Origin of the sequence: Pseudomonas sp. So3.2b (assembly GCF_019464415.1) — a bacterium.
Taxonomy (GTDB): domain Bacteria; phylum Pseudomonadota; class Gammaproteobacteria; order Pseudomonadales; family Pseudomonadaceae; genus Aquipseudomonas; species Aquipseudomonas shahriarae.
The window spans coordinates 1,032,605-1,147,947 of sequence record NZ_CP080494.1 but is presented as its reverse complement, the minus strand read 5'-3'; the positions used below and the strand labels follow the sequence as shown (position 1 = coordinate 1,147,947).

The following is a 115,343-nucleotide window of genomic DNA, read 5'->3' as shown; positions in this document are numbered from 1 at the left end:
GCCGCCTCGCCACTCAGGGCACGGTCGGAGAACACCAGCACTTCAGGGCTCAGCCCCGCCAGGGACTCCACCGAAAACGGCTTGTACCCGGTGTGCGTCGCCAGATTGCGCCCACCGGCTTGTTGCAGTACCCAATCGGCGGCGGTGTCCTTGCCGGCGATCAATGGCTTGCCGCCAGCATGCCCGAGCACCAACAGCACGCCTGGGGCCTTTTGCCGGGTTTGCGCCTGGGTCACGGCGTTTTTTTGCAGGTTTAGTTGCTGTTGATACGTACTGAACAGTGCCATGGCCCGATCTTCAGCCCCCAGCAGCGTGCCCAAGTGTTGCAGGTTGCCTTGCAGGGTCGGTAAGTCAGGCTGTGCGGAAAACAGCTCCACTTGCACCCCGGCATTGCGAATCTGCGCCAGCACCGGGGGCGGTCCCATTTCCTCAGTGCCCACCAGGATTTGCGGGCGCAGGCTCAAGATCCCTTCGGCCGACAGCTGGCGCTGGTAACCGATACTGGGTAATGCCTTGAGCGATTGTGGGTGCTGGCTAGTGGTGTCGACGCCCACCAGCTTTGACTCGCCCCCCAGGGCCACCACCCACTCCGACAACGCCCCGCCGGCGCTGACCCAGCGTTGTGGCGGTTCAGCGGCTTGCGCCACGTGGTTGACCAGCAGTCCGACAACAAGCGCAATAGCGCTGGTACTCAGGCGCATAAAAGGGTTTCCTTCCAGGGGGTGGAGCCAGTCATGCGACCGTCTGAGCACGCAGTCAGCTAACAGGCGAAGCCGGCATTTGATAATTGTTTGCATTTGAACGTCAAGCACCGGGCTCACCCGCAAACCCTGGATCACTCTACAGCCCTTGACCCGCACCACCTGAGAACGCTTATGAAGTTTCTATGCCCCTCCCACGAACTGGCACCCGACAGCAGCCGCGGCTTCGATATCGACGGCCGCAAGCTGTTTGCCGTGCGCCGCGAAGGCCGGGTGTATTTCTATATCAACCGCTGCCCTCATCGCGGCGTTCCGCTGGAATGGCAGCCGGACCGCTTTCTCGATCCCAGCGCGAGCATGATCCAATGCGCCACCCACGGCGCGTTGTTTCTGATCGAAAACGGTGAGTGCGTGGCCGGCCCGTGCGCGGGCCAGAGCCTCAGCCCCCTGCCCGGCCGCGAAGACGCACAGGGGTTGTGGGTGCAACTCTAGTCGTTGAGCAACACCGTCAATGGCCGATCAATATAGATTTGCTGCGCCCCCACCTGCACGCCGTACGCCAGGACTTCCACCCCGGCAGCTTTGGCTTCACGCAGTGCCGCCGCGTAACCCGCGTCGATTTCCTCGGCCGGCCTTACGCTGTCGATGCCCGACAGGTTCACACAGTACAACTGCACCGCCCGCACGCCGCTGCGGGCCAAATGCGCCAATTCGCGCAAATGCTTGGCCCCACGCTGAGTCACCGCATCGGGAAACGCCGCGACAGAGGTGCCGTCAAACCCCAGGGTGACACTTTTGACTTCGACATAGGCCGCGCCGTCGGGATAGTCCAGGCGAAAGTCGATGCGGCTTTTTTCCTGGCCATACGGCACTTCACGCTTTAGTCCGGTAAAGCCATTGAGCTCGGTGATCACCCCGGCATGCAGCGCTTCTTCGACCAACGGGTTGGCACGTGCGGTGTTGACGCACGCCAGGCGACCCTGGGGCGTTTCAGCGATTTCCCAGGTGCCCGGCAGCTTGCGCTTGGGGTCGTTGGAGCGGCTGAACCAGACTTGTCCGCCCTCGACCATGCAGTTGAACATCGAGCCCGTGTTCGGGCAGTGAATGGTGAGCAACTCGCCGGTAGCGGTTTCGATATCGGCCAGAAAACGCTTGTAGCGGCGAATCAGCCGACCTTCTTCGAGGGGAGGATGAAAGCGCATCAGCCTTGCCAGCTCCGCAAACCACGGGCAATCCGCTCCACCGCTTCCTGTAGTCGATCAAGATTTTGCGTGTAGGCAAAACGCACATGATGCCCCGCCTGGAAGCGACCGAAATCCAACCCGGGCGTGAATGCCACGTGTTCGGTTTCAAGAAAATGCCGGCAAAATGCAAAGGCATCGCCACCAAAGGCGCTGATATCGGCATACAGGTAAAACGCCCCTTCAGGCTCGACCGCAATACCAAAACCCAACTCGCGCAAAGCCGGTAGCAAAAAGTCACGCCGGCGACCGAATTCGGCCCGTCGCTCTTCAAGGATCGCCAGAGTCTGCGGGGTAAAGCAGGCCAATGCCGCATGCTGGGCCATGCTCGGCGCGCTGATGTACAGGTTCTGCGCCAGTTTCTCCAGTTCGCCCACGGCTGCGGGGGGCGCCACCAGCCAGCCCAGACGCCAGCCGGTCATGCCGAAATACTTTGAAAAACTGTTTAAGACAAACGCCTCGTCATCCACTTCCAGCACGCTGGCCGCGTCAGTGCCGTAGGTCAGGCCGTGATAGATCTCATCCACTACCAGATGACCATTGCGGGCCTTGATCGCGCTGGACAGGCCCGCCAGTTCATCACGGGTCAGGATGGTCCCGGTCGGGTTGGCCGGCGAAGCGACCAAGGCCCCCACGCTGTCCTGGTCCCAGTAGCGCTCCACCAGATCGGCAGTCAGTTGGTAGCGCACCTCGGGGCCGACCGGCACCAGTTGCGCCGCACCTTCCACCAAGCGCAGGAAATGCCGGTTGCAGGGGTAGCCCGGGTCCGCGAGTAGCCAATGCTTGCCGGGGTCCACCAGCAGGCTACTGGCCAGGAGCAAGGCCCCGGAGCCGCCCGGGGTGATCAGGATGCGCTCGGGGTCGATACTCAAGCCATAACGCTGCTGGTAGAAGCCACTGATGGCCTCGCGCAGTTCCGGCAAGCCACGGGCGGCGGTGTAGCGGGTTTTGCCGTTGGCCAGCGCGGCCTGGCCGGCCTGGATGATCGGTTCGGCGGTGGTGAAGTCCGGCTCGCCGATTTCCAAATGAATCACATCATGGCCTGCGGCCTGTAGCTCATTGGCCCGCGCCAGTAACGCCATGACATGAAAAGGTTCGATAGCTCGACTGCGAGCACTGTAGGGCTGAGCCATTAGCCTTCCTTAACAATGAGGACAAAATCGGGATTCTACCGAACCCGCGAGGTAAAACATGCTCTATTGCCTGCCTGGCCCAGGGCAATGAGCCGGGCAAGCACCTGCAAAACGACTAAAATCAACATTCGAGACAATGTATACCCAGCCATTGCCGGTCGCAGCAGTTTGCAACCCCGGCAGGACGGGCCTCGACAACCGGGAGTGGCGCACCCCGAAGCTATCTGGTAAGTTCGCCCGCTTGCAGCCGCAGGGCCGGCAGGTGTCGGTGATGTTGCAATCCTGCGCAATGGATTAGAAGAGTGAGAGGCGGTCTATTCATGTCCACCCAAGCAAAGCAACAGCAGACTCAAGGTCTCGGCGGCTTCGAACCTTACGTAGAAAAGAAGGGCGAAGAATACATGGGCGAGCCCATGCGCGAGCACTTCACCAAGATCCTGAACAAGTGGAAACAGGACTTGATGCAGGAGGTCGATCGTACCGTTGGCCATATGAAGGACGAAGCAGCCAACTTTCCTGACCCGGCAGACCGTGCCAGCCAGGAAGAAGAATTTGCCCTGGAATTGCGTGCGCGCGATCGCGAGCGCAAGTTGATCAAGAAGATCGACAAGACGCTGCAACTGATCAAGGACGAAGAATACGGCTGGTGCGAATCCTGTGGCATCGAGATCGGTATTCGTCGCCTGGAAGCCCGTCCTACCGCAGACATGTGTGTGGACTGCAAGAACCTTGCAGAAATCAAGGAAAAACAGGTCGGCAAGTAATCCCTGCCGGGCCGAACAAATGGGGCGTGCAAACGCCCCATTTTTGTTTCTGGGGTTTGGCGGTTTTCCAGTAATATCCAGGCCATGACAGCCTCTCCCTATATCGGGCGTTTCGCCCCCACCCCCAGCGGCCATTTGCACTTCGGCTCCCTGGTTGCAGCCCTCGCTTCCTATCTCGACGCCCGCGCCAATCAAGGCCGCTGGCTGATGCGCATGGAAGACCTCGACCCTCCCCGTGAAGAGCCCGGCGCCCAGGCGGCAATCCTGCATGCTCTGGAAAGCTATGGTTTTGAATGGGACGGGGAACTGGTCCGACAAAGCGAGCGGCATGATGCCTACGCCAAAGTCCTGAACGACATGTTCAACCATGGCCTGGCCTACGCCTGCACCTGCTCACGCAAGCAACTGGAACCGTATAACGGCATTTACCCGGGCCTGTGCCGCAACGCCGGCCACGCTCAGCAGGATGCTGCCATTCGCCTACGGGTTCCCGAACTGGAATACCATTTCACTGACCGCGTACAAGGCCAATTCCGACAACACTTGGGCCGCGATGTAGGCGATTTCGTCATCCGCCGCCGCGACGGCCTGTATGCCTACCAACTGGCGGTGGTGCTCGACGATGCCTGGCAAGGTGTCACCGATATCGTGCGCGGCGCCGACCTGCTGGACTCCACGCCGCGCCAGCTGTACCTGCAAGAACTGCTGGGCCTGCGCCAGCCGCGCTACCTGCATGTACCGCTGATCATCCAGCCGGACGGTAACAAGCTGGGTAAATCCTACCGCTCGCCGCCGCTAACGCCCGACCAGGCCACACCTCTGCTACTCAGGGCCCTGCGCGCCCTCGGCCAGCAGCCGGGGGATGAGCTGCTCCACGCCAGCCCACAGGAACTGCTCGGTTGGGGCATCCGGCACTGGGATGCCACCCGGATCCCGCGCACACTGACCCTGGCCGAAGCGCAATTGCACTGAAGACGCTTGCAGCCTGCCAACCATCCGTTAACATCGCCGCAGTTTTTCAATCAGAGGCCAACATGTACATCTATCGATTGGTCCTGCTGCTGGTCGTCGGGATCTACCTGTTTTCTCCCGCCATCATGGACTGGTGGATCGACGCCACGGGCGCCTGGTATCGCCCCTATCTGCTGTGGTTGATCCTGATCGTCGTGACTTTCATCCTGCAGAGCCAAAAAGATGCCGATGAGCTTTAGCCTGACCCAGATGCTGCTGATCAGCGCCGCCTACCTGGCCGCGCTGTTCGGGGTGGCCTGGATCAGTGAGCGTGGGATGATCCCGCGGGCGATCATTCGCCACCCGCTGACCTACACCTTGTCCCTGGGCGTCTATGCCAGCGCTTGGGCGTTCTATGGCACGGTGGGCCTGGCCTACCAATATGGCTATGGGTTTCTTTCCAGCTACCTCGGGGTATCCGGGGCCTTCCTGCTGGCGCCGGTGCTGCTGTACCCGATCCTGAAAATCACCCGCACCTACCAACTGTCGTCGCTGGCTGACCTGTTTGCCTTCCGCTTTCGCAGCACCTGGGCCGGCGCGCTGACCACGATCTTCATGCTGATCGGCGTGCTGCCGCTGCTGGCCCTGCAGATCCAGGCAGTGGCCGATTCCATCGGTATTCTTACCCACGAGCCGGTGCAACATCGGGTGGCCCTGAGCTTTTGTGCGCTGATCACCCTGTTCACGATTTTTTTCGGCTCGCGGCATATCGCCACCCGGGAAAAACACGAAGGCCTGGTGTTTGCGATTGCCTTCGAGTCGGTGATCAAGCTGATCGCCATCGGTGGCGTGGGCTTGTACGCGCTGTACGGGGTGTTCGACGGCCCGCAACAGCTTGAGCTGTGGCTGCTGCAAAACCAGACCGCCCTCGCCGCCCTGCACACCCCGCTGCAGGAAGGCCCCTGGCGCACGTTGCTGCTGGTGTTCTTTGCCTCGGCCATCGTCATGCCGCACATGTACCACATGACCTTCACCGAGAACCTCAACCCGCGTTCGCTGGTCAGCGCCAGCTGGGGCCTGCCCCTGTTCCTGTTGCTGATGAGCCTGGCGGTGCCGCTGATCCTCTGGGCCGGGCTGAAACTGGGGGCCACCACCAACCCGGAATACTTCACCCTCGGCATCGGCATCGCCGCCAACAGTAAATCCCTGGCGCTGCTGGCCTATGTCGGTGGGTTATCGGCGGCCAGTGGCTTGATTATCGTCACCACCCTGGCGCTGTCGGGCATGGCCCTCAACCACCTGGTGCTGCCGCTGTATCAGCCGCCCGCCGAAGGCAATATCTACCGCTGGCTGAAATGGACACGCCGCGCGCTGATCGTGGCCATCATCATGGCCGGCTATGGCTTCTACCTGCTGATGGCGGCCGAGCAAGACCTGGCCAACCTCGGCATTGTGGCCTTCGTCGCCACCTTGCAGTTCCTGCCGGGGGTGTTGTCGGTGCTGTACTGGCCAACCGCCAATCGGCGTGGATTTATCGCCGGGCTGCTGGCGGGGATCCTGGTGTGGCTGGTGACCATGCTGCTACCACTGGTCGGCAACCTGCAGGGTTTCTACATCCCGCTGCTGAACATGATCTACGTGCTGGATGACACCAGTTGGCACATGGCAGCCATCGCCTCGCTGGCGGCCAACGTACTGATGTTCACCCTGATCTCCCTGTTCACCAACGCCAGCCCCGAAGAAACCAGTGCGGCCGAAGCCTGCGCGGTGGATAACGTACGCCGCCCGCAACGCCGCGAACTGCATGCCGCCTCGCCCCAGGAATTCGCCACGCAACTGGCCAAGCCCCTGGGCGCCAAGGCTGCACAAAAGGAAGTGGAACAGGCACTGCGCGATCTGTACCTGCCTTTCGACGAGCGCCGCCCCTATGCCCTGCGCCGCCTGCGCGACCGCATCGAGGCCAACCTGTCCGGGTTGATGGGCCCCAGCGTGTCCCAGGACATGGTCGAGACCTTCCTGCCCTACAAGGCCGGCGGCGAAAACTATGTAACTGAAGATATCCACTTTATCGAGAGCCGGCTGGAAGACTACCACTCACGCCTCACCGGCCTTGCCGCCGAACTCGATGCCCTGCGCCGCTACCACCGCCAGACCCTGCAGGAACTGCCCATGGGCGTGTGCTCCCTGGCCAAGGACCAGGAGATCCTGATGTGGAACAAGGCCATGGAAGAGCTGACCGGCATCGCCGCCCAGCGCGTGGTCGGCTCGCGCCTGACCACCATCGGCGATCCCTGGCGCGAGTTGCTGCAGGGCTTTATCAACCTGCCCGACGAACACTTGCACAAACAGCACCTGGCCCTGGATGGCCAGACCCGCTGGCTGAACCTGCACAAAGCGGCCATCGACGAACCCCTGGCCCCAGGCAACAGTGGCTTGGTATTGCTGGTCGAAGACCTCACTGAAACCCAGATGCTCGAAGACAAGCTGGTGCATTCCGAGCGCCTGGCCAGTATCGGGCGCCTGGCGGCAGGCGTGGCCCACGAGATCGGCAATCCGATCACCGGTATCGCGTGCCTGGCGCAGAACCTGCGCGAGGAGCGCGAAGAAGACGACGAAATCACCGAAATCAGCGGGCAGATCCTCGAGCAGACCAAACGCGTCTCGCGCATCGTGCAATCGCTGATGAGCTTCGCCCATGCCGGCGGCCACCAGAATCACGATGAAGCGGTGTGCCTGGCCGAAGTCGCCCAGGATGCTATTGGGCTGCTGGCCTTGAACCGGCGTAATTTCGAAGTACAGTTCTATAACTTGTGCGATCCGGAACACTGGGTGGTCGGCGACTCACAACGCCTGGCCCAGGTGCTGATCAACCTGCTGTCCAATGCCCGCGACGCGACACCCGCCGGCAGTGCGGTAAGGGTCAAGAGCGAGGCTTACGAGCACACGGTAGACCTGATCGTCGAAGACGAAGGCAGCGGTATTCCACAGAACATCATGGACCGATTGTTCGAACCCTTCTTCACCACCAAGGATCCTGGTGAAGGTACCGGTCTGGGCCTTGCACTGGTCTATTCCATCGTTGAAGAGCATTATGGACAAATCACCATCGACAGCCCGGCTGACACCGAAAGCCAACGCGGCACCCGTATTCGGGTGACCTTGCCGCGTCATGTCGAAGCGACGTCCGCTGTGAACTGAGACCGTCGAGAGAATTGAATCAATGCCGCACATTTTGATCGTCGAAGACGAAACCATTATCCGCTCTGCCTTGCGTCGCCTGCTTGAACGTAATCAGTACCAGGTCAGCGAAGCCGGCTCGGTGCAGGAAGCCCAAGAGCGTTTCAGCATTCCCACATTCGACCTGATTGTCAGTGACCTGCGCCTGCCTGGCGCGCCCGGTACCGAACTGATCAAGCTGGGCCAGGGCACGCCGGTGCTGATCATGACCAGCTATGCCAGCCTGCGCTCGGCCGTAGACTCCATGAAGATGGGCGCGGTGGACTACATCGCCAAGCCCTTCGACCACGACGAAATGCTCCAGGCCGTGGCGCGCATCCTGCGTGACCGCCAGTCGACCAACAGTGCCCCGGCGGAACGGCCGGCCGGCAAGACCGCCAGCGACAAACCCGGGGTCGACAACAGCAATGGTGAGATCGGCATCATCGGCTCCTGCCCGCCCATGCAGGACCTGTACGTCAAGATCCGCAAGGTTGCGCCCACGGACTCCAATGTCCTGATCCAGGGCGAGTCCGGCACCGGCAAAGAGCTGGTGGCCCGCGCCCTGCACAACCTGTCCAAACGCGCCAAGGCCCCGATGATCTCGGTGAACTGCGCGGCAATCCCCGAATCCTTGATCGAATCCGAACTGTTCGGCCACGAGAAAGGTGCCTTTACCGGCGCCAGCGCCGGACGCGCCGGCCTGGTGGAAGCGGCGGACGGCGGCACGCTGTTCCTCGACGAAATCGGTGAGCTGCCCCTGGAAGCCCAGGCACGCCTGCTGCGCGTATTGCAGGAGGGCGAGATTCGCCGGGTCGGCTCGGTGCAGTCACAAAAAGTCGATGTGCGCCTGATCGCCGCGACTCACCGGGACCTGAAGAGCCTGGCGAAAATCGGCCAGTTCCGCGAAGACCTGTATTACCGCCTGCACGTAATCGCCCTCAAGCTGCCGGCCCTGCGCGAACGCGGTGCCGACGTCAACGAGATTGCCAATGCATTCCTGTTGCGCCAGAGCGCGCGCGTCAACCGTACCGACCTGACGTTTGCGGCCGACGCCGAGCAAGCTATCCGCCACTATTCGTGGCCAGGTAACGTGCGCGAGCTGGAAAACGCCGTGGAGCGGGCTGTGATTCTTTCGGAGAGCCCGCAGATCTCCGCCGAGCTGCTGGGCATTGATATCGAACTGAGTGACCTGGACGATGACGACTTCATTGGCCTGGCACCACAACAGGGCGGCAGTAACACCAGCCATGAGCCTACAGAAGACTTGTCCCTGGAAGACTACTTCCAGCACTTCGTCCTGGAGCACCAGGACCATATGACCGAGACCGAACTGGCGCGCAAACTGGGTGTCAGCCGCAAGTGCCTGTGGGAACGGCGCCAGCGCCTGGGCATTCCACGGCGCAAGACCGGGGTTGCCAGCGAAAGCTGAGGTCAACTCACATTGGGTAACACCCCAAACGTGAAAAAACTGTTACCTCAGATATTCACGTAACAAAAAGCCGGGGCTTACGGTAACGAAGCCCCGGCTTTTTTTCGCCTGCCAAACACCCAAAACCCGGCCATCCCCCTGATTTTGCTGGGGCTCGCAAAAGTTGGCACGCACCCTGCTATATGCTTAGTACAAGAACAATAAAAAGCACCGTACACACACAATAAAAATAAGACGAATCGACTCACGCACAATAAAAACAACACGGCGGAGGCGCAGCTAACTGATTCTTTTGGAGAGGCGTTGCATTTGGGGCTTGCCCCGCAACCAGGCCGAGAACAACAAAAACTGCCCTAAGGCAGAGCCTGAACTGGTTGGATCATTGATCATCGCAACACAGCGACCAAAGCAATCCGTTTGCTCTTGACTCCCGATTGGGAGTGTCATGAAGGTCAAATCTCATGGCGAGGGCGATCAACAAAAACAAGAAGCCCGAAACCAATAATAAAAATAGAGCACGCAACTACTTTCTGGGGGAGCTTCGGCTCCCCTTGTAGTTTCTGCGATTTGAGCGCCGCACCGGCTTATTTAAGCATCTGGCTCAACGCTTGCAGCTAGTTCCTACACCATCCCCTGACTAAATGCTAGAATCCCGGCCCATCATGCGGTCATTCTTCGTTATGGCCGAACATTCCTTCAAACAGTGCATCCCATGCTGAAGAAGTTGTTCCAGTCATTCCGTTCCCCCTTGCGTCGTACGCAACACATTCGCAGCACGCCTGAAGTGCTCAACAGCAATCAACATTCGCTGCAGCGCGCCCAGTTCAGCCGTTATGCGGTGAACATCGTCGAACGCCTGCAGAACGCTGGCTACCAGGCCTACCTGGTCGGTGGTTGTGTGCGCGACATGTTGCTCAACATCACTCCCAAGGATTTCGACGTCGCCACCAGCGCCACGCCTGAACAAGTGCGCGCCGAGTTTCGCAACGCGCGGATCATCGGTCGGCGCTTCAAGTTGGTGCATATCCACTTTGGTCGCGAGATCATCGAGGTCGCCACCTTCCGAGCAGGCCACCCGCAAAACGATGAAGAGGAAGACAGCAACCAGTCTTCCCGCAACGAAAGCGGACGCATCCTGCGGGACAATGTGTACGGCACCCTGGAAGAAGACGCGCAACGCCGCGACTTCACCATCAATGCCCTCTATTACGATCCGGTCAGCGAGCGCATCCTCGATTACGCCAACGGCGTACACGATATTCGCAACCACCTGATCCGCCTGATCGGCGACCCTACGCAGCGCTACCAGGAAGACCCGGTGCGCATGCTGCGGGCCGTGCGCTTTGCCGCCAAGCTGAACTTCGGCATCGAGAAACATACGGCCGCGCCGATTCGCGAGCTGGCGCCGATGCTGCGGGAAATCCCTTCGGCACGCCTGTTCGAGGAAGTGCTCAAGCTGTTCCTTTCCGGGCATGCCGCCGACACCTTCGAAATGCTGGTGGACCTGCAGTTGTTCGACCCACTGTTCCCGGCCAGCGCCGATGCACTGGAGCACAACCCCACGTACACCCACACGCTGATCAGTGAAGCGTTGATCAACACTGACCTGCGGATCAAACAGAACAAACCGGTGACCCCGGCATTCCTGTTTGCCGCCCTGCTCTGGCCGGCGCTGCCCGCCCGCGTGCTGCGCCTGCAGAACCGTGGCATGCCGCCGATTCCAGCGATGCAGGAAGCCGCGCACGAGTTGATCGCCGAGCAATGCCAGCGCATCGCAATCCCCAAGCGCTTCACCATGCCGATCCGCGAGATCTGGGACATGCAGGAACGCCTGCCACGGCGCAGTGGCAAACGTGCCGACCTGCTGCTGGACAACCCGCGCTTCCGTGCCGGCTATGACTTCCTGCTGCTGCGTGAAAGCGCCGGCGAGCAGACTGATGGCCTGGGCGAATGGTGGACCGACTACCAGGACGCCAATGACAGCGAACGTCGCGAGATGATTCGTGAACTGAGCAGCAAAGGCGAACCCACTGGCGACGGCCCGAAAAAGCGCCGCCGCAGCAGCGGTAGCAAACGCAAGCGCAGTGCCGCCGATACCTCTGGCGAATAAGCACCGTGGAGCGTATCTACATCGGCATGGGCAGCAACCTCGCTGCCCCGCAACAGCAATTGCGCAACGCCATCGAGGCGTTGGCGCAGTTGCCGAACACCACATTCGTCGGTGTTTCTGCCTTCTACCAAAGTGATTCCCTGCTTCCCGGCCAGCCCCGCTATACCAATGCGGTGGCGGCGCTGAACAGCACCCTCGCGCCACTGGAACTGCTGGATGCGCTGCAAGCCATCGAGAACGACCAGGGTCGCGAACGCCTTGAGCGTTGGGGCCCGCGCACCCTGGACTTGGATATCCTGCTGTTTGGCGATCGCCTGATTGATGAGCCGCACCTCAAGGTGCCTCATTACCAGATGCATCTAAGGGCTTTTGTGTTGTATCCACTTGCCGAACTGGCACCGGCCACTTTGCAACTGCCTGACGGCCGCCTACTCAGTGATCTGCTCGATCAATGCCCATTCGTCGGCCTGGAACGCCTGCCTCCTGCTTGACTCAAGCCCTGTGGGCGCTGGCCGAGCACGCCTTTTACCTGCTGAATCGCATCAGTAACAGCGGTAACACCCCGCTCGTAACAATGCGGTAACACATCCAATTGACTTCCAGAGTCCTCCTCACGACTATAGGCGTCCCGCTGCCGCCAACCCGGCGCTGAAGGGCGCAATCCAGGCCTTATAAGCACTGCTCTGAAGAAAGTGCGCCTGTATAAACGAAGACTCACGCGCGTTACTCGCTGTTTCCAAGCGCCTGAACGAGGACCCTTTTCATGCCAGACATTACCCTGACCACCTTGCAGAGCCTCAAACTCAAGGGTGAAAAAATCACCATGCTGACCTGCTATGACGCCACGTTCGCCCAGGCTTGCTGCCAGGCCGGGGTCGAGGTGTTACTGGTGGGCGACTCCCTGGGCATGGTTCTTCAAGGGAATGACAGCACCCTCCCCGTCACCACCGATGAACTTGCCTACCACACCGCCAGCGTCAAGCGCGGTAACGAAGGCGCCTTTATCATCGCCGACCTGCCGTTCATGGCGTACGCAACGCTTGAGCAGACCTTCCAGAACGCCGGCAAGCTGATGCAGGCCGGGGCACATATGATCAAGGTCGAAGGTGCCTTGTGGCTTGCCGAGTCGATCCGATTGTTGGCTGAACGCGGCGTTCCGGTATGCGCACACATGGGCCTCACTCCACAGTCCGTCAATATCCTGGGTGGCTACAAGGTCCAGGGCCGTAATGAAGCCCAAGCCCGGCAGATGCGGGCCGACGCCATCGCCCTGGAGCAGGCCGGCGCTGCAATGATTGTGCTCGAGTGCGTGCCTAGCGAACTGGCGGAAGAAATCACCCAGGCGGTGAAAATCCCGGTGATCGGCATTGGCGCCGGCAGCGCGACCGACGGCCAGGTCCTGGTGCTGCATGACATGCTCGGCCTGAACCTCACCGGCCGCGCCCCCAAATTCGTGAAGAACTTCATGACCGGCCAGGACAACATCCAGGCCGCGCTGAGCGCCTATGTGGCTGAAGTCAAAGCCGTTACCTTCCCTGGCCTCGAACACGGATTCTCTGCATGAACACCGTAAAAACCCTGCGCGAACTGCGGGCCGCCGTCACTCACGCGCGTAACGCCGGCAAGCGCATTGGCTTCGTGCCGACCATGGGCAACCTGCATGCCGGCCACGCTACGCTGGTGACACGCGCCGCCGAACAAGCCGACTTCGTGGTGGCGAGCATTTTCGTCAACCCACTGCAGTTTGGCGCCGGTGAAGACCTGGACAAGTACCCGCGCACTCTGGCCGCCGACCAGGAAAAGCTGCTGGTGGCGGGCTGCAACCTGCTGTTCGCCCCCACCGTCGACGAGATGTACCCCGACGGCATGACGGTGCAGACCCGGGTCAGCGTGCCGCAACTGTCCGAAGGCCTGTGCGGCGCCAGCCGCCCGGGTCACTTCGAGGGCGTGGCGACGGTGGTGAGCAAACTGTTCAACATGGTCCAGCCCGACCTGGCGGTGTTCGGGCAAAAGGACTACCAGCAACTGGCGGTGATCCGCGCCATGGTGCGCGACCTGAACATGCCGATCCAGATCATTGGCGAGCCCACCGTGCGCGCCGAGGACGGCCTGGCGCTGTCCTCGCGCAACGGTTACCTGACTGAAGAACAGCGCGCCATCGCCCCGGTGCTGTACCGCAGCCTCCGTCATATCGCCACCGCCATTGAAAACGGCGACCGCGACTTCGCCAAGCTGCGGGCCGAGCAGGTCCAGCACATCGAGGCCGCCGGCCTGCGCATGGACTACCTGGAAGTCTGCCAGGGCCAGCACCTGCGTCCGGCAACCGCCGAGGATCGTGATGTGGTGATCCTGGTCGCCGCGTACCTGGGCGCAACACGGTTGATCGACAACCTGCACCTCAACCTCAGCGCTTAAGCCTGGCAATCTCCCCATGTGGGAGCGGGCTTGCCCTCGATGGCGGACGGTCAGTCGATGTATTTGTCGCTGACCCAGCACCATCGCGGGCAAGCTCGCTCCCACATTCAGTTTTTAGCGCCTCCCAGGCCCCGGTATAAAAAAGTACCGGCTTGCGCGCAGACAAAGCCAAGACATATCGACACGCTAGGTTTAATGTAATCGCCCGGCGTTATAGTTAGCGCTGTCTGGAACCCAAACCTTGATACAAAACTGGATGTTCCGGGTTTAGAAGTGTCCTAAAAGCAGTCCCAGTAATAAAAAGGAAACCCGCAGCGATGGCGTATTACCGCACCCCTCATGACGTTACCGCTCTGCCCGCCTGGCAAGCGCTCAATCAACATCGCCAAGCCATGCAGGATTTCAGCATGCGCGAAGCGTTTAATGCCGATCCCCAGCGCTTTACCCAGTTCACGTTGAGCAGCTGCGGACTTTTCCTCGATTACTCGAAAAACCTGATTACCCCTGAAACCCGCGACCTGCTGGTGGGCCTGGCCAACGAAGTCGATCTCAAAAGCGCAATCAAGGCGCTGTTCGATGGCGAGCCGGTCAACTCTTCGGAAGGTCGTCCGGCGCTGCACACCGCACTGCGCCGCCCGGTGGGCGACAAGTTGTCGGTCAACGGCACCAATATCATGCCCGACGTGCACAAGGTGCTGAACCAGATCACCGACCTGGTGGGCCGCATCCATGACGGCCTGTGGCGTGGCTACACCGAGAAGCCGATCACCGACGTGGTCAACATCGGCATCGGCGGTTCGTTCCTCGGCCCAGAGCTGGTCTCCGAGGCACTGTTGTCCTACGCCCATAAAGGCGTGCGCTGCCACTACCTGGCGAATATCGATGGCAGTGAATTCCACGAGCTAACCCAGAAGCTGCGCGCCGAGACCACGCTGTTTATCGTCTCGTCGAAGTCCTTCAACACCCTGGAAACCCTGAAAAACGCCCAGGCCGCCCGCGCCTGGTACCTGGCCCAGGGTGGCTCGGAAGCCGAGCTGTATCGCCACTTTATCGCCGTGTCGAGCAACAACGCGGCGGCCGTGGCCTTCGGTATCCGTGAAGAGAACATCTTCCCGATGTGGGATTGGGTCGGCGGCCGTTACTCGTTGTGGTCGGCCATCGGCTTGCCAATCGCCCTGGCCATTGGCATGTCCAACTTCAAGGAACTGCTGTCGGGTGCCTACACCATGGACCAGCACTTCCAGACCGCGCCGTTCGAGGCAAACATGCCGGTGCTGCTGGGCCTGCTGGGTGTGTGGTACGGCAACTTCTGGGGCGCCCAGAGCCACGCGATCCTGCCGTACGACCACTACCTGCGTAACATCACCAAGCACTTGCAACAGTTGGACATGGAATCCAACGGCAAGAGCGTACGCCAGGACGGCACGCCGGTTTCCACCGATACTGGCCCGGTTATCTGGGGCGGCGTGGGCTGCAACGGTCAGCACGCGTACCACCAGTTGCTGCACCAGGGCACCCAGTTGATCCCGGCCGACTTCATTGTGCCGATCGTCAGCTTCAACCCGGTCTCCGACCACCATCAGTGGCTGTATGCCAACTGCCTGTCCCAGAGCCAGGCGCTGATGCTCGGCAAAACCCGCAGCGAAGCCGAAGCAGAGTTGCGTGACAAAGGCATGGCCGAAGACGAAATACAAAAGCTGGCGCCGCACAAGGTGATCCCGGGCAACCGCCCGAGCAACACCCTGGTGGTGGAGCGGATCAGCCCGCGCCGTCTGGGCGCGCTGGTGGCGATGTATGAACACAAAGTATTCGTACAAAGCGTCATCTGGGGCATCAACGCCTTTGACCAATGGGGCGTGGAGCTGGGCAAGGAACTGGGCAAGGGCGTCTACAACCGCCTGACGGGCGCCGAGGAAACCTTGGCCGACGATGCCTCGACCCAAGGCTTGATCAACTACTTCCGTGGTCGTCACCGCGGTTGATGTGATCGGCACTACAATCAGGGATTGAACCTGCACAAGCGCCCCCTGGGGGAGCTGGCTTGCCAGCTCCCCCAGGGACCAGCCTTGAACTCTTGTCTCTATAACAAGAAGAGGGATCCCTAATGTTCGATATCAGCCAGTTTCCCCATGCCGATGCAGTGCGCCGGGGCGCGCAACTCAGTCAAGAGGGCTACCAGCGCCTCTATCGGCAATCCATCGAACACCCCGATACGTTCTGGGCCGAACAGGCCAAGGCGCTGCTCGACTGGATCACGCCCTGGCAGACCGTCCAGCACTGCGATATCAACACCGGCGCCGCGCAGTGGTTTGCCGGTGGCCAGTTGAACGTCAGCTACAACTGCATTGACCGTCACCTGGCGCAACGCGCCGATCAGCCGGCCTTTATCTGGGAAGGCGATGATCCTGCAAAATCTTCCAAAATCACCTACCGCCAACTTCACCAAAACGTCAGCCGCCTGGCCAATGTGCTGAAAAGCCGTGGCGTGAAAAAAGGCGACCGGGTGTGTATCTACATGCCGATGATTCCGGAAGCCGCCTACGCGATGCTGGCCTGCACGCGGATTGGTGCGGTGCATTCCGTGGTGTTTGGCGGGTTCTCACCGGATGCCCTGCGCGACCGTATCCTGGATGCCGACTGCCGCACCGTGATCACCGCCGATGAAGGCGTACGCGGCGGTAAACCGGTGGCGCTGAAACAGAATGTCGACAAGGCCCTGGCCAGCTGTCCGAATGTCACGACGGTGCTGGTGGTGGAACGAACCGGTGCGCCCGTAGCCTGGACTGAAGGGCGCGACCTCAAGTATCAACAGGCGGTGGAAGCGGTCAGCGACGCATGTCCGCCCGAGCCGATGGCTGCCGAAGACCCGCTGTTTATCCTCTATACCTCCGGCAGTACCGGCAAGCCCAAGGGCGTGCTGCACACCACCGGCGGCTATCTGCTGCAAGCGGCGATGACCTTCAAATACGTGCTCGATTATCGCGAGGGCGAAGTGTTCTGGTGCACCGCCGATGTCGGCTGGGTCACGGGCCATAGCTATATCGTGTACGGGCCGCTGGCCAATGGCGCCACGTCCCTGATGTTCGAGGGTGTGCCGAGTTACCCGGACAGCTCGCGCTTCTGGCAGGTGATCGATAAACATCAGGTGAATATTTTCTACACCGCGCCCACCGCCCTGCGGGCCTTGATGCGCGAGGGTCATGGCCCGCTGGAAAGTACGTCCAGGGCCAGCCTGAGATTGCTCGGCAGTGTCGGCGAGCCGATCAACCCGGAAGCCTGGGAGTGGTATTTCAATGCCGTCGGCGAGCAGCGCTGCCCGATTGTCGATACCTGGTGGCAGACCGAGACCGGCGGCATCATGCTCAGCCCGCTGGTCAGCGCCCAGCGCATCAAGCCCGGCTGCGCGACCCAGCCGATGTTTGGGGTGCAGCCGGTATTGCTCGACGAGCAGGGCAAGGAAATCAGCGGCGCCGGCAGCGGCGTCCTGGCGATCAAAGCCAGTTGGCCGGGGCAGATCCGCAGCGTGTATGGCGACCCGCAGCGGATGATCGACACCTACTTCAAGCCCTACCCCGGCTACTACTTTACCGGCGACGGTGCGCGGCGCGACGAGGATGGCGACTACTGGATCACCGGGCGTATTGATGACGTGATCAACGTCTCCGGCCATCGCATCGGCACCGCCGAGGTGGAAAGCGCGCTGGTGCTGCATGACAAAGTGGCCGAGGCTGCCGTCGTCGGCTATCCCCATGACCTCAAGGGCCAGGGCATCTATGCGTTTGTCACACCGATGAATGGCGTCGAGCCCAGCGATGCGCTGAAAAAACACCTGCTGGACCTGGTCAGCAAGGAAATCGGCGGCTTTGCCAAGCCGGAGCTGATCCAATGGGCGCCGGCCTTGCCGAAAACCCGTTCAGGCAAGATCATGCGGCGTATCCTGCGCAAGATCGCCTGCAACGAACTGGACAGCCTGGGCGATACCTCGACCCTGGCCGATCCGAGCGTGGTCGACGGCCTGATCGACAAGCGCCTGAACCGATAGGAACCCCCAAGCCACCATGGAATTTCTGCGCAACCGTATCGAATCCCAACTGATGAGCCTGACGGGGCTGTCCCTGGGCAATCTGGACCTGGAAAGCCCCAAGGGCGACCCAGGGCTGTTCGGCCCGGACTCGGTGAGCTGGAAGGTCCATGGTGACTTCAGCAGCATGCTGATCGGGGGTATCAGCGCCTTGATGTTGCAGGCGCTTCATCCCCTGGCGCTGGCCGGCGTGTGGGACCATTCGAATTTTCGCCAGGACATGCTTGGGCGTTTGCGCCGCACTTCGCAGTTTATTTCCGGTACTACGTTTGGCTCGCGCCGCGACGCGTTATGGCTGATCGAAAAGGTGCGCACCATCCACCTGCAAGTGGTCGGGCACGCACCTGACGGGCGCCCCTACGCGGCCAGTGATCCTGAATTGCTGACCTGGGTTCACGTCGCCGAAGTCAGCAGCTTTCTGGCGGCGCATTTGCGCTACAAAAACCCGGATCTATCGCCCAGAGACCAGGATCGGTATTACAGCGAGATTGCCCTGGTCGCCGAACAACTGGGGGCTCGCCACGTGCCGCGTTCAAGGCAGGAAATTGCTGATTACCTGCAACGTATTCGCCCACAACTGCTGTGTGACGAACGCAGCCGCGAAGTACTGCGCCTGTTGCTCGATGCCCCGGCTCCCAGCGCCCTGGCCAAGCCGTTCGGGGCGCTGATGATGCAGGCCGGGATCGACCTGCTACCGGACTGGGCGGGTGACATGCTGGGTCAACAGCAAAGCCCGCTGCAACGCCAACTGATCCGCGCCGGGGTCAGGCGCAGCGCGCCGCTGCTGCGCTGGGCGATGCGCAATGGTTCGGTGCAACGGGCCCACAGGCGGATGGGCCTGCTGTAACGACACACACCCTGTGGCACCTGGCCTGCCCGCGATACTGATCGACCTGCACCCGCGCCATCGCCGGCAAGCCGACGCCCACAGGAGCTGTTAAACTTGCGCGCTTAAATTCCCCAGCAAGGCGCGCTCCATGTCGTCCCTGAATCAGGCGCTGCGCGCCGCCCTCGATCACCGCCAAGACCTGCTCGCCGAGCTGCATGCCCAAGGCACCGATTGCTATCGGCTGTTTCATGGCAGCCAGGAAGGCGCGGGGGGCCTGACCATCGACCGTTACGGCCCGCAATTGATGGTGCAGAGCTTTCACCAGTCCCTGGACAGCGATGCGCTCCTGCAATTGCACCTGATGATCAACCAGTACCTGGGCCTGGAGTTGCTGCTGGTCTATAACGACCGCTCCCGAGGCAACTCGCGTATCGACCGCGAAGACACGGTGTACCGCGCCGAACCTGCGGCCCTGGAAGACCTGGTTGGCCACGAATGGGGCCTGAACTATCGCGTGCGCGGTCGCCACCCGGGGCAGGACCCGCTGCTGTTCCTGGACCTGCGCAATACCCGCGGCTGGGTCAAGGCGCACAGTGCCGGCAAAAGCGTGCTGAACCTGTTTGCCTACACCTGCGGCGTCGGCCTCAGTGCAGCGGCCGGCGGGGCCCGCGAGGTGTGCAACCTGGACTTCGCCGAGGGCAACCTGGCAGTCGGTCGCGAAAACGGCGAGTTGAACCCGCAACTGCCAGCCATGACGTTTGTACAGTCCGATTACTTCCCGGCAATCCGCCAACTGGCCGGGCTGCCGATCACCCAGCGTCGCGGGCAAAAACTGCCGAGCTACCCGCGCCTGGAGCAACGTCAATATGACCTGGTGCTGCTCGACCCACCCGCCTGGGCCAAGAGCGCCTTTGGTACCGTGGACCTGTTGCGTGACTACCAGAGCCTGCTCAAGCCGGCATTGCTGGCCACCGCGCAAAACGGTGTACTGATCTGCTGCAACAACCTGGCAAAGGTCAGCATGGATGACTGGCGCGAGCAGGTCTTGCGCTGTGCTGAAAAGGCTGGCCGCCCCGTACGCGACTGGACAGTGATGACACCCGGCGCTGACTTTCCCTCACAAGACCAGCAGCCGCCGCTGAAGACCCTGATCCTGCAGTTGTAGGATTGCCCTGAAAGAACCTGTCTGGCGTAATAAAGGCGCGGTTCTTCGGAACCGTAAACCCGTGCCATACTCCAAGGCACTCCTGATCGACATAGATGGCGTCACCCATGCCCAAAGGATTGATTCGCGCCACAGGCGCCTTGCTGACCGCCCTTGCACTCTACAGCTTGCTGGGCTTTTTGATTCTGCCCGGTATTGCGCTTCGCGTGACCAACCAACAGTTGGCCAATTACGCTACCGTGCCGGCCCGTATCGAGCGTATCGAGCTCAACCCGTTCAGCCTGGAACTGACCCTCTGGGGCCTGAAAATCGGTGAGCCGGGCAAGGAACAGGTGGGCTTTGAACGCCTCTACGCCAACCTGCAGATCGACAGCCTCTGGACCCGCGCCCTGCACCTGGCCGATGTGCAGTTGGACAAGCCGAAGACCGAAATCCTCTTCGACAAGACCGGTACCCTCAACCTGGCGCAGCTGTTCAAGTTGCCGCCGAGCGAACCGACCCCCGATGACCCCGAAAGCAAACCGTTCCCGCTGCGCATCGAACGCATCAAGCTGGCGAGCGGTTACGTGCACTTCGAAGACGTGCGCCCCAGCGAGCCTATCGAGTTCCTCTACGACAAACTCGACTTCGAGCTGAAAAACCTCAGCACCCTGCCCGAAGACAATGCCGACATGACCCTGGTCGCCGCAGGCCCCGAGGGCGGGCAGATCGACTGGACCGGCAACTTCAGCCTGGTGCCGATCGCCTCTGAGGGTAAGTTGAAGGTCACAGATGGCAAGATGAAAGTCTGGTGGCCCTATGTGCGGGACGCCGTGCCCCTGGTCCTGGAAGATGGCACCCTTAATTTCAGTACCGACTACAAGCTGAACCTGGCCAAAGAAACCGAACTGAACCTGACCAACGTCTCGGCGAGCATCGCGCCGTTCGCGATCAAGGCCCCGGATGGCCGGCCACTGGCCCGCCTGGAGCGCCTGGATGTCAGCGAAACCTCGATCGACCTGGCCAAGCAGCAAGTGATCGTGGGCAAAATCCGCAGTAACAAGCTCGAAACCTGGGCCGCCCGTGAAGCCGATGGCCAACTGGACTGGCAGAAACTGTTCGCCAGCCAGCCGAGCAAGCCGGCTACCAAGCCTGAGCCAACAAGCGCTCCCGCCACGGCCGATTCGCCAAAAGCCGAGCCGACAGCGCCGAGCAGGCCTTGGCAAGTGCTGCTCAAGGATGTGCAACTGCGTAACTATCAGGTGCACTTGGCTGATCGCCAGGTAAAACCTGCGGTGGCCCTGGAGCTGGGCCCGCTGAATGTCGATGTACAAGACTTCGACAGCCTCAATCAAAGCCCCTTCACCCTCAAGATCGACAGTGGCCTGGGCAAGCAGGGCAAGATCCAGGCGAGCGGCCAGGTCAACCTGAACCCGGTCAGCGCCAAGTTGAAAGTCGACACCAAGGATATCGACCTGCGGGTTGCCCAGTCCTATATCAGCCCCTTTATCCGCCTGGAACTGCGCAGCGGCATGCTCGGCAGCAACCTCGATGTGAACCTCAAGAGCACCGAACCCCTCGCGCTGCAGATCACCGGCCGCGCCCAAGTGGATCAGTTGCACACCCTGGACACGCTCAAGACCCGCGACTTCCTCAAGTGGCAGCGGCTGGTGGTGGAAGGCTTGAACTACCAGCACGGCAACAGCCTGTCGATCGACAAGATCAACCTGCTGCAACCCTATGCGCGCTTTATGATCAACGATGATCGCACCACCAACGTCGATGACCTGCTGATCCCACAGCCGGCCGACCGTGGCGCCAAATCGACGGCCAAATCCAGCGCGAGCAATGAAAAACCCCTGGGCATCCGTATCGGGCAGATCGCGATCAATGACGGCTCGGCCAACTTTGCCGACTTCAGCCTGACACCGAACTTTGCCACGGCGATCCAGCAACTCAATGGCCAGATCGGCACCATCGACAGCCGCCAGGCCAAACCCGCCAGCGTGGACATCAAGGGTAAGGTTGACCGCTATGCACCCGTGACGATCAAGGGCAGCGTCAACCCGTTTGACCCGATGGCCGCGCTGGACATCGCCACCAGCTTCAAACGCGTCGAGCTGACCACCCTGACACCGTACTCGGGCAAGTTTGCCGGGTTCCGTATCCGTAAGGGCCGGCTCAACCTGGACCTGCACTACGTGATCACCAAGGGCCAGTTGAAGGCCGAGAACAAGGTGGTGGTAGAGCAACTGCAACTGGGCGAGAAAGTCGACAGCGCGGACGCGGTGGACCTGCCGATTCGCCTGGCAATTGCCCTGCTCAAGGACACTGACGGCAAGATCTCCATCGAGTTGCCGGTGACCGGCGACTTGAACAACCCGCAGTTCAGTGTGATGCCGATCGTCTGGCAGACCCTGCGCAACCTGGTAGTGCGCGCGGCAACGGCGCCGTTCAAGTTCATTGGCGGGCTGGTGACCGGTGGAGGCTCGCAAGACCTGGGCAACGTGTCGTTCGCCGCAGGCTCCAGCGCCCTGAGCAAAGACGCCGAGTCGGCCCTCAACAGCCTCGCCAAAGCCCTCAAGGAGCGCCCTGCCCTGCGCCTGGAAATCGAAGGCACTGCGGCAGCCAGCAGCGATGGTCCGTTCCTGGCCGCCGAGCGGCTTGAGCGTGAGTATCAGTACAACTACTACAAGATACTCCAGCGCCGTGGCGATAAAGTCCCGGCCCAGGCGTCATTGCTTGTAGTACCGGAAAAGGAAAAGGCGCCACTGCTCGAAGGCATCTATCGCACCCGCTTGAAGCAACAGCCACCGGCTGAGTGGAAAGACCTGGGCAGCGATGAGCGCTCGGCGAAGCTGCGCGACGGCGTGATCAAGTTCTGGAGCGGCAGTGATGTGCTGCTACGCAAACTGGGCCAGGACCGCGCGAGTGCAATCAAGGACTATCTGGTCGACAAGGGCCAGTTGGAAGACGATCGGGTGTACTTCATTGATGCCAGCCTCGGCCAGGCCGAGAAAGATGGCCGGGTAATTACGCCAATGCACCTGGATGCCGAGTAACTACCGGCACCATAAGTCCAAAGTGTGGGAGCTGGCTGCCTGCTCCCACACTTGATCTGCATAATCCGCAGACATGTATTCCCCGCCACAATAAAACGGGCCCCGACACAAGTGTCGGGGCCCGTAGTGACCACATCCCTGTGGTCGGTCGCATGAACCTGTAAGGTGCATTGAGCGGATATCTGCCTCGCTCGTGGCCGCCTTGCCTAAGTCCAGTCGAGTCGTTGCGCGTTACTCTGCTTTCAGGCCGTCGGCCGATACAGCTTTAACGCCTTTGATTTTCTTGGCGATGGCTACTGCCATTTCCTTTTGTGCATCAGTCACAGCAACAGTGGAGGACAGGGAGACCACACCTTTGTTGGTTTCGACTTTGATGTCGGTGCCAGGAATGCCTTTCTCGGTAACCAGGTCAGCTTTGACTTTAGTGGTGATCCAGGTATCGGTGGTCGCTTCTTTGGCCTTGTCCACTTCACCGGCGGCTACAACCATTGGAGCCTGGGAAGTTTGGGCGAACGCAACGTTAGCCATGGTCAGGGTCAGCGCGGTGGCAGTTGCAGCAGCGATAGCGAACTTCTTCATACGAGTAACTCCTGTTTTTTCGAAGGTCTGCAGCGTTTCAACGTTAATGCTGCAGGGTTACCAGTACTGTTGCAGGCGCTGTGCCAACTTTCGCATAAGAATAAAAACCTTTAAATTCAATAGCTTATGTTTTTTGTCGAAATTCAGAATCGTGCAACTTGCATGAAGCCCATCGTGCCTGCATGCAAGTTGCGGCTTTTGTCCTGGGCTAAACGGCTGATTTACCTTCACTTTCCTGCAGCCCAAAAAAAAGGACTCCGAAGAGTCCTCTTTTTCAGCGTAAAGCCTGGGAGTAATTAAACGCCCGAAGCCTTGGCTGCTGCTACGTCCTTGATGGACAGCTTGATACGGCCGCGGTTGTCCACGTCCAGTACCAGCACTTCCACTTCCTGGCCTTCTTTCAGGATGTCGGTCACTTTCTCTACGCGAGCATCGCTCAGCATGGAGATGTGAACCAGACCGTCCTTGCCCGGCAGGATGTTGACGAACGCGCCGAAGTCGACGATGCGCTCAACCTTACCGACGTAGATCTTGCCGATCTCGGCTTCAGCGGTGATGCCCAGGACGCGCTGGCGTGCAGCTTCAGCCGCTTCCTTGGTTTCGCCGAAGATCTTGATCGAACCGTCGTCTTCGATGTCGATCGAAGCCTTGGTTTCTTCACAGATCGCACGGATGGTCGCGCCGCCTTTACCGATGACATCACGGATTTTGTCGGTGTCGATTTTCATCGCGATCATGGTCGGAGCATTTTCCGACAGCTCGGTGCGGGACTGACCAATGATCTGGTTCATCTGGCCGAGGATGTTCAGGCGCGCTTCCAGGGCTTGGCCCAGAGCGATTTCCATGATTTCTTCGGTGATGCCCTTGATCTTGATGTCCATCTGCAGCGCGGTAACACCTTTGGCGGTACCGGCTACTTTGAAGTCCATGTCGCCGAGGTGGTCTTCGTCACCCAGGATGTCGGTCAGGACGGCGAACTTCTCGCCTTCTTTAACCAGACCCATGGCGATACCGGCAACTGGCGCCTTCATCGGCACACCAGCGTCCATCAATGCCAGGGAAGCACCGCAAACGGAAGCCATGGAGCTGGAACCGTTGGACTCGGTGATTTCCGACACCACACGGATGGTGTACGGGAACACGTCGGCGGCAGGCAGCATGGCTGCAATCGAACGACGGGCCAGGCGGCCGTGACCGATTTCGCGGCGACCAGCACCCCCCATGCGACCACACTCACCTACCGAGAACGGAGGGAAGTTGTAGTGAAGCATGAACGGGTCTTTTTTCTCGCCTTCCAGGGTGTCCAGCAGTTGTGCGTCACGGGCAGTACCCAGAGTCGCGACTACCAGGGCCTGGGTTTCACCACGGGTGAACAGGGCCGAACCGTGGGTCTTCGGCAGAACGCCGACTTCAATATTCAGCGGACGTACGGTGCGGGTGTCGCGACCGTCAATACGTGGCTTGCCGTTAACGATATTTTCGCGAACGGTGCGGTATTCGATTTCGCCGAAGGCTGCTTTGACTTCGCTGGAAGAAGGCTGGCCTTCTTCACCGGACAGCTTGGCAACAACCTGATCCTTCAGTTCACCCAGGCGAGCGTAACGGTCGGCCTTGATGGTGATGGTGTAGGCGTCGGAGATCGCAGCACCGAACTCGGAGCGGATAGCGCCCAGCAGTTCAGTGGCTTCTGGCTGAGGAGCCCAGGTCCAGGTCGGCTTGGCGGCTTCGGCAGCCAGTTCTTTAACAGCGTTGATCACAACCTGGAACTCGTCGTGAGCAAACAGTACAGCGCCCAGCATCTGGTCTTCGGTCAGCTCTTTGGCTTCCGATTCAACCATCAACACGGCTTCCGAAGTACCGGCAACGACCATGTCCAGGCTCGAAGCTTTCTGTTGTTCGTAAGTTGGGTTCAGCAGGTAGCCGGTGCTTTCGTGGAAAGCAACGCGAGCTGCGCCGATCGGGCCATCGAAAGGAATACCGGAGATGGCCAGGGCAGCCGAGGTGCCGATCATCGCAGCGATGTCCGGATCGGTCTTCTTGCTGGTGGAAACGACGGTGCAGACAACCTGCACTTCGTTCATGAAGCCTTCTGGGAACAGCGGACGGATCGGACGGTCGATCAGTCGGGAAGTCAGGGTTTCTTTCTCGGAAGGACGGCCTTCGCGCTTGAAGAAACCACCAGGGATCTTACCGGCAGCGTAAGTCTTTTCCTGGTAGTGAACGGAAAGAGGGAAGAAGCCTTTGCTTGGGTCAGCGGTCTTGGCGCCTACAACGGTTACCAATACGGTAACGTCGTCGTCAACGGTGACCAGCACTGCGCCGGAGGCTTGACGGGCAATACGGCCTGTCTCGAGGGTAACGGTCGACTGACCGAACTGGAATTTTTTGATTACCGGGTTCACGGTGTCCTACCTTCTTTGTGGCTCTTGGGGAACTTGTCTTCTTGCGAAATTCTTGGGCAATGTCGGGAATCGGCCCAACCCTTGTCCAGGGTAAAACGTGTATCCAGATAAAACTTGAGGCTGGGAGCCTGCCATGGGCCAGCGGGAAACCCACTGACACACGGCAAACAACCAACCTCTAGCGCAATCGCTGATTAGCGACGCAGACCCAGGCGACCGATCAGAGCCTGGTAACGGCCCAGATCCTTGCCTTTCAGGTAGTCCAGCAACTTACGGCGCTGGTTTACCATGCGGATCAGACCACGACGGGAGTGGTGATCTTTACCGTTGGCCTTGAAGTGACCCTGCAGCTTGTTGATGTTGTGGGTCAGCAGTGCAACTTGCACTTCTGGCGAACCAGTGTCACCAACAGCTTGCTGATAGTCAGCTACGATTTGTGCTTTTTCTTGAACGTCGAGAGCCATGAGGCAATCCTTTTTTCAGGAAACCACCCAAAGGGCAGTTTCAACAGGCCAGGGACAAATCCCTGTATCTAAAAATGAGTGTTGACCGTGCCTGTTAACAGCCACACTCGTTCGGTCATTCTGACCGAATCAGCCGACGCGGCGCGATGCGCCCGTCTTCGCTCACTTCACCGATACCGATAAAGCGACCGTTATGATCTTGTACCCGCACCATGCCGAACTTCGGAGCATCCGGTGCGCGGACCGGCTGGCCGTTGAGCCAGTAGAACGCGCTGTGTTCCGAGAAGTGCAGCAATGGCCAATCCAGCAAACCGCTGTCCGATGGCATCAGGAAGCGATCAACTGCTTCATTGCCGCCTTCGGCATGTACAGCTTCCAACTCTTCCAACGTGACCGTCTGGGCCAGGGTGAAAGGGCCAGCCTGGGTGCGTCGCAGTTCTGCAACGTACGCGCCGCAACCGAGCTGTTCACCAATATCTTCCACCAGGGTACGGATATAGGTGCCTTTGCTGCAGTCCACGGCCAAGCGGGCGGTGTCGCCTTCACAGGCGAGCAATTCCAAGCGCGCAATAGTAACAGAACGCGGTTCACGCTCCACTACTTCGCCCGCACGTGCCAGCTTGTAAAGAGGCTGGCCATCACGCTTGAGAGCCGAGTACATCGGCGGTATCTGACTGATTTGCCCACGAAAAGCGGGTAAGGCAGCCTCGATATCTGCACGACCAACGGTCACGTCGCGAACCTGCAGAACATCACCTTCGGCGTCTGCCGTGGTGGTGGTCTTGCCCAGCTGCATAAGGGTTTCGTAACCCTTGTCCGAATCGAGCAGGTATTGCGAGAACTTGGTGGCCTCGCCAAAGCACAATGGCAACACGCCAGTAGCCAGGGGGTCGAGGCTACCAGTGTGCCCGGCCTTTTCGGCATTGAGCAGCCAGCGGACCTTCTGCAACGCCGCATTGGAGGTAAAACCAATGGGCTTGTCGAGCAGGATGATGCCGCTGACGTTACGACGGATACGTTTGACCTGAGCCACCGCTTACTCCTTGGCGTCTTCAGGTGTGGACGGATGCTGATTGTCTTCAGCCACGGCGCGCTCGATCAGGGCCGACAGGTGCGCACCACGCACGACGCTTTCGTCGTAGTGGAAGTGCAACTGGGGCACGCTGCGCAGCTTCATCTCACGGGCCAACTGCATACGCAGGAAACCTGCAGCGGAGTTGAGCACCTTGATGCTTTGCGCGATTTCTTCGCTGTTGTCCTGACCCATCACGGTGATGAAGATCTTGGCGTGACCGACGTCACGGCTCACTTCAACAGCGGTGATGGTGACCAGGCCAACGCGCGGGTCTTTGACTTCGCGACGGATCAGTTGGGCCAGCTCGCGCTGCATCTGATCGCCGATACGTTGGGTACGGCTGTATTCTTTTGCCATGTCTTGTTACCTGTTACTGCCACACGGTGAAACCCGTGGGGTCTGAAAGCGGCAAACGCCCGGCCTGACAAAAGCCAGACCGGGCGTTGCGTTTAGAGTCCGGACACTGCGCGGGGCATTTGCATGCCCACACGCGGCGTGGCTCCTGAAGTGCGCGAGTTAGAGGCTGCGAGCAACCTGAACCTTCTCGTAGACTTCGATCTTGTCGCCAGGCTTGACGTCGTTGTAGCTCTTGACGCCAATACCGCATTCCATGCCGGCACGTACTTCGGAAGCGTCATCCTTGAAGCGGCGCAGGGATTCCAGCTCGCCTTCGAAGATAACGATGTCTTCACGCAGTACACGGATTGGACGGTTACGGTGCACAGTACCTTCGATAACCATGCAACCGGCGATCGCGCCAAACTTCGGCGAACGGAACACGTCACGGACTTCGGCGACACCCAGGATATTTTCCCGAACGTCACTGCCAAGCATGCCGGTGAGGGCTTTCTTGACGTCTTCGATGATGTCGTAGATGACGTTGTAGTAACGCATGTCCAGGCCTTCCTGCTCGACGATCTTCCGTGCGCCAGCATCGGCACGCACGTTGAAGCCGAACAGTACAGCGTTGGAAGCCAGTGCCAGGTTGGCGTCGGATTCGGTGATACCACCGACACCGCCACCGACAACACGCACTTGCACTTCGTCGTTACCCAGGCCGTTCAAGGCGCCGTTCAACGCTTCGAGGGAACCACGGACGTCAGATTTGAGGACGATGTTAAGCGTCTTCTTCTCTTCCTGGCCCATGTTCTCGAAGATGTTTTCCAGCTTGCCGGCGTGAGCACGGGCCAGCTTGACTTCGCGGAACTTGCCTTGACGGAACAGAGCCACTTCACGGGCTTTCTTCTCGTCGGCAACTACGCTCATCTCGTCGCCAGCGTCCGGGGTACCGTCCAGGCCGAGAATCTCGACAGGGATGGCTGGACCGGCTTCCTTGATTGGCTTGCCGTTCTCGTCGAGCATGGCACGTACACGGCCGTAGTTCGAACCGACCAGCACCATGTCGCCTTGGCGCAGGGTACCGTCTTGAACCAGAACGGTCGCAACCGGGCCACGGCCCTTGTCGAGGCGGGATTCAACCACAACACCACGGCCAGGAGCCGATGGGGTAGCGGTCAGTTCCAGGACCTCGGCTTGCAACAGGACTGCTTCGAGCAGTTCGTCAACGCCGGTACCCATCTTCGCCGAGACCGGTACGAATGGAGTGTCGCCACCCCACTCTTCGGAAGTCACGCCATGAACCGACAGTTCGCTACGGATGCGATCGAGATCAGCGCCCGGCTTGTCGATTTTGTTCACGGCAACCACCAGCGGCACGCCAGCTGCTTTAGCATGCTGAACGGCTTCGATGGTTTGCGGCATCACGCCGTCGTCCGCTGCAACCACCAGGATCACGATGTCGGTCGCCTTGGCACCACGGGCACGCATGGCGGTAAACGCGGCGTGACCAGGGGTGTCGAGGAACGTCACCATGCCACGGTCGGTTTCAACGTGGTAGGCACCGATGTGCTGGGTAATGCCGCCGGCTTCGCCCGCTGCAACCTTGGCACGACGGATGTAGTCGAGCAGGGAAGTCTTACCGTGGTCAACGTGGCCCATGACGGTCACGACTGGAGCACGGGAAACCGCTTCACCTTCAAACTTCAGGGACTCGGCCAGGGAATCTTCCAGGGCGGTGTCGCTGACCAGGGTCACTTTGTGGCCCAGCTCTTCAGCAACCAGCTGGGCAGTTTCCTGGTCCAGTACCTGGTTGATGGTGGCTGGAGTACCCAGCTTGAACATGAACTTGATGATTTCAGCAGCCTTGACCGACATCTGCTGAGCGAGATCGCCAACAGTGATGGTCTCGCCGATCTTCACTTCACGCACGACAGGGCCGGTTGGGCTCTGGAAACCGTGGGCGTTGCGTTTCTTCAGCTTGGCCTTGCCGCGACCACCACGACGGAAGCCATCGCTTTCTTCGTCGGTAGTCCGTGGGGCAACGCGCGGAGCAGGCGCTTTCTCTTTGACCGAAGCACGATGTGGAGCGTTTTTACGCTCGCCATCGCCACCGCCGCTACGACGATTGTTATCGTCGGCACGTGGTTTGTCCGGACGACGAGGTTCGTCGCGCTTGCGAGCGTCAGCAGCAGGCGCTGGTGCAGCGGCAACCGGAGCGGCCTCACGCACAGCTTCTACAGGCGCGCTAGGCGCAGCGACTGCGTCAGTACCAGCAGGTTGCGCAGCAGCAGGCTGGCGACGCGCTTCTTCTTCGGCGCGACGCTTGGCTTCTTCTTCAGCCTTCTGACGTGCAGCATTTTCTACTGCGCGACGTTCGTCCATCTCGCGTTTGCGCTCGGCTTCGATTTCTTCCGGGCTGCGCTGTACGAAGACTTTCTTCTTACGCACTTCAACGCTGATGCTCTTGCTACCAGCCACCCGCAGGGTGCTGGTTGTTTTGCGCTGCAATGTAATCTTGCGCGGTTCTTCCACTTTCGCCTTGTGGCTGCTTTTCAAGTGAGTCAGCAACGATTGCTTCTCACTGTCGCTCACATGTTCCTCGGCGGCGGTGTGCGGCAGACCTGCCTCACGCATCTGCTGCAACAGGCGCTCTACCGGTGTTTTGACCTCATCGGCCAGTTGTTTCACCGTGACTTGCGTCATGCACTTCTCTCCTCAGGCCGCGCCTAATTACTCGAACCAATGGGCTCGGGCGGCCATGATCAACTTGCCGGCACGATCATCGTCAATGCCGTCGATGTCGAGCAGGTCGTCAATAGACTGCTCGGCCAGGTCTTCGCGGGTAATTACGCCGCGCACCGCCAGTTCCATCGCCAAATCCTTGTCCATACCCTCAAGCGAGAGCAGGTCTTCGGCCGGATGGGCGTCTGCCAGCTTTTCCTCAGTAGCGATGGCTTTAGTCAACAAGCGATCCTTGGCCCGAGCGCGAAGCTCGTTGACGGTGTCTTCGTCAAAGCCGTCGATGTTGAGCATTTCCTCCACCGGTACGTAGGCAATCTCTTCCAGGCTGGTAAAGCCTTCATCTACCAGCACCTGTGCCAGATCTTCGTCGACTTCCAGCTCATCGATGAAGTTGCGCAGGATGTCGCCGGTTTCTGCTTGCTGCTTAGCCTGGATGTCCGATTCGGTCATGACGTTCAGGGTCCAGCCAGTCAACTGGCTGGCCAGACGCACGTTCTGACCACCGCGACCGATGGCCTGGGCCAGATTGTCTGCGCCAACGGCGATGTCCATTGCATGGGCATCCTCGTCAACAATAATTGCCGCGACTTCAGCCGGGGACATGGCGTTGATCACGAACTGCGCCGGGTTATCGTCCCACAGCACGATATCCACACGCTCACCGCCCAATTCGCCCGACACTGCCTGGACGCGCGAACCGCGCATACCAATGCAAGCACCCTGCGGGTCGATGCGTTTGTCCTTGGAGCGGACCGCGATCTTAGCGCGCGAACCCGGGTCGCGGGACGCAGCCATGACTTCGATCAGGCCTTCGGCAATTTCCGGCACTTCGATACGGAACAGCTCGATCAACATTTCCGGCGCGGTACGCGACAGGATCAGTTGAGGGCCACGGTTCTCAGTGCGGATTTCCTTGAGCAGCGCACGCAAACGCACGCCGACACGGAAGGTTTCGCGGGAAATGATGTCTTCACGGGCCAGCAACGCTTCAGCATTGTTACCTAGATCGACGATCACGTTGTCGCGGGTCACTTTCTTCACGGTGCCGGAGATGATTTCCCCCAGGCGCTCGCGATAGGCGTCAACGACTTGAGCGCGCTCGGCTTCACGGACCTTTTGCACAATGACTTGCTTGGCAGTCTGTGCAGCGATGCGGCCGAACTCGATGGACTCGATCTTTTCCTCGACGACGTCACCCACCTGGGCGCCCGGATGCGTTTGCGCAACCTTGCTTGGCCAGGTTTCGATGGCCGGATCATCAAGATCGGCTTCTTCAACGACTGTCCAGCGACGGAAAGTCTCATAAGCTCCGGTGTGGCGATTGATTTCCACACGCAGATCAACTTCGTCTTCAAAACGCTTTTTGGTAGCAGTGGCCAGGGCCAACTCCAGCGCTTCAAAAATCACGTTAGCCGGTACGCCCTTTTCATTGGATACCGACTCAACAACCAGCAGTACTTCTTTGCTCATCGTACGCCTCGCCTTTCGCAAGCCATTGGATCCGCGGGATCCGCAGTTTCTGGCACGTCTCAGTCAAAACTGGGAATAATGTTGGCCTTGTCGATCATATCGATCGGCAACAGGAACTCGTGGTCTTCTACCTGCACCACTACATCCTGTTCTTCTACACCGCGCAGAAGGCCCTGAAAGTTGCGTCGCCCTTCGAAAGGGGATCGCAGCTTGATCTTCACTTGTTCACCGACATATTTAGCAAACTGCTCAATAGTGAACAGTGGGCGTTCCATGCCTGGCGAGGAAACTTCGAGGGTGTATTCAACGGCGATCGGATCTTCAACATCCAGGACACCGCTGATCTGACGGCTGACGATGGCACAATCGTCCACCAGCACACCGCCCTCTTTATCGATATAAACGCGCAACATTGAGTGGCGACCTTGAGCCGAAAACTCAATACCCCAGCATTCATAGCCTAGGGCCACGACCACCGGGGCCAGCAAGGCCTGCAACTCTTCTAGCTTGCTCGACACCTGAACCCCCTCGTGCATGTATGTGCATGCTGTGCAAAATAAAAAAATGGGCGAAACGCCCATCCTTGAAACGCCGTCGAACAGCGGCGTTGAAAGTGTCCAGCTAACAAAAAGCCCCTTAAAAGGGGCTCCGCTAAAACTGGTTGCGGGGGCCGGATTTGAACCGACGACCTTCGGGTTATGAGCCCGACGAGCTACCAGACTGCTCCACCCCGCGACAAAGCTGGGGCGGAAGTATACGACCGATCCTTTACAGGGTCAATGTAACCTTCCACCTACAAGAAAGCCCGCAACAGCGGGCTCTCCTGATAATTGGTACCGAGAAGGGGACTCGAACCCCTACACCCTATGGGCACAACCACCTCAAGGTTGCGTGTCTACCAATTCCACCACCTCGGCAATACAGCGTTTACAACCTTCTTACTTCTGCTCTTGAGCTGGAGGCACGTCAGTCGCTGGAGTAGCCGACTTTTGCTCTTGAAGCACCGGGACATCATCAGAAGCCGGTTTTGCTTTTGGAACTTCCAACACTGCTGGATCTGGCAAACCTGCTTGAGTCAGCACATGAGCTTTCTCTTTAGCAAAGTAACCTAACCCCAGGCTGGTTATGAAGAAACCGGCGGCAAGTATAGCAGTAAACTTACTAAGAAAGGTAGAGGAACCTTGGCTTCCGAACACAGTATTTGAAGCACCTGCCCCGAAAGACGCACCAGCGTCCGCACCTTTACCCTGTTGCAGCAATACCAGGGCAACAACGCCCAGTGCACCCAACAGATGAAAAACGACTACGACTGTTTCCAGCATTTTCTCAGTTTCCCGCGGCGCGACAAATCGCACCGAACTCATCTGCATTCAGGGAAGCTCCACCAATGAGCCCCCCATCGATATCCGGCATGCCGAACAGTTCGACCGCATTGGCCGCCTTCACGCTGCCGCCGTATAGAAGCCGCACACCTTGTGCGACCTCAGAATTCTCTGCCGCCAACTGCGCGCGAATGGCTGCGTGCACATCCTGCGCCTGTTGCGGTGTAGCAGTCAGCCCGGTGCCAATGGCCCAGACCGGCTCGTAAGCAATCACTGCCTTTGCAAACGCACCAACACCCAACTCCTCGATGATGCTGCCCAGCTGACGCGAGACAACTTCAAGAGTCTTGCCCGATTCACGCTGCTCAAGGGTCTCCCCTATGCACAACACCGGAATCAGGCCACAAGCCTGTGCTGCTGCGAACTTGCGATTGAGTATCCCATCACGTTCGCCCATCATCTGACGGCGCTCGGAGTGCCCAACAAGCACATAGGAACAACCCGCATCCACCAGCTGACTCGGTGCAATCTCACCGGTCAACGCACCCTGCATGGCTTCCACCGCAGAATTCTGCGCGCCGACCTGGATCGACTTGCCTTTCAAGCCATCAACCACTTGGTTGATATGCAAGCAAGGCGGGAATACCGCGATATCAACACCGCTCGGCAGGGCCAGGTGACGAAGGCCATTGACCAGCTCAGCGACACTGGCGCGGGTACCGTGCATCTTCCAGTTACCAGCTACCATAGTGCGACGCATGCTGTACCTCGTCGGTCAAAGTGGGCGCAGATGTTACCCAACCACATCAACACTGGCAAGCCGAATTCAGGCGCAAACTTCAGTTACCAGTTTTGCCAGCTCTTCGGCGTAGCCGCGAACCTGTGTTTCATCATCGCCTTCGACCATCACACGCACCAAAGGCTCGGTCCCCGACTTGCGCAACAAGACCCGACCACGCCCCGCCATAGCGACGGTAACGCGCTCACAGGCTTCCTTGATCGCCGGGTGCTCGATAGGGTTTTCGCCACCCGAAAAGCGCACATTGAGCAGCACCTGCGGGCACTTGCGCAGCGCCTGGCGCGCCAGGGCCAGGCTTTCATCACGCCGACGCAGGGCCAACAGCACCTGCAGCGCCGCAATGATCGCATCCCCGGTCGTGGTGTGCTGGAAGCACACGACATGCCCCGAATTCTCGCCACCTACCAGCCAGTTGCGCTCCAGCAGCTCGGCAATCACGTAGCGGTCGCCCACATTGGCCCGCACGAACGGGATCCCCAGGTCTGCCAGGGCCAGCTCCAGCCCCAGATTACTCATCAGGGTACCGACCACGCCACCTTGCAGCTTGTTACGCTCATGCAGGTCGCGGGCAATGATGAACAGCAGGTCGTCACCGTCGACGATGGCGCCGGTATGATCGACCATCAACACGCGGTCACCGTCGCCATCGAAGGCAATACCCAGGTCCGCGTGCTCGGCCAATACCGCTGCCTGCAATTGACCCATATGGGTCGAACCACAGTTATCGTTGATGTTCAGGCCGTTGGGCTGGGCCGACAGCACTGTAACCTCGGCACCCAACTCCTTGAATACACTCGGAGCAACCTTGTAGGTTGCACCATGGGCACAGTCGATGACCACCTTGAGCCCGGCAAAATTAGTGCTGGTAGGCACGCTGCTTTTGCAGAATTCGATATAACGGCCAGACGCATCGTTAATCCGTGAGACCTTGCCCAGCTTGCTCGATTCGACGACGGTCATCGGCGCATCCAGCAACTCTTCAATCATGTGCTCGATCGCGTCCGGCAGCTTGGTGCCCTGGCCCGAGAAGAATTTGATGCCATTGTCATCATGGGGATTGTGCGAGGCACTGATCACAATACCGGCTTCAGCGTGAAAGGTACGCGTCAGGTAAGCGATCGCCGGCGTAGGCATCGGCCCCAGCAACATCACATCTGCCCCGGCGGCAGACAGGCCCGCCTCCAGCGCAGACTCGAACATATAGCCAGAAATCCGCGTGTCCTTACCCACCAGGATGCGGCATGCCCCCATGCTGCGGAAGGCCATCCCGGCCGCCCAGCCCAGCTTGAGCATAAAGTCCGGAGTGATCGGGAATTCGCCGACCCGACCACGAATACCGTCGGTGCCAAAATATTTCTTTGTCATAAGTGCTCCATCATTCTTATTCGGCTGATTCTACTGCTTCGATCATCCGTACAACGTCAACTGTCTCGGCCACATCGTGCACCCGCAGAATACGCGCGCCCTTGGCCACGGCAAGCGCCGCCAGGGCCAGACCGCCGTACAGACGCTCACCCACAGGGCGATTCAAGGCCATGCCTATCATGCTCTTGCGCGACACCCCAACCAACAGGGGGCGACCAAGGGCATGCAGCGATTCCATATGTTTGAACAGGCTCAGGTTGTGCTGCAGGGTTTTGGCAAAACCAAACCCGGGATCGAGAATGATCCGCTCAGGGGCAATTCCCACAGCGGCGCATTGGGCAATGCGATCGACAAGAAATTCCGTCACTTCTGCGACCAGGTGATCATAGTGCGGCGCGTCCTGCATCGTCCCGGGCTCGCCGAGCATATGCATCAGACAGACAGGCAACCCGGTGGCTGCCGCCGCATCCAGCGCGCCGTCGCGCTGCAGCGAGCGCACGTCATTGATCAGCCCGGCCCCGAGCCGCGCGGTTTCGCGCATGACCGCCGGGGTCGAGGTGTCTACCGAAATAATGACATCCAGTTCGCGGTGAATACGCTCGACAATCGGCGCAACACGCTCCATTTCCTCCACAGGGGAAACAGCACGCGCGCCAGGCCGGGTTGATTCGCCCCCCACATCAATAATGGTCGCACCCGCAGCTACCATTGCCGCTGCATGGCGCAACGCCGCATCCAGCTGGCTGAAGCGACCACCATCGGAAAAGGAATCAGGGGTTACATTAAGAATGCCCATAACATGCGTATGGGCCAAATCAAGAACCCGGCTGCCGCAAGGCAACCGGGTGGAGGACAACACAGAAGTCATTTCAAGCCTTAAAGGTCGGCAGCCGGGCCGCCGATTGGGTTTTCCGGGCGTTCGTTCTGTACCACTGGCGGTGTGCCTGAAGTACCCGAACCACCTTCCCAATCACGAGGCTCGCGAGGCGTACGACCAGCCATGATGTCGTCGATCTGCTCGGCATCAATGGTCTCGTACTTCATCAGGGCATCGGCCATGGCGTCGAGCTTGTCACGGTTATCGGTGAGGATCTGCTTGGCCGTGCCGTAGCACTGGTCAATGATGCTGCGCACTTCAGAGTCGATCAGCTTGGCAGTCTCGCCGGAGAAGCTGGCACTTTGACCGCCACCACCACGACCCAGGAACACTTCGCCTTCTTCCTCGGCATACATCAGCGGGCCGAGTTTTTCGGACAGGCCCCACTTGGTAACCATATTCCGGGCAATCTGGCTGGCACGCATGATGTCGTTGGAAGCGCCGGTGGTCACACCGTCAAAGCCCAAGGTCATCTCTTCAGCGATACGACCGCCGTACAGCGAGCAGATCTGACTGATCAGAGCGCGCTTGGAGAGGCTGTAACGATCCTCTTCCGGCAGGAACATGGTGACACCCAGTGCCCGGCCGCGAGGAATGATCGACACTTTGTAGACCGGGTCGTGCTCAGGCACAACGCGACCGACAATGGCGTGACCAGCCTCGTGATAAGCGGTGTTCTGCTTCTCTTTCTCGGACATGACCATGGATTTGCGCTCGGCACCCATCATGATCTTGTCTTTGGCCAGCTCGAATTCTTTCATCTCGACAATGCGCTTGCCGGTACGGGCAGCGAACAGCGAGGCCTCGTTCACCAGGTTGGCCAGGTCGGCACCGGAGAAACCAGGGGTACCGCGAGCAATCACGCCTGGAGCGACGTCGTCGCCCATTGGCACTTTGCGCATGTGAACCTTGAGAATCTGCTCGCGGCCACGGATATCTGGCAAGCCAACCACAACCTGACGGTCGAAACGGCCCGGACGCAGCAGCGCCGGGTCAAGTACGTCAGGACGGTTGGTGGCGGCAATCACGATGATGCCGTCATTCATTTCAAAGCCGTCCATCTCGACCAGCAACTGGTTGAGGGTCTGCTCACGCTCGTCATGACCACCGCCCATGCCAGCACCACGATGGCGACCAACAGCGTCGATTTCGTCGATGAAGATGATGCATGGCGCGTGCTTCTTGGCCTGCTCGAACATGTCACGCACACGGCTGGCGCCCACACCGACGAACATCTCGACGAAGTCGGAACCGGAAATGGTGAAGAACGGCACCTTGGCTTCGCCGGCAATAGCCTTGGCGAGCAGGGTTTTACCGGTACCCGGAGGACCGACCATCAGTACACCGCGAGGAATACGGCCACCCAGGCGCTGGAATTTGCCCGGATCGCGCAGGAACTCGACCAACTCGCCAACTTCTTCCTTGGCTTCGTCGCAACCGGCAACGTCAGCCAGGGTGGTTTTTACCTGGTCTTCGGAAAGCAGGCGGGCCTTGCTCTTGCCGAAGCTCATCGGTCCGCCCTTGCCCCCTGCGCCGCCTTGCATCTGGCGCATGAAGAACATGAAGACGGCGATAATCACCAGGATCGGGAAGCTGGCCACCAGGAGCTGGGTCCAGATGCTCTGCTGCTCAGGCTGCTTGCCCTCAACGACCACCTTGTTGTCCACCAGGTCGCCGATCAGACCATTGTCCTGGATCGCCGGACGGATGGTCTTGAAGCTGTCGCCATCGTTGCGCTTGCCAGTGATCACGTAGCCATCAACCGCTACGCGCTCGACCTTGCCATCCTTAACTTGCTGGATGAAGTCGGAATAGTTGAGGGTCTGCGGCTCGTTAGGGCTGGAGAAGTTGTTCATCACCGTCACCAGGACAGCCGCGATGATCAACCACAGGATCAGATTCTTTGCCATATCGTTCAATTAACTACCCTCTGAAGCAAGCTCCGCTACTGGCGCGCGCTTCGCATGATATTCACCGGCCTAACTTACTACATTACCTACAACTCTGGCAGGCGCCGTCTGTAACCCTTTGTGAAACTTTGACTACACAATATTCGTAAAGCTTCGTGACGAAAGCGATATAAAAAAACCTATCGACTCCCTTAAAACCTTTAAAGACGCTCATCACTGGCAGCGCCTTCGACACCGCGATAGCCGCGGCCCAGCAAATACTGCTCGCGAGACCTGTCCCTCGAGGAGTCAGGCTTGCGGGTCTGCACCTTGTCGAACAGCTTGCGCATGTTCTTGTGGTACTCGTCAAAACCTTCCCCAAGGAAGACCTTGACCAGAAAATCACCACCCGGACGCAGAACCCTTCCTGCCAGATCCAGTGCCAATTCGCACAGGAACATGGCGCGTGGCATATCCACGGCTGGTAATCCACTCATATTGGGGGCCATATCCGAAATCACAAGGTCTACCTGCGAATTTCCGACAGCCTCGAGGATCTGTGCCAGTACATCATCACGGGTAAAGTCGCCATGCACGAAGGTCACATCAGGGATGCTATCCATTTCCAGGATATCGGAAGCGATCAAACGGCCTTGCCCACCAATCAGACGACTGGTCACCTGGGACCAGCCACCGGGGGCTGCGCCGAGATCAATTACGCTCATGCCGGGACGGATCAACCGGTCCTTTTCCTGGATTTCCAGCAGCTTGTAGCTGGCCCGGGAACGGTAGCCATCCTTTTGCGCCTTTTTGACGTAAGGATCGTTGAAATGCTCTTTAAGCCAGTTAAGGCTAGTTTTGGAACGGGCCACGGGCCACCTCGAAAATAAAACGGGTCGTGATTAACTGGGCGGTCCCGGACTCGCTCGGGTAAACTGGCCGCCGCTTTTTACAAGATCAGACGCAGGGGTCAGATTATGCCGCTCACTCAAGAGCAGAAGAAACAGTACAAATCCATTGGCCACCATCTGAAACCAGTTTTGATTGTGGCCGACAACGGTTTGACTGAAGGTGTGTTAGCCGAACTTGAACGCGCATTAGGCGATCACGAGCTGATCAAGATCAAGGTCAATATCCTTGATCGCGAAGCGCGCCTGGCCGCCATTGCAGAACTGTGCAAGGTGGGCAAAGCGGACCTGGTCCAGGTCATCGGCAAGATGGCGCTGCTGTATCGCAAGAATTTCAGCGCCAACAAGCAACTGTCGAACGTTCATCGCTTCAAATGATGCAAGGGTCACGGGCGCGCTTCGCGCGCCCTGCCACTCCATCCCGGCGCAGGCTGTACCACCAGCACCAAGCCAGAAAACCCTAGCACAAGATAGCTGAACAGCTGCCAGCGCAACGCTTCCGGCAGCAATATGCGCACCACGCAATACATTGCGCACGCATACAGCGCCATCAACAGCAGTTGCCCGCGCATATCCCGCCACAAGCTCCCCAAACCCTCGGCCTCGACCAGCACCAATGCCTGGAGAATCACGCACGCCGCCGCAAATCCCACCAGCAGCGCACTCAATAATCCGCCGATCTCATCGATCAGCAACGGCGCCAGGCCAATCATGCCCAGCACCGGCAATACACCAAGATGTAACAGCCATAGCCCGCCAACCCAAAGCATCTGGGCCAACTGCCAAAGCATGGCGCCCGCTCGAAGCGGGCGCCGTTTTTCAGATGTGACGAACTTCGACAATCTCGTACTCGATCACGCCACCGGGCGTCTTGACGGCCACCACATCACCCTCTTCCTTGGCAATCAAGGCGCGGGCCAGGGGCGAACCGACGGAGATCTTGCCGAGCTTGAAGTCAGCCTCGTCCTCACCCACGATGTGGTAAGTCACGCTTTCATCCGTCTCGACGTTGGCGATTTCTACAGTCGTGCCGAAAATCACCTTGCCGGTCTTGGGAATAGTCGTGACATCAATGATGACCGCATTCTGCATGCGCCCTTCGATATCACGGATCCGCGCCTCGACCATCCCCTGCTGCTCACGGGCAGCATGGTATTCGGCGTTTTCCTTCAAGTCGCCCAGCTCACGGGCCGTACCGATGTCCTGGCTCAGCTTTGGACGTACGACCTTGGTCAGATGGGCGTGCTCCTCTTCCAGGGCCTTGGCGCCCTGGACAGTCATTGGGTATTTGATCATGCCTTCAATCCTGCGTGTAAATCCTGCAAGCGACGCACGGTCTTTTCCGGACCGAACTTGAGCGCTTCACAGATGGCTTCGCCAGCAGCAATGGTGGTGGTGCAGTAGATCTTGTGCTGCAAGGCGTTACGACGAATGGAGTAGGAATCCGCGATCGACTGGCGACCTTCGGTGGTGTTGATGATCAGGGTGACTTCGTCATTCTTGATCATATCGACCACGTGCGGACGACCTTCCGTTACCTTGTTCACGCGACGCACTTTCAGGCCCGCGGCTTCAATCAGCTTGGCGGTCCCGGCGGTGGCCACGACTTCGAAGCCCAAGTTGATCAGATCACGGGCCACGCCTGCAACCAGCGGCTTGTCATCATCACGCACGCTGATAAACGCAGTACCGCCGGTCGGCAGCACTTCGCTGGCGCCCATCTGGGCCTTGGCGAATGCTTCGCCGAAGGTATCGCCCACGCCCATCACTTCACCGGTGGACTTCATCTCTGGGCCCAGGATCGGGTCCACACCAGGGAATTTGGCGAATGGGAATACCGCCTCTTTCACGCTGTAGAAGTTCGGGATGATTTCCTTGGTGAAGCCGATTTCCTTCAAGGTCTTACCGGCCATGACACGGGCGGCAATCATCGCCAGGGACACACCGATGCACTTGGAAACAAACGGCACGGTACGCGAAGCACGCGGGTTGACTTCGATGACGTAGATGTCTTCGCCTTGCAGCGCCAACTGTACGTTCATCAGGCCGACCACGCCCAGCTCCAGAGCCATTTTCTTGACCTGCTCGCGCATCTCGTCCTGGATGTGCAGCGGCAGCGAGTACGGCGGCAGGGAGCACGCGGAGTCACCGGAGTGAACACCCGCCTGCTCGATGTGCTGCATGATCGCGCCGATCACCACGTCGGTACCGTCGCAGACCGCATCCACATCCATCTCGATGGCGCAGTTGAGGAAGTGATCCAGCAGCACCGGGCTGTCGTTGGACACTTTCACCGCATCACGCAGGTAACGCTTGAGTTCTTCTTCTTCGTAGACGATTTCCATCGCCCGGCCGCCCAGCACGTAGGACGGACGCACCACCAACGGGTAGCCGATCTTGCTGGCTGCACGGATGGCTTCGTCTTCGCTGCGCACGGTCGCGTTTGGCGGCTGGCGCAGGTTCAGGCGTTCGACCATTTGCTGGAAGCGCTCACGGTCTTCGGCACGGTCGATGGCGTCAGGGCTGGTACCGATGATCGGCACGCCAGCCGCTTCCAGGGCACGCGCCAGTTTCAGCGGAGTTTGCCCGCCATACTGCACGATCACGCCTTTTGGCTTCTCGACGCGACAGATTTCCAGCACGTCTTCCAGCGTTACCGGCTCGAAGTACAGGCGGTCGGAAGTGTCGTAGTCAGTGGAAACAGTTTCCGGGTTGCAGTTGACCATGATGGTCTCGTACCCGTCTTCGCGCAGGGCGAGGGCGGCGTGTACGCAGCAGTAGTCGAACTCGATGCCCTGACCGATACGGTTTGGACCGCCGCCCAGGATGATGATCTTGTCGCGGCCCGACGGCGCGGCTTCGCACTCTTCCTCGTAGGTGGAGTACAGGTACGCGGTGTCGGTGGCGAACTCTGCGGCGCACGTGTCAACACGCTTGTAGACCGGGAAGATGTCCAGTTTGTGGCGGTGGGTGCGCAGGTTTTTCTCGGTCACGCCCAGCAGTTTGGCCAGACGCTGGTCGGAGAAGCCTTTGCGCTTGAGACGGAACATCAGGTCGCGGTCGATAGAGGAAAGACCCAGGGTCTTGACCTTCTCTTCTTCCTTGATCAGATCTTCGATCTGCACCAGGAACCACGGATCAATCATGTTCATGCCGAAGATGTCTTCGACGGTCATGCCCGCGCGGAAGGCGTCAGCCACATACCAGATACGCTCGGCGCCCGGCACGGTCAGCTCGCGCTTGAGGATGCTCATGCTTTCCGGATTGCTCAGGTCGAGCTTCTCATCCAGGCCGCAAACGCCCACTTCCAGGCCACGCAGGGCTTTCTGCAGGGACTCCTGGAATGTCCGGCCAATGGCCATGACTTCACCGACCGACTTCATCTGGGTGGTCAGGCGGGCGTCGGCTTTCGGGAACTTCTCGAAAGCGAAGCGTGGCAGCTTAGTGACTACGTAGTCGATCGACGGCTCAAAGGACGCCGGCGTAGCGCCGCCAGTGATTTCGTTTTGCAGCTCGTCCAAGGTGTAACCGATCGCCAGCTTGGCAGCGATGCGCGCAATCGGGAACCCGGTAGCTTTTGATGCCAGCGCCGAAGAACGCGACACACGCGGGTTCATCTCGATCACGACCATACGGCCTGTGTTCGGGCAAATACCGAACTGAACGTTGGAACCACCGGTTTCAACGCCGATCTCACGCAGTACCGCCAACGAGGCGTTACGCATGATCTGGTATTCCTTGTCCGTCAGGGTTTGCGCAGGAGCAACGGTGATCGAGTCACCGGTGTGCACACCCATCGGGTCGAAGTTTTCGATCGAGCAGACGATGATGCAGTTGTCCTTTTTATCGCGGACAACTTCCATCTCGTACTCTTTCCAGCCGATCAGGGATTCGTCGATCAGCAGCTCTTTGGTCGGCGACAGATCCAGGCCGCGGGCGCAGATTTCTTCGAACTCTTCACGGTTGTAAGCGATACCGCCGCCGGTGCCGCCCATGGTGAAGGACGGCCGGATAATGCACGGGAAGCCGAGCTTTTCGAGAACCGCGTTGGCCTCTTCCATGCTGTGGGCGATACCCGAGCGCGGGCAATCAAGACCGATAGACTTCATGGCCTTGTCGAAACGCGAACGGTCTTCAGCCTTGTCGATGGTGTCGGCATTGGCGCCGATCATCTCTACGCCGAACTTTTCCAGGACGCCTTCGCGCTCCAGGTCCAGGGCGCAGTTCAGTGCAGTCTGGCCACCCATGGTCGGCAGCAGTGCGTCCGGACGCTCTTTCTCGATGATCTTGGCAACGGTCTGCCACTTGATCGGTTCGATGTAGGTGGCGTCGGCCATGTCCGGGTCGGTCATGATGGTGGCCGGGTTGGAGTTCACCAGGATGACGCGGTAACCCTCTTCGCGCAGGGCCTTGCAGGCCTGGGCGCCGGAGTAGTCGAATTCGCAGGCCTGGCCGATCACGATCGGGCCAGCGCCGAGAATCAGGATGCTTTTTATGTCTGTACGTTTTGGCATGGGTTTGTCACTCAAATCCGCAGGTCAGTCGGCAAGCCGTCTTGAACAATCTTTGAAGAGCCTGCGGGGGCCACCGAAAGTCGGGGCCGCCCGCAAGCCACTCAGTCAGCGTCGCTTGGCCATCTCATTGATGAAACGGTCGAACAGCGGCGCTACGTCGTTCGGGCCCGGGCTCGCTTCAGGGTGGCCCTGGAAGCTGAACGCGCTCTTGTCGGTGCGCTCGATACCCTGCAGGGAACCGTCGAACAGCGACTTGTGAATGGCACGCACGTTGGCCGGCAAGGTGGCTTCATCCACCGCAAAACCGTGGTTCTGGCTGGTGATCATCACGACACCGGTGTCCAGGTCTTGTACCGGGTGGTTGGCACCGTGATGGCCGTGGCCCATTTTCAGGGTCTTGGCGCCGGAGGCCAGAGCCAGCAGCTGGTGGCCGAGGCAGATACCGAATACCGGGATCTCGGTGTCCAGCACTTCCTTGATGGCCTTGATCGCGTAGTCGCATGGCTCAGGGTCACCCGGGCCGTTGGACAGGAACACGCCATCCGGTTGCAGGGCCAGCACATCGCTGGCCGGGGTCTGGGCCGGGACCACGGTCACACGGCAACCGCGCTCGACCAGCATGCGCAGAATGTTGTACTTGATGCCGTAGTCGTAGGCCACGACGTGATACGGCAGCTCAGCCGCTTCGATGGTCGCGTGACTGTCGGTCTTCAAGTCCCAGACAGTGGAGCGCCACTCGTACTTCTCTTTGGTGCTGACGACTTTCGCCAGGTCCATGCCTTTAAGGCCAGGGAAGCCCTGCGCTGCAGCAATTGCCGCTTCTTCGGAAATATTGTCACCGGCCATGATGCAGCCGTTCTGCGAGCCTTTTTCACGCAGGATGCGTGTCAGGCGGCGCGTATCGATACCGGCGATCGCCACAACATTGTTGGCTTTCAGGTAATCGGACAACGACATCGTGTTACGCCAGTTGCTCGCAACCAGTGGCAGGTCACGAATCACCAGACCGGCCGACCAGACACGATCAGACTCGACGTCTTCCGGTGTAGTACCGGTGTTGCCGATATGCGGATAAGTCAGGGTAACGATCTGTTGGGCGTAGGAAGGATCGGTAAGGATTTCCTGATAGCCGGTCATGGCGGTGTTGAACACCACCTCTCCAACGGTCTGACCGTCGGCTCCAATGGCTTCGCCGCGAAAAATGCTGCCATCAGCAAGGGCGAGTATGGCTGGCTTAGTCAAGAAGACCTCCCGTAAATAAAGCCTGAAAGGGCGATCGCAGGTTGCAAAAAAGCGGAGTGACGTATGGACACGTCACCCCGCTTCTTCACTGAATTATTCTGCGCGCTTTTAGTGGACACACTAAAGCTGTAGCTTACAGAAAAAGGCTTTTTGGGTCCACCGCTAATGAGCCGAAAAGGCAGGAGAATGCGACAGGACGTCGCTTAGCGGGTAAAAACGGGGCCCTAGAGTAATCCTCCGGGCCCGTTTTTGCTACTGATTAACGCAGATCCAGCACGTCTTGCATGTCGTAGAGACCCGCTTCGCGGCCCTCCAGCCACAATGCGGCACGCACCGCGCCCTTGGCGAAGGTCATGCGACTGGAAGCCTTGTGGGTAATTTCCAGGCGCTCACCTTCGGCAGCAAACAGCACCGTATGGTCACCCACCACATCACCACCGCGCACGGTGGCAAAGCCAATGGTTTCACGCTCGCGCGCCCCGGTATGACCTTCGCGACCATATACCGCAACCTTCGACAGATCACGCCCCAAGGCATCGGCAATCACTTCGCCCATGCGCATGGCAGTGCCCGATGGCGCATCGACCTTGTGCCGGTGATGCGCCTCGATGATCTCGATATCCGCGTCATCACCCAACACCCTTGCCGCCATGTCGAGCAACTTCAGCGACAGGTTGACGCCCACACTGAAGTTGGCGGCAAACACGATAGGAATGTCCTTGCCTGCCGCGACGAGCAATTGCTTTTGCTCGGCATTCAGGCCCGTGGTACCGATAACCATGGCTTTGCCCGCCTTGCGGCAGAACGCCAGGTTTTTCAGCATCACTTCAGGCAGGGTGAAGTCGATCAATACATCGAACTCATCAGCCACCTGCTCCAGGCTGCCGGACAATGACACACCGATCCGCCCCAGGGAGGCCAGCTCGCCAACATCGGCGCCGATCAGCGTACTGCCCGGGCGCACGATCGCCGCAGTCAGCCCCGACAGAGGCGAGCGCTGCTGCACCGCCTCCACCAGGTTCTTACCCATGCGCCCGGCGGCGCCCATCACTGCTATACGTCGCATATCCACGTCCTTACAGGTCGCCGAAGAAGCGCTTCACGCCTTCGAACCAGCCAGCGGTCTTGGGCGAATGGGAGCCATCACCGGCCAGCGAACCGCGCAGCTCTTCGAGCAACTCACGCTGACGACGATCCAGGTTGACCGGCGTCTCGACAGCCACACGGCACATCAAGTCACCCGCACCACCACCGCGCACCGGCGCTACACCTTTGCCACGGATCCGGAACTGCTTGCCGGTCTGAGTCCCCTCGGGGATCTTCAGCTTGACCCGCCCTTCGAGGGTCGGAATCTCCAGCTCGCCACCCAGGGCCGCGTCGACAAAACTGATCGGCACTTCGCAGAACAGGTGCTTGCCGTCACGCTGGAAGATCGCGTGCTCGCGCACATTGATCACCACGTACAGATCGCCCGTCGGACCACCCTGCGCGCCCGCCTCGCCCTCGCCCGACAAACGGATACGGTCGCCAGTATCAACACCGGCCGGCACTTTCACCGACAGGGTCTTGTACTCTTCGACGCGTCCTTCGCCGTGGCAGGAATCGCACGGATCGGAAATGATCTTGCCCTGGCCATGGCAGCGCGGGCAGGTTTGCTGCACCGAGAAAAAGCCCTGCTGCATGCGCACCTGGCCAATACCGCCACAGGTCGGGCAGGTGATCGGCGAGGAGCCTTTCTTGGCGCCCGAACCGTCACACGGCTTGCAGTTGACCAGCGTCGGCACGCGGATATTGACGCTGGTGCCGCGTACGGCCTCTTCCAGGTTCAGTTCCAGGGTGTAGCGCAAATCGCTGCCACGCTGGGCACCGCCGCGCTGACCACCACGACCGCCGCCGAAGAAGTCGCTGAATACATCGCCGAAGATATCGGAGAAGTTCTGCCCGCCAAAGCCAGCACCGCCGCCGCCCATGCTTGGATCGACACCGGCATGGCCATACTGGTCGTAGGCTGCACGCTTGTTCGGATCACACAGGCATTCGTAGGCCTCATTGGCCTCTTTAAACATTTCTTCGGATTCTTTGTTATCCGGATTACGGTCCGGGTGGTGCTTCATCGCCAGGCGACGGTAAGCCTTCTTCAGGTCCGCCTCGCTGGAACCGCGCTCCACACCCAATACTTCGTAATAGTCACGCTTTGCCATAAGTCTTTGCACTCTTAAGGACGTCCGGCAAAACCCTCCTGAGCCTGCCAAACTCGTTGAGCCCCAATACAGGCCCGGACCCAACTCACGTCAAATTCAACGATCCTGGTCTTTACTGCTTTCAGCCGAGACCCAGCCAAAAACGCGGTGCCTGTCGATCGCAAAGCAGGAGCATTCCCGATCACACCGCCAACATCCGAACCTTGTCGCATGCTGTAAAAATTCGCGTACCCCAGACACGCCAACGCGGGAGCAAGCTCCCGCGCGGCGACATCCTACCAGTCACCGCTTGATAGCGGTCAACCGGGCGACCAAGTTACTTCTTCTGGTCTTCTTTTACTTCTTCGAACTCGGCATCGACAACGTCGTCGTGCTTGGCTTCAGGTTCTGCCTGTTGCGCAGCACCATCACCTTGCGGAGCCTGCTCGGCGTACATCTTCTGAGCGACCGGCGCGGAGACTTTCGACAGTTCCTCAACCTTGGCTTCGATGGTGGCCTTGTCGTCGCCTTTAACAGCGGCTTCCAGGGCAACCACGGCGGCTTCGATTGCGGTCTTCTCTTCAGCAGTCACTTTGTCGCCAGCATCCGCGATCATTTTGCGAGTCGAGTGAACCAGTGCATCACCCTGGTTGCGGGCAGCGGCCAGCTCTTCGAACTTGCGATCTTCCTCGGCGTTCTTTTCAGCATCGTTGATCATCTGCTGAATTTCTTCCTCGGACAGACCGGAGTTGGCCTTGATCACGATCGACTGAGTCTTGCCAGTAGCCTTGTCCTTGGCGCCTACGTGCAGAATGCCGTTGGCGTCGATGTCGAAGGTCACTTCAATTTGTGGCACGCCACGTGGAGCGGGTGGAATCTCGGCCAGGTCGAACTTGCCCAGGGACTTGTTCTGTGCAGCCTGCTTACGCTCACCTTGCAGCACGTGAATGGTCACGGCGCCCTGGTTGTCATCGGCAGTCGAGAACACTTGCGATTTCTTGGTAGGAATCGTGGTGTTTTTCTCGATCAGCGCGGTCATCACGCCGCCCATGGTTTCGATACCCAGAGTCAGCGGGCTGACGTCCAGCAGCAGCACGTCTTTCACGTCGCCGGCCAGTACCGCACCCTGGATGGCAGCACCCATGGCAACGGCTTCGTCCGGGTTCACGTCTTTACGTGCTTCTTTACCGAAGAACTCGGTGACCTTCTGCTGTACCAGCGGCATACGGGTCTGACCGCCAACCAGGATCACGTCGTTGATCGAACCAACGTCGATACCCGAATCTTTCAGGGCGATGCGGCAAGGTTCGATAGTGCGCTGAACCAGATCTTCAACCAGCGATTCCAGCTTGGCGCGCGAGATCTTCACGTTCAAGTGCTTAGGACCGGTGGCATCTGCAGTGATGTACGGCAGGTTCACGTCGGTCGAATTGCTCGAAGACAGTTCGATCTTGGCTTTTTCAGCAGCTTCTTTCAGGCGCTGCATCGCCAGCGGGTCACCCTTGAGGTTCATGCCGCTTTCTTTCTTGAATTCGTCAACGAGGTAGTCGATCAGACGAATGTCAAAGTCTTCACCGCCCAGGAACGTGTCACCGTTGGTCGCCAACACCTCGAACTGGTGCTCGCCATCGACTTCAGCGATTTCGATCACGGAAACGTCGAAAGTACCGCCACCCAGGTCATAAACGATCACGGTGTGGTCGCCCTTGGCCTTGTCCATGCCGTAGGCCAGAGCGGCCGCGGTAGGTTCGTTGATGATACGTTTTACGTCCAGGCCCGCGATGCGGCCGGCGTCTTTGGTCGCCTGGCGCTGGCTGTCGTTGAAGTAGGCCGGAACGGTGATCACCGCTTCAGTCACTGCTTCACCGAGGTAGTCTTCGGCAGTCTTCTTCATCTTTTTCAAGATTTCAGCCGAGATTTGCGGTGGCGACATTTTCTGGCCGTTCACTTCAACCCAGGCGTCACCGTTGTCAGCCTTGGCGATTTTGTACGGCACCATCTTGATGTCTTTCTGTACGACTTCTTCGTCGAACTTACGACCGATCAAACGCTTCACCGCGTACAGGGTGTTATGCGGATTGGTCACAGCCTGACGCTTGGCGGACTGGCCTACCAGGATCTCGCCGTCATTGGCGTAAGCCACGATGGACGGAGTGGTACGCGCGCCTTCTGCGTTTTCAATAACCTTGGATACGCCGTTTTCCAGCACGGAGACGCAGGAGTTGGTAGTCCCCAGGTCGATACCGATAATTTTGCCCATGATTCACTCTCCCGAAACTTTGGATTTGGTTGCCGCAGCAGTGGTGGCTAACTGCGGTAGCACTTAAACGCTTGACTTATAAATGGGGTCGTTACGAACGATTTCAAGCCTGCTCGTCAATCGACGGCGAAACCAGTGCGGGAGCCTTGCTCACCACCACCATCGCCGGGCGCAACAGGCGACCATTAAGCTGGTAGCCCTTCTGGAACACCTTCAACACGCTATTAGGCTCAAGGTCAGCATTTTCCTGCATGGCCATGGCCTGGTGATGCTCCGCGTTGAACGGCTCGCCGCCTTGCGGATCGATTGCTTCCAACTGATAACGCTTCAGGGTGTCCTGGAACATTTTCAGGGTCAGTTCGATCCCTTCGCGCATGGCACGGATGTTTTCGTCGTCCGGACTGGACAGCTCCAGGCCACGCTCCAGGCTGTCGATGATCGGCAACAGATCACCGGCAAACTTCTCCAGCGCAAACTTGTGGGCTTTCTCTACATCCTGCTCGGCGCGGCGGCGGACGTTCTGCAGATCGGCAGCAACACGCAAAGCCTGATCCTGAGCGCCTGCCAGTTGCTCTTCGAGCACTTGCACACGAGCCGCCAGGTCTTCACCCGCTGCCTGCGAGGCCTGGTTGGCGTCTGGGTTTTGCGTATCCAGCGTCTGTTCGTCAGCCATAGTTTTCTCCTTTCGAAATCCTGCGCGAACTCAACTCGCGCTTCTGTTCCGGTATATGGGGCCACAATTTCCAGGTTCAAGGGCGGACATACCCCGACTCACACTTTCCCGCACATTCCACATAGAGCTAAAAAAACCCTTTATCCAAGCAAATTGAGCTAAGTCGCAGGATTGTCAGCGCCAAACAAAACACTGTATAAATAACCAGACCTAAAGCCTGGGAGCGGCCACTATGCTGGTTCACCTGTCCGTACATAACTACGCCATCGTTGAGCATCTGGATCTTGAACTGGATCGCGGGATGAGCGTAATCACAGGCGAAACCGGCGCCGGCAAGTCGATCATGCTCGACGCCCTGGGCCTGACCCTGGGTGATCGCGCCGACAGCGGCGTGGTTCGCCCCGGCGCAGACAAGGCCGATATTCTGGCGACCTTTGACCTGGCAGATATTCCGGAAGCCAGCGCCTGGCTGGCCGAGCGCGACCTTGACAGCGATAGCCCGTGCATTCTGCGCCGGGTGATTACCGCCGAAGGCCGCTCGCGGGGCTACATCAATGGCACGCCCTGCCCCCTCGGCGACCTGAAGGCCCTCGGCGAGTTGCTGATCGACATCCACAGCCAGCACGAACATCAATCCCTGCTGAAAACCGATACCCATCGCCGACTGCTGGATGAATACGCCGGCGCCACCGACCTCGCCCGCCAGGTGCAATTGGCTGCACAACGCTGGCGCCAGACCCGCCTGGAACTGGAGCGCCTGTCCAATTCCGGCGACGAGCAACGCGCCCGCCACCAACTCCTCAGCTATCAGTTGGAAGAACTGGAAAGTCTGGGCCTGGGCGAAACCGAGCTGGAACAGCTGGAGCAGGAGCACAAGAACCTGACCAATGCCGAAACCCTGCTGGGCATCTGCCGCCAGGTTGTCGAGCAATGCAGCGAAAGTGACTCCGGCAATGTACTGAACGCACTGACGGCAAGCCTTAACCGCCTGTCGAGCGTAAACAGTGGCTCTGGCTCCCTGAATGAAGCCACTACCCTGCTGACCAGTGCGCAGATTCAGGTCGAAGAGGCCGTTGGTGAACTGAACCGCTTCCTTGACCACTTCGATGCTGACCCGGCCCGCCTGCAAGAGATCGAAGAGCGCCTCGACACTATTTATACCCTGGCGCGCAAACATCGGATCCAGCCGACCGAAGTGGCGGCCATGCAGCAAAAGCTGCTGGACGAGATCGAAACCCTGAATGCCAATGATGAATCCATCGAGCGCCTGGGCGATGAACTGGCTTCCTTTGCCCGTCATTACCAGGAAAAGGCCCGGGAACTGAGCGACCTGCGGCACCAGGCCGCAACCGGACTGGCCTGCGCCGTTGAGCAGGAGATCCAACGCCTGGGCATGCCGGGCGGACGCTTTACCATCGAGTTGCACGCCAACAGTGGCAACGAACTACAGCCCAATGGCCTGGAACAGGTCGAATTGCTGGTAAGCGCCAACCCGGGGCAACCCCTGAAGGCTCTGGCCAAAGTCGCCTCCGGCGGTGAACTGTCACGGATCAGCCTGGCAATCCAGGTTATTACCGCCCAGACCTCGCGCGTACCGACCCTGGTCTTCGACGAAGTGGATGTGGGGATTGGCGGGCCGACCGCTGAAATTGTCGGCCAATTGCTGCGCCGCCTGGGGGAGCGCGGACAAGTGCTGACCGTTACCCACTTGCCACAAGTTGCAGCCCAAGGGCATCAGCATCTATTTGTGCACAAGGTACGGGGCAGCGACGCGACACATACCGCCGTGTCCAAGCTGAACAAGACCGAACGGGTGGAAGAAGTCGCGCGCATGCTTGGCGGCATCGACCTGACCAAGGAGTCCCTGGCCCACGCGAAGAAAATGGTGGTAACGGCGAAGGTTTGAATCCTTTTTTATCGGATTTTCTCTGGCGGCAGATAGCATGAAGGCGACCCTAGGGTCGCCTTCGATCGTTGCGCAGAGCGAATCTGCAGCGCTTTTTTACTTTTTCTTACGGATGTACAACACAAGATTGTGGTCAACCAAATCGAATCCATGCTCCTCAGCGATTTCGTGCTGAAGCTTTTCGATTGCCGGGCTGGTGAACTCGATAACCTCATTGGTATCCAGGTCAACCATGTGGTCGTGATGACCACCGTCAGCCAATTCAAACACCGCATGACCGCCGTCGAAATTATGACGAACCACCAGCCCTGCGGCTTCGAACTGGGTCAGTACACGGTAAACCGTGGCCAGGCCGACGTCCTCGTTAGACTCCATCAGCGCCTTGTAAACATCCTCGGCACTCATGTGGCGCTGCTCGGCGGAATCGAGCATTTGTAGAATCTTGACTCGTGGCAGAGTCACTTTAAGACCGGCTTTGCGTAGTTCGCTATTTTCAACCATGGTTAGCTTTCTCGCGGATGCTGCTTCGCAGCTTCTCTTAATACGGGTATGATCGGCGTTTACGTTGTCCCAGCCAAGATAGTGGAAGTCGCCCACCGATGCAAAACACCAAGCTCTTGCTAACCAGTTTCACCCTTGTGGGACTGCTCGCACTCGCCGGTTGTTCATTCCCCGGGGTTTACAAAATCGACATCCAGCAGGGCAATGTCGTCACGCAGGACATGATAGACCAGTTACGCCCGGGAATGACCCGACGGCAAGTACGGTTTATTATGGGCAATCCCCTGCTGACCGACACATTCCATGCCGATCGCTGGGATTATCTCTATAGCCTGCAGCCTGGAGGCGGAGAGCGCCAACAGGAGCGCGTCAGTGTCATCTTTAATGGCAACGACCAACTGGTCAGCCTTTCCGGTGACTTCATGCCCGGCGTGAGCCGTGATGAAGCCCTGTTGGGCAAGGACAGCGGGACCAGCGTCACTGCGCCAGCGCAGAATGCTGAAAAACCCAAGTCCGAGCTGCCGGCCAAGCCTGGCTCCTTGCTGGATACCATCCAGAAAGACATCGACAGCGTGGAAACCGTTCCGGTGCCAACGCCAGAACCTCTGGATACAACCCCGCAATAATTTGTATCGTTCAACAAAAAGCCCGGCATGCCGGGCTTTTTGTTGCCTGCTATTTCACAGGTTATGAATTTTGCCGCCGGGCTTCAGCCGCTTTAGCTGCTCGCAGGCGCCTGACCTCTCTGGGATCCGCCAGCAAGGGGCGATAAATCTCGATGCGATCGCCGACCTGGACATTACGGGTTTCAGCGTCGGCCACAACCTTGCCGAAAATCCCCAAGGGGCAAGCGGCGATATCCAGCTCGGGAAACTGTGCCGCAATGCCCGACGCCAGCACCGCAGCCCTCAGGCTCGTACCCGGCGCAACCGCCAGGCTCAACAACCGTTGCCGGTCTACCGCAGCGTAGACCACCTCAATTTCGATCAACGACTCAGCCATGCAGTTGCTTGGCCCGCTGGCAAAACGCATCCACCAGGGTATTCGCCGCCTGATTGAACAGCGGCCCCAAGGTCGCCCGCACAATGGAGCCCGCGTAATCAAACGTCAGGTCCAGGCTGATCTTGCATGCCTTCTCTCCCAGCGGCTTGAACACCCAGACGCCGTGCAGTTGAGTGAACGGCCCTTCTTCCAGATTCATCTCAATCGACTGACCGGGAACCAGCACATTACTCGTCACAAACTTCTGACCAAGCCCGCCCTTGGATACCTCCAGGCTCGCGCGCATATGCTCATCGCTGCTCTCCAGCACCGTGGATGAGGAGCACCAGGGCAGGAAATCCGGGTAGCTCGCCACGTCATTGACCAGGTCATAGAGCGCTTGCGCCGGGTAAGGCAGCAGGGCCGAGCGTTGAATATGCGTCGTCATGGGAGCGTTATTTCCGAAGCTGAGCGGCAAACATCGCGAAAAGACTGCCCGATTCGCGAGAGAAAAAAACCAGAAAACTGGCGGTATTGTCCGGGATTCATCCAACACGCTCAAGCACGCAGGTTGACCGTAGCCGACACGCTCGCAACTGCCTATAATGCCGCCCCTATGGCTAAACAAAAGAAACACCCAACAGGGACCATCGCGCAGAACAAAAAGGCGCGACACGATTACTTCATCGAACATCGGTTCGAGGCTGGTCTGGTCCTGGCCGGCTGGGAAGTAAAAAGTCTGCGCGCCAGCAAGTTGCAACTGGTCGACAGTTACGTGCTGCTCAAGGATGGCGAGGCCTGGCTGCTCGGCAGTCATATCACGCCGTTGATGACCGCCAGTACCCACGTTATTGCCGACCCGGTGCGCACACGCAAGCTGCTGCTCAATGCCCGCGAACTGGAAAAGCTCGCTGCTGCGGTCCAGCAGAAGGGTTATGCCTGCGTCTGCCTGTCGTGGTACTGGAGCAAGCACCTGGTCAAGTGCGAGATCGCACTGGGCAAGGGCAAGAAGGAATACGACAAGCGTGATACCGAGCGCGAACGCGACTCCAATCGGGAATTGCAGCGCGCCGTACGCAACAAGGGCAAGGAAGACTGATCTTCCCCGCCTCTTGAAGCGAGCCGATGTGGCCAGGGAGCCTGCTCCCTGCGCCGCAATTGCAGGCTATATCCCCTTGCGCCGCTCTGCCCGAGCCATACGCTGCACTTCCTGACGCACCTCTTCCAACACTTCCTGCACGTACAGCAGGTGACGTGTTGAGACCTCGCGCGCCTGTTCCGCCCGCCCCTCGATAATCGCCAGATACAAATCCCGATGCTGGTTGATCAGCATATCCCGGGTTTCGGTGCGTTGCTGGTACATGCCGCCGATATTGGTCACCACGTTACGCTTGAGCAAATCAAACAAGCCCCGGATGGTGTGCAGCAATACCGCGTTATGGCTGGCTTCGGCGATAGCCAAGTGAAACCTGGCGTCGGCCGCGCCTTCCTCAATGCGACTCACCTCATCATCCCGTGCATAGCAATCCTGCAAGGCGTCAAAGGCGGCAGTCAGCCGTTCGCGATCCACTTCCGTGGCACGCAAGGCGGCGTAATAAGCGCAAGACGCTTCAAGCGTCTGACGAAATTCCAACAGATCACGCTGGGCTTCGGGGTTGCTTTCCAGCAGATGCAACAATGGATCGCTGAAGGTTGAACCCAGCGTCTCCACCACATAATTGCCGCCGCCCTGGCGACTGACCAGCAGCCCCTTGGCCGCCAGCTTCTGGATCGCCTCGCGCAATGACGGACGCGACACACCGAACTGTTCAGCCAGTGCGCGCTCGGCAGGCAATCGCTCACCCGACTTCAACGTGCCCTCAAGGATCATCCCCTCAAGCTGCTCGACAATATCGTCGGACAAACGGCGCTGACGCACCTGATCAAACGCCATAACTGACTCTCCACGATCCCGGCCACTCGCCGGGCCCTCTATTCTGGCCTATTGCGGCGGCGTCGGCACCTATCAGAACCCCTTTGATTGCACCGATCAGACCCCGCCCCGCCGACATACGACCAAAGTTTCTCAAGCGGCAAATTGACACGCCACCCCGAAGGCTCTTAACCTAGCCCACAGCGATTGTAAATTGGTCTTACCAATTATCCAAATCAGCTGAGCATGCATGACCAACAACAATTAGGGGCCACCCCATATGCAAACCTGGCAACAGCTCTACAGCCCACTCGGCAGCCTTGGCCTGTCCGCACTGGCCGCCGTTATCCCGATCATATTTTTCTTCCTGGCCCTGGCGGTGTTTCGCCTTAAAGGCCATGTTGCCGGGAGCATCACCCTGGCGCTGTCGATCCTGGTGGCGATATTTGCCTTCCAGATGCCGGTCGATATGGCATTCGCCGCTGCCGGCTATGGCTTTGCCTACGGCCTGTGGCCAATCGCCTGGATCATCGTCGCCGCGGTATTCCTCTACAAACTGACGGTCAAGAGTGGCCAGTTCGAAGTGATCCGCAGCTCGGTGCTGTCGATTACCGATGACCAGCGCCTGCAAGTGCTGCTGATCGGCTTCTGCTTCGGCGCATTCCTGGAAGGTGCCGCCGGTTTCGGCGCCCCCGTGGCGATTACGGCCGCGCTGCTGGTCGGCCTGGGGTTCAACCCACTGTACGCCGCCGGCCTGTGCCTGATTGCCAACACCGCGCCAGTGGCTTTCGGCGCCCTGGGGATCCCGATCATCGTGGCCGGCCAGGTCACCGGCATCGACGCCTTCAAGATCGGCGCCATGACCGGTCGCCAGCTGCCGCTGCTGTCGCTGTTCGTGCCGTTCTGGCTGGTGTTCATGATGGACGGCCTGCGCGGCGTCAAGGAAACCTGGCCTGCGGCACTGGTGGCCGGCTTGAGCTTTGCCATCACCCAGTACTTCACCTCCAACTTCATCGGCCCGGAACTGCCGGATATCACCTCGGCCCTGGCCAGCCTGATCTCCCTGACCCTGTTCCTGAAAGTCTGGCAGCCCAAGCGTACAGCGGGCGCACAGATTGCTGGTGCCACCTCCAGCGTTTCGGTTACCGGCAGCGTCGGCGGTTTCGGCCAGCCGCGCACTTCCGTGGCTTCGCCTTACAGCCTGATGGAGATTTTCAAAGCCTGGTCGCCGTTCCTGATCCTGACCGTGCTGGTGACCATCTGGACCCTCAAGCCGTTCAAGGCAATGTTCGCCGCCGGCGGCTCGATGTACAGCTGGGTGTTCAATTTTGCGATTCCGCACCTGGACCAGATGGTGATCAAGGTTGCACCCATCGTCACCAACGCGACGGCCATTCCAGCGGTGTTCAAGCTGGACCCGATTTCCGCCACCGGCACGGCGATTTTCTTCTCCGCACTGATCTCCATGCTGGTGCTTAAGATCAATTTCAAAACTGGTCTGACCACTTTGAAAGAGACCTTCTACGAGTTGCGCTGGCCGATCCTGTCCATCGGCATGGTGCTGGCGTTCGCATTCGTGACCAACTACTCCGGCATGTCTTCGACCATGGCTCTGGTATTGGCCGGCACCGGCGCGGCGTTCCCGTTCTTCTCGCCGTTCCTCGGCTGGCTGGGTGTGTTCCTCACGGGTTCCGATACCTCGTCCAACGCCCTGTTCAGCTCCCTGCAAGCCACCACCGCACACCAGATCGGCGTCAGCGACACCCTGCTGGTAGCGGCAAACACCAGTGGCGGCGTGACCGGCAAGATGATCTCGCCACAGTCGATCGCCGTGGCCTGCGCCGCGACCGGCCTGGTCGGCAAGGAATCCGACCTGTTCCGCTTTACCCTCAAGCACAGCCTGTTTTTCGCCACGATTGTCGGCCTGATCACCTACGCCCAGGCGTACTGGTTCACCGGCATGCTGGTGCATTAAGACCACAGGCAATACCGTAAGAACCGACGCCGCAACCGCTTTGCGGCGTCAGCTATTCACAACCCAGTCTGCAGGACCGTGGCGCCAAGGCTCCCCAGACTGGGTGCTGCTGATCCTGGAGGCCCCATGAGTCTGCCCATCGCGTTCCTGGATGCCGTCGCACGACTGATCCCGAAAGATCGACGCTTCGACGATCCTCTTTCCACCCTGGCTTTCGGCACCGACGCCAGTTTTTACCGACTGATCCCACAGCTGGTGGTGCGCGTCGAATCGGAAGATGAAGTGGTCGAGTTGCTGCAACTGGCGCAACGTGACCGCGTGCCAGTGACCTTTCGCGCAGCCGGCACCAGCCTCTCCGGCCAGGCCATCAGCGATTCGGTGCTGATCGTGCTCGGCGATAACTGGAACGGGCGTGAGATTCGTGGCCAAGGTACGCAAATCCGCCTGCAGCCCGGCGTCATTGGGGCCCAGGCCAATGCCTGGCTTGCGCCGTTCGGGCGCAAGATCGGTCCGGATCCGGCGTCAATCAACGCCTGCAAGATCGGTGGGATTGTCGCCAACAATGCCAGCGGCATGTGCTGCGGCACCGCCCAGAACACCTACCACACCCTGGCCGGGATTCGCCTGGTGCTGGCCGACGGCAGCCGCCTCGATACCGAGGACGCCACCAGCGTCGCAGCGTTCCGCCAACAACACAGCCAGTTGCTTGAGCGCCTGGCCACCCTGGGCCGCGAGACCCGGGCCAATCCTGAATTGGCGGCAAAAATTCGCCATAAATACCGTCTGAAAAACACCACCGGGCTGTCACTCAATGCCCTGGTGGATTTCGACGAGCCACTGGATATCCTCAGCCATCTGCTGGTGGGTTCCGAAGGCACCCTGGGCTTTATCAGCGCAGTGACCTACGACACCGTCATTGATCACCCGAGCAAAGCTTCGGCGCTGATCGTATTCCCGGATGTAGAAACCTGCTGCAACGCCGTAACCGTGCTGAAAACCCAGCCGGTGTCAGCGGTTGAGCTGCTGGACCGACGCAGCATGCGCTCGGTGCAGGACAAACCCGGCATGCCCGCTTTCGTACAACAACTATCGGAAAGTGCCTGCGCGCTATTGATCGAATCCCGCGCCGCCTCGTCCACATTGCTGCATGAGCAACTGGCGCTGATCATGGCCTCGCTGGCCGACTTCCCGGTCGAGAAGCAAGTCGACTTCACCGAAGACCCGTTGGAAAACGCACGCCTGTGGGCGATCCGCAAGGACACCTTCCCCGCCGTCGGCGCCGTACGCAAGACCGGCACCACGGTAATCATCGAAGACGTGACCTTCCCGGTGGAGCAACTGGCCATTGGTGTGAACCGTTTGATCGAGCTGTTCGACAAACATCACTACGACGAAGCCATCCTTTTCGGACACGCCCTGGAAGGCAATCTGCACTTTGTGTTCACCCAAGGCTTCAACAGCGCCGAAGAAGTCACACGCTATCAAGCGTTCATGGATGACGTGGCACAACTGGTGGCCGTGGAGTTCGGCGGTTCGCTGAAAGCCGAGCACGGCACCGGTCGCAATATGGCGCCCTTCGTCGAACTGGAATGGGGCAGCGATGCCTATCAGTTGATGTGGCAACTCAAGCGCCTGCTCGACCCCAACGGCATTCTCAACCCGGACGTGGTGCTCAGCGAAGATCCGCAAATCCACCTTAAAAACCTCAAGCCCCTGCCCGCCGCCGACGAGATTGTGGACAAGTGCATCGAGTGCGGTTTCTGCGAGCCGGTATGCCCCTCCAAGGGCCTGACCCTGAGCCCGCGCCAACGCATCGTGATCTGGCGTGATATCCAGGCGCGCAAACGCGCCGGCATCGACACCACCGAGCTGGAAGCGGCGTATCACTATCAAGGCATCGACACCTGTGCCGCCACCGGGCTGTGCGCCCAGCGCTGCCCGGTAGGCATCAATACCGGCGACCTGGTGAAAAAACTGCGCAGCCGTGAAGCAGGCAGTACGAAAACCGCCGAGTGGCTGGCCAGCCATTTCTCCACCGCACTGCAAGGCGCACGCTTCACCCTGCATGTGGCCAACGGCGCCCGCATGCTACTGGGCGCGCCACGCCTGGCGAAACTTTCGGCCTCCATGACCAAGCTGTCCAAGGGGCAAATCCCGCAGTGGACCAGCGCCATGCCTAAGCCGGAAAAAGCCATCCGCTTCAGCCCCGCCGTCAACGATGAACGCCCACGGGTGGTCTACCTCGCGGCCTGTGTATCGCGGGCAATGGGTCCGGCGGCCGGGGACAAAGAGCAAATGTCGCTGTACGACAAAACCCGTGGTCTGCTGGAAAAAGCCGGTTACCAGGTGGTCATCCCAGACAACCCGGACAGCCTCTGCTGCGGCCAGCCCTTCGCCTCCAAAGGCTACGCCGAACAGGCCGAACACAAACGCCAGGAGCTGATCGGCGCCCTGCTCCACGCCAGCCGTGGCGGTCTCGACCCGATCTACTGCGACACCAGCCCCTGCACCCTGCGCCTGGTCCAGGACCTGGGGCAAACGCGCCTGGACCTCTACGACCCGGTGCGGTTTATCCGCACCCACCTGATGGACCGCCTGGACTTCACCCCCCAGGATGCTCCGATTGCCGTGCATGTGACCTGCAGCACCCAGCACCTGGGCGAAAGCCAGGCCCTGATCGACCTGGCCCGGCGTTGCAGCAACAACGTGGTAATCCCCGAAGGCATTCACTGCTGCGGGTTTGCCGGCGACAAAGGCTTCACCACGCCGGAACTCAACGCCCACTCCCTGCGCTCCCTCAAGGACGCCGTGCAGCACTGCAGCGAAGGCATCTCCACCAGCCGCACCTGTGAGATCGGTCTGACCCAGCACGGTGGGATTGATTACCACGGCCTGGTCTACCTGGTTGACCGGGTGACCCAGGCCCGCGCAATAAAAACGAACCCCTGCGAACTGGCGTAGTCACTTGCTTAAGCCCCGGGCAACCGGGGCCGACCCATGACCTCGCCGGCTGCCCGCACGTACCGCGCAGCATCGAGACCTCTTTGCACAAGGAGATACCCATGAAGCGTTCCGTACTGGCTGGTGTATTCGTTACCGCTGCGATGCTGGCCTCCCCCGTGTTTGCCGCAGGCAACGAAGCAGATCTGTGCCAGATCAACCTGGATAAAATCAACAACGGCAAAGCACTGCTCGCCACGGACACCAGTGGCAAAAGCAGCGAGATCGACACGGCCGTCTCCCAAGCCAAAGCAGCCCACGCGGCCGGTGATGAGAAGAAGTGTATCGAGATCACCTCCAAAGCCCTGCAAGACCTGCAGAACCTGGACAAAGGCGGCAACCCATAACCCGCCAACCGCTCAAGGCCAACCTTTCGGGTTGGCCTTCTGTGACCGTTTGACGTACACTGCGCAGGCTTGTCGCTCACGATCACATCGAGCAACAAGCACGGGGCCGTTTAGGATTCGACGCCGGTTGCGAACCTTTAGGTGCATGCCGAGTTGGTAACAGAACTCGTAAATCCACTGTTGCAACTTTCTATAGTTGCCAATGACGAAACCTACGGGGAATACGCTCTCGCTGCGTAAGCAGCCTTAGCCCTTCCCTCCTGGTACCTTCGGGTCCAGCAATCACCAGGGGATGTCTGTAAACCCAAAGTGATTGTCATATAGAACAGAATCGCCGTGCAGTACGTTGTGGACGAAGCGGCTAAAACTTACACAACTCGCCCAAAGCACCCTGCCCTTCGGGTCGCTGAGGGTTAACTTAATAGAAACGGCTACGCATGTAGTACCGACAGCAGAGTACTGGCGGACGGGGGTTCAAATCCCCCCGGCTCCACCAATTGAAACATCAGAGAAGCCCGCCCAGTGCGGGCTTCGCTGTATCTGGAGTACCGAATATTGCTGAAAATCGCTGTGGATGAATGCCGATATTGGCGCGTCTCAGCAGCTTTTCAGCACCACCTCCCCCCGGCGTCCTGCCGACCGAACACCAATGGGACAGCGTCAGCCCACACCGAAAAGTGCTGCTCTATCTGCAAACAAACGAACAGGGTGAAGAAAAGGGCGCTGGTCGGTGGGCACGAGGGTCGCCGCGCCCAACTGAGCTACGCCCGCCGACAGGCACTGGAAGACCTGCTTGTAGCCGGCCCACTTTGCCACGCTCAAAGGATATAGCGAACGCTGGCAGGCAATTCGACCAGCAGATAGCGAGTGAGAGAAAAACACAAAAAAAAACCGCGCAAACAACAAAAACTCTTACAATCCAGGGTCGGTTTTCCTACAGATTTTTTGCCCCCACTGATACCCAAGAGATAGCCCCGTGAGTGACTCAGACAGCTCATCCGCGCCATTGGTTGACGTAGTGAAGCTTGCCGCATCCCTTCAGCGTTTCGCAGATGATCGTGACTGGCAGCAGTTCCATTCCCCAAAAAATCTCATCCTGGCGCTCACTGGCGAGGTAGGAGAGCTGTGCGAGATTTTCCAATGGATGAGCGATGCCGATTCGCTCTCCGTAGCTAAAGATCCCGAAATCGGTCTAGCCGTGAAAGACGAATTGGCGGACGTACTGATGTATCTGGTTCGCCTGAGCAGCGTGCTCGGCATCGATCTCAACGAGGCGGTGACACGGAAACTCGCCTCGAACGGCCAGAAGTACCCCGTGGATAAAGCCAAAAGCAGCAGCAAAAAGTACGACCGACTCTGAACAACTCGAATCTAAGGACAGCCCGTGATCGTTTACGCTGCGACCAAACAGCAATTTCTAAAAGATAACGATAACGATGACATTGAGGAGGTGATCCTCAGGCATTTCAAGGAAGCCACCGGCAAGACCGTTGGCAGGTCGGAAATCAGATCGTGGCAAGGATCTCTAACATATATGGCCAAGGTCCTTAGGGATGAAGGCCTGCCGAGCGACGCGGGCCTGGCCATTGAGCTGCACATTCCGCAGTCGTCGAAGCGAATCGATTTTCTGCTCACCGGTCGCGACGAAAATCAGGCAAAAAAAGCCATCTTGATCGAATTAAAGCAATGGAGCAAGGCCAGCGCCACTACCAAGGATGCCATCGTCAAAACGGCATTGGGGGGTAGCCTCGTTGAGACCATTCACCCGTCCTATCAAGTATGGTCATACGCCGCGCTGCTGGAGGGCTTCAACGAGGCGGTGTATGACAAAAGCATCGAGATCCGTCCGTGTGCCTACCTTCATAACTACGTCAGCGACGGCATCATCGACTCAGCTCACTACGAGCCCCACATCAGCAAAGCCCCACTGTTCCTGAAAGGGCCGGATGAGCTCACCAAACTCAGAAGCTTCCTGAAAAAGCATATTGCTCACGGCGACAACAAAGAGGTTCTCTACGAACTGTCCGATGGGAAAATCCGTCCGTCCAAAGCGCTAGCCGAGGCCCTCGAAGGGCTGATGACAGGCAAGCCAGAGTTCGTATTGATTGACGATCAAAAAGCAATTTTTGAATCAGCGCTTGCGGCAGCAAGCGAAGCCTCGGACCAGGCACCAAAGGTGCTGATCATTGAGGGGGGGCCGGGCACCGGGAAAACTGTTCTGGCTATCAATTTACTGGTGAGGCTCACAGAATTGAGGTTGTTAAGCAAATATGTCTCGAAGAATGCCGCCCCACGTAAGGTCTACGAAAGCAAACTGGTTGGCACCATCAAACGCAGCCATTTCTCGAATTTTTTTTCAGGCTCTGGGGCGTTCATCGACACTGAGCCCAACACATTCGATGCGCTTATCGTGGACGAAGCCCACCGGCTGAATGAGAAAAGCGGGCTTTATGGGAACCTTGGCGAAAACCAGATCAAGGAGCTGATTGAATCAGCGAAATGCTCAATTTTCTTCATCGATGAAGATCAGCGTGTGACCCTGAGCGACATAGGCAGCAAGCAGGCAATACGCGCCTTTGCCAAAGCCAAGGGTGCTGTGGTCGAGGAATATGTGCTGTCTTCACAGTTTCGCTGCAGTGGTTCTGACGGTTACATGGCATGGCTGGATGACGTGCTTGGCATTCGCTCGACAGCAAATCCGACGCTCAACACCTCGGAGTACGAGTTCAAGGTATTCGACTCACCTCAGGCGCTGCATGACGCCATTGACGAGAAAAACCATGGAAACAAGGCTCGTGTGGTCGCGGGCTATTGCTGGCCTTGGCTCAGCAAGAAAGACTCCAAGGCCACTGACATCGTTATCGGCAATGACTACGCACGCCAATGGAATCTGGATCAGGATGGCAGCTTGTGGATCATCGCTGAGAATTCCATTGAACAGGTCGGTTGCATCCACACCTGCCAAGGGCTGGAAGTTGATTATATTGGAGTGATCATCGGACCAGATCTAGTCGTGCGTGATGGGCAGGTGGTAACGTCGCCGCATGAGCGAGATAAGAACGACAAATCGATTCGTGGCTGGAAGAAGTTGATGAAGGAGCAACCGGCTCTGGCGCAGCAAGATACAGACCTGATCATCAAAAACACGTATCGAACATTGATGACTCGTGGGATGAAAGGCTGCTACCTATACTGTACTGATCAGGAGACCGCGCAATACTTTGAGAGCCGACTTGCCAGGCACAGTAACGGCTGATGGGCCCGCCGGTAGGATGTCACTATCCAGGGCTCAGCCTCACAAAAAAACGTAGGTTGAACACAGTAGAAAACTAAGGCTCGATTACCCATCGCCCGCGCAACATTCCTTTCAGCTCATCAACGCTCAGAGTCATATGCCGCTTGCGATGGACCACCGCGTGACAGTTCGCGCACAACGTAACGAGGTCAGTCTCAGGATTCACGGCTTTCTCACCACCTAAGTCCGAAATCGGCACTATATGGTGAACGTGAATGAACCCCTTCGCGTGCTCGCCGTACGCCTGTTCGAAATCAAAGCCACATGCCTTACAGTCAAGGCCGTGGATAGCAATGGCCTTCACCCTCAGATCTTTCCGGCGCTCGTAGCGGGTTCCAAAGTAACTTAATTTGCTGCCTTCATTGGCCGATTCAAAGGTCAATGGATCGCCTTCGGAATTTGGTGCGACCTGGTGAGCCTGGGAAGACAGGAGCTTCGCATAACTTAGGATTGCATCGTAATCCAGTTGGGAAATGGACCGAACCCCGTCACGCCAATAGTTGTTCACTCGAGTAGCAGGGATCGTCTCTAGGTACACTCCGTTAATTTTCGAGGGGATAGCGCCTTCAAACGGAGTGAAGTTTTCGATCAAAGCAAAAAGGTCACCCTTATCACTCCTCCGGTCTGCGTAGACCTTGCCGATGCGTGCCATACCAAAATAATGCGGATCGGCGCTGAGGCGGACAGAAGCAAAGGTTTTGTCCTTGATGCGTCCTTTGTAATAGATCACTTCGGTTCCTTCAGCAAGCCAGGCTTGGTACCGCTTGGGGAAGTGATAGACAGCACCGGTTTCGTCTTGCCATTGCGATGTGTCGTTTTCAACGATGACTGCGGGCATTCCATTTCCTCTAGACTGATGGCAAAAGCCTACCAAAAATGAGGAAGTTTCTTACAAGATATTTAAAGATTTACATCCTTGCTTAACGTCAGCTCCGCTCTGGTGAACTCATACCACCGATCGTGGTGAGTATCGCCCGGTAGAGCGGTATTCCAATTGGTATTCCAGCAACAATTTAAGATTATTATTCTTTATATAAATTAATAAGATGAGAAAGCTTTTCAGCTTCCCCCTGCCATTTGAAACACCAAAGAAGCCCGCCAAATACGGTTTTCTCTGCGTCTGGAACATTAGAAGCTCCTGAAAATCGTTGTGGGTTGATACAGATTCACGCAAGTCTCAGCAGCTTTTCAGCAACATCCATCTACGGCGTTCTGCCGACCGAACTCAATCCCTACTCCCCAAACCCATCATAAGCCCGCTCACACGTCACTCCCCTACCTCGGCTTGGGTCCGCGCGCTTGAGCACGTCAGCAAACACCATGCCGGCGCGGGTAGGCGATAGCACGCAGGTTCTGCTGCCGCGCATTGTTCGTGCGCCTTCCCTCCGCTATTTCGACCGCAGGTCAGTCCTGCCCGCCCTCCTCCCTCTTGTGCTTACGGTAACGGGAGAGCGAAATCCCCGTTTGGCGCTTGAAGTAGCGACACAAGTAAGATGCGTCGGCGAAGTTCAGTTCGTCGGCCACACGGCCAATAGCCAAGTCACTGTATGAAAGGAGAGCCTTGATTTCCAAGGTTACCTGCCGATCGATCAGGCCCTTGGGGGTCTCATTGAAAAACGCTTTGGTCAACTGCGACAGGTAGAACGGTGTGATACTCAGTGCGTCGGCGTAGAACTTCACATCTCGGTGGCGGATGCAGTGTTTGCCTATCAATTCCCAGAAGCGCCAACTGAGCATTTCCTTCCTGCTGAATCCCCTGTTCTCTATTTGGTTGGCTGGAAGTTGCTCGGCTATTTTCAAAAAGAGGTTCTGCAGTTGATTGCGCAACATGATGCGTTGGTAGGTGGGGCAGGTCTGCGCAATGTTCAGCATCTGCGTCACCCACCCCTCTATCAGCGGCATGTCGTCCTTGGATGGGACGCAATGAGGATGGTCATGCAGAAATACGAACAAGGTATTTGGCAGTGGGTAGGCAACCTCCGCTGCAAAGTTTTTCGGCATAAGGCAGAAAAACACCTTGAAGCGGCGCGAGCGACGTTTGAGCAGGGCAATCGTGTCTTCAGCCAGCAGCATCACACCACCGCGCCTGACCGCATGCTCTTTGAAGTTGAGAGTGAAGTGGGCGCTACCGCAGAGGCATACCAGCAGCGTCAAGTAAGCATGACCGAAGGAAAGCGGTAAACCTAGCCCTTGCGCGAGCGTGGTTTCTCCCATCCGCATCGATTCGTCAGGAGCGGAAAGTTTCGGAATGTGATGCATAGTGCCCCAGCGCTACAACAAACAAGTGCCACAATCGTATCAGCGCCTGGTGAAACTGTTTTGAAAAGTACCGAAAAAGCCGAGGTACTAGCGTGTACCGATGGTCTGTCTCCCAATACTCTGTCCCGAACGCACCAATCCATTACGAGTACAGGCCATGACACTTAAAACAGAACGCCTCTTGCTGCGTCCCTGGCAGGACACGGACGCCGCCGATCTATACGAATATGCCAAAGACACCCGAGTCGGCCCCATCGCTGGCTGGCCTCCGCACACCAGTGTGGAGAACAGTGCCGACATCATCCGCACAGTCTTCAATCACCCAGAGGTGTACGCGGTCGAATTGAAAGAAAATCGCCGTGCTGTTGGTTGTGTGGGCATTCTCATAGGTAGCAACAGCAATTTTGAAATCAGTGAGCAGGAAGGTGAAATAGCCTACTGGATCGGCGTGCCTTACTGGGGCAAAGGCCTGATTCCGGAAGCAGTGCGTGAAGTGATGCGACACGCTTTTGAAAACCTGAACCTCAAAGCACTTTGGTGTGGTTACTTCGCCGACAACATCCAATCCCATGCTGCTCAATCGAAGTGTGGCTTTCGCTTTCATCACACCGAAGAAAACAAATATAACCAGTTCCTCCAAGACTATCGGACGGAACACATCAGCCGCATCACCTACCAAGAATGGCTGGAACAGAAAATGACTGGGTCTGAAGTAACAAGAAACTCTGCCTACCCTGACCCCGCAGCCAAGCACACCATTGCTCGCTGACATCCACATGACATCGAAACACCCCCATTTCGTCATATTTCTGCAATGAAACCATGCGAGTTTTGTCGGCGGAAATAGGACATAACAGTATGCTTTAGCACGCTAATACGCTGTTTTAATTATGGAAAATGGATTCTAAGGAAAGTCGATGTCGATGTTTTGTCAGATCATGGATAAATCTGAGAGTGGTGGGTGCGGGTGCAAGATCCCATCCAGTGTGTTAACGAAGATTCTGTCGCAAACTGCAGCAGCCAATACGGTTTCGGATGACAAGGTGGTGTTGGGCTTTGAGTCTTCTGACGATTGCGCCGTCTATGACGCAGGTGAAAAATATCTGTTATTCACCACCGATTTTTTCTCTCCGATAGTCAACGATCCTTATATCTTCGGCCAATTGGCAGCCAGCAATGCTGTAAGCGATATCTTTGCTTCAGGCGGGAGTCCGCTTATTGCCAACTCGATCATGGCGTTCGACCCGGAACAGGTTTCGGTCGAGCAAGTTACGCAGATGATCCTTGGCGCCCAGTCGGTGATGAACAGGTTCAATGTCAGCATCGTCGGTGGTCATACGATCAAGAACAGCCAGCCCTTGTACGGCTTCTCGATCATTGGCGAGGTGGAAAAACACCGTTTGAAGAAAAACAACACGGCCAGGGCCGGTGATTTGCTGGTCATGACGCGTCCGATCGGTGTCGGCATCCTCGCCAATGCCCTGAAGAGCGGAGTGATTGAACAAAAGGATATTGCTGCGTCGACGCTTGCCCAGATTACCGGCAACAACGCGTTTGGCCGCACGCTGAGCGAAAGCCCTGAGGTGAGCAGTTTGACTGATATCACGGGGTTCGGTTTGATCGGCCATATCAGTGAGATGGTCGGGCTGGGGCAACTGGATGTTGACCTGGATACAAGCAGTCTGGTTTTTTATGACGGCACAGAGTCATTGGCAGTGGCGGTGACTTCAGCTGACAGCGGTATTTTCTCTAACATTAAAAAGTACGCGCAGAACGTGGAGTACCTGACTGATCCTCCATTAGCTAGAAAGTTTCTGTTGCATGATCCGCAAACGAATGGCGGTTTGCTGTTCACGGTGAGTGCCGAAGGGTTTGAAAAGAACCATCAGAAGTGGCAGGCGCTTTGCCCTGATCTGATTGTTATCGGTCGGATGACGGAAGGGACCGGCAAGATCAAGGTCTGCTGAGATGGTAGCCGTGACAATCTACCCGGTTATGGTCGGTGTGGGCATGGTGGCTGGTTTCATGTCAGGTCTGTTCGGTATCGGTGGGGGCATCATCGTGACGCCCCTGTTGGTGCTGATTTACCCGATCTTGTCCGGTCAGAAACTGCCGATTGAAGTCGTGACGGGACTTTCTTCCGCACAAGGCTTCTTTTCGTCCCTCGTGTCGTTCGCGCTGCACCGCATCAAGTTTCAGCCGGATTGGCGAGTGATCAGAAGCTTTGCTGTACCGATGGCTGTCGCCAACTTTTTTGCCTCTCTCCATGCTGATGCATTCAGCGAAAACTTCATCCTGTTCGTCTTCGGGCTGCTGGGGTTGATGTCGCTGTTGGTGACGCATCTGTTCCATAGACCGGTGGCCCTGTTGTGCAACCATCAATCGCTGTCGTTGCCACTGATAGGGCTGGTGCTTGGCGTATTGTGCGGGCTGGTCGGCCAGGGCGGCGGGTTCATCTACCTGCCTGTACTGATCAGCTTGTTTGGTCTGCAGATAAAGCAGGCCATTTCGACCTCGGCGCTGATCGGAATCATCGGAGCAAGTGGGGCTTTACTCGGCAGAGTGGGCTCCACCATGGACTTTCTCGGCTACACCGGTGAATTGGTACTGGGGATAGTGGTGGGTGGTTTCCTCGGAGCCATGCTTTCTCATCGGCTGGACTCAGGGCATCTGAAACAGGCACTGAATGCTTTCGTTTTGCTGTGCTCGATCCAGCTCATGCTGCGCCTTATTGTTTGACCCGTGAGTCTCTGTTCGCATTATGCGAGCAGCATCCTGAATGACATAAAACAGAAAACTGGAAGTGTTTGATATGGATATTGCTGTGGATGCAGTTTATGCCGACGTCTGTGGTTCGGCACCGGTTTCAATGGCTGTCAGCAACATGCTTCAGGCGTTGTTCTCGACCCGCCAATGCGCCAACCCCAACGCCAATCACGCCCTCGGCGTTCAATTGCTCGAACGAGTCGAACGGGCGCGTGGCCGCATCGCCAGCCTTTTGAAAGTGGACGCCGACTGCCTGATTTTCAACAGCGGCTCCAGTGAGGGCTGTAGCCAGGTGTTTCATGATTTTTTCGAACGCTACAAACATGAGCAACCCTTGGTGCTGTACTCAGCGATCGAACACTCCTGCACCCTGCAGAACATAAACCGCTACGGTCTGGAAGGTCTGCAATCCATAGCGATCGGGCATCAAATGAACGGACTGCTCGACACTGCACAATTGGAACAGCTGCTCCGCACCCATGCAGGTCGCCCGACATTGGTTTGCGTTATGGCGGTGCATAACGAAACCGGCGTGATTCAACCGATCGAAGCAATCGCCCGACAAGTGAAGGCTGGGGGTGGTTTGCTATTTTCGGACATGACCCAGGCCATCGGCAAAATCCCTGTGGATCTGCACGCATCCGGCGTTGATTTCGCTATTGCGTCAGGACACAAGTTCGGAGCGTTGCCCGGTGCCGGTTTTCTATACGCCAGAAACCGCTACGGTTTGTCGCCATTAATTGTTGGCGGTGGCCAGGAAGGCGGGTTGCGCGGTGGTACTCAGAACTATCCGGGCATTCTTTCGATTGAAACTGCGTTGCAGGAGAAACAGCACAAATACGGCAACGGTAAAGTCGCGGTACAACAGAGCCGGGAAACATTTGAATCTAAGCTGCAAGCGATGCTGGGCGAAGTGGTCGTGATCGGTCAGCAAGCACCGCGTGTACCGTGTGTGAGCTTTATTGCATTGCCGGGCGTCAATACAAAAAAACTGCAGCTTGCCTTGAACAGGCAGTCGATCTACATAACCGGTGGGTCGGCATGCTCGGACAAGACACTCAGCCTGTCCAACACGGTTACACAACTGGGATATTCCGAGCAGATCGCCGGGGCCACGGTGCGCATTTCCATCGACGAAGAACATTGTCAATTCGCGTATGAGCGGATTCTGGAGGGGATCGCTCAAGCGCTGAAGCTGTCTTCAACTGTCTCGGCAGCTCACGCTGTGGCCCACGTGTTATGAGGGTGGTGACCTCAGGCTCGGCGTACCTGGACATCGATGCGTATGCCTGCTGCATTGCGTACGCCGAGCTGTTGAATCGCCAAGGCATTGAGGCTCGGGCCGTCAGTAGCGCCCCGCTCAATGCCAGCATCTCCAGGACTGTGCTCGGATGGCAGTCATCTCTGGATGACTATCTGCCGAGAGCGGGTGATGAGTTCGTGTTGGTGGATGTCTCCGACTACCACTATTTCGACCCGGTGGTGGTTCCTGAACAGGTGGTGGAAGTCATTGACCATCACCCAGGCTTTGAAAACTATTGGGCGCAGAAGCTCGGTTCTGCGGCAGACATCCTGCCAATCGGCGCAGCGGCGACCCTGATTTTTCAGCGTTGGGAAGCGTTGGAGCTGTTGCCGCTAATAAGCGAAAAAAGTGCTGCGTTGCTGGCCACGGCTATTCTGGACAATACCCTGAATTTCACCGGGCAGTTGACCACCCAATCGGATATCCGGGCTTATGAAGTCCTCGCACGGCGGGCGAAACTGGATGCGGGCTGGCCCGAGCGGTACTTGCGCGAGTGTCAAGCCACTATCGAGTCAGACTTGATTGGCGCGTTGGCGGTTGATATGAAGCGGCTGAAAGCCGATAGCAACCTGCCGCAGGTTTTCGCGCAGATGGCGGTGTGGGATGCCAGTGCGCTGATCCAAACGCATCGGTCAACGCTCGCCCACTGGATGGCCGCGCAGGGTGAAGACTGGCTGTTGAACGTCATCAGTATCAGCGAGTGCAAAAGCTACTTTCTGGCTGAGCCCTTGGCCAGCCAACAAAAGTTGAGCCATTTGCTGTCGATCCAATGGCAGGCCGGAATGGCTGTCCTTGAGTGCCCGCTACTGCGTAAGGAGCTGTTGAAGTTGGGGTTGGCGCGCACCTGCGTTGTTCCAACAAGCCTTCGCGGCAGTTAAAGAGGCTGCCGTGGCTGGGGATCATGCGCAATTTCATTGACGCCGCTGACGGTGCACCCCGTCAGGGCCAGGGCAATACATCCTCCTGTAATGACCTGACAATTACGCAGGCGCCGCGCATTGTCATGCAATCGGCCGCCCCTGGCCATAAGTGAACAGGCGTCAGCTAGCGCCTGACGAATCATCGTTTGTCCCCGCCATAGGCCTGAAATCTAATCCATCGCAAACAACTAACAATAACTGCGATGGAGCAGACCCACCCATGTCCCCTACCTTTTCTCTATTGATCCTTGGCGCGTCCATTCTGTTGATTGTCGTGCTGATCGGTAAATGCCGTGTGCATCCGTTCCTGGCCCTGATCGCCGCCAGTCTGCTGGTGGGGGTCGGCACGGGCATGACTCCCACCGCGATTGTCTCGGCATTTGAGAAGGGCATGGGCAGCACGCTCGGGTTTCTTGCCGGCATCATTGGGTTGGGCAGTATCCTCGGCAAGTTGCTGGAGGAGTCTGGCGGCGCCAAGCGCATTGCGACCACGCTGCTGCGGCTGCTGGGTGAGCAGAACGCCGCGTGGGCGATGATGCTGGTGGGCTTTATCGCCGGGATTCCGGTGTTCTTCGAGGTGGGATTTGTGCTGCTGATCCCGCTGATTTATGTGGTTGCCCGTCAGACTCGGATTAACCTGTTGTACCTGGGTGTACCGCTGGCGACTTCGCTGATGGTGGTGCATTGCATCCTGCCGCCGCACCCCGCCGCCACGGCCATTACCGGCATGCTCAATGCCGATATCGGCAAGGTGATTTTGTACGGGCTGATCGTCGGCTTGCCCACTGCCGTGATCGCCGGGCCGATCTGGGTCAAGCTGACTTGTGCGCGGCAGGCCCCGGCCAACCAGGCGCAGTTTTTGGCTGAGCGTGGTGAGGGGAGCATCGACGACAGCCAGGCCCCCAGTTTCGCGATGGCGATGATCACCGTGCTGTTGCCCTTGGCGCTGATGGTCGGCAAAACCCTGGCCATCCCCTTGCTGGCCAAAGGCTCGATGGCGTTTGAGTGGGTGTCTTTCATAGGTAACCCGCTGATTGCCCTGGCGCTGTCGATTTGCTTTGCCTACTGGTCCCTGGGCCTGCGCCGTGGGCTGGGCATGGGCGATTTGCTCGACCTGACCCACCGCTGCTTCCCGCCGCTGGCAGGCATTCTGCTGGTGATCGGTGCCGGCGGGGCGTTCAACGACATGCTGGTCGGCAGCGGCATCGGCAAAGTCCTGGCGGACGTGCTGGGCCAGTCCAACATCAACCCGATCATCCTGGCGTGGTTGATCGCCGGGCTGATGCACTTCGCCGTGGGCTCGGCCACCGTGGCCATGATCAGCACCGCCGGCATGGTGTTGCCGATCCTCGGGCAGAACCCGCAATACAGCCCCGAGATCCTGGTGATCGCCATCGGTGCCGGCGCCATCGGCTGGACCCACGTGACCGACTCGGCGTTCTGGGTCGTAAAAGAGTACCTGGGGATTTCCCTCTCCGAAGCCCTCAAGAAATTCACCGGCGCCACCGTGCTCGCCTCGGTGGCAGCCCTGGTCTTGACCCTCATCCTTTCCCGGTTTGTGTGATGAACCCCACTCCAAAGGCAGTTCCCATGATTCAAGGCAAAACCCTAGACGCCTGGTATGCAAGCCATCCCGTTATCCAGCAATTGGTCGCACTTGAGCCGGTCAGTTGGTTCAACCCCGCGATCGCCCCGGCCGCTGTAGCGCTTGAGGATGTCGGCCTGACCCTGGAGGATGTACAAGACGCCAGCGCGCGCCTGCTTCGCTTCGCGCCCTACCTCGCCAAGGTGTTCCCGGAGACGGCGGCGACGGGCGGTATCATCGAGTCCGCGATCCAGCCGCTGAAGGCCATGCAGCACGCGCTGTTGAGCGAAGCCGCCCTCCCCGACTGCGGCGCGCTGTGGCTGAAAAAAGACTGCGACTTGCCGATCTCCGGCTCGATCAAGGCCCGTGGCGGTATTCATGAAGTCCTCAAGCACGCTGAAGACCTGGCCCTGCAGGCAGGCTTGATTACCCTCGACGATAACTACGCGGCCTTGGCCGGCGAGCGCGCACTGGGGTTTTTCAGCCAGTACAAAATCGCCGTGGGCTCCACCGGCAACCTTGGCCTGTCCATCGGCATCATCAGCGCCACGCTGGGTTTCCAGGCGACGGTGCACATGTCCTCGGATGCGCGCCAATGGAAGAAGGACAAACTGCGCGCCAGCGGCGTGACGGTGGTGGAATACGCCTCCGACTACAGCGTGGCCGTGGAAAACGGCCGCCAACAGGCGCAAAACGATCCGGCCTGCTATTTCATCGACGATGAAAACTCGCCCCACCTGTTCCTTGGCTATGCCGTGGCCGCCGAGCGCCTGGCCCGGCAATTTGAAGTGGCCGGGGTGCGGGTGGACGCCGAGCATCCGCTGTTCGTGTATCTGCCCTGTGGTGTCGGCGGCGGCCCTGGTGGCGTGGCGTTTGGCTTGAAGCTGGCGTTTGGCGATGCCGTGCACTGTGTGTTTGCCGAACCGACCCACTCGCCATGCATGCTGCTCGGTGTGTATACCGGGCTGCATGACCAGGTGAGCGTGCAGGACTTCGGCATCGACAATGTCACCGCGGCTGACGGCCTGGCAGTGGGCCGCCCCTCCGGCTTCGTCGGCAAGGCAATGCAGCGCCTGGTCGATGGCTACTACACCGTCACCGACGAAGAACTCTACCGCCTGATGTTCCTCGCCCACGACCTTGAAGGGGTAAAACTCGAACCTTCGGCCCTGGCCGGCGCGCCAGGCATTGTGCGGGTGCTCAAGGACGCGCAGTATTTGCAGCGCATTGGCGTCTCGGCGGCACAGTTGGCCAGCGCCACGCACTTGATCTGGGGCACCGGCGGCAGCATGGTTCCCGCCGAAGAGTTCGCCACCTACCTGGATAAGGGGCGCGCTCTGCAAACCACAATCCATCGTTGATCGCCGGCGGTTGACGCGAAGAGGGACACCCACATGGCAGCACTTGGCCTGGGCAAAGCGCCGAAGCTCACCGGCGCCCACCTGTCCAACCTGCATACCTTCCTGGTCGCCGCCCGCCACCTCAGCTTTGCCCGCGCCGCTGACGAGCTGTGCCTGACCGCCAGTGCGGTCAGTCACCGCATAGCGCGCCTGGAAGAAGAACTGTCGCTCAAGCTGTTCCATCGCTTGCCGCGCAAGGTCGACCTGACCGATGACGGCGAGCGGATTTTCAAGGTCATGCAGCACACCATGGACACCCTGTCCGAGGCCGTGCAAGAACGCTCCGACAGCCAGATCGAAGGCCAGCTGTGCTTCTACGCACGGCCCTCCGTCGCGCAATGCTGGCTGGTCCCCAGGCTGGCCGATTTCACCGCACGCTATCCCGGGATTCAACTGGATGTGCGGGTCGGCAACGAACCGATCGACTACCGCACCCGGCGCATCGACCTGGTGCTGTGCTACTCCAACGGCGAGCATCCGGGCCTGGAAAGCCTGCGCCTGATGCCCGAGCGGATTGCCCCGGTGTGCAGCCCGCAATATGCCCAGGCCCATGGCTTGATCGGGCATCCGGAACGCCTGGCACAGTGCACGGTGCTGCACGATGTGGCGGCATGGGACAACATTTCATTCGATGCAGAATGGCGTTTATGGCTGGATGCGGTGGGCGACAGCAGCGAACTGCCAAGCCGCTTCATGACCTTTGACCGCTCCGACTTGAGCACCCTCGCGGCGATCAACTATGCGGGCGTGGCCATTGGCCGCGAGCAACTGGTGCGCAAGCGTGTGCAAGATGGCGAACTGGTGCTGCCGTTCGGCGGGTTCAGGGAGGCGTTCAACTATGGCTACTATCTGGTCCACCCCGCCCACGAAACCCTGCCCAGACGGCTCAAGGCGCTGATCGACTGGCTGGTCGAACAAGCCCGGGGTTGAGGTGTGCCAAGGCAGCTAAACCCGAGAACAACGCGCGCGCCATCGCGGTGATTTCAGGCTGACAGCTAACGGCAAGCGTCCATGCCAAGCCCCTTGTTAGAGGCCCGGCGATGCTTATACTCCTGCGCTGTACCTGTCGCGTTTACGCCCTTTTGTTATGCATGGAAGCCATTTGAATTGAGAAGACCGCTGACCTCTACACGCCTGCTCGTCGGTCTGGGCGTACTACTTTTCGTGGCAACAATCGGGTTATGGGTGTTCTGGCTCGACCGCATCGTGTACTTCAATACGTTGAGCGTGATGATCTGCCTGGTGACATCGCCCCTTTTGGCTGCGGTGGCATTTGTGCTGGGGGTGCGGCGCAGGAATCCGCGCCTCAAATTTACAATAATGGACTCGCTGGAAGAGGCGATCTCGGCGCTCGCCGTTATCGCCGTGGCAGAATTTTTCGTGTTGTCATTGCTTGTGTTTTTTTCCAGCACAAGACCGGGTGATTACATCGCCCGCTACGAATACACCTCCGGCGGCAAGCGGTGCAGCGGGTTGCAGGTCTACGATCGAGAACTCGAAAAACATATAAAAATCTGCCACCCGGATGCGCTTAGGGCGGGTGGCAAGGTCAGGGTCGAAAAGCGCAGTGGCCCGTTGGGTATCACGGTGAAGCGCGCCGAACTCCTTTAGCCCGCCGCACGCGTCTCAACCCGGCGCCCACCGTGAATCACCCCATGCACCAGCAACCCCGCCACCAGCCCCCAGAACGCGCCGCCAATGCCCAGCAACGTGACATTGGCCGCCGTTGCCAAAAAGGTGATCAACGCGGTTTCCCGGGTGCGTGTATCGGCCATCGCATTGGCCAGGCTTGAACCGATGGCGCCGAGCAGCGCCAGGCCCGCCAAGGTGGTGATAAACGCGCGGGGCAGGACCATGAACAAGGTTGCCAACGTCACGCCAAACACCCCGACCAGGATGTACAGCGCCCCACACACCAACCCGGCGATGTAGCGTTTGGACGGGTCCTGATGGGTATCGCGCCCGGTGCAGATCGCCGCCGTAATCGCTGCGACATTGAACGCGTGGGCGCCGAACGGTGCCATCAATAAAGACCCCAGGCCGGTGACGGTGATGATCGGGTTGGCGCTGGTCTTGAACCCGTCGTTGCGCAGCACCAGCATGCCGGGGATGTATTGCCCGGTCAGGGTAATCACGAACAGCGGCAAGGCCACGCCAAAAAACGCCGCGATGGAAAAGTGCGGCATTTCAAACACCGGGGCGGCCAGTTGCAGCTCCAGGCTGTGCAGGTCAAGGCGCTGTTGGGCGAGCAGCAGCCCTAGACCAATCAACAGAATCCCGACCATCGCATACCGTGAAGTGAAGCGGCGCAGCACCGCGTAGGACACCACCAGAACAATCACCAGCAGCGGGTCCGCGCTGGCGCCACCAAACGCCGCCACACCAAATTGCAGGAGAATCCCCGCCAGCAAACCCGCCGCAATGCCACCGGGGATCAGCCGCACCAAGCGCTCGAACGCTCCGCTCAGTCCCAGCACGATAAAACCGAGGGCACACATCACATAGGCGCCGATCACTTCGGCATACGGTGTAAACGGCATGACCGTCGCCAGAAAGGCCACCCCCGGCGTCGACCACGCGGTGATGATCGGCTCGCGGTAGCGGTAGCTCAACCACGCGCCGGTCACGCCCACGCCGATACTCACCGACCAGACCCAGGAAGCGGTTTGCGCCGCGCTCAACTGCGCCAGGTGGGCAGCCTGGAACACCAGGACAAAGGTGCCCGCGTAATTGACGATGACCGAAATCAGCGCGCTGATGCTGGGGGACAGGTAGTCGGCGAGGCGTAGGCGTGGGGCGGGTCGGTTCATGGCGCGTTCCTTGTGTTGAGGCCGCACAGGCTAACAAGCACCGGCCCGCCCTTTCAGTCCACTTCGCCGCCTTGCGCCAGACCACTCTTGAGCACCTTGGCCAACTGCCGGCAGGCACTCTCGATTTCACTGGGCGTCAGCGCCGAGAACCCCAGCAGCCAGCCGCCCCGTGCCGGTGGCCGGGCATAAAGCCGCGTCAGGCCCGGCAACTGGATACCCACCCGCGCCGCCTGGCGAATCGTCTCCAGCTCCGACCATCCCTCATGCAGCACACAAGGCAACTGTAAGCCCCCGGGCGGCAAGCTGGCGGTGACCACATGGCTCAAGTGGCGCTCCACCGCCTCGGCCATGGCATCACGTCGCTCGCCGTAGATTTTGCGCATTGCGCGGATATGGCTGCCGAAATGCCCGTCGTTCATAAACCGCGCCAGGGTCAGTTGGGCGATTTGCGGGGTATGGCCGTCGAGGATGCTGCGGGCGTAGGTCATGGGTTTGACCAACTCCCGGGGCAGCACCATAAAACCCATGCGCAAGCCGGGGTACAGGGATTTGCTGAAGGTGCCGAGGTAGATCGTGCGCTGGGAGCTGTCCAGGCCCTGCACACAGGCGGTCGGCAAGCCTTCATAGTGAAACTGGCTGTCGTAGTCGTCCTCGATAATCCAGCCTTGGCGCTGCTCGGCCCAGGCGATCAGGTCCAGGCGCCGCTCCAGCGCCAGGGTGGCGCCTGTGGGGTATTGATGGGACGGCGTGACATACACGGCGTTGGCGCCGCTGCGGTCGGCGCGCAGGGCGTCGATACACAGGCCTTTGGCGTCCACCGCAACCGGTACCACCTTGAGCTGGGACATTTCAAACGCCTTGCGGGCGCCGAAGTAACCGGGGTCTTCCATCAGGATCGGCTGGCCCTCATCCACCAGCACCTGCGCGCACAAATACAGGGCCTGACGCGTACTCGACAGCACCAGCACCTGATCCGGCGTGACCCGCGCCCCGCGTTCCAGGTTCAGGTAGTCGGCGATGGCCTGGCGCAGGGGTTCGGCGCCTTGCGGGTCGCCATGCAACAGCAGGTTCGGGCGGTAATCCTTCAATGCCTGGCGGTGCAGGCGCTCCCAGATGCCCACGGGGAAGGTGCGCGTTTCCGGCAGCCCTGTGGCAAACGCCTTGACCACTTGCTGGTCGGTCACCCCGCCGCTGGCAAGGATCTGCGCGCCCCTGGCACTCAGCGCCGCGACCTGGTTCGCCACCACTGGCTGGCGCTTGCGCGCGCCCAGCAGGCTCGGCCCGATCTTCTCGGAAACGTAACTACCCGAACCTTCACGCCGGCACAGGTAGCCGTCCAGTTGCAGTTGGACGTAGGCCATTTCTACGGTATCCCGGGAAATGCCCAGTGACTTGCCCAACGTACGCGTGGCGGGCAACCGACTGCCGGGCGCAAGAATGCCCTCCAGGATCAGCTGACGCAGCACGCGCTGCACCCGCACACGCAAATCCAGGGAGGCCAGCTTGGGGTCCGTCAGGCGGATCTTCAGGGTGTCCAGTTCAAGGTTGTGGGTCATTGACTTGGCCAAGGGGTAAAAAAGCATGCATCTTTGTGCGATGCCGCCGATATGTCCACGAGCAATATCGGCGAGCTTTGCCGTCGGGTGTTACAGAACCATCCGATACTCAATGCAGCCCGAGTCCTCGGCGATCCAGTTGTAGAGTTTCTGCGCACGCTTGTTGGTCTGCTGGGTATGCCAGTACAACCGGGCGCAGCCGTGGTGTTGCGCATAGCGCTGGACCCATTCGATCAACAGTTTGCCGGTACCGCCGCCGCGCACCGTGGGGGCCACGTACAGGTCTTCGAGGTAGCAGAAGTCGGCGACCGCCCAGGTCGAACGATGCAACAGCGCATGCACCAGCCCCACCAACTCATCGCCCTGCACTGCCACGGCACAGGCCATGGCTTCATTGGTATCGAGCAAGCGGCTGAAGGCAGTGCGGGTGGTGGCCTCATCCAGGCTGACTTGATAAAAGTCCTGGTAGGCCAGCCACAGTTGCAGCCATTGCTCATAGTCTTCAGGTTGCACTGCCCTGACCACGATTGCCTGTGGATCGTTACTCATCGCGTTCTCCTATCGGGAAGCCCGTTCCGGGATGGATCGGGACCCGGCAATGGTAGGTTTCCAAGGCGGCGGCGAACCGACCACTTCCAGACCACCTGGCAGGCCAATCCGCAACGGGCACTCCGTTCACAATTCGTTAAGGATTGCCTTCGTATACTCCAACGCTGCCCCCTAGCATCCGGTAACTCACCCCATGACACGCCCTGCCCCGCTGTTGCTGCTGCTTGCCGGTCTGCTGTTCTTCGTGGCCCTGGGCAATCACGAGTTGCAAGGCTCCACCGAAGCCCGAGTGGCCGGGATTGCCATGGCCATGCACCTGGATAACGACTGGGTGGTGCCGCGCCTGTTCGGTGAGCCCTTCCTGGAAAAACCACCCCTGAGCCTATGGCTGGATGCCGGGGCGATCCGCCTGTTTGGCGCCAGCACCGGCGCGGTACGACTGGCCTCGGCGTTTGCCGGGTTGTTCAGTGTGATGCTGCTGTACGGCATGCTGCGCCGCTTCGGCCGGCCTACGTCCCTGGCGTTTGGCGCCGCGCTGGTGCTGGCGACCATGGCCAGTTACTGGAGCAACGTGCGCGGCGTGGGTGAGGATGCGTTGCTCAGCCTCGGCGTGACCCTGGCGCTGCTGGCGTTCTACCAGGCCACCCGCCCGGAGTCCCAGCCCGGCGCCAATATCGGCACATGGCTGCTGTTTACCTTGGGGATGGCCATCGCCACCTTGAGCAAAGGCGTGCTGGGCCTGGCGATGCCGGGCATTGTGATTTTTGCCTACCTGGCCTGCACCAGCCTGTTGGACAAGCGCGTGCGGCCCGGCCAATGGCTGCGCCCGGGCATGTTCACTCTACTGGCGCTGGTGCCGCTGTTTATCTGGCTGGGGTTTCTGTATCAACGGGGTGGGATGCAGGCGGTCGGTGAGGTGTTGTGGACCAACAGCGTCGGACGTTTCAGCGGCTCCTTCGTCGAAGCCGGGCATTACGAGCCGATCTACTACTACCTGGCCAAACTGCCCGAGGCCTTTTTGCCGTGGAATATCCTGGTGTACCTGGGCCTGTGGCACTTTCGCAAAAGCCTGGCGAGCAATCGGTACCTGCTGTTTTTCAGCCTGTGGCTGGTGGCGCAATTTACCCTGCTGACCTTCGCCTCGAGCAAACGCATCGTGTATCTGATGGCCCTGACCCCGGCGGCGGCGGTCCTCGCGGCCGAATATGGCGCGGTTCTGCTCAGCCGCGTGCCCGCCTATCGCCGTGGCTTGATCAACGGCGTGTTTGCCGTGGTGATTGCCTGCTACCTGGGCGCTGCTCTCTGGTATGCGCCCAAGGCCGACCGGCGTGAGTCCTTTGTACCGCTGACCCGCCAAATCCAGGCATTTCAGGCCCAAGGCCACAGGGTGGTGCTGTACCAGCCCAACGAGCGTGTGGCCGGCGCCACCGTGTTTTACACCCAGAACAACTTGCCGATCCTGCAGACCGAGGCACAACTGCGTGCCTATCTCGATGCCAGGCCGGGCAACCTGGCGTTGCTGGACCGCATTGAGCAACTGACCACCCCGGTCACCGCTCTCAAGCAGATCACCGTGGGCAGCCGGCCCTACTCCTTTGTCGAACAGTAAGGCCTACCAAAGCGCCAAATCGTACGTCAGGTAGACCCGGTAGTTATCGCGGTCACTGGCATAGGTGGAACGGTAGGTGGCCTTGCGCAACTCCACGCCCAGGCCTTTGAGGGTGCTGTCCTGGATCACATAGCGCAGGTGAGTGTCGGACTCCCTCTCGCGGGCTTCGCGGCCCTTGAAGTCGCCGTTCTGGCCCTTGTAGTAACGGGTCATAAAGCTCAGGCCCGGCAGCACAGCGGCAAAATCGTAGTCATAGCGCAGCATCCAGGTTTGCTCACCGGCCTGGATAAACTTGCCGACCCCGGCGTTGCTGAACGAGTACACGGTGGACACGCTGGCATAGGGCAGCGCGGTGTCGCCACTGACCTTTTGGTAGCCCACACCCAACGCCTGTGGCCCCAGCCGATAGGTGAACAGACCACTGAACATGTCGCTGTCGACCTTGCCGTTACGCGCCTCGCCGGCCTCATTGCTGATGAAGTAGCGCAAGTCACTGGTCAGGCTCCCCGCGCCCAACGGCTGCTTATGCACCAGGCCGAGGAATTGCTGGCGATAGAACTCGCGCATTTCCCCGTAGTACCAGGTGCCACTGAGCGTAGGCGTGAAGGCATAGGTGGCGCCGGCGAAATCGAAGTCGCTGCCCTTCTTGCCGCTGTAGCCCTGTGGATAAATATCCACGCTGTCGCTGGAGTTACGCAGTTTGAATTGATCCAGGTGCCCGCTGTGCAGGTACAGGTTGCGGATGCCCGTGTATTCGATCTGGGTGCCGCGAAATGTCTGGGGTAGCAGGCGCCCGTCGTTATGCACCAGTACCGGGATCTTGGGCAGCAAGGTGCCGGTTTTCACCACGGCAGCGCCGATGCGCATTTTTGCGGTCACGCCGAGGCTGGAGAATTCATTGGCGGCGCGCCCATCATCGTGGACCGGCAACAAACCGGTGCCGGCGTGGGTGCGGCTGGAGTCGAGCTTGATCCCCGACAGCCCCTGGGCATCCAGGCCAAAGCCGACGGTGCCCTCGGTGTAGCCCGACTGCAGGTTGAGCAAAAAGCCTTGCGCCCATTCCTTGCGGTCCTCGCCACCGTCGCGATAACCGTCGTTGAAATAGTAATTGCGCAGGGTCAGCTTGCCATGGGAATCCTCCCAGAACCCCTGGGCCATCAGCGACGGCGACAGACTCGCCAGCACCCCGACGGTGACCACGCCACCCCTGGTGAAAAGCTCACGCATAACTGTTTCCTCAATGCCGTATTGTCGATTTTTATGGGCAGTTGCTCCGTGTGCCAGGCTGGACGCCAGGTCACATTGGGGCGGACACTAACGGCTTGCCGAACGCCCCACAACGTTATGCGAGAAGCGCATGACGCTATGCGCAAAGCCGCCCTTCGACAGGAAATCCACGGTGAATCTCAAGCAACTCGAAGCCTTCAAGGCGATCATGTCCACCGGCTCGACCATCGGCGCAGCCACGCGCATGGGCTTGTCGCAGTCTGCGGTCAGCCGCCTGTTGAGCCAGTTGGAAGACGCCCTGGGGTTTGCCCTGTTCCTGCGCAAAAAGGGCCGGTTGATGGCCACGCCAGAGGCCGAGGAACTGCTCACCGAAGTCGCCGGCCTGGTGGACGGCATGCAGCGGATCCAGCGTCTGGCGGACGAAATGCGCGTCGGCCGCTCGCGCAAAAGCCTGCTTAAAGTCGGCGTGCCCACCAGCATGACCCAGGAATTGTTGCCGCGTATTGTTGCGGACTTTCTCAAGGACCATGACGACACTGTGGTCGAGCTGCTGACCGGTTCCTACGACATGATCGAGCGCGCCGTGCTGGACCGCTCCGCCGACCTGGGTTTTGTACGCCTGCCCACCGAGATCCCCGACTTCGATATCGAGCCGGTACTGCACACCGAAGGCGTGTGCGTGATGCCGGCCGACCATCCACTGAGCCGACACCCGTTCATCGAGGTGCAGCATCTGCGCAATGTGCCGTTGGTGATGCTGGGCCGGCAACGGGCGGTGCGTACCGAGTTGAACCAGATGTTCCGCGCCGCCAACCTGACACCCCAGGTACGGGTCGAAGTGCACTCGGTGGGCGCCGCCTGCAGCTTTGTCGCCGAAGGCCTGGGGGTGTCGATCGTCAATGGCTTGCTGGCCAGCCACTTCATGCACCTGCCGATTGTCAGCCGGCCGTTTCGCCCGGCATTGCCCTATGAATTTGGCCTGGCATTTCGTGCCGACGAACCGCGCCCGCAGTTGGTAACGGCATTTGCCGAGCACCTCAAGCAGCGCCTGAATTCCATTGCGAAAATCCCGTAACCCTCTGCGCGGTCGGAGACCAGAATCCCCTCTCGGCATCCCGAGCGCTGCGTAAAACGCATACCCCAACCCGCACCACGCATAACGTTGTGGGCCTGCGCGCGATGCCCTAGTGTCCGCCCAACCAAGCGTCACTACCCACAACAATAACAGCGCACGCACCCCGCTCAGACGGGGGCCGCGCCGGGGCCGCCAGCATGACCGAACCGCAGATCCTCCGTACCCCGTCGCCCACCGAGGCGGCCGCAGACAAACCCGTGCAACGCAAGCAAATCAACCCGGCGATCATTCTGCTGAGTATCGTCCTGCTCGCCGTCGCCTTCACCTACGTGGTGAATGCCGGCAAGTTCCAGCGCCAGAATGGCCTGGTGGTGCCGGGCTCGTATCAGGTGCTGGAAAAGCAGGATTCCTTCAGCCAACTGTTCTCCCTGGAACCCCGCAAGGCCGGCGACACAACGGCCCGCCCGGTATCGTTGGTGGAAGGTTTCATGGCCATTCCCCAAGGCATCGAAAAGCGTGCGGCGTTGATTTTCATGGTGCTGTTCATCGGCGGCATGTTCGGCGTGCTGAACAAGGCCGGGGTGATCGACGCCGGGCTGGAGCGCCTGCTAGGCATGACACGAGGCAATATCTACGTGCTGGTGCCGAGCCTGATGCTGGTGTTTTCCGCCGGCAGTACCTTTATGGGGCTGGCCAAGGAGTTCATCCTGATCGTGCCGTTGATGGTGGCCATGGCCAACCGCCTGGGGCTGTCGAACCTGATTGGCCTGGCCATCGTCACCATCTCGGTGAAGATCGGCTACCTGGCGTCCATCTCCAACCCGGTGGCCTTGTCCGTGGCCCAGCCGATGGTCGGCCTGCCGATCTTCAGCGGCTTGAGCATGCGCGTCGCGGCCTATTGCACCTTCCTGTTGGTGGGTATCGCGTTTGTGCTGTGGAGCATTCGCAAGCACGGCTTTGATGCCAGCGCGCAGATCACCTTCGAAAGCAAACCCCTGCCGATTCGCCACCTGCTGAACCTGCTGGTGCTGGGCGGCGGCATCGGCTTCCTGGTGTATGCCTCGAACCGCTGGGGCTGGAAATACCATGAGCTGTCGGCGTTCTACCTGCTGCTGACCGTGGCCTTCGCCGTGATCGCCGGCCTGGCCGCGAGCACCGCCGCCAGCGCGTTTGTCGATGGCATGAAGAAGGTGCTGATCGCCGGCGTCCTGATCGGCCTGGCGACCGCCGTGGAAATCATCCTCAGCACCGGCCAGGTGCTGGACACCATCGTCAACAGCCTGGCCAACCTGGTGGGCGACCACGGGCCGGTGGTCTCGGCCTACGGCATGTTCTTCGCACAACTGGGGCTGGACGTGCTGATCCCCTCCACCTCCGGCCAGGCCGCGGTGACCATGCCGATCTTCGGGCCACTGGGCCAGTTGTCCGGGGTCAGCCCGCAAACCACGGTGTTTGCCTTTTTGATGGGCAACGGCCTGACCAACATGATCACCCCGACCTCCAGTGGCCTGCTGGTGCTGCTGGCCACCGCCAACGTCGGCTGGGGCCAATGGGCGCGCTACATCCTGCCGCTGTTCCTGATCTATGCGGTACTGGCGATGGTGCTGCTGGCCATTGCCGTGCAAACCGGATACTGAGTCGATGAGTGTTTTACCTATGCAAACCCTGCACAACCAGATGATCGCCATGCGCGACGGCATCCACCTGGCCACCGATATCTACCTGCCGGCGGGCGGCGAAGGGCCGTATCCGGTGGTGATCGAACGTACACCCTATGACAAGTGCAAACCGTCGCGCTCGGAAAAACAGCTCGACGGCCAGCACATCTCCCGCGAGCAAATGGCGGCGCGTTTTACCGCCCAGGGGTTTGTCGCGATCTTCCAGGATTGTCGCGGGCGCTACGCTTCCGAAGGGGTGTTCACCAAGTACACCGCCGAGGGCGAAGACGGTTTCGACACCCTGGCCTGGATCGTTCGCCAGCCATGGTGCAACGGCAAGATCGGCAGCATGGGCCTGTCATACGCGGCCCACACCCAACTGGCGATGGCCTGCCTGCATCCGCCGGGCCTGAGCAGCATGGTGCTCGACAGCGGCGGCTTCGCCAACGCCTACCAATGCGGGATTCGCCAGGGCGGTGCGTTTGAACTCAAGCAGGCCACCTGGGCGTTTCGCCAGGCCAAAGAAAGCCCGCTCGCCCTGGCCGATCCGCAGGTGCGCCAGGCGCTGGAAGACGAAGACATCCATGAATGGTTCCGCCGCATGCCCTGGCAGGCGGGCCAATCGCCGTTGCGTCATGTGCCCGAGTACGAAGCCTATCTGCTGGAGCAGTGGGCCCAGGGCACCTTCGGCCCCTACTGGCAGAAATCGGGAATTTATGCCGAAGGTCACTACGGGCGCTTGCCGGATATTCCGGTGCTGTTCATGTCCAGTTGGTACGACGCTTATGTCAGCTCGACCCTGGCCAACTACACCGCCTTCAACCGCGCCAGCAGCGCGCCGCAACGGTTGATCATGGGGCCGTGGTTGCACGGTGACCGCAATATCAGCCATAGCGGCGATGTGGAGTTCGGTGCCCAGGCCGCGTTTGACGGCCAGGTGGCGCAGGATTGGTTGAGTTGTCGCCTGCAATGGTTCGAGCAATCCCTCAAGCCCGGGACGCAGCCACCGCCGGCCCAGGTGCAGGTGTTCTTGATGGGCGGTGGCAGCGGTTTGCCGGATGAGCAGGGCCGCCTGCAACATGGCGGTCGCTGGCTGCAGGGCGAGCAATGGCCACTGCCTGGCACCCAGTCGCTGACCTTGTACCTGGATGCGCAACGGCAACTGACCGAGGTTGCGCCCAGCGCTGACGAAGCTGTGTTGGGTTACTACGCCGACCCGGCCAACCCGGTGCCGACCGTGGGCGGTGCATTGACATCCGGCGCGCCGATTTTTGTCGGCGGCGCCTTCGACCAGCGTGAACGCCCGGACTTTTTTGGCACCCGGGGTGACAATCGCCCCCTGTGCGAGCGCGACGATGTGCTGAGCTTTCAGACCGCGCCCCTGAGCGAAGACCTGATCGTCGCCGGGACGGTGCAGATCGAGCTGTGGATCGACAGCGACGCGCCGGACACCGACTTCACCGCCAAGCTGGTGGATGTCTACCCGCCGAGCGCCGCTTACCCGGAAGGCTTTGCGATGAACATCACCGACGGCATCCGCCGCTGCCGCTATCGTGACGATTGGGAGCAGCCCAGACCGCTGACACCCGGTGAGCGGGTGAAGGTGAACATCGAGCCATTTGCCACCTGCAATCTGTTCAAACAGGGCCATCGCCTGCGCTTGGACATTTCCAGTAGCAATTTCCCGCGCTTCGACGTCAACCCCAACAGCGGCGAGAGCGAGGGCCAGGCCAGCCATCCGCGCATTGCGCACAATCGCCTGCACCTGAGCCGGGATGCGGCGTCGTGCCTGGTCCTGAGCATCCTGCCCACAAGCTGATCCCCCTGACCAGCGGCCGTGTTGTGCCGAGCGGGCTTGTTGTGGCGAGCGGGCTTGCCCGCGTTGGACTGCGCAGCAGTCCCCTCTCCTGGGGAGGGCGCTACGCCCCCCCCAACGCGGGCAAGCCCGCTCGCCACAAAGGGAAGTCAGCTTTTTAAAAGTGACCACTCATCCACGAATCCCACATTGATTAAAAAACCGTTTCAGCTCTCGCCCTGCCTGCCGATATCCCCAGACTATCCATCGGCTGGGCGACCTTCCAGCAACTGATGTACACGCAATCTGTTCCTGGAGGAATTCGATGAATACATGGTTTGGCAACATCAGCGTCAACTTGAAACTGGGCCTGGGCTTTGGCCTGGTGCTCGTGCTCACCTCGATCCTCGCACTCACCGGCTGGACCAGCCTGGGCAGCCTGATCGACCGCAGCAACTGGATGAGCGACATCACCCAGCTCAATGCATCGCTGACCAAACTGCGCATCGTGCGCCTGCAGTACATGCTCGCCAACGGCGACGAAGCCGTGGCGCAGAATGTGCAGACCACCCTCGACAGTTTTGCCGCGCAGCAGCAACAGTTGGTCAACAGCTTCAAGAGCCCGGAAAACCTCAAGCTGCTCAACGAACAGAAAGACACCATCACCGCCTACCGGCAGTCGCTGAACAAAATGCGCGAGGCCTACCGCAACGGTAACGCCGCACGCCAGACCATGGGCGAGCGCGCCGACGCCGCCGGCCTGGTGATTGCAGCCCTGGACCGCAGCGTGCGGCAGATGCCAGAAAGCAGTGAGCGCTTCGCCCAGTACGAAGCCGTCAACCACGCCAAGCAAGAGTTCCAGGTGGCGCGCTATGAAGTGCGCGGCTACACCGGCAACGTCAACCCAGACACCGAAGCCCGCGCAGAGGCGCAAATCGAATCGGCGATCAATGGCCTCAAAGGTTTGAAGAACGTGTTCGGTGAAGCCCAACGAACCGAGCTGACCGCCCTGGAAAACGCCCTGGGCGCCTACCGCACTGCGCTGCAGGCGTATAAAGCCGCCAACGCCAATATCGTTCTCGCCCGCCAGGAAATGACTGTGCAGGGCGCCGATATCGTGTCGCACAGCGAAGCGCTGTATAACATCCAACTGCAACGCCGCGACGCCGAAAGCGTCCAGGCTCGCAGCCTGCAACTGATCAGCACCGTGCTCGCCCTGTTGGTGGGGATTATCGCCGCGCTGGTCATCACCCGGCAGATCACCCGCCCGCTGCAGGAAACCCTGGCAGTGGTCGAGCGCATCGCTTCCGGCGACCTGAGCCACAACATCCAGGTGACCCGTCGCGATGAGCTGGGCGTGCTGCAACAAGGCATCCAGCGCATGGGCAGCACCTTGCGCGAGCTGATTTCCGGTATCCGCGACGGCGTCACGCAGATCGCCAGCGCTGCCGAAGAGCTGTCGGCCGTGACCGAGCAGACCAGCGCCGGGGTCAACAGCCAGAAGATCGAGACCGATCAAGTGGCCACCGCGATGCATGAGATGACCGCCACCGTGCAGGAAGTGGCGCGCAACGCCGAACAGGCTTCCCAGGCCGCATCCACCGCCGATGGCCAGGCCCGCGAAGGCGACAAGGTGGTGGCCGAAGCCATCGCCCAGATCGAACGCCTGGCCGACGAAGTGGCGCGTTCCACCGACGCCATGGCGCACCTGCAACAAGAGAGCAACAAGATCGGCAGTGTGATGGACGTGATCAAGGCCGTGGCCGAACAGACCAACCTGCTGGCGCTCAACGCCGCCATCGAAGCCGCACGTGCCGGTGAAGCCGGCCGCGGGTTTGCCGTGGTCGCCGACGAGGTCCGCGGCCTGGCCCAGCGCACGCAGAAGTCCACCGAAGAAATCGAAGGCCTGGTCGCCGGTTTGCAGAACGGCACCCAGCAAGTGGCCACGGTGATGAACAACAGCCGCAGCCTGACCGACAGCAGCGTCGAACTGACCCGCAAGGCCGGCGTCTCCCTGGAGAACATCACCCGCACGGTGTCGAACATCCAGTCGATGAACCAACAGATCGCCGCCGCCGCCGAACAGCAAAGCGCCGTGGCCGAAGAAATCAGCCGCAGCATCGTCAATGTGCGTGATGTGTCGGAGCAGACCGCAACGGCCAGCGACGAGACCGCCAAGTCCAGCGTCGAACTGGCACGACTGGGCAGCCAGTTGCAGCAGATGGTCAGCCATTTCCGGGTGTAAACAAAAAGCCGCCCCGGCCGAAACCGGGGCGGCTCCACTTCTCAGGCCTTGACGGTCATCGAAGCTGTCTCGCAGGAATCGCCAGACGTGCTAAACACGCAGGCCATTCACCACGAGGTGTGACAAACAGCGGCTGATGCCCTGCCATTTGTCGATCAGGCCTGGCCTTCCTCGACAAACACCAGCCGATTACCAAACGGGTCCTTGATGCTCATCTCCCGCGAGCCCCAGGGTGTTTCCTCGACGCCCGGCTTGGCAAAGCGATAATTCTTGGCCTGCAACTGCTGCTGGAACCCATCCACCCCTGGGGCCTGGATCCGCACCGCCGCACCCGGCGAGGCGTCGCCATGGTGCTCGGATAGATGCAGCACGCACTCGCCCAGCGACACTTGCAGGTACAACGGAAAATTCGCTTCGAACCGATGCTGCCAATCCACCTTGAACCCCAGGAAGTCGACGTAGAACTCCAGCGCCTTGGCCTCGTCGAAAATCCGCAGGATGGGGGTGACTTTTCCTAACTGCATAAGGCTCTCCAAATCCACAAAACGTCCTGTTGTCAGGCCACCACCCTACCCCAAGGCGAGCGTGCCGTGAACGCCAGTCGAGGCTGGATTCAACCGTGGGCCTTGCCGGCGGTGCCATAGCGCTGTGCCGAAAAGAAATCGCTGGCGACCGCCTCGGTGAGGGTCATGGAGGACTCGGGCGTGCCGCTATGCGCCCAGCCGGTCACCGCGCCACTGCTGTGCGTGCTGTTGGCGGACGAGAATTTATGCAGGTAGACCTTGTCAGGGTCGATCCATTGATGGGTCAGGCTCCAGACTTTTTCCTGGATCCAGCCTTTGATCGTATCCCGGGGAAAAGGAAAGGTGGCCAGCGTGTTGGCGGCTGGCACATTAGCTTCGCCCGTATGGTCACCGACGCGCACCGAGGCAGTGAAGATGGATGGGTTACCGAAATGACTGACGCTTCATATTGATTGTGCATACAGGCTCTCCGTAAGAAGTCCCGTCCATCTTAGATAGCGCTCCCACAGCCACAACCTGCGTTTTGTAAGCCCTCATTGAGCACAATCTGACACACCTCATGGCCTGTCACACCTGGGCAAAACCCCGCCGCAAATCACCACTGCGCGCCAGGAAGCGCCCCGCCCGCTGGCCGTTCGCCTGCCCGTCGCAGTAGCTCAACACACCATTGACCCACACCCCATCAATGCCCTCGGCGGCACGTTGCGGGTCCTTGAAGTCCGCCACATCCCTTACCCGCAACGGGTCGAACAGCACCAGGTCGGCCCAATGCCCCTCGCGGATTTCCCCGCGCTCGGCCAGGCCAAAGCGCGCGGCCGACAAGCCGGTCATTTTGTGTACCGCTGTGTGCAGCGGGAAAAGTCCCAGGTCACGACTGAAATGTCCGAGTACCCGCGGGAATGCGCCCCACAAGCGCGGATGGGGGAACGGGTCTTCCGGCAAGCCGTCGGAGCCCACCATCGACAGCGGATGGGCAAGGATGCGTTGCACATCGGCCTCATCCATTCCGTAGTACACCGCCCCCGCCGGTTGCAGGCGACGGGCAGCGTCCAGCAGGGATACACCCCACTCGGCGGCGATGTCCTGCAAGTCACGCCCGCCCACTTCCGGGTGCGGCGTGGACCAGGTGATGGTGATGCGGAAGGCATCGGTGACTTGCTTGAGGTCCAGGGTCGAGGAGCTGGCGGCATAGGGATAACAATCGCAGCCCACCGGATGGGACTTCGCCGCCTGCTCCAGGGATGCCAGCAATTGCGGGCTGCGCCCCCAGTTGCCGGCGCCGGCACATTTGAGGTGGGAAATAATCACCGGTGCCTGGGCATGGCGGCCGATCAGAAACGCCTCGTCCATGGCCTCCAGCACCGGCTCGAATTCACTGCGCAGATGGGTGGTGTACACCGCGCCAAACGCCGTCAGTTCTTCACTCAATTGCAGCACTTCGTCGGTGTCGGCGTTGAACGCGCTGGCGTAGGCCAGGCCGGTGGACAAGCCGAGGGCGCCCGCTTCGAGGCTTTCCTGCAGTTGCTCGCGCATCGCCGCGATTTCGGTGGCGGTGGCGGTGCGGTGCAGGTCGTCCATATGGTTACTGCGCAAAGCGGTATGGCCAATCAATGCCGCGACGTTGAGGGCCGGGTGAGCGTTTTCCACCGCAGCGCGGTAATCGAGGAAACGCGGATAGGCAAACGCCTCGGCATTGCCCAGCAGGTTCATCGGGTCTGGCGGATCGCCACGCAGGCTGACCGGCGAGGCGCTGATGCCGCAGTTGCCGACGATCACCGTGGTCACGCCCTGGCTGAGCTTGGGCAGCATCTGCGGCTGGCGGATCACCACCGTGTCATCGTGGGTGTGGACGTCGATAAAACCCGGTGCCAGTACACGGCCATCGGCTTGGATTTCATGCTCGCCCTGGGCCGCCGACAAGTCGCCGATCTTCTCGATACGCCCCGCGCGCAACCCCACGTCAGCGAGATACCCCGGCGTGTTGCTGCCATCAATGATCAGCGCCTGGCGAATCAGCGTGTGGTACTTCATCTCAATCTCCCAGCGGCAGGCTGTCAGGGCCGCCGCGATAGTCGTCCAGGGCCAGCTTGATCCGGCGCAGGCGCTCCTGGTTGTCGTCCGGCATGGCCAGGGCCAGTTCAGTGGCGAGCAAATCAATGGCCAGCAGCATGCCGTAGCGCGCCGCCGTGGGTTTGTAGATAAAACTGGTTTCGGCCGGTTGCAGCGGCAGCAGCACGTCGGCCAACTGTGCCAGCGGCGAGTCGGCCAGGGTGATGGCGACAATCCGTGCGCCATAGTTGCGGGCCAGTTCCACCACGCCCAGCAGCTCGGGTGTGAGGCCGGTCAGGGAGCAGACAATCAGGGCGTGCTCGGCACTCAATGTGGCGGCCGTGACCCGCATCATCACCGGATCGCGGCAGGCAGCAATCGAATAGCCCAGGCGCACCAGACGCACTTGCAACTCTTCACTGCACAGGCTCGAGGGGCCGCCCATGCCAAAGGCGTGGATCATCCGCGCCTTGCCCAGCAGGTTCACCGCATCGACAAAACCAGCCTGATTGAAGCCGGACAGGTGCTGGCGCAGCGTCCCTTCGATATCGCCGAGGATCTGCCGATGAAACGCCGACTGCTCGGGCAACCCCGCCGGGTCGAGGAAGCGACTGCCCACACCGCTGGCCTGGGCCAGTTGCAGGCGCAGGTCGCGCAAATCACGGCAGCCGACGCTGCGGGCAAATCGCGACAAGGTCGCGGTGCTGACCTCGGCCCGCTGGGACAACTCTTCCAGGCTGGCGGATGCGGCAAAACCCACATCATCGAGCATCAGCCGGGCGATACGCCCTTCGCCAGCGCTGAAGGAATCCTGGCGGGCGCGGATCTGGTAGAGGATGTCCATGGGGTCTCCGGGTTACAGGATGAGGCTCATAAAACAAGAGACAGGCCGTAGGTCAGACCGAAGGCAACCAGCGAAATCAAAGTCTCCAGCACGGTCCAGGTCTTGAAGGTCTGGATCACCGTCATATTGAAGTATTCCTTGATCAGCCAGAAGCCGCCGTCGTTGACGTGGGAAAAGATCACCGAACCGGCACCGGTCGCCAGCACCAGCAATTCCGGGTGTGGATAACCCAGGCCCAGGGCCACCGGGGCGACAACGCCCGACGCGGTGGTCATGGCCACGGTGGCCGAGCCGGTGGCGATGCGCATCAGCGCGGCAAACAACCAGCCCATCACCAGTGGCGACAGGTTGAAGGCGTTGGCCATGCCGAGGATTTCATGGGTCACGCCGGCGTCCACCAGGATCCGGTTCAAGCCGCCGCCCGCGCCCACCAGCAGGGTGATACTGGCGGTCGGCGCCAGGCACTCGTTGGTGAACTTGAGGATCGACTCGCGGTTGAAGCCCTGGGCCAGGCCCAGGGTCCAGAAGCTGACCAGGGTCGCCAACAGCAAGGCGATCACCGAGTTCCCGATAAACAACAGGAACTGGTTGAAGCCGCTGCCGGGCGTGGAGATCAGGTTGGCCCAACCGCCGATCATCATCAGCACCACTGGCAACAGGATGGTGCCCATGGTCAGGCCGAAGCTAGGCAGGCGGGTGCGCGGTTCGCGCTCGATAAACTGGCGTTCCAGCGGGTTTTCGGCGGGCAGGTGGATGCGCGGCACGATGAACTTGGCGTACACCGGGCCGGCGATGATCGCGGTGGGGATGCCGATCAAAATCGCATACAACACGGTCTGCCCGACCGAGGCGTTATACGCCAGCACCGCCATCATTGCCGCCGGGTGTGGCGGCACCAGGGCATGCACCACTGACAGACCGGCGACCATCGGCAAACCGACCATCAGGATCGACACGCCCACGCGCCGGGCCACGGTAAAGGCAATCGGCACCAGCAATACAAAACCGACCTCGAAAAACAGCGGCAGCCCCACCAGAAAGGCAATGCACACCATGGCCCAGTGGGCATTGCGCTCGCCAAAACGGTTGATCAGGGTGCGCGCCACCTGCTCGGCGCCTCCGGACTCGGCCATCATCTTGCCGAGCATGGTGCCCAGGGCCACCACCAGCGCGATATGCCCCAGGGTCTTGCCAACCCCCGCCTCGTAGGAACCCATGATCGTATCCGCCGGCATCCCGGCCAGCAGCGCCAGGCCGATGGACACCAGGGTGATGACGATAAACGGGTTGAGCCGGTAACGTGCAATCAGCACGATCAATGCAATGATGGCGATGGCAGCGTATGCCAACAGCCAGACGCCCGGTGATGCGGCCATGCGGTACTCCTCGGAAAGGGTCACGTCGAATTGGTTGTGAAACTCATAAATCATTACCGAGGAGCATTTTCAAATTTTATGAAAGTAATTTTCGCCCACAGATAAGCGCTGTCGCTTTGGGACATGCCCGCAGACTCAGGATGAAAATCAGGGGATCGTTCTTACATGCAGGCCGGGCCCAATGCGGGAAACTCAACGGCCACTGTCCGGTCTCAGATTGCACACCGAATCATCCTCAGGAAGCCCGTCATGAACCGTAGAACCCTTACCCTCAGCGCGTTACTGCTGGCCTTGTCCGGCACCGCAACGGCCGCCGACAGCAGCCCGGCCCTGCAAAAGTGCCTGGACGCCGCCAACACCACGGCCGCGATGGTCGGCTGCAACGCCCAGGAAACCAAGGTGCAGGACAAGCGCCTGAACAGCGCCTACCAAACCGCACTGCAGGCCCAGCAAGGCCCGCGCAAGCAGCAACTGCAAGATGTACAGCGCCTGTGGATCAAATACCGGGATGCCAATTGCGCCTTCGCCGGCTCCGCGACCGGCGGCAGTATTGACCAGGTCAACGGCTCGGGTTGTGTGCTGGACATGACCCAGACCCGCGCCGATGAACTGGAAAACCTCGTCGGCCCATAACTCCCTCGCCTACACCAGCAGGATCAGTCGTGCTGCACTCGCGCGCGCTTGAGCAGCTTCTTGCAGCGCTCCGACAAATGCAGCACCCGCAGGTGCTTGCCGGCCTTGCTGTAGCGTTCGCGCAGGGTCATCAGCGCGGCAATCGCTGAATAGTCGACAAAACTCAGGTGACGGCAATCCAGCGTTACCTGGGCCGGATCGTTGGCCGGGTCGAACTGGTTCAGAAAGGGTGTGGTCGAGGCAAAGAACAGGGTGCCGTGCAGCCGGTAGAGCTTGCTGCCATCGGCCTCCAGATGTTCATCGGCGTACAACTCCCGCGCCTGCTGCCAGGCAAAGTTGAGCGCGGCAATCACAATCCCGCACAGCACCGCCGTGGCCAGGTCGGTGAACACCGTGATCACCGTCACCGCGATGATCACCAGCACATCATTGAGCGGCACTTTGTTGATCACCCGCAGCGACGCCCAGGCAAAGGTCTGCTGGGACACCACAAACATCACCCCCACCAGCGCCGCCAGGGGAATGCGCTCGATCAGCGGCGATAGGAACAAAATAAACAGCAGGATCATCACCCCGGCAAACACCCCGGAGAAACGCCCGCGCCCGCCCGAGCTGAGGTTGATCACCGTCTGCCCGATCATCGCGCAGCCGCCCATGCCGCCAAACACCCCGCTGACCATATTCGCCGCGCCCAGGGCCACGCTTTCGCGGTCGGGGTAACCACGGGTCTCGGTGATTTCGTCGGTGAGGTTGAGGGTCAACAGGGTTTCCAGCAGCCCGACCATGGCCATCAGGAAAGCGTAAGGCGCGATGATGCCCAGGGTTTCCAGGGTCCAGGGGATCTGCGGCAGGGCAAAAGTCGGCAGGCCGCCGGCGATATGGGCCATATCGCCCAGCGTGCGGGTGGGCAAGCCCAGCAGGTACACCGCCAGCCCCACACCGAGAATCGCCACCAGCGCCGGCGGCACCGCGCGGGTCAGGCGGGGCAGCAGGTAGACGATGGCCATGGTCGCCACCACCAACCCCGTCATCACATACAACGGCGTGCCGCTGAGCCAGGTCTCACCGCTCTTGAAATGTTCCAGTTGCGCCAGGGCGATGATGATCGCCAGGCCGTTGACGAAACCGAGCATCACCGGGTGCGGCACCATGCGCACCAGCTTGCCCAGGCGCAGCAGGCCGAAGGCAATCATGATCAGACCGCCGAGCAACACCGTCGCCAGCAGGTACTCCACGCCGTGTTGCACCACCAGCGCGACGATCACCACCGCCATCGACCCCGCCGCCCCCGAGACCATCCCCGGCCGGCCGCCGAACAACGCGGTCAGGGTGCAGATGATAAAAGCGCCATACAGGCCCATCAGCGGGTTGAGGTGGGCCACCAGGGCAAAGGCGATGCATTCGGGCAACAAGGCAAAAGACGTGGTGAGTCCGGCCAGGGCGTCGGCGCGCAGACGAGAGAGTTTCATAGGTTTACCGGGGGCGTTGCAGGAAATGAGGGGGCGATGGTACGGAAAACCACCACCCGGGACCAGTAGGAGCCGGTCAACAGGCGTAGCGCGCGAGCTTTGCCTGGATAAAGTCCAAAAAGCACTGGATACGCAGGGCCAACTGCGAGTTGCGGTAATACACCGCGTTGATCGGTTGGCGATAGCCACTGTTGAACGGCGCCAGGATCGACTGCAGGCGGCCGGCGTTGATGTCTTCGATGGTCATGAAGTGCGACAGGCAGGCAATCCCCTGCCCCTCCAACGCCAGTTGGCGCAGGGTTTCCCCGCTGGACGCGGCAATGCCCGGCTCGATCTGCCAGCGGTCGCCCTGCACATGGCGCAACGGCCAGTGGTTGAGGGTTTCGGTCTGGGTAAAGCCGAGCAAGGTGTGATTGGCCAGGTCCGCCACTGTGGTTGGCGTGCCGTGCTGCTCAAGGTACGCCGGGCTGGCGAGGATATGCAGCGGGCTGCAGCCCAGGGAGCGAGCATGCAGGGTCGAGTCCGCCAGGGCACCGATGCGGATAGCAATGTCGGTGCTCTGTTCCAGCAAGTCGATGATCAGGTCGTTGCTGTTGAGCTCCAGCTGGATATCCGGGTACAGACGGCGGAACTCGGCGACGTACGGCACGATGGCATGCAGCATGAACGGCGAGGCGGCGTTGATCCGCAAGCGCCCGGACGGGGTTTTCTGCCGTGACGACAGGCGCTCTTCCAGCTCGTCCATCTGCTCCAGGATCAGCTTGGCCTGCTCGAAGAAGTACTTGCCCTCTTCGGTCAGGTCCATGCGCCGCGTGGTGCGGTTGATCAGGGTGGTGTCGAGCTTGGCTTCGAGCCGTGACAAAGTGCGGCTGACCGCCGAAGGCGTCTGCCCGACTTGTTCGGCGGCAGCGGAAATCGAACCGCATTCAATCACGCAGACGAAGATCTGGAGCTCATCGGATCGGGCTTTCAACGTGAATCCTCGTGAATACGGCTGCGTGGATACTAGCCGTATTACAGCGTCAGGTTAAACACCTGGGCCAGATGCTGCTCATAGCGCAGCACATCAGCCTCGATGGAGGGGCGCTTCATCACGTCCACACACAGGAACGTCGGCAGGCCACTCATACCGAGGAACTGGTTGGCCTTGTGGAACGGGAAGTACACCGCATCCACGCCCTTGGCTTCGAAGAAGTCGCTCGGGTCATCGAATGCTGCCTGTGGTGCATTCCAGGTCAGCGACAACATGTACTGCTTGCCCTGGATCAGGCCGCCGCTGCCGTACTTCTGCGACGCGTCGGAACGGGTGCGGCCATCGCTGGCGTACAGGCTGCCGTGGCCTTCGGTGAAGACTTCGTCGATGTACTTCTTGACGATCCATGGGGCGCCCATCCACCAGCCGGGCATCTGGTAGATGATCACGTCGGCCCAGAGGAACTTGGCGACTTCTTCGGCCACGTCGTAGCCGGCGTCGATATGGGTGACTTTCACGTCAAGCCCACCCCGGTCCAGCACGGCCAGCGCCGCATCATGCAGGGTGTTGTTGTAGCGGCCATCGGAGTGGGCGAATTTCTTGCCGCCGTTGAGCAACAGAACTTTTTTCATGGGGTTGTACCTGAAGGTTGAAAATGGATGAGCGCAGGCTACGGGCAACCCCTCGGGTGAGTAAGCCACGGACCGGCAAAACACTTTTGACCTTCAGGCACGAGTAACCATCTGATTATTGCGTCAAGCACCCATCAGCAGGTGCCCGCCCAGGGCCGCCATGCCCATAAAAAACACGCGTTTGAACAGCACAGCACTGATGCACTGGCGCAGCTTTTGCCCCAGCCACATGCCCAGCAGCGCCGGCACCAACGCCAGCAGCGAGGCATTCAGTTCGCCGGCCCCGAGGTTGCCGCGCCAGAACAGCCCGGCGGCCAGGGCCAGGGTGGACACGCTGAAGGACAGGCCCAGCGCCTGCACCAGTTGGTCCCGATGCAAGCCCAGTGCCTGCAAGTAGGGCACGGCCGGGATCACGAAGACGCCGGTGGCCGAAGTGACGATCCCCGTCAGCAGACCACACAGCGGGCCCAGCCAACGCTCGCTGCCGGCGGGCACCCGCAACGTCGGCAGCAACAGCCCGCACAGCGCATACACCAGCAACGCCCCGCCCAAGGCCCGCACCACCCAGGGACCGCCGTCCATGCCCAGCCACAGCGAACCGAGCCCGGTCCCCAGAAAAATCAGCAGCAGCATGGGCCACAGGCGTTTGCTCAGTGCGCCCAAGTGCCCACCGAAGCTCAGTTGCCAGAGGTTGGTGATGGTCGAAGGAATGATCAGCAGGGCCGCAGCCTGCGCCGGCAACATAGCCAGACCGAGCAGGCCCATGGCGACGGTGGGCAGGCCCAGGCCAATCACGCCCTTGACGGTGCCGGCCAGCAGGAAGGTGCCGATCACCAGTAGGGTCAGGGCTGGGCCGAGGTGTTGGTAGAACGCGAGGAAGGTTGTCATGGGGGGGAGTTTGCGGGTTTGGCGTGGGGTTGGAAATTCGCCATATACTGAGGCAGCCTCTTGTTTTGCGTGAGGCTGAGACCGCTATCGCAGGCAAGCCAGCTCCCACATTCTGAATGTGATCACCCCTCCAAATGTGGGAGCTGGCTTGCCTGCGATAAGGCCCGTCCAGGCACCCGAGAACCCCGGCCATGCACTTTGACCTGATCGACCTGCGCCTCTACCTGCACATCCTCGACACCGGCAACATCACCGCCGGCGCCGCCCGCAGCCACCTATCCCTGGCCGCCGCCAGTGCGCGCATTCGCGCAATGGAGGCTTCACTGGGCGTCGAGTTCCTGCAGCGCGGCCGCCGAGGCGTGACCCCGACGGCCGCCGGCAACGCCCTGGCCCGCCACGCACGCCTGCTGTTGCAACAGGCCGAACGTCTGCAACAGGAGCTGGCGGAGTACGCCAACGGCGTCAAAGGCCAGGTGCGCCTGCTGTGCAACACCACCGCCCTCAGCGAATACCTGCCGGAGTTGCTGGCGGATTTTCTCTGCACCCACCCCAACCTCGATATCGACCTGCAGGAACTGCCCAGCCTGCGCATCACCCATGCCTTGCGCCAGGGCGCGGCGGACCTGGGGATTATTTCCGATGCAGTGGACAGCCACGGCTTGCAGACCCGGCCGTTTCGCGACGACCCGTTGGTGCTGATCCTGCCGACAGGCCACCCACTGACGGCCGGCGCAGTGAGTTTTATCGACAGCCTGCCCTACGACTATGTAGGCCTGGCCGCCGACAGCGCGTTGGCGGTGTACCTGGAGGAACAGGCGCTGCACGCGGGTTTTCGCTTGCAGACCCGGGTGCGGGCCGATGGCTTTGATGGGGTGATGCGCATGGTCGCCCGTGGCGCGGGCCTGGGAGTCGTGCCGCTGGCCGCGTTACAGCGCTGGCCCCACGCGCAGCCATTCCAGGCCCAGCCGCTGACGGAAGACTGGGCCTGTCGCAGACTGCTGTTGTGCGCGCGTTCGTTCGAGCAATTGCCGGCTTACGCCAAGGCCTTGCTCGATGCCTTGTCCGTGCCTTTGCGGAAAAACACGTAATACACCACCGAGAGAATCAGCAGGAACGGCACGCCAAACACCAGGGTCATCTTGAACGCCTCGGTGAAGTACGTGGTGATCATCACCGCGCCCATCAGCACCAGCCCCAGCAGCGTGCTGTAGGGAAACAGCCGCAGTTGGAAGGACAACTTCGGCCCGCCGTGGCGCTTGCGGTAGCGGCGGAAGAACAGGTGCGTGAGGAAGATCATGAACCAGGTGAAGATCGCGCCAAACATCGAGATGGCCATCATCAAGGTGAAGGAGCTTTCCGGGTACACCACGTTGAGCAGGGTCGCCAAGGCGATGCCCGAACTGGACAGCAACAGGGCATTGAGCGGGATCCCGCTCTTGCTCAGGGCGCCCATGGATTTTGGCGCAAAGCCGGCGCGGGACAGGCTGAACATCATGCGCGTGGTGATGTAGAGCTGGCTGTTCATGGCCGACAGCGCGGCAATCAGGATCACGAAGTTCATCACCCCGGTGGCGCCGGGAATGCCGATGGTCTGCATCACCGTGACAAACGGGCTCTGGCTCTGCCCGGATTGGTTCCACGGCACGATGGCCAGCATCAGCGCCAGGGTCAGCAGGTAGAACACCACCAGCCGCACAATCGTCGCGCGGAAGGCTTTTTTCACCGCCTGCTCCGGGTCAGCCGCCTCACCCGCCGCCACCGCGATCATCTCCACGCTCAGGTAGCTGAAGATCGACACGATCACCGCGATCCACATGCCACTCAGGCCATTGGGGAAAAACCCGCCGTGGGCCGTGTAGTTCTGCACCCCGTAATCCGGGTTGCCAGAGCCGAACACCACATACACCGCAAGGATGATAAAGCCGACAATCGCGCTGATCTTGATCGTCGAGAACCAGTATTCGAAGTTGCCGAAGGTTTTCACGCTGATGGCGTTTAGCACGATCAGCACGCTGGAAAACGAGACGATCCACACCCACTCCGGCACGTTGGCGAACCAGTACTTCATGTACATCGCCACCGCCGTGACCTCAGCGCCCACCGCCAGCACAATCGCCGCCCAGTAGGCATAGCGCACCAGAAACCCGGCCAGAGGGCTGATATAGAACTCGGCATAGGCGCCAAAAGAGCCGGAGGTGGAATGGGCCACCGTCATTTCCGCCAGGCAGCCCATCAACAGCAGGGTGATCAACGCGCCGATGGCGTAGCTGACCAGCACGCTGGGCCCGGCATAGCCGATGGCATAGGCGCTGCCCATAAACAGCCCGGTGCCGATGGCGCCACCGATGGCGATCATGCTCATCTGCCCGGAAGTGAGCTGGCGCCGCAGGCCCAGTTCGCGGTTGGTGATTGCTGCAAAGCCGTTGTCTGGCGTGGTCACGTGCGTGCCCCTTTTATTATTGTGATTGTTACTGCTGGCCAAGCACCTGTGGAAGCTGGCTCGCCTGCGATGCAGACACCTCGGTAGGTCAGTGCGACCGAGGCGATTTCATCGCAGGCAAGCCAGCTCCTACAGGGTGTTGTGGTGTTTTCAGGTGACGCTGTGGCGCACTTTGAATTGCGGCTGGTCCCAGGATTTCTCATCGAGGATTTCGCCAAGGATTTCTACCGCATCCCACACCTCGGTGAAGCTGGTGTATAGCGGGGTGAAGCCAAAGCGCATGATCTTCGGCTCACGGTAATCACCGATCACGCCACGGGCGATCAGGGCCTGGACGATGGCGTAACCTTCAGGGTGTTCAAAGCTCACATGACTGCCGCGCTTGGCATGCTCGAGCGGGGTGATCAACGTCAGGTCATGGGCGGCGCAGCGGCGTTGTACCAGCTCGATAAACAGGTCGGTGAGCGCCAGGGATTTGCGGCGCAGGCTGGCCATGTCGGTCTGGGCGAAGATATCCAGCCCGCACTCGACCATCGCCAGCGAGGTGATCGGCTGGGTGCCGCACAGGTAGCGGGTGATGCCCTTGCCGGCCACGTAGTTGGACTCCATGGCGAACTGGCGGCTATGGCCGAACCAGCCCGACAACGGCTGCGTCACCAACTCCACCAGCGCCGGGTTGACCCAGACAAACGCCTGGGAACCCGGGCCGCCGTTGAGGTATTTGTAGGTGCAGCCAATGGCGTAGTCGGCGCCGGCCTGGTGCAGGTCAATCGGCACCGCGCCCGCCGAGTGCGCCAGGTCCCAGATCGCCAGCGCGCCGCACTCATGGCTCAGGGCGGTCAGCGCTTGCATGTCGTGCATGTAGCCGGTCTTGTAGTTGACGTGGGTGATCATCACCACGGCAGTGTCCTGGTCGATGGCCGCCGGCAGTTCGTCGGGGCTGTTCACCAGGCGCAGGCTGTAGCCCTGTTGCAGCAGCGCCGCCAGGCCTTCGGCGATGTACAGGTCGGTGGGGAAGTTGCTTGCCTCGCTGACAATCACCTTGCGCTGCGGCTGGCGTTGGCGCTGCACGCTCAAGGCGGCGCTGAGCACCTTGAACAGGTTGATCGAGGTGGTATCGGTAATCACCACTTCAGCCTCACCCGCGCCGATCAGCGGCGCCAGGCGGTTGCCCAGGCGCTGGGACAGGTCGGCCCAGCCGGCGCTGTTCCAGCTGCGGATCAACCCATTGCCCCACTCCTCGGCAATCACCGCTTGTGCCCGCGCAAGCGCCGCCACCGGACGTGCGCCGAGGGAGTTGCCATCGAGGTAGATCACCCCTTCCGGCAGGGCGAATTGATCGCGCAGGGGCGCCAGCGGGTCTTGGGCGTCGAGGGTCTGGCAATGAGTTCGGCTGGTCATGGAAAGTCCTGTTTTTATAGATGACGATGGACCAAATAATGAACGAAGATTTGCAGAATTTTCGTGCAAAGTGCGCTACAACTGGCTTAATAAGCTGTAGGAAATTCGAATTTAACCTCTAAATACGCGGATTAATTCTAAGCATGATTCTCGACGCCACCGACCTGCGCCTCCTGCATTTCCTGCAACAGGATGGCCGTATCAGCAACCAGGAACTGGCGGAAAAAGTAGCCCTGTCGCCGTCCGCCTGCCTGCGCCGCTTGCGCCTGCTGGAGAGTGAGGGGGTGATCAGCGGGTATCGCGCGGTGCTCAATGCCGAGCAATTGGGGATCGAGCTGGAAGCCATCGTCCACCTGTCGTTGCGCCAGGACATGGAGGACTGGCACGAGACCTTTATCAAGAAGGTCCAGGGCTGGCCGGAAGTGGCCAGTGCCTATGTGATCACCGGCGCCAGCAACTACGTGCTGCGGGTGCAGGCGCGCAACCTCAAGCACTTTTCCGACTTTATCGTGAACCACCTCAACCGCACGGCGGGGGTGATGGATATCCGTTCGGAGATCGTGTTGCAGAAGATCAAGGACCGGGATGAGGTGCTGGACCTGGTCGTACGCAAATAGGCAAAGCACTGCTGATCAACTGTGGGCGCTGGCTTTTGTGGGAGCCGGGCTTGCCCGCGATACAGACCCCTCGGTTTATCTGCACTACCGAGGCGAGGCTATCGCAGGCAAGCCAGCTCCCACAAAAGCCAGCGCCCACATTTTTGACCGTATTCAGTCTTCGAGGGCGCGCACGCGTTGCATGCGTTTTTGCTCGACCGGTGCCACCGCCGGCTGCAACTCGAAGTCAAAGTCGATCTGCGCAAACTTGCCCTCCACGCCAAACTCCCGCGCCAGTTGCGGGTCTTCGCTGAAGCGAATTTCGGCAATCAGCTCATCCCGAGTGGCGTAGGCAAAGTCATCATGCAGGTACGGATCATCCGACAGGTTGATCTGCGTGGTCAGGTGCCGATGCCCCGGTGCCGAGATAAAGAAGTGGATATGCGCTGGCCGCTGGCCGTGACGCCCCAGTTGATCGAGCAACTGCTGGGTCGGGCCGGTCGGTGGGCAGCCGTAGCCAGACGGCACGATGCTACGGAAACGATAATTGCCCTGGGCGTCGGTCTCGATCCGGCGACGCAGGTTGAACTCCGATTGCGATGGGTCGAACCAGGAGTAAGTGCCGCCGGTATTGGCCTGCCACACATCCACAATCGCCCCCGCCAGCGGCTTGCCGTTGATGTCGCGCACTTGCCCGCGCATAAACAGCGGCACGGCCGCATCCAGGCCATCGTCCAGGCGTGCTTCGTATTTGGACAGCGGCGCACCCGCCACGTACAGCGGCCCTTCGATGGTGCGCGGGGTGCCGCCGGATTTGCCGGCTTCCTCGTCGGCGGCGTCCATCAACAGGTCCAGGTAATGCTCCAGGCCCAGGCCTGCGGCCAGCAGCCCGGCTTCCTGGTTCTTGCCCAGTTCATTGAGGTAGTTGACCGCCTTCCAGAACTCTTCCGGGGTCACTTCCAGGTCTTCGATGATATTCACCGTATCGCGCAGGATCCGGTAGATCAGCGCCTTGGCCCGTGGGTTGCCGGCGTCATTGAGGTTGCCGCTGGCTTCTTCGAGGAAGCGCTGGGCGTGGGCAGTCTGGGACAGTCGAATGGACATGGTGCAATCCTCATCTTGTAATTATTAGGGGGCTAGACAGGCTCAGCAGTCATCCTCATGGATCGACGACGGATGCCGGCACAGGGCATTCACTTCAATGGCCATGTAGGGATAGAGCGGCAGTTGCATCAGCAGGTCATGCAGTTCCTGCACGCTGTCGACATCAAACACGCTGTAGTTGGCGTACAGCCCGGCGATGCGCCACAGGTGGCGCCACTTGCCTTGCGCCTGCAGGCGTTGGGCCAGGGCTTTTTCGTCGGCCTTGAGGGCCGCTGCGCGCTCGGGGTTCATATCGACAGGCAGGTTTACGGTCATCTTTACGTGGAACAACATCGCAGGCGTCCTCTTAATGTTTGTCGCGACGGAAGAACGCCAGGCGCTCCTCATCAATGGCCAGGCCCAGGCCCGGGGCGGTCGAGACATGCAGGTGGAAATCGCGATACAGCAGCGGCTCGGTAAGAATGTCTTCGGTGAGCAGCAGCGGCCCGAACAGCTCGGTGTCCCACGCCAGTTTATTGAGAGTGAGAAACGCGTGGGCCGAGGCCAGGGTGCCGATACCGCCTTCAAGCATGGTGCCGCCATACAGGCCAATACCCGCCGCCTCGGCAATCGCCGCCGTGCGCAGTACGGCGCGCGGGCCGCCGTTTTTCGCGATCTTCAAGGCGAACACCGAGGCCGCGCCTTCGCGGGCCAGGTTGAAGGCATCTTCGACACACTCGATGGACTCGTCGGCCATGATCGGCGCCGGGCTCGAGAGGTTGAGCCGGGCCATGCCGCCACGGTTATTGCGCGAGATCGGCTGTTCGATCAGGTCGATAGCGTTATCGCCCAACACCTTGCAAGCGCGTAGGGCCACGGCTTCGTCCCAGGCCTGGTTGACGTCGACGCGCACGCTGGCGCGCTCGCCCAGGGCTTTTTTGATCGCAATCACATGGGCCAGGTCCTGGCTGACTTCACCGGCGCCGATCTTCAACTTGAAGATGCGGTGGCGGCGCAGGTCGAGCATCTTCTCGGCTTCGTCGATGTCCTTTTGCGTATTGCCGCTGGCCAACGTCCAGGCCACCGGCAGGGCATCGCGCACTCGGCCGCCGAGCAGCTCGCTGACCGGCAGGTTCAGGCGCTTGCCGAGGGCATCGAGCAAGGCGCTTTCGATGCCGGACTTGGCAAACGTGTTGCCACGGATGCTGCGTTCCAGGCGCAACATGGCGGCGTTGATGTTGCTGGCATCCTGGCCAATCAACAGTGGCGCAAAGTGTTGGTCGATATTGATCTTGATGCTGTCGGGGCTTTCGTTGCCGTAGCTCAGGCCACCGATGGTGGTGGACTCGCCGATCCCTTCGATACCGTCGGCGCACCGCACGCGGATGATCACCAGGGTCTGGTTTTGCATGGTGTGCATCGCCAGCTTGTGCGGGCGAATGGTGGGGAGATCGACGATGATGGTCTCGATCGACTCGATGGCGCAAATCGGCATGGCAATACCCGTTGGGTTCTTTATAGGTCTTGCCCGATTCTGTCGCCCATTGTTGCTGGCTTCCAATATAGAATTGGTCTCAAACAATACCCTCAAGGTATGAGAGGAATCCGTATGGAACTGCGCCACCTGCGTTACTTCCAGGTGCTGGGGGAAACCCTGAACTTCACCCGCGCCGCCGAACGCCTGCACATCGCCCAGCCGCCGTTGAGCCGGCAGATCCAGCAATTGGAAGATGAGTTGGGTGTGGTGCTGCTGGAGCGTGGCCGGCCGTTGCGGCTGACCGAGGCCGGGCGGTACTTCTATGAACACGCCAATGTGCTGCTGGAGCAGTTGGCCAAGACCTGCGACAACACCCGGCGCATCGGCTTGGGGCAGAAGACCTGGCTGGGCATCGGCTTTGCCCCCTCGACCCTGTATGGCGTGCTGCCGGAACTGATCCGCCGCCTGCGCAGCCATGACGCGCTGGAGCTGGAGCTGGGGCTGTCGGAGATGACCACCCTGCAACAGGTCGAAGCGCTCAAGGCCGGGCGCATTGATGTGGGCTTCGGGCGGATTCGCATTGATGACCCGGCCATTGTCCAGCGGGTGTTGGTCGAGGATCGGCTGGTGGCGGTGTTGCCGGCCGGGCACCCGCTGCTGGGCGCACCGGTGACCCTTGCGCAGTTGGCCGCCGAACCGCTGGTGCTGTACCCCGGCAACCCGCGCCCCAGCTATGCCGACCACGTGATCGCACTGTTCGACACCCATGGCCTGGCGATCAAGGTCGCGCAATGGACCAATGAGTTGCAGACCGCCATCGGCCTGGTCGGGGCCGGCATGGGGGTGACGCTGGTGCCGGCGTCGGTGCAGATACTGCATCGGGCGGATATCGGCTATACGCCGATTGTCGAGGTTACGGCGACCTCGCCGATTATTCTCAGCCGGCGGATCAATGATCAGTCGCCGGGGCTGGGTCATTGCCTGCAACTGGTAGAAGAACTGATCTGAAATCTCCCAGTCACCTCCAATACCCTGTGGGAGCTGCATTGTGTTCAGGCACCCCGCATGCGCCGCGCATCGTTGCGCTGCAGCGTCTGGCTGGGGGATTCGTCGAACAGCTTGCGGTACTCCGCCGAAAACCTTCCCAGGTGGGTAAAGCCCCAGCCCAGGGCGATTTCGGAGATGGTGCGGGTGGCGCCATGCTCGAGAATTTCCTGGCGCACCGCGCTCAAGCGGTACTTCTTCAAGTAGGCCATGGGCGACAGCGCGAAGTATTTGCGAAACGCATCGAACAGCTTGAACCGCGACACCCCGGTGGCCGCCTCGAGGTCTTCCAGGTGCAGCGCTTCGCGGGCGTTGGCGTGGATGTACTGGCGGGCGCGGATCAGGTAGTGGGGCAGCTTGACCCCCAGCACGTCGCGCAGTTCTTCGGAATAGTTGTTCGGCTGGGCCAGGATCAGGCCCTTGATCAGCGAGCTTTCCAGGTCGCGGGTAAACGCGGCCTGGTCATACAGTTCGCTGCTGTGCTCCAGCTCCGCGATGAAGTGCCTTGCCATACGCCACCACGCTGCCGGCGCGCCCTGCACCGCATCCATCACCGACTCAAAGCGCAGCGGCGCATCAATCGGCCGCTGCAACAAGCCCTCCAGGGTTTCGCTCATCGCCGCACGGGTGATCACCACTTGCAGCTTGCGGCAGTCGCCGGAGATCGCCAGCACCTGGTGTTCATTGGGCGAAATGATCACGCCCTGGTCGCGATTGGAACTCAGGCGCTGGCCACCCTTGCTCAGCTCCTGCTCGCCCACCAGCGGCAGGCTCAGACTGTAGCTGCTGAAGTGCTCGGCGTCTTCGATATCGATGGTCACGTCGGTGCCGTATTCGATCACCCCCAGGGTGGTGGCGCGGGACTTGAACACATTGGCACTGTGGTGGAAGCGCAGGCGCTCCGGGGTGGCGGTTTCCAGCCGGTGGGGCCCGCAGATGCCGGACATCCAGCTGCGGGCGCCTTCAAGGTCGAAACGTTCAATACGGATATCGCGTGTATGGCTACTCATCAGGGTGCACTCACGGCGGTTGTGGCCAGCGCGCTCTGACGGCGCGTCCGGTGGATCAAGGCAAGTTCTGCGCCACGTCGCGCACTTGGCCACTGGGTGGATAGTGAGCGTCGACTATGTGGATAAGAAGCCGGCTTTTTCGACAATTGCCTAGCCTGACAGTAGCGCATTCCCCGGCGTCGTTGCACGGATGTGGGTATTTGCGCCCCAACTATGCGGCCCATCTTCCCCCATTAAGCGGATAGCTGGCCGCCCCCCTGCCCGCCTCTAATGAACCACCGATTAGCTACCCAATAAAAGGTGCCTCCCATGAGTGGTGCAAGAAGCGTCGAGCAATGGAAAACGTTTATCGAAAGCTGCCTGGATTTCCGTCCGGCCGAGGGTGTGTTCCGCATCGCCCGGGACATGTTCACCGAACCTGAGCTGTTCGACCTGGAGATGGAACTGATCTTCGAAAAGAACTGGATCTACGCCTGCCACGAAAGCGAACTGGCCAATAACCACGACTTCGTAACCATGCGCGCCGGGCGCCAGCCGATGATCATCACCCGTGACGGTGAAGGCCAGCTCAACGCCCTGATCAACGCCTGCCAGCATCGCGGCACCACCCTAACCCGGGTCGGCAAGGGCAACCAGTCGACCTTTACCTGCCCGTTCCACGCCTGGTGCTACAAGAGCGACGGCCGCCTGGTGAAGGTCAAGGCGCCGGGGGAATACCCGGAAGGTTTCGACAAGGCCACCCGCGGCCTGAAGAAGGCGCGCATCGAAAGCTACAAGGGCTTTGTGTTTATCAGCCTCGACGTGCACGGCAGCAACAGCCTGCAAGACTTCCTCGGCGACTCCAAAGTGTTCTTCGACATGATGGTCGCGCAGTCCGCCACCGGCGAGCTGGAAGTGCTGCCCGGCAAGTCGGCCTACACCTACGACGGCAACTGGAAGCTGCAGAACGAAAACGGCCTGGACGGTTACCACGTCAGCACCGTGCACTATAACTACGTGGCCACGGTGCAGCATCGCCAGCAGGTCAATACGGAAAACGGCAGCGCCTCCGGCAGCACCCTGGACTACAGCAAACTCGGCGCCGGCGATGCCAATACCGATGACGGCTGGTTTGCCTTCAACAACGGCCACAGCGTGTTGTTCAGCGACATGCCCAACCCCAGCGTACGCTCCGGCTACGCCACCATCATGCCGCGCCTGGTGGCAGAACACGGCCAGCAAAAGGCCGAGTGGATGATGCACCGCCTGCGCAACCTCAACGTGTACCCCAGCCTGTTCTTTCTCGACCAGATCAGCTCGCAACTGCGCATCATCCGCCCGGTGGCGTGGAACAAGACCGAGATCATCAGCCAGTGCCTGGGGGTCAAGCACGAGTCCGATGCCGACCGCGAAAACCGTATCCGCCAGTTTGAAGACTTCTTCAACGTGTCCGGTATGGGCACCCCGGATGACCTGGTGGAATTTCGCGAAGCCCAGCGCGGCTTCCAGGGCCGCCTGGAACGCTGGAGCGATATCTCCCGGGGCAGCCATCGCTGGGAAACCGGGCCGACGCCCAACAGCGAGGCCATCGGCATCCAGCCGGCCATGACCGGCACCGAGTTCACCCACGAAGGGTTGTACGTCAACCAGCACCGCAACTGGCAGACATTCCTGCTGGACGGGCTTGAGGCGCAATCGTTGAAACTGCACGAGGTGAAATGATGAACGCGCAATTGCAGTATCAGATCGAGCAGTTCTTCTACCGCAAGTCCGAACTGTGCGACGCCCAGGACTGGGACGCCTACGTGCAGTTGTTCGACCCGCAGAGTGAGTTCCACCTGCCGCAATGGGACTCGGAACACGTCTACACCCGCGACCCCAAGCGCGAGATGTCGCTGATCTACTACGCCAACCGCTCGGGCCTGGAAGACCGGGTGTTCCGCCTGCGCACCGGCAAGGCCGCATCCGCCACGCCGATGCCGCGCACCTTGCACCTGATCAACAACGTACGGATTGCCGAGCAGGCTGATGGCTGCCTGGAGGTGCGGCTGAACTGGCACACGCTGTTTTATCGGCTGGCGATGTCGGAGCAGTTCTATGGCCACGCCACCTACAGCCTCAAGCCCCATGGCGACAGTTGGCTGATCACGCGCAAGCATGCGCTGCTGCTCAACGACACCATCAACTCGGTGCTGGACTTCTATCACCTCTGACCGTGCCCCTGTGGCGAGGGGCAACCTCGCCAGTCATCAATCTATCTACGCGGAGTGCGGTGGATGAATCACAAAGTGGCCTTCAGTTTTGCCGACGGCAAAACCTTGTTCTTTCCGGTGGCCAGCAACGAAATCCTGCTGGACGCGGCGTTGCGCAACGGCATCAAGATCCCCCTGGATTGCCGCGAAGGCGTGTGCGGCACCTGCCAGGGACGCTGCGAGTCCGGCGACTACAGCCAGGACTATGTGGATGACGAGGCCCTGTCCAGCCTCGACCTGCAACAACGCAAGATGCTCAGTTGCCAGACCCGGGTCCAATCCGACGCGGCGTTTTACTTCGATTTCGACTCAAGCCTGTGCAACGCACCGGGCCCGGAACAACTCAGCGCCACGGTGTGCGAGGTGCAGCAGGTGTCGGCCAGCACCGCGATCCTGTCGGTGCAACTGGAGCGCGCCCTGGACTTTCTGCCGGGGCAATATGCGCGGCTGTCGATCCCCGGTACCGAGCATCAGCGTTCCTACTCCTTCGCCAACCGCCCGGGCAACCGCTTGCAGTTCCTGATCCGCTTGCTGCCGGACGGGGTGATGAGCAATTACGTGCGCGAGCGCTGCCAGGTCGGCGATGAAATCAAGCTGCAGGCACCGCTGGGCGCGTTTTATCTGCGACACGTCACCCAGCCCCTGGTGCTGGTGGCCGGCGGCACCGGGTTGTCGGCACTGTTGGGGATGCTCGATGAATTGGCCGAGCGCGGCTGCGAGCAACCGGTGCATCTGTACTACGGGGTGCGCGGGGCCGAGGATTTGTGCGAGGCCGAGCGCATCAAGGCGTATGCACAAACGATCCGTGGTTTTCGCTACACCGAAGTGCTCAGCGACCCATCGCCGCAGTGGTCCGGCAAGCGCGGTTATCTGACCGAACATTTCGACGTGGCCGAATTGCGGGATAGATCGGCCGATATGTACGTGTGCGGCCCCCCTCCAATGGTCGAATCCATCAAGAACTGGCTGCAAGATCAGGCACTTGATGGCGTTCAGCTGTATTACGAAAAGTTTACCGAGAGTAATATCTGACCCCTCAGCAGTGAGGGGCGGATCTGGCGTGCAGGATCAACCCTGAAAAAAACAAGTAGAAGGGAATGTTAATGGCGGATGACATGGTTAACCCGGTTGGCCTCAAGCGTGGCCTGAAAAACCGGCATATTCAGCTGATTGCCCTGGGCGGGGCGATTGGTACGGGTTTGTTCCTCGGTTCGGCCGGGGTGCTGAAATCGGCGGGGCCGTCGATGATCCTGGGCTATGCGATAGCCGGGTTTATCGCGTTCCTGATCATGCGCCAGTTGGGCGAGATGATCGTCGAGGAACCGGTCGCCGGTTCCTTCAGCCACTTCGCCCACAAGTACTGGGGCGGCTATGCCGGCTTCCTCGCCGGCTGGAACTACTGGGTGCTGTATGTACTGGTGGGCATGGCCGAGCTGACAGCGGTGGGCAAGTACATCCAGTTCTGGTGGCCTGAAGTGCCGACCTGGGTCAGCGCAGTGGTGTTCTTCGTTGCGGTGAACCTGATCAACACCCTGAACGTGAAGTTCTTCGGTGAGACCGAGTTCTGGTTCGCGATCATCAAGGTGGTGGCGATCATCGGCATGATCGTGCTCGGCTGCTACCTGCTGTTCAGCGGTACCGGTGGCCCGCAAGCCTCGATCAGCAACCTGTGGGACCACGGCGGTTTCTTCCCCAACGGCGGCATGGGCCTGCTGATGGCGATGGCGTTCATCATGTTCTCGTTCGGCGGCCTGGAGCTGGTGGGTATTACCGCCGCCGAAGCCAGCGAGCCGCGCAAGGTGATCCCCAAGGCGATCAACCAGGTGGTGTACCGGATCCTGATTTTCTACGTCGGCGCCCTGACCGTGCTGCTGTCGCTGTACCCATGGGATCAACTGCTGCAAACCCTCGGCGCGTCCGGCGATGCCTACAGTGCCAGCCCGTTCGTGCAGATCTTCTCGTTGATCGGTAACGACACCGCCGCGCACATCCTCAACTTCGTGGTGCTGACCGCGGCACTGTCCGTGTACAACAGCGGCGTGTACTGCAACAGCCGCATGCTGTTCGGCCTGGCCGAGCAAGGCGACGCGCCCAAGGCGCTGATGAAGCTCAACAAGCAAGGCGTACCGTTGCGCGCCCTGGGCATTTCGGCCCTGGTGACGTTGCTGTGCGTGGTGATCAACTACGTGGCACCCAAGGATGCACTGGTGCTGTTGTTTGCCCTGGTGGTTGCTTCGCTGATGATCAACTGGGCGCTGATCAGCCTGACGCACATCAAGTTCCGCAAGGCCATGGGCGAGCAAGGCGTGGTGCCATCGTTCAAGACCTTCTGGTTCCCGTTCAGCAACTACCTGTGCCTGGCGTTCATGCTGGTGATCGTTGGCGTGATGCTGGCAATCCCGGACATGCGCCCATCGGTGTATGCGATGCCGGTGTGGGTGGGGATTCTCTTCCTGGCGTACTGGTTGCGCTCCAGGAAGAACAAGGCCCTGGCTGTCGCGCAATAACCTGTGTAGAAGCCGGCTTGTGCAGGAGCTGGCTTATGTGGGAGCTGGCTTGCCTGCGATGGCATCGACTCGGTCTAACTGAATGACCGAGCCACCTGCATCGCGGGCAAGCCCGGCTCCCCCATGAACAGGGTCACAATAGGAATGCATTGCCAACAAAAAGCCCCGGTACTCAATGAGTGCCGGGGCTTTTTGTTGGGTTTCAATCAGAGCGTCGAACGCACCCGCCACAGCTCGGGGAACAGCACGGTGTCGAGCATCTTGCGCAGGTAACCCACGCCCTCAGTGCCACCGGTGCCAGGCTGGAAGCCAATGATCCGCTCCACCGTGGTCACATGGCGGAAGCGCCATTGGCGGAACGAGTCTTCCAGGTCGATAAACTTCTCGGCCAACTGATACAGGTCCCAGTAACGGGTCGGATCGCGGTACACCTCGCGCCACGCCGCCTCCACGGATTCGTCATGAACCGTAGGCGCCGTCGGATCGCGTTGCGCACGCTGCGGGTCAATCGCCAGGCCCGCCTTGATCATCAGGTTGATCGCTTCGTCATACAGCGACGGCGTGGCGATCGCCACTTGCAGCTCCTTGAGCAACTCCGGGCGATGGGCGTGGGGCCGCAACAGCGCCGCGCTTTTATTGCCGAGGATGAACTCGATTTCCCGGTACTGGAACGACTGGAAGCCCGACGACTGCCCCAGGTACGGGCGGATCGCCTTGTATTCCGACGGTGTCATGGTCGCCAGGACCGCCCAGGCGTGCACCAGTTGATCGAAAATCCGCGAGACCCGCGCCAGCATCTTGAACGCCGGCGCCAGCTCACCCAGGCGCACATGTTCGCGGGCAGCCTTGAGCTCGTGGAGCATCAGCTTCATCCACAGCTCGGAGGTCTGGTGCTGGATGATAAACAGCATTTCGTTGTGGTCCGGCGACAGCGGGTGCTGGGCCGTGAGCACTTTGCCCAGGTCCAGGTAGTCGCCATAGCTCATGGACTCGGAAAAATTCAGCTCGGCGTTATGCCATTCTTCCGGCGGCTGGTAATCAGGGGAGAAAGGACACTGGCTCATCGCGTGGGCTCCTTGAGCGGGCGCAGGATTGCTCGTACCGGGCTGGCATCGAGGTTGGCAAAACGCAGCGGCAGCGCGATCAACTCGTAATCGCCCTGCGGGACGTCATCGAGCACGATGCCTTCGAGAATCGCCATGCCATGACGGGCGACGGCGTTGTGGGCATCCATGGTCTTGGACTGCTGCGGGTCCAGGGACGGCGTGTCGATGCCGATCAGGCGCACGCCGAGGCTGGCCAGCAGCTCGATTGTTTCCTTGGCGACGGCGGTGAAGTTCGCGTCCCAGGTGGTCAACGGCGCCTGTTGATAAGTGCGCAGCAGCACGCGCTCCGGCAGGTTATCCAGGCGACCTTGCAACTGCTCGGGCTGCACCAGCGCGCCGCTGTCCAGGCAATACAGTACCCGGCACGGCCCCAGGTACACATCCAGCGAGACTTCGCCGATGGGCGCACCGTCGGCGCTGTAGTGCAACGGCGCATCGACATGGGCGCCGGTGTGGGGCGACAGCGTAATGCGGCCGACGTTGACCGGGCATTCGGGGCCGAACTGCCAGACGCGCTCTTCCTGGAAGGGCGTATCGCCCGGCCAGGTCGGGGTGGCGGTGCTCAAGGGTGGGCTGATATCCCACCACGTTTTTATTGGGTTCATACGAGGCTCTCGGTCGTTTCTAAGGTGAATGATACGAGGGCCAGCGGTAAATATTCTTGCGAATTCCAGCGCGAAGGCTGATTTCTTTCGTAGTTACTGCGAAGAAACGCCTGATTATTGAATGGATCCATCAGCCACCCCAGATCAAATGTGGGAGCGGGCTTGCCCGCGATAGCAGTGGACCAGTGAAAAATGCGTCACCTGACACACCGCCATCGCGGGCAAGCCCGCTCCCACAGGGACGGTGTAGGTTTTAAGATCGTATTCCGATGCGCTTCTGGGCATCCCAGTGTCGAGTTCAGACCACTGGCATCCGACCTGGGGTTATAGGGTAGAACTTCATTTCCCTGCCTTGGAGCCATCATGTCCCAGCCGATCACCGTACTGCGCGATACCCATCCCCTACCGGTCCTGGATGCCTGCAAGTGGGAGAAGCTCGAAGGTGACCCGCACACCGTCAACCTCAACGCCTACACCAGCGAAGACGGCAGCAAGATCATGGGCACCTGGATCTGCACTCCGGGCAAGTGGTACGTGGAGTACGTGAAGTGGGAATACTGCCATTTCCAGGAAGGCTACTGCGTGATCACCCCGGACGGCCTGGAGCCGATTCACTTGCGGGCCGGTGATATTTTTGTGGTTGAGCCGGGTATGAAAGGTACTTGGGAGGTAGTCGAGACCGTGCGCAAGTACTTCGTTTTTGCCTGAAACGTACCGCCATCCTTAAAAAGGGGCCACCAGGTTAATGCTGGTCAGGTCCCTTTTTTATGCCTCGTAGCATGAGTAAAAAACTCATGCACACAGCAAAACAACCTCCTACCCGATCAATCATAAGCCACCCACCACTACTTTAGTGTTAGACACTATTCACTTTTGACTCCAGGTTCCTTTTCGTCTAACTTTCTTGAAACGCAGTTAATATAGACACCTCATACAGTTATAACGAAATGATAACAAATGACCAAAAAAAAGGTGGTTAACCTCACAGAATGGAAACTTTCCACCTGCTTCCATAGAAAATACGATTTGATTGATTTAGACTTTCAACCAATCAAATTACAACCTCATTGGTTTGTCTCAAGCGTTCTTCACTCCATTTAGCAATTACTTCATGCGACAGTCGAGGCCGCATTTTTCTAGAAGGATCAAGAAAATGTCAGAAAAAACCACACGCCTGACCATACTCATCGACTCCCCCACCAAACAGAGACTGGAGGCGCTGTCCGAAGAGATTGACCTTACTATTTCCCAGGTCATTCGCAAGCTGATCAGAGACCATCTCCAGCAATATGAAAGTCCAATAGTTCCAAAGGCAATAGAACAGGCACGTGAAGACTCATCCACCTACACTTGACATATAATTTGGATTAACAGTCTCATCCCCGAGCCGCTGGGTTTCATTTACCCTTTCTTTTATTGGCGGGTCAATCAGCTATAAAACACGCAACCGTCCTTGAATATTTTAATTAACGGACATCCTATGCCTGTGAAACAGCAATTGCTCGATTGTTATGCTCTCCTGAGTAAAGACACCGATGAGTTAGCTGTCTCATCGGGCACAGTACAACCCTGCGTGCTATTTTTCTCGATCAGTGACAGCAC

Annotated in this window: 100 protein-coding genes, 2 tRNA genes, 1 other RNA gene and 1 pseudogene (1 of these 104 cut by a window edge); 50 read left to right on the top strand and 54 right to left on the bottom strand. The window is 59.8% G+C overall.

Annotated features, from left to right (window positions below):
* Positions 1-701, bottom strand: the 5' portion of a protein-coding gene (locus K1X80_RS04950; protein WP_057960642.1) for a hemin ABC transporter substrate-binding protein. The gene continues 178 nt to the left of window position 1, outside the view; 701 of the gene's 879 nt are visible here — the first part of the coding sequence; it begins with the start codon at positions 699-701; its stop codon lies beyond the left edge, outside the window.
* A gap of 174 nt (positions 702-875) precedes the next feature.
* Between K1X80_RS04950 and K1X80_RS04945 the strand changes: the two genes are divergently transcribed.
* Complete coding sequence (locus K1X80_RS04945) at positions 876-1,193, top strand: Rieske (2Fe-2S) protein (protein ID WP_057960643.1); 318 nt, start codon at positions 876-878, stop codon at positions 1,191-1,193.
* Here the strand turns inward: K1X80_RS04945 and sfsA are convergent.
* Both sfsA and K1X80_RS04935 read right to left on the bottom strand, forming a co-directional pair.
* Entirely contained in the window at positions 1,190-1,903 is a 714-nt protein-coding gene (sfsA, locus tag K1X80_RS04940) for a DNA/RNA nuclease SfsA (protein WP_057440157.1), read from the bottom strand. The genes K1X80_RS04945 and sfsA overlap by 4 nt on opposite strands.
* Positions 1,903-3,075 (bottom strand): pyridoxal phosphate-dependent aminotransferase, encoded by a 1,173-nt coding sequence (locus tag K1X80_RS04935; RefSeq protein WP_057960645.1) that lies wholly within the window; start codon positions 3,073-3,075, stop codon positions 1,903-1,905. The genes sfsA and K1X80_RS04935 overlap by 1 nt, the downstream gene beginning before the upstream one ends.
* A gap of 320 nt (positions 3,076-3,395) precedes the next feature.
* Between K1X80_RS04935 and dksA the strand changes: the two genes are divergently transcribed.
* The 14 genes from dksA to K1X80_RS04865 all read left to right on the top strand — a co-directional run bounded on the left by dksA (position 3,396) and on the right by K1X80_RS04865 (position 23,079).
* Positions 3,396-3,839, top strand: coding sequence for an RNA polymerase-binding protein DksA (gene dksA / locus K1X80_RS04930; protein WP_057440158.1), 444 nt, complete (start codon positions 3,396-3,398; stop codon positions 3,837-3,839).
* Positions 3,840-3,923: 84 nt separating this feature from the next.
* A complete protein-coding gene (gene gluQRS / locus K1X80_RS04925) occupies positions 3,924-4,811 on the top strand; it encodes a tRNA glutamyl-Q(34) synthetase GluQRS (RefSeq protein ID WP_057960646.1) in 888 nt (295 codons plus the stop codon).
* Positions 4,812-4,873: 62 nt separating this feature from the next.
* Positions 4,874-5,050 carry a hypothetical protein gene (locus K1X80_RS04920; RefSeq protein ID WP_003176118.1) on the top strand — a complete coding sequence of 59 codons (177 nt, stop codon included), beginning with the start codon at positions 4,874-4,876 and terminating at the stop codon, positions 5,048-5,050.
* Complete coding sequence (locus K1X80_RS04915) at positions 5,034-7,988, top strand: sensor histidine kinase (protein ID WP_170045325.1); 2,955 nt, start codon at positions 5,034-5,036, stop codon at positions 7,986-7,988. Before K1X80_RS04920 ends, K1X80_RS04915 begins: the two co-directional genes overlap by 17 nt.
* Positions 7,989-8,010: 22 nt before the next feature.
* Positions 8,011-9,438, top strand: coding sequence for a sigma-54 dependent transcriptional regulator (locus tag K1X80_RS04910; protein WP_169989894.1), 1,428 nt, complete (start codon positions 8,011-8,013; stop codon positions 9,436-9,438).
* 712 nt (positions 9,439-10,150) lie between these two features.
* Positions 10,151-11,548: a polynucleotide adenylyltransferase PcnB gene (locus K1X80_RS04905; RefSeq protein WP_057960649.1), complete on the top strand. Its 1,398-nt coding sequence runs from the start codon at positions 10,151-10,153 to the stop codon at positions 11,546-11,548.
* A gap of 5 nt (positions 11,549-11,553) precedes the next feature.
* On the top strand, positions 11,554-12,039 hold the full coding sequence (folK, locus tag K1X80_RS04900; protein WP_128593137.1) for a 2-amino-4-hydroxy-6-hydroxymethyldihydropteridine diphosphokinase: 486 nt from the start codon (positions 11,554-11,556) through the stop codon (positions 12,037-12,039).
* Positions 12,040-12,311: 272 nt separating this feature from the next.
* The gene (gene panB, locus K1X80_RS04895) at positions 12,312-13,112 is read left to right on the top strand and encodes a 3-methyl-2-oxobutanoate hydroxymethyltransferase (RefSeq protein WP_057960650.1); all 801 of its coding nucleotides are present in this window, start codon (positions 12,312-12,314) and stop codon (positions 13,110-13,112) included.
* Complete coding sequence (gene panC, locus K1X80_RS04890; RefSeq protein ID WP_057960651.1) at positions 13,109-13,963, top strand: pantoate--beta-alanine ligase; 855 nt, start codon at positions 13,109-13,111, stop codon at positions 13,961-13,963. Before panB ends, panC begins: the two co-directional genes overlap by 4 nt.
* A gap of 317 nt (positions 13,964-14,280) precedes the next feature.
* On the top strand, positions 14,281-15,945 hold the full coding sequence (gene pgi / locus K1X80_RS04885) for a glucose-6-phosphate isomerase (protein WP_057440163.1): 1,665 nt from the start codon (positions 14,281-14,283) through the stop codon (positions 15,943-15,945).
* Positions 15,946-16,067: 122 nt separating this feature from the next.
* Positions 16,068-18,005: an acetate--CoA ligase gene (acs, locus tag K1X80_RS04880; protein WP_057960652.1), complete on the top strand. Its 1,938-nt coding sequence runs from the start codon at positions 16,068-16,070 to the stop codon at positions 18,003-18,005.
* A 16-nt stretch (positions 18,006-18,021) separates the two neighbouring features.
* The gene (locus K1X80_RS04875) at positions 18,022-18,891 is read left to right on the top strand and encodes an oxygenase MpaB family protein (protein ID WP_057440165.1); all 870 of its coding nucleotides are present in this window, start codon (positions 18,022-18,024) and stop codon (positions 18,889-18,891) included.
* Between the two features lie 130 nt (positions 18,892-19,021).
* The gene (locus K1X80_RS04870; RefSeq protein ID WP_115127382.1) at positions 19,022-20,038 is read left to right on the top strand and encodes a class I SAM-dependent rRNA methyltransferase; all 1,017 of its coding nucleotides are present in this window, start codon (positions 19,022-19,024) and stop codon (positions 20,036-20,038) included.
* A 107-nt stretch (positions 20,039-20,145) separates the two neighbouring features.
* Entirely contained in the window at positions 20,146-23,079 is a 2,934-nt protein-coding gene (locus K1X80_RS04865) for a DUF748 domain-containing protein (RefSeq protein WP_220172692.1), read from the top strand.
* 231 nt (positions 23,080-23,310) lie between these two features.
* On the opposite strand, the gene K1X80_RS04860 is transcribed toward K1X80_RS04865, so the two are convergent.
* The 16 genes from K1X80_RS04860 to rlmE all read right to left on the bottom strand — a co-directional run bounded on the left by K1X80_RS04860 (position 23,311) and on the right by rlmE (position 39,274).
* A complete protein-coding gene (locus K1X80_RS04860; protein WP_057960655.1) occupies positions 23,311-23,658 on the bottom strand; it encodes a BON domain-containing protein in 348 nt (115 codons plus the stop codon).
* Positions 23,659-23,954: 296 nt separating this feature from the next.
* Positions 23,955-26,060: a polyribonucleotide nucleotidyltransferase gene (gene pnp, locus K1X80_RS04855; protein WP_057960656.1), complete on the bottom strand. Its 2,106-nt coding sequence runs from the start codon at positions 26,058-26,060 to the stop codon at positions 23,955-23,957.
* Positions 26,061-26,254: 194 nt separating this feature from the next.
* Positions 26,255-26,524 carry a 30S ribosomal protein S15 gene (gene rpsO, locus K1X80_RS04850; protein WP_003176135.1) on the bottom strand — a complete coding sequence of 90 codons (270 nt, stop codon included), beginning with the start codon at positions 26,522-26,524 and terminating at the stop codon, positions 26,255-26,257.
* A gap of 115 nt (positions 26,525-26,639) precedes the next feature.
* Positions 26,640-27,557 carry a tRNA pseudouridine(55) synthase TruB gene (gene truB, locus K1X80_RS04845; RefSeq protein ID WP_003176136.1) on the bottom strand — a complete coding sequence of 306 codons (918 nt, stop codon included), beginning with the start codon at positions 27,555-27,557 and terminating at the stop codon, positions 26,640-26,642.
* Positions 27,558-27,560: 3 nt separating this feature from the next.
* Positions 27,561-27,956, bottom strand: coding sequence for a 30S ribosome-binding factor RbfA (rbfA, locus tag K1X80_RS04840; RefSeq protein WP_029298974.1), 396 nt, complete (start codon positions 27,954-27,956; stop codon positions 27,561-27,563).
* 159 nt (positions 27,957-28,115) lie between these two features.
* Positions 28,116-30,641 carry a translation initiation factor IF-2 gene (infB, locus tag K1X80_RS04835; RefSeq protein WP_057440169.1) on the bottom strand — a complete coding sequence of 842 codons (2,526 nt, stop codon included), beginning with the start codon at positions 30,639-30,641 and terminating at the stop codon, positions 28,116-28,118.
* Between the two features lie 27 nt (positions 30,642-30,668).
* On the bottom strand, positions 30,669-32,150 hold the full coding sequence (nusA, locus tag K1X80_RS04830; RefSeq protein WP_038445977.1) for a transcription termination factor NusA: 1,482 nt from the start codon (positions 32,148-32,150) through the stop codon (positions 30,669-30,671).
* Positions 32,151-32,209: 59 nt separating this feature from the next.
* Complete coding sequence (gene rimP / locus K1X80_RS04825; RefSeq protein WP_032862957.1) at positions 32,210-32,668, bottom strand: ribosome maturation factor RimP; 459 nt, start codon at positions 32,666-32,668, stop codon at positions 32,210-32,212.
* Positions 32,669-32,808: 140 nt separating this feature from the next.
* A tRNA-Met gene (locus K1X80_RS04820) sits at positions 32,809-32,885 on the bottom strand.
* 96 nt (positions 32,886-32,981) lie between these two features.
* A tRNA-Leu gene (locus tag K1X80_RS04815) sits at positions 32,982-33,067 on the bottom strand.
* 21 nt (positions 33,068-33,088) lie between these two features.
* Positions 33,089-33,472: a preprotein translocase subunit SecG gene (gene secG / locus K1X80_RS04810; protein WP_029298979.1), complete on the bottom strand. Its 384-nt coding sequence runs from the start codon at positions 33,470-33,472 to the stop codon at positions 33,089-33,091.
* A gap of 4 nt (positions 33,473-33,476) precedes the next feature.
* Complete coding sequence (gene tpiA / locus K1X80_RS04805) at positions 33,477-34,232, bottom strand: triose-phosphate isomerase (protein ID WP_057960657.1); 756 nt, start codon at positions 34,230-34,232, stop codon at positions 33,477-33,479.
* Positions 34,233-34,298: 66 nt separating this feature from the next.
* On the bottom strand, positions 34,299-35,636 hold the full coding sequence (gene glmM / locus K1X80_RS04800) for a phosphoglucosamine mutase (RefSeq protein WP_057440170.1): 1,338 nt from the start codon (positions 35,634-35,636) through the stop codon (positions 34,299-34,301).
* Between the two features lie 16 nt (positions 35,637-35,652).
* Positions 35,653-36,504 (bottom strand): dihydropteroate synthase, encoded by an 852-nt coding sequence (gene folP, locus K1X80_RS04795; RefSeq protein WP_057960658.1) that lies wholly within the window; start codon positions 36,502-36,504, stop codon positions 35,653-35,655.
* Positions 36,505-36,512: 8 nt separating this feature from the next.
* Complete coding sequence (gene ftsH, locus K1X80_RS04790; RefSeq protein WP_029298988.1) at positions 36,513-38,423, bottom strand: ATP-dependent zinc metalloprotease FtsH; 1,911 nt, start codon at positions 38,421-38,423, stop codon at positions 36,513-36,515.
* A gap of 200 nt (positions 38,424-38,623) precedes the next feature.
* A complete protein-coding gene (gene rlmE / locus K1X80_RS04785) occupies positions 38,624-39,274 on the bottom strand; it encodes a 23S rRNA (uridine(2552)-2'-O)-methyltransferase RlmE (protein ID WP_038445965.1) in 651 nt (216 codons plus the stop codon).
* Positions 39,275-39,379: 105 nt separating this feature from the next.
* On the opposite strand from rlmE, the gene K1X80_RS04780 reads away from it, so the two are divergent.
* Entirely contained in the window at positions 39,380-39,688 is a 309-nt protein-coding gene (locus K1X80_RS04780) for a YhbY family RNA-binding protein (protein WP_029298992.1), read from the top strand.
* A gap of 8 nt (positions 39,689-39,696) precedes the next feature.
* Here the strand turns inward: K1X80_RS04780 and K1X80_RS04775 are convergent, their stop codons facing one another.
* The 8 genes from K1X80_RS04775 to grpE form a co-directional block, all read right to left on the bottom strand.
* On the bottom strand, positions 39,697-40,101 hold the full coding sequence (locus tag K1X80_RS04775) for an MFS transporter (protein ID WP_198800016.1): 405 nt from the start codon (positions 40,099-40,101) through the stop codon (positions 39,697-39,699).
* Between the two features lie 28 nt (positions 40,102-40,129).
* Complete coding sequence (gene greA, locus K1X80_RS04770; protein ID WP_032862903.1) at positions 40,130-40,606, bottom strand: transcription elongation factor GreA; 477 nt, start codon at positions 40,604-40,606, stop codon at positions 40,130-40,132.
* Complete coding sequence (gene carB, locus K1X80_RS04765; RefSeq protein WP_057960660.1) at positions 40,603-43,824, bottom strand: carbamoyl-phosphate synthase large subunit; 3,222 nt, start codon at positions 43,822-43,824, stop codon at positions 40,603-40,605. The genes greA and carB overlap by 4 nt, the downstream gene beginning before the upstream one ends.
* A gap of 105 nt (positions 43,825-43,929) precedes the next feature.
* Entirely contained in the window at positions 43,930-45,066 is a 1,137-nt protein-coding gene (gene carA, locus K1X80_RS04760) for a glutamine-hydrolyzing carbamoyl-phosphate synthase small subunit (RefSeq protein WP_057440173.1), read from the bottom strand.
* A 259-nt stretch (positions 45,067-45,325) separates the two neighbouring features.
* The gene (gene dapB, locus K1X80_RS04755) at positions 45,326-46,132 is read right to left on the bottom strand and encodes a 4-hydroxy-tetrahydrodipicolinate reductase (RefSeq protein ID WP_057440174.1); all 807 of its coding nucleotides are present in this window, start codon (positions 46,130-46,132) and stop codon (positions 45,326-45,328) included.
* 10 nt (positions 46,133-46,142) lie between these two features.
* A complete protein-coding gene (gene dnaJ / locus K1X80_RS04750; RefSeq protein WP_057960661.1) occupies positions 46,143-47,267 on the bottom strand; it encodes a molecular chaperone DnaJ in 1,125 nt (374 codons plus the stop codon).
* A 316-nt stretch (positions 47,268-47,583) separates the two neighbouring features.
* On the bottom strand, positions 47,584-49,506 hold the full coding sequence (dnaK, locus tag K1X80_RS04745; RefSeq protein WP_057960662.1) for a molecular chaperone DnaK: 1,923 nt from the start codon (positions 49,504-49,506) through the stop codon (positions 47,584-47,586).
* Positions 49,507-49,609: 103 nt separating this feature from the next.
* Positions 49,610-50,179 (bottom strand): nucleotide exchange factor GrpE, encoded by a 570-nt coding sequence (grpE, locus tag K1X80_RS04740; RefSeq protein ID WP_186625353.1) that lies wholly within the window; start codon positions 50,177-50,179, stop codon positions 49,610-49,612.
* A gap of 232 nt (positions 50,180-50,411) precedes the next feature.
* Between grpE and recN the strand changes: the two genes are divergently transcribed.
* Complete coding sequence (gene recN / locus K1X80_RS04735; RefSeq protein ID WP_128593140.1) at positions 50,412-52,085, top strand: DNA repair protein RecN; 1,674 nt, start codon at positions 50,412-50,414, stop codon at positions 52,083-52,085.
* Between the two features lie 96 nt (positions 52,086-52,181).
* On the opposite strand, the gene fur is transcribed toward recN, so the two are convergent.
* Positions 52,182-52,586, bottom strand: coding sequence for a ferric iron uptake transcriptional regulator (gene fur / locus K1X80_RS04730; RefSeq protein ID WP_010562662.1), 405 nt, complete (start codon positions 52,584-52,586; stop codon positions 52,182-52,184).
* Between the two features lie 98 nt (positions 52,587-52,684).
* Here fur and K1X80_RS04725 point away from each other — a divergent pair, with 98 nt between their 5' ends.
* Positions 52,685-53,212, top strand: coding sequence for an outer membrane protein assembly factor BamE (locus K1X80_RS04725; RefSeq protein WP_186625352.1), 528 nt, complete (start codon positions 52,685-52,687; stop codon positions 53,210-53,212).
* A 61-nt stretch (positions 53,213-53,273) separates the two neighbouring features.
* Here K1X80_RS04725 and K1X80_RS04720 read toward each other — a convergent pair whose 3' ends face one another.
* Entirely contained in the window at positions 53,274-53,588 is a 315-nt protein-coding gene (locus tag K1X80_RS04720) for an RnfH family protein (RefSeq protein WP_186625351.1), read from the bottom strand.
* The gene (locus tag K1X80_RS04715; RefSeq protein WP_057440179.1) at positions 53,581-54,015 is read right to left on the bottom strand and encodes a type II toxin-antitoxin system RatA family toxin; all 435 of its coding nucleotides are present in this window, start codon (positions 54,013-54,015) and stop codon (positions 53,581-53,583) included. The genes K1X80_RS04720 and K1X80_RS04715 overlap by 8 nt, the downstream gene beginning before the upstream one ends.
* Before the next feature lie 168 nt (positions 54,016-54,183).
* Here K1X80_RS04715 and smpB point away from each other — a divergent pair, with 168 nt between their 5' ends.
* Positions 54,184-54,666: an SsrA-binding protein SmpB gene (gene smpB, locus K1X80_RS04710; protein ID WP_029299012.1), complete on the top strand. Its 483-nt coding sequence runs from the start codon at positions 54,184-54,186 to the stop codon at positions 54,664-54,666.
* Positions 54,667-54,732: 66 nt separating this feature from the next.
* Here the strand turns inward: smpB and K1X80_RS04705 are convergent, their stop codons facing one another.
* Entirely contained in the window at positions 54,733-55,500 is a 768-nt protein-coding gene (locus K1X80_RS04705) for an FCD domain-containing protein (protein WP_057440180.1), read from the bottom strand.
* 259 nt (positions 55,501-55,759) lie between these two features.
* Here K1X80_RS04705 and K1X80_RS04700 point away from each other — a divergent pair, with 259 nt between their 5' ends.
* The 6 genes from K1X80_RS04700 to K1X80_RS04675 all read left to right on the top strand — a co-directional run bounded on the left by K1X80_RS04700 (position 55,760) and on the right by K1X80_RS04675 (position 64,057).
* Positions 55,760-57,454: a lactate permease LctP family transporter gene (locus K1X80_RS04700; RefSeq protein WP_057440181.1), complete on the top strand. Its 1,695-nt coding sequence runs from the start codon at positions 55,760-55,762 to the stop codon at positions 57,452-57,454.
* Positions 57,455-57,580: 126 nt separating this feature from the next.
* Complete coding sequence (locus tag K1X80_RS04695) at positions 57,581-60,415, top strand: FAD-binding and (Fe-S)-binding domain-containing protein (RefSeq protein WP_220172691.1); 2,835 nt, start codon at positions 57,581-57,583, stop codon at positions 60,413-60,415.
* Between the two features lie 101 nt (positions 60,416-60,516).
* The gene (locus tag K1X80_RS04690) at positions 60,517-60,801 is read left to right on the top strand and encodes a hypothetical protein (protein WP_198800003.1); all 285 of its coding nucleotides are present in this window, start codon (positions 60,517-60,519) and stop codon (positions 60,799-60,801) included.
* Positions 60,802-60,903: 102 nt separating this feature from the next.
* Positions 60,904-61,297: a transfer-messenger RNA gene (gene ssrA, locus K1X80_RS04685) on the top strand.
* Between the two features lie 480 nt (positions 61,298-61,777).
* Entirely contained in the window at positions 61,778-62,161 is a 384-nt protein-coding gene (locus tag K1X80_RS04680) for a nucleotide pyrophosphohydrolase (RefSeq protein WP_120731560.1), read from the top strand.
* Positions 62,162-62,185: 24 nt separating this feature from the next.
* Entirely contained in the window at positions 62,186-64,057 is a 1,872-nt protein-coding gene (locus K1X80_RS04675) for a DUF2075 domain-containing protein (RefSeq protein WP_220172690.1), read from the top strand.
* A gap of 73 nt (positions 64,058-64,130) precedes the next feature.
* Here the strand turns inward: K1X80_RS04675 and K1X80_RS04670 are convergent, their stop codons facing one another.
* Positions 64,131-64,934 (bottom strand): HNH endonuclease, encoded by an 804-nt coding sequence (locus K1X80_RS04670; protein WP_220172689.1) that lies wholly within the window; start codon positions 64,932-64,934, stop codon positions 64,131-64,133.
* Between the two features lie 566 nt (positions 64,935-65,500).
* Positions 65,501-66,355, bottom strand: coding sequence for an AraC family transcriptional regulator (locus tag K1X80_RS04665; protein WP_198792417.1), 855 nt, complete (start codon positions 66,353-66,355; stop codon positions 65,501-65,503).
* A gap of 157 nt (positions 66,356-66,512) precedes the next feature.
* On the opposite strand from K1X80_RS04665, the gene K1X80_RS04660 reads away from it, so the two are divergent.
* From K1X80_RS04660 to K1X80_RS04620, 9 genes are all read left to right on the top strand, one after another.
* Positions 66,513-67,124 carry a GNAT family N-acetyltransferase gene (locus K1X80_RS04660; RefSeq protein WP_225923837.1) on the top strand — a complete coding sequence of 204 codons (612 nt, stop codon included), beginning with the start codon at positions 66,513-66,515 and terminating at the stop codon, positions 67,122-67,124.
* Positions 67,125-67,272: 148 nt separating this feature from the next.
* Positions 67,273-68,322 carry a selenide, water dikinase SelD gene (gene selD, locus K1X80_RS04655; protein WP_186625321.1) on the top strand — a complete coding sequence of 350 codons (1,050 nt, stop codon included), beginning with the start codon at positions 67,273-67,275 and terminating at the stop codon, positions 68,320-68,322.
* 1 nt (position 68,323) lies between these two features.
* Complete coding sequence (locus K1X80_RS04650) at positions 68,324-69,094, top strand: sulfite exporter TauE/SafE family protein (protein ID WP_057960599.1); 771 nt, start codon at positions 68,324-68,326, stop codon at positions 69,092-69,094.
* A 73-nt stretch (positions 69,095-69,167) separates the two neighbouring features.
* Positions 69,168-70,364 (top strand): cysteine desulfurase family protein, encoded by a 1,197-nt coding sequence (locus tag K1X80_RS04645; RefSeq protein ID WP_057960600.1) that lies wholly within the window; start codon positions 69,168-69,170, stop codon positions 70,362-70,364.
* Positions 70,361-71,302 (top strand): bifunctional oligoribonuclease/PAP phosphatase NrnA, encoded by a 942-nt coding sequence (locus K1X80_RS04640; RefSeq protein ID WP_057960601.1) that lies wholly within the window; start codon positions 70,361-70,363, stop codon positions 71,300-71,302. The genes K1X80_RS04645 and K1X80_RS04640 overlap by 4 nt, the downstream gene beginning before the upstream one ends.
* A gap of 262 nt (positions 71,303-71,564) precedes the next feature.
* A complete protein-coding gene (locus K1X80_RS04635) occupies positions 71,565-72,908 on the top strand; it encodes a gluconate:H+ symporter (RefSeq protein WP_220172688.1) in 1,344 nt (447 codons plus the stop codon).
* A gap of 26 nt (positions 72,909-72,934) precedes the next feature.
* The gene (locus tag K1X80_RS04630; protein ID WP_220172687.1) at positions 72,935-74,290 is read left to right on the top strand and encodes a D-serine ammonia-lyase; all 1,356 of its coding nucleotides are present in this window, start codon (positions 72,935-72,937) and stop codon (positions 74,288-74,290) included.
* A gap of 33 nt (positions 74,291-74,323) precedes the next feature.
* Positions 74,324-75,259 (top strand): DNA-binding transcriptional regulator DsdC, encoded by a 936-nt coding sequence (gene dsdC, locus K1X80_RS04625; RefSeq protein ID WP_220172686.1) that lies wholly within the window; start codon positions 74,324-74,326, stop codon positions 75,257-75,259.
* 177 nt (positions 75,260-75,436) lie between these two features.
* On the top strand, positions 75,437-75,940 hold the full coding sequence (locus tag K1X80_RS04620) for a hypothetical protein (protein ID WP_057960605.1): 504 nt from the start codon (positions 75,437-75,439) through the stop codon (positions 75,938-75,940).
* Here the strand turns inward: K1X80_RS04620 and K1X80_RS04615 are convergent.
* The 3 genes from K1X80_RS04615 to K1X80_RS04605 form a co-directional block, all read right to left on the bottom strand.
* Complete coding sequence (locus K1X80_RS04615) at positions 75,937-77,139, bottom strand: benzoate/H(+) symporter BenE family transporter (RefSeq protein ID WP_057960606.1); 1,203 nt, start codon at positions 77,137-77,139, stop codon at positions 75,937-75,939. The genes K1X80_RS04620 and K1X80_RS04615 overlap by 4 nt on opposite strands.
* A 53-nt stretch (positions 77,140-77,192) precedes the next feature.
* Complete coding sequence (locus K1X80_RS04610; protein WP_057960607.1) at positions 77,193-78,695, bottom strand: PLP-dependent aminotransferase family protein; 1,503 nt, start codon at positions 78,693-78,695, stop codon at positions 77,193-77,195.
* A gap of 90 nt (positions 78,696-78,785) precedes the next feature.
* A complete protein-coding gene (locus tag K1X80_RS04605) occupies positions 78,786-79,244 on the bottom strand; it encodes a GNAT family N-acetyltransferase (RefSeq protein WP_200660548.1) in 459 nt (152 codons plus the stop codon).
* Between the two features lie 193 nt (positions 79,245-79,437).
* Between K1X80_RS04605 and K1X80_RS04600 the strand changes: the two genes are divergently transcribed.
* On the top strand, positions 79,438-80,853 hold the full coding sequence (locus tag K1X80_RS04600) for a glycosyltransferase family 39 protein (RefSeq protein ID WP_200660550.1): 1,416 nt from the start codon (positions 79,438-79,440) through the stop codon (positions 80,851-80,853).
* 3 nt (positions 80,854-80,856) lie between these two features.
* Here the strand turns inward: K1X80_RS04600 and K1X80_RS04595 are convergent, their stop codons facing one another.
* The gene (locus K1X80_RS04595) at positions 80,857-82,080 is read right to left on the bottom strand and encodes an OprD family porin (protein ID WP_200660552.1); all 1,224 of its coding nucleotides are present in this window, start codon (positions 82,078-82,080) and stop codon (positions 80,857-80,859) included.
* Between the two features lie 172 nt (positions 82,081-82,252).
* On the opposite strand from K1X80_RS04595, the gene K1X80_RS04590 reads away from it, so the two are divergent.
* The 5 genes and pseudogenes from K1X80_RS04590 (at position 82,253) to K1X80_RS28470 (ending at position 88,853) form a co-directional block, all read left to right on the top strand.
* On the top strand, positions 82,253-83,155 hold the full coding sequence (locus K1X80_RS04590) for a LysR family transcriptional regulator (RefSeq protein ID WP_057960609.1): 903 nt from the start codon (positions 82,253-82,255) through the stop codon (positions 83,153-83,155).
* A 197-nt stretch (positions 83,156-83,352) separates the two neighbouring features.
* On the top strand, positions 83,353-84,792 hold the full coding sequence (locus K1X80_RS04585) for a YfcC family protein (protein ID WP_216312202.1): 1,440 nt from the start codon (positions 83,353-83,355) through the stop codon (positions 84,790-84,792).
* A 19-nt stretch (positions 84,793-84,811) separates the two neighbouring features.
* Entirely contained in the window at positions 84,812-86,632 is a 1,821-nt protein-coding gene (locus K1X80_RS04580) for a CocE/NonD family hydrolase (RefSeq protein ID WP_220172950.1), read from the top strand.
* A gap of 301 nt (positions 86,633-86,933) precedes the next feature.
* Positions 86,934-87,950, top strand: a pseudogene (locus K1X80_RS28475) (methyl-accepting chemotaxis protein); the annotation flags it as partial.
* 39 nt (positions 87,951-87,989) lie between these two features.
* A complete protein-coding gene (locus K1X80_RS28470) occupies positions 87,990-88,853 on the top strand; it encodes a methyl-accepting chemotaxis protein (RefSeq protein ID WP_370694600.1) in 864 nt (287 codons plus the stop codon).
* Between the two features lie 155 nt (positions 88,854-89,008).
* Here K1X80_RS28470 and K1X80_RS04570 read toward each other — a convergent pair whose 3' ends face one another.
* From K1X80_RS04570 to K1X80_RS04550, 5 genes are all read right to left on the bottom strand, one after another.
* Positions 89,009-89,377 carry a glyoxalase superfamily protein gene (locus tag K1X80_RS04570; RefSeq protein WP_057960612.1) on the bottom strand — a complete coding sequence of 123 codons (369 nt, stop codon included), beginning with the start codon at positions 89,375-89,377 and terminating at the stop codon, positions 89,009-89,011.
* An 89-nt stretch (positions 89,378-89,466) separates the two neighbouring features.
* Positions 89,467-89,745: a dermonecrotic toxin domain-containing protein gene (locus tag K1X80_RS04565; protein WP_200656675.1), complete on the bottom strand. Its 279-nt coding sequence runs from the start codon at positions 89,743-89,745 to the stop codon at positions 89,467-89,469.
* A 199-nt stretch (positions 89,746-89,944) separates the two neighbouring features.
* Complete coding sequence (locus K1X80_RS04560) at positions 89,945-91,408, bottom strand: amidohydrolase family protein (protein ID WP_200656676.1); 1,464 nt, start codon at positions 91,406-91,408, stop codon at positions 89,945-89,947.
* A 1-nt stretch (position 91,409) separates the two neighbouring features.
* Complete coding sequence (locus K1X80_RS04555; RefSeq protein WP_057960615.1) at positions 91,410-92,270, bottom strand: MurR/RpiR family transcriptional regulator; 861 nt, start codon at positions 92,268-92,270, stop codon at positions 91,410-91,412.
* A gap of 26 nt (positions 92,271-92,296) precedes the next feature.
* Positions 92,297-93,700, bottom strand: coding sequence for a gluconate:H+ symporter (locus K1X80_RS04550; RefSeq protein ID WP_057440211.1), 1,404 nt, complete (start codon positions 93,698-93,700; stop codon positions 92,297-92,299).
* Between the two features lie 195 nt (positions 93,701-93,895).
* Between K1X80_RS04550 and K1X80_RS04545 the strand changes: the two genes are divergently transcribed.
* Positions 93,896-94,279, top strand: coding sequence for a lysozyme inhibitor LprI family protein (locus tag K1X80_RS04545; RefSeq protein ID WP_057960616.1), 384 nt, complete (start codon positions 93,896-93,898; stop codon positions 94,277-94,279).
* A gap of 23 nt (positions 94,280-94,302) precedes the next feature.
* Here K1X80_RS04545 and K1X80_RS04540 read toward each other — a convergent pair whose 3' ends face one another.
* The 4 genes from K1X80_RS04540 to K1X80_RS04525 all read right to left on the bottom strand — a co-directional run bounded on the left by K1X80_RS04540 (position 94,303) and on the right by K1X80_RS04525 (position 98,241).
* Positions 94,303-95,748, bottom strand: a complete 1,446-nt coding sequence (locus tag K1X80_RS04540) for a SulP family inorganic anion transporter (protein ID WP_057960617.1) — start codon at positions 95,746-95,748, stop codon at positions 94,303-94,305.
* Between the two features lie 76 nt (positions 95,749-95,824).
* Positions 95,825-96,721: a LysR family transcriptional regulator gene (locus K1X80_RS04535; protein ID WP_057960618.1), complete on the bottom strand. Its 897-nt coding sequence runs from the start codon at positions 96,719-96,721 to the stop codon at positions 95,825-95,827.
* A 41-nt stretch (positions 96,722-96,762) separates the two neighbouring features.
* Positions 96,763-97,353: an NAD(P)H-dependent oxidoreductase gene (locus K1X80_RS04530; RefSeq protein ID WP_115127335.1), complete on the bottom strand. Its 591-nt coding sequence runs from the start codon at positions 97,351-97,353 to the stop codon at positions 96,763-96,765.
* Positions 97,354-97,476: 123 nt separating this feature from the next.
* A complete protein-coding gene (locus tag K1X80_RS04525; protein WP_128593731.1) occupies positions 97,477-98,241 on the bottom strand; it encodes a sulfite exporter TauE/SafE family protein in 765 nt (254 codons plus the stop codon).
* 191 nt (positions 98,242-98,432) lie between these two features.
* Between K1X80_RS04525 and K1X80_RS04520 the strand changes: the two genes are divergently transcribed.
* The gene (locus K1X80_RS04520; protein ID WP_216312198.1) at positions 98,433-99,329 is read left to right on the top strand and encodes a LysR substrate-binding domain-containing protein; all 897 of its coding nucleotides are present in this window, start codon (positions 98,433-98,435) and stop codon (positions 99,327-99,329) included.
* Here the strand turns inward: K1X80_RS04520 and K1X80_RS04515 are convergent.
* Together K1X80_RS04515 and kynU are read right to left on the bottom strand one after the other, a co-directional pair.
* A complete protein-coding gene (locus K1X80_RS04515; RefSeq protein WP_057439312.1) occupies positions 99,275-100,681 on the bottom strand; it encodes an amino acid permease in 1,407 nt (468 codons plus the stop codon). The genes K1X80_RS04520 and K1X80_RS04515 overlap by 55 nt on opposite strands.
* Positions 100,682-100,831: 150 nt before the next feature.
* Entirely contained in the window at positions 100,832-102,082 is a 1,251-nt protein-coding gene (gene kynU, locus K1X80_RS04510) for a kynureninase (protein WP_057960622.1), read from the bottom strand.
* Positions 102,083-102,225: 143 nt separating this feature from the next.
* Here kynU and K1X80_RS04505 point away from each other — a divergent pair, with 143 nt between their 5' ends.
* Positions 102,226-102,699 carry an Lrp/AsnC family transcriptional regulator gene (locus tag K1X80_RS04505; RefSeq protein WP_029299899.1) on the top strand — a complete coding sequence of 158 codons (474 nt, stop codon included), beginning with the start codon at positions 102,226-102,228 and terminating at the stop codon, positions 102,697-102,699.
* 153 nt (positions 102,700-102,852) lie between these two features.
* Here the strand turns inward: K1X80_RS04505 and catA are convergent, their stop codons facing one another.
* The 3 genes from catA to K1X80_RS04490 are packed head-to-tail and all read right to left on the bottom strand — an operon-like array spanning position 102,853 to position 105,256.
* Positions 102,853-103,782: a catechol 1,2-dioxygenase gene (gene catA / locus K1X80_RS04500; protein WP_057439314.1), complete on the bottom strand. Its 930-nt coding sequence runs from the start codon at positions 103,780-103,782 to the stop codon at positions 102,853-102,855.
* A 42-nt stretch (positions 103,783-103,824) separates the two neighbouring features.
* Positions 103,825-104,115, bottom strand: coding sequence for a muconolactone Delta-isomerase (catC, locus tag K1X80_RS04495; protein WP_220172685.1), 291 nt, complete (start codon positions 104,113-104,115; stop codon positions 103,825-103,827).
* Between the two features lie 13 nt (positions 104,116-104,128).
* Entirely contained in the window at positions 104,129-105,256 is a 1,128-nt protein-coding gene (locus K1X80_RS04490; RefSeq protein WP_057439315.1) for a muconate cycloisomerase family protein, read from the bottom strand.
* Between the two features lie 114 nt (positions 105,257-105,370).
* On the opposite strand from K1X80_RS04490, the gene K1X80_RS04485 reads away from it, so the two are divergent.
* Complete coding sequence (locus tag K1X80_RS04485; protein WP_057960624.1) at positions 105,371-106,246, top strand: LysR family transcriptional regulator; 876 nt, start codon at positions 105,371-105,373, stop codon at positions 106,244-106,246.
* A 44-nt stretch (positions 106,247-106,290) separates the two neighbouring features.
* Here the strand turns inward: K1X80_RS04485 and K1X80_RS04480 are convergent, their stop codons facing one another.
* On the bottom strand, positions 106,291-107,292 hold the full coding sequence (locus K1X80_RS04480) for a helix-turn-helix domain-containing protein (RefSeq protein ID WP_057439316.1): 1,002 nt from the start codon (positions 107,290-107,292) through the stop codon (positions 106,291-106,293).
* Between the two features lie 309 nt (positions 107,293-107,601).
* Between K1X80_RS04480 and antA the strand changes: the two genes are divergently transcribed.
* The 4 genes from antA to K1X80_RS04460 all read left to right on the top strand — a co-directional run bounded on the left by antA (position 107,602) and on the right by K1X80_RS04460 (position 112,030).
* Positions 107,602-108,993 carry an anthranilate 1,2-dioxygenase large subunit gene (gene antA / locus K1X80_RS04475; RefSeq protein WP_057960625.1) on the top strand — a complete coding sequence of 464 codons (1,392 nt, stop codon included), beginning with the start codon at positions 107,602-107,604 and terminating at the stop codon, positions 108,991-108,993.
* Positions 108,993-109,484, top strand: a complete 492-nt coding sequence (gene antB / locus K1X80_RS04470) for an anthranilate 1,2-dioxygenase small subunit (RefSeq protein WP_057439317.1) — start codon at positions 108,993-108,995, stop codon at positions 109,482-109,484. The genes antA and antB overlap by 1 nt, the downstream gene beginning before the upstream one ends.
* A gap of 63 nt (positions 109,485-109,547) precedes the next feature.
* Positions 109,548-110,555, top strand: coding sequence for an anthranilate 1,2-dioxygenase electron transfer component AntC (gene antC, locus K1X80_RS04465; protein WP_057960626.1), 1,008 nt, complete (start codon positions 109,548-109,550; stop codon positions 110,553-110,555).
* 71 nt (positions 110,556-110,626) lie between these two features.
* A complete protein-coding gene (locus K1X80_RS04460; RefSeq protein ID WP_057439319.1) occupies positions 110,627-112,030 on the top strand; it encodes an amino acid permease in 1,404 nt (467 codons plus the stop codon).
* Positions 112,031-112,236: 206 nt separating this feature from the next.
* Here K1X80_RS04460 and kynA read toward each other — a convergent pair whose 3' ends face one another.
* Together kynA and kynB are read right to left on the bottom strand one after the other, a co-directional pair.
* Positions 112,237-113,094 carry a tryptophan 2,3-dioxygenase gene (gene kynA, locus K1X80_RS04455; RefSeq protein WP_057960627.1) on the bottom strand — a complete coding sequence of 286 codons (858 nt, stop codon included), beginning with the start codon at positions 113,092-113,094 and terminating at the stop codon, positions 112,237-112,239.
* The gene (gene kynB / locus K1X80_RS04450; RefSeq protein ID WP_057439320.1) at positions 113,091-113,741 is read right to left on the bottom strand and encodes an arylformamidase; all 651 of its coding nucleotides are present in this window, start codon (positions 113,739-113,741) and stop codon (positions 113,091-113,093) included. Before kynB ends, kynA begins: the two co-directional genes overlap by 4 nt.
* Positions 113,742-114,104: 363 nt before the next feature.
* Between kynB and K1X80_RS04445 the strand changes: the two genes are divergently transcribed.
* Both K1X80_RS04445 and K1X80_RS04440 read left to right on the top strand, forming a co-directional pair.
* Complete coding sequence (locus tag K1X80_RS04445) at positions 114,105-114,449, top strand: cupin domain-containing protein (protein ID WP_057439321.1); 345 nt, start codon at positions 114,105-114,107, stop codon at positions 114,447-114,449.
* A gap of 445 nt (positions 114,450-114,894) precedes the next feature.
* A complete protein-coding gene (locus K1X80_RS04440; protein WP_120731503.1) occupies positions 114,895-115,095 on the top strand; it encodes a hypothetical protein in 201 nt (66 codons plus the stop codon).
* The last annotated feature ends 248 nt before the right edge of the window (positions 115,096-115,343 follow it).

What these genes read in the sequence shown, in the direction of transcription:
- K1X80_RS04600 (WP_200660550.1), top strand. Translation starts at nt 79,438, where the DNA reads ATGACACGCCCTGCCCCGCTGTTGCTGCTGCTTGCCGGTCTGCTGTTC.
- rpsO (WP_003176135.1), bottom strand. Translation starts at nt 26,524, where the DNA reads ATGGCTCTCGACGTTCAAGAAAAAGCACAAATCGTAGCTGACTATCAG.
- K1X80_RS04490 (WP_057439315.1), bottom strand. Translation starts at nt 105,256, where the DNA reads ATGCCGATTTGCGCCATCGAGTCGATCGAGACCATCATCGTCGATCTC.
- K1X80_RS04550 (WP_057440211.1), bottom strand. Translation starts at nt 93,700, where the DNA reads ATGATTTATGAGTTTCACAACCAATTCGACGTGACCCTTTCCGAGGAG.
- dapB (WP_057440174.1), bottom strand. Translation starts at nt 46,132, where the DNA reads ATGCGACGTATAGCAGTGATGGGCGCCGCCGGGCGCATGGGTAAGAAC.
- K1X80_RS04875 (WP_057440165.1), top strand. Translation starts at nt 18,022, where the DNA reads ATGGAATTTCTGCGCAACCGTATCGAATCCCAACTGATGAGCCTGACG.
- folP (WP_057960658.1), bottom strand. Translation starts at nt 36,504, where the DNA reads ATGACTTCTGTGTTGTCCTCCACCCGGTTGCCTTGCGGCAGCCGGGTT.
- K1X80_RS04920 (WP_003176118.1), top strand. Translation starts at nt 4,874, where the DNA reads ATGTACATCTATCGATTGGTCCTGCTGCTGGTCGTCGGGATCTACCTG.
- K1X80_RS04615 (WP_057960606.1), bottom strand. Translation starts at nt 77,139, where the DNA reads ATGAACCGACCCGCCCCACGCCTACGCCTCGCCGACTACCTGTCCCCC.
- K1X80_RS04445 (WP_057439321.1), top strand. Translation starts at nt 114,105, where the DNA reads ATGTCCCAGCCGATCACCGTACTGCGCGATACCCATCCCCTACCGGTC.
- acs (WP_057960652.1), top strand. Translation starts at nt 16,068, where the DNA reads ATGTTCGATATCAGCCAGTTTCCCCATGCCGATGCAGTGCGCCGGGGC.
- K1X80_RS04860 (WP_057960655.1), bottom strand. Translation starts at nt 23,658, where the DNA reads ATGAAGAAGTTCGCTATCGCTGCTGCAACTGCCACCGCGCTGACCCTG.
- K1X80_RS04520 (WP_216312198.1), top strand. Translation starts at nt 98,433, where the DNA reads ATGCACTTTGACCTGATCGACCTGCGCCTCTACCTGCACATCCTCGAC.
- gluQRS (WP_057960646.1), top strand. Translation starts at nt 3,924, where the DNA reads ATGACAGCCTCTCCCTATATCGGGCGTTTCGCCCCCACCCCCAGCGGC.
- K1X80_RS04870 (WP_115127382.1), top strand. Translation starts at nt 19,022, where the DNA reads ATGTCGTCCCTGAATCAGGCGCTGCGCGCCGCCCTCGATCACCGCCAA.
- smpB (WP_029299012.1), top strand. Translation starts at nt 54,184, where the DNA reads ATGGCTAAACAAAAGAAACACCCAACAGGGACCATCGCGCAGAACAAA.
- dsdC (WP_220172686.1), top strand. Translation starts at nt 74,324, where the DNA reads ATGGCAGCACTTGGCCTGGGCAAAGCGCCGAAGCTCACCGGCGCCCAC.
- K1X80_RS04480 (WP_057439316.1), bottom strand. Translation starts at nt 107,292, where the DNA reads ATGAGTAGCCATACACGCGATATCCGTATTGAACGTTTCGACCTTGAA.
- K1X80_RS04505 (WP_029299899.1), top strand. Translation starts at nt 102,226, where the DNA reads ATGATTCTCGACGCCACCGACCTGCGCCTCCTGCATTTCCTGCAACAG.
- K1X80_RS04715 (WP_057440179.1), bottom strand. Translation starts at nt 54,015, where the DNA reads ATGACGACGCATATTCAACGCTCGGCCCTGCTGCCTTACCCGGCGCAA.
- antB (WP_057439317.1), top strand. Translation starts at nt 108,993, where the DNA reads ATGAACGCGCAATTGCAGTATCAGATCGAGCAGTTCTTCTACCGCAAG.
- K1X80_RS04605 (WP_200660548.1), bottom strand. Translation starts at nt 79,244, where the DNA reads ATGAGTAACGATCCACAGGCAATCGTGGTCAGGGCAGTGCAACCTGAA.
- K1X80_RS04935 (WP_057960645.1), bottom strand. Translation starts at nt 3,075, where the DNA reads ATGGCTCAGCCCTACAGTGCTCGCAGTCGAGCTATCGAACCTTTTCAT.
- K1X80_RS04580 (WP_220172950.1), top strand. Translation starts at nt 84,812, where the DNA reads ATGCAAACCCTGCACAACCAGATGATCGCCATGCGCGACGGCATCCAC.
- K1X80_RS04635 (WP_220172688.1), top strand. Translation starts at nt 71,565, where the DNA reads ATGTCCCCTACCTTTTCTCTATTGATCCTTGGCGCGTCCATTCTGTTG.
- K1X80_RS04695 (WP_220172691.1), top strand. Translation starts at nt 57,581, where the DNA reads ATGAGTCTGCCCATCGCGTTCCTGGATGCCGTCGCACGACTGATCCCG.
- K1X80_RS04725 (WP_186625352.1), top strand. Translation starts at nt 52,685, where the DNA reads ATGCAAAACACCAAGCTCTTGCTAACCAGTTTCACCCTTGTGGGACTG.
- K1X80_RS04610 (WP_057960607.1), bottom strand. Translation starts at nt 78,695, where the DNA reads ATGACCCACAACCTTGAACTGGACACCCTGAAGATCCGCCTGACGGAC.
- K1X80_RS04560 (WP_200656676.1), bottom strand. Translation starts at nt 91,408, where the DNA reads ATGAAGTACCACACGCTGATTCGCCAGGCGCTGATCATTGATGGCAGC.
- recN (WP_128593140.1), top strand. Translation starts at nt 50,412, where the DNA reads ATGCTGGTTCACCTGTCCGTACATAACTACGCCATCGTTGAGCATCTG.
- K1X80_RS04865 (WP_220172692.1), top strand. Translation starts at nt 20,146, where the DNA reads ATGCCCAAAGGATTGATTCGCGCCACAGGCGCCTTGCTGACCGCCCTT.
- K1X80_RS04720 (WP_186625351.1), bottom strand. Translation starts at nt 53,588, where the DNA reads ATGGCTGAGTCGTTGATCGAAATTGAGGTGGTCTACGCTGCGGTAGAC.
- greA (WP_032862903.1), bottom strand. Translation starts at nt 40,606, where the DNA reads ATGATCAAATACCCAATGACTGTCCAGGGCGCCAAGGCCCTGGAAGAG.
- K1X80_RS04905 (WP_057960649.1), top strand. Translation starts at nt 10,151, where the DNA reads ATGCTGAAGAAGTTGTTCCAGTCATTCCGTTCCCCCTTGCGTCGTACG.
- rbfA (WP_029298974.1), bottom strand. Translation starts at nt 27,956, where the DNA reads ATGGCAAAAGAATACAGCCGTACCCAACGTATCGGCGATCAGATGCAG.
- K1X80_RS04945 (WP_057960643.1), top strand. Translation starts at nt 876, where the DNA reads ATGAAGTTTCTATGCCCCTCCCACGAACTGGCACCCGACAGCAGCCGC.
- K1X80_RS04525 (WP_128593731.1), bottom strand. Translation starts at nt 98,241, where the DNA reads ATGACAACCTTCCTCGCGTTCTACCAACACCTCGGCCCAGCCCTGACC.
- K1X80_RS04910 (WP_169989894.1), top strand. Translation starts at nt 8,011, where the DNA reads ATGCCGCACATTTTGATCGTCGAAGACGAAACCATTATCCGCTCTGCC.
- K1X80_RS04775 (WP_198800016.1), bottom strand. Translation starts at nt 40,101, where the DNA reads ATGCTTTGGCAGTTGGCCCAGATGCTTTGGGTTGGCGGGCTATGGCTG.
- catA (WP_057439314.1), bottom strand. Translation starts at nt 103,782, where the DNA reads ATGTCCATTCGACTGTCCCAGACTGCCCACGCCCAGCGCTTCCTCGAA.
- K1X80_RS04915 (WP_170045325.1), top strand. Translation starts at nt 5,034, where the DNA reads ATGCCGATGAGCTTTAGCCTGACCCAGATGCTGCTGATCAGCGCCGCC.
- sfsA (WP_057440157.1), bottom strand. Translation starts at nt 1,903, where the DNA reads ATGCGCTTTCATCCTCCCCTCGAAGAAGGTCGGCTGATTCGCCGCTAC.
- K1X80_RS04585 (WP_216312202.1), top strand. Translation starts at nt 83,353, where the DNA reads ATGACCGAACCGCAGATCCTCCGTACCCCGTCGCCCACCGAGGCGGCC.
- K1X80_RS04460 (WP_057439319.1), top strand. Translation starts at nt 110,627, where the DNA reads ATGGCGGATGACATGGTTAACCCGGTTGGCCTCAAGCGTGGCCTGAAA.
- K1X80_RS04780 (WP_029298992.1), top strand. Translation starts at nt 39,380, where the DNA reads ATGCCGCTCACTCAAGAGCAGAAGAAACAGTACAAATCCATTGGCCAC.
- antC (WP_057960626.1), top strand. Translation starts at nt 109,548, where the DNA reads ATGAATCACAAAGTGGCCTTCAGTTTTGCCGACGGCAAAACCTTGTTC.
- tpiA (WP_057960657.1), bottom strand. Translation starts at nt 34,232, where the DNA reads ATGCGTCGCACTATGGTAGCTGGTAACTGGAAGATGCACGGTACCCGC.
- panB (WP_057960650.1), top strand. Translation starts at nt 12,312, where the DNA reads ATGCCAGACATTACCCTGACCACCTTGCAGAGCCTCAAACTCAAGGGT.
- glmM (WP_057440170.1), bottom strand. Translation starts at nt 35,636, where the DNA reads ATGACAAAGAAATATTTTGGCACCGACGGTATTCGTGGTCGGGTCGGC.
- selD (WP_186625321.1), top strand. Translation starts at nt 67,273, where the DNA reads ATGTCGATGTTTTGTCAGATCATGGATAAATCTGAGAGTGGTGGGTGC.
- dnaJ (WP_057960661.1), bottom strand. Translation starts at nt 47,267, where the DNA reads ATGGCAAAGCGTGACTATTACGAAGTATTGGGTGTGGAGCGCGGTTCC.
- grpE (WP_186625353.1), bottom strand. Translation starts at nt 50,179, where the DNA reads ATGGCTGACGAACAGACGCTGGATACGCAAAACCCAGACGCCAACCAG.
- pgi (WP_057440163.1), top strand. Translation starts at nt 14,281, where the DNA reads ATGGCGTATTACCGCACCCCTCATGACGTTACCGCTCTGCCCGCCTGG.
- dnaK (WP_057960662.1), bottom strand. Translation starts at nt 49,506, where the DNA reads ATGGGCAAAATTATCGGTATCGACCTGGGGACTACCAACTCCTGCGTC.
- carB (WP_057960660.1), bottom strand. Translation starts at nt 43,824, where the DNA reads ATGCCAAAACGTACAGACATAAAAAGCATCCTGATTCTCGGCGCTGGC.
- K1X80_RS04660 (WP_225923837.1), top strand. Translation starts at nt 66,513, where the DNA reads ATGACACTTAAAACAGAACGCCTCTTGCTGCGTCCCTGGCAGGACACG.
- K1X80_RS04530 (WP_115127335.1), bottom strand. Translation starts at nt 97,353, where the DNA reads ATGAAAAAAGTTCTGTTGCTCAACGGCGGCAAGAAATTCGCCCACTCC.
- catC (WP_220172685.1), bottom strand. Translation starts at nt 104,115, where the DNA reads ATGTTGTTCCACGTAAAGATGACCGTAAACCTGCCTGTCGATATGAAC.
- infB (WP_057440169.1), bottom strand. Translation starts at nt 30,641, where the DNA reads ATGACGCAAGTCACGGTGAAACAACTGGCCGATGAGGTCAAAACACCG.
- K1X80_RS04640 (WP_057960601.1), top strand. Translation starts at nt 70,361, where the DNA reads ATGAGGGTGGTGACCTCAGGCTCGGCGTACCTGGACATCGATGCGTAT.
- secG (WP_029298979.1), bottom strand. Translation starts at nt 33,472, where the DNA reads ATGCTGGAAACAGTCGTAGTCGTTTTTCATCTGTTGGGTGCACTGGGC.
- kynB (WP_057439320.1), bottom strand. Translation starts at nt 113,741, where the DNA reads ATGAACCCAATAAAAACGTGGTGGGATATCAGCCCACCCTTGAGCACC.
- K1X80_RS04570 (WP_057960612.1), bottom strand. Translation starts at nt 89,377, where the DNA reads ATGCAGTTAGGAAAAGTCACCCCCATCCTGCGGATTTTCGACGAGGCC.
- ftsH (WP_029298988.1), bottom strand. Translation starts at nt 38,423, where the DNA reads ATGGCAAAGAATCTGATCCTGTGGTTGATCATCGCGGCTGTCCTGGTG.
- antA (WP_057960625.1), top strand. Translation starts at nt 107,602, where the DNA reads ATGAGTGGTGCAAGAAGCGTCGAGCAATGGAAAACGTTTATCGAAAGC.
- nusA (WP_038445977.1), bottom strand. Translation starts at nt 32,150, where the DNA reads ATGAGCAAAGAAGTACTGCTGGTTGTTGAGTCGGTATCCAATGAAAAG.
- K1X80_RS04595 (WP_200660552.1), bottom strand. Translation starts at nt 82,080, where the DNA reads ATGCGTGAGCTTTTCACCAGGGGTGGCGTGGTCACCGTCGGGGTGCTG.
- kynU (WP_057960622.1), bottom strand. Translation starts at nt 102,082, where the DNA reads ATGACCAGCCGAACTCATTGCCAGACCCTCGACGCCCAAGACCCGCTG.
- K1X80_RS04440 (WP_120731503.1), top strand. Translation starts at nt 114,895, where the DNA reads ATGTCAGAAAAAACCACACGCCTGACCATACTCATCGACTCCCCCACC.
- K1X80_RS04705 (WP_057440180.1), bottom strand. Translation starts at nt 55,500, where the DNA reads ATGGCGTTTGATCAGGTGCGTCAGCGCCGTTTGTCCGACGATATTGTC.
- K1X80_RS04665 (WP_198792417.1), bottom strand. Translation starts at nt 66,355, where the DNA reads ATGCATCACATTCCGAAACTTTCCGCTCCTGACGAATCGATGCGGATG.
- K1X80_RS04545 (WP_057960616.1), top strand. Translation starts at nt 93,896, where the DNA reads ATGAACCGTAGAACCCTTACCCTCAGCGCGTTACTGCTGGCCTTGTCC.
- K1X80_RS04540 (WP_057960617.1), bottom strand. Translation starts at nt 95,748, where the DNA reads ATGAAACTCTCTCGTCTGCGCGCCGACGCCCTGGCCGGACTCACCACG.
- K1X80_RS04485 (WP_057960624.1), top strand. Translation starts at nt 105,371, where the DNA reads ATGGAACTGCGCCACCTGCGTTACTTCCAGGTGCTGGGGGAAACCCTG.
- K1X80_RS28470 (WP_370694600.1), top strand. Translation starts at nt 87,990, where the DNA reads ATGGGCAGCACCTTGCGCGAGCTGATTTCCGGTATCCGCGACGGCGTC.
- K1X80_RS04650 (WP_057960599.1), top strand. Translation starts at nt 68,324, where the DNA reads ATGGTAGCCGTGACAATCTACCCGGTTATGGTCGGTGTGGGCATGGTG.
- K1X80_RS04690 (WP_198800003.1), top strand. Translation starts at nt 60,517, where the DNA reads ATGAAGCGTTCCGTACTGGCTGGTGTATTCGTTACCGCTGCGATGCTG.
- K1X80_RS04645 (WP_057960600.1), top strand. Translation starts at nt 69,168, where the DNA reads ATGGATATTGCTGTGGATGCAGTTTATGCCGACGTCTGTGGTTCGGCA.
- fur (WP_010562662.1), bottom strand. Translation starts at nt 52,586, where the DNA reads ATGGTTGAAAATAGCGAACTACGCAAAGCCGGTCTTAAAGTGACTCTG.
- K1X80_RS04555 (WP_057960615.1), bottom strand. Translation starts at nt 92,270, where the DNA reads ATGGACATCCTCTACCAGATCCGCGCCCGCCAGGATTCCTTCAGCGCT.
- panC (WP_057960651.1), top strand. Translation starts at nt 13,109, where the DNA reads ATGAACACCGTAAAAACCCTGCGCGAACTGCGGGCCGCCGTCACTCAC.
- kynA (WP_057960627.1), bottom strand. Translation starts at nt 113,094, where the DNA reads ATGAGCCAGTGTCCTTTCTCCCCTGATTACCAGCCGCCGGAAGAATGG.
- K1X80_RS04630 (WP_220172687.1), top strand. Translation starts at nt 72,935, where the DNA reads ATGATTCAAGGCAAAACCCTAGACGCCTGGTATGCAAGCCATCCCGTT.
- K1X80_RS04700 (WP_057440181.1), top strand. Translation starts at nt 55,760, where the DNA reads ATGCAAACCTGGCAACAGCTCTACAGCCCACTCGGCAGCCTTGGCCTG.
- dksA (WP_057440158.1), top strand. Translation starts at nt 3,396, where the DNA reads ATGTCCACCCAAGCAAAGCAACAGCAGACTCAAGGTCTCGGCGGCTTC.
- K1X80_RS04670 (WP_220172689.1), bottom strand. Translation starts at nt 64,934, where the DNA reads ATGCCCGCAGTCATCGTTGAAAACGACACATCGCAATGGCAAGACGAA.